General features: G+C 30.5%; 89 protein-coding genes, 3 pseudogenes and 1 other annotated feature (1 of these 93 running past the window's edge). Of the genes and pseudogenes, 9 read left to right on the top strand and 83 right to left on the bottom strand.

Going from position 1 to position 115,343, the window contains the following annotated elements; all coding sequences use genetic code 11:
• The 23 genes from murB to LQK79_RS06425 all read right to left on the bottom strand — a co-directional run.
• Positions 1-632: the 5' portion of a UDP-N-acetylmuramate dehydrogenase gene (gene murB, locus LQK79_RS06535; protein ID WP_231015995.1), read on the bottom strand. It extends 286 nt beyond the left edge of the window; 632 of the gene's 918 nt are visible here — the first part of the coding sequence; the start codon lies at positions 630-632; the stop codon falls past the left edge of the window.
• Between the two features lie 63 nt (positions 633-695).
• Positions 696-1,421 (bottom strand): phosphatase, encoded by a 726-nt coding sequence (locus LQK79_RS06530; protein WP_231015994.1) that lies wholly within the window; start codon positions 1,419-1,421, stop codon positions 696-698.
• 321 nt (positions 1,422-1,742) lie between these two features.
• Positions 1,743-3,611 (bottom strand): excinuclease ABC subunit UvrC, encoded by a 1,869-nt coding sequence (gene uvrC / locus LQK79_RS06525; protein WP_231015993.1) that lies wholly within the window; start codon positions 3,609-3,611, stop codon positions 1,743-1,745.
• Between the two features lie 14 nt (positions 3,612-3,625).
• Complete coding sequence (locus tag LQK79_RS06520) at positions 3,626-5,074, bottom strand: peptidoglycan D,D-transpeptidase FtsI family protein (protein ID WP_053240903.1); 1,449 nt, start codon at positions 5,072-5,074, stop codon at positions 3,626-3,628.
• Positions 5,075-6,280: an FtsW/RodA/SpoVE family cell cycle protein gene (locus LQK79_RS06515; RefSeq protein WP_231015992.1), complete on the bottom strand. Its 1,206-nt coding sequence runs from the start codon at positions 6,278-6,280 to the stop codon at positions 5,075-5,077.
• 10 nt (positions 6,281-6,290) lie between these two features.
• On the bottom strand, positions 6,291-6,752 hold the full coding sequence (locus LQK79_RS06510; RefSeq protein ID WP_231015991.1) for an FHA domain-containing protein: 462 nt from the start codon (positions 6,750-6,752) through the stop codon (positions 6,291-6,293).
• A 75-nt stretch (positions 6,753-6,827) separates the two neighbouring features.
• A complete protein-coding gene (gene uvrA, locus LQK79_RS06505) occupies positions 6,828-9,650 on the bottom strand; it encodes an excinuclease ABC subunit UvrA (RefSeq protein WP_231015990.1) in 2,823 nt (940 codons plus the stop codon).
• 272 nt (positions 9,651-9,922) lie between these two features.
• Positions 9,923-11,908, bottom strand: coding sequence for an excinuclease ABC subunit UvrB (gene uvrB / locus LQK79_RS06500; protein ID WP_231015989.1), 1,986 nt, complete (start codon positions 11,906-11,908; stop codon positions 9,923-9,925).
• A gap of 326 nt (positions 11,909-12,234) precedes the next feature.
• On the bottom strand, positions 12,235-12,606 hold the full coding sequence (locus LQK79_RS06495; protein ID WP_231015988.1) for a VOC family protein: 372 nt from the start codon (positions 12,604-12,606) through the stop codon (positions 12,235-12,237).
• A 310-nt stretch (positions 12,607-12,916) separates the two neighbouring features.
• Positions 12,917-13,585 (bottom strand): methyltransferase domain-containing protein, encoded by a 669-nt coding sequence (locus LQK79_RS06490; RefSeq protein ID WP_231015987.1) that lies wholly within the window; start codon positions 13,583-13,585, stop codon positions 12,917-12,919.
• Positions 13,586-14,367: 782 nt separating this feature from the next.
• Positions 14,368-15,645 carry a PDZ domain-containing protein gene (locus LQK79_RS06485; RefSeq protein ID WP_231015986.1) on the bottom strand — a complete coding sequence of 426 codons (1,278 nt, stop codon included), beginning with the start codon at positions 15,643-15,645 and terminating at the stop codon, positions 14,368-14,370.
• 144 nt (positions 15,646-15,789) lie between these two features.
• On the bottom strand, positions 15,790-16,998 hold the full coding sequence (locus LQK79_RS06480) for a S41 family peptidase (protein ID WP_157055640.1): 1,209 nt from the start codon (positions 16,996-16,998) through the stop codon (positions 15,790-15,792).
• Between the two features lie 274 nt (positions 16,999-17,272).
• Positions 17,273-18,175, bottom strand: coding sequence for a permease-like cell division protein FtsX (gene ftsX / locus LQK79_RS06475; protein ID WP_053243616.1), 903 nt, complete (start codon positions 18,173-18,175; stop codon positions 17,273-17,275).
• Positions 18,165-18,851, bottom strand: coding sequence for a cell division ATP-binding protein FtsE (gene ftsE, locus LQK79_RS06470; RefSeq protein WP_053243615.1), 687 nt, complete (start codon positions 18,849-18,851; stop codon positions 18,165-18,167). Before ftsE ends, ftsX begins: the two co-directional genes overlap by 11 nt.
• A 415-nt stretch (positions 18,852-19,266) precedes the next feature.
• On the bottom strand, positions 19,267-20,112 hold the full coding sequence (locus LQK79_RS06465) for a YitT family protein (RefSeq protein WP_231015985.1): 846 nt from the start codon (positions 20,110-20,112) through the stop codon (positions 19,267-19,269).
• Between the two features lie 361 nt (positions 20,113-20,473).
• Positions 20,474-20,836 carry a type II toxin-antitoxin system PemK/MazF family toxin gene (locus LQK79_RS06460; protein WP_053243398.1) on the bottom strand — a complete coding sequence of 121 codons (363 nt, stop codon included), beginning with the start codon at positions 20,834-20,836 and terminating at the stop codon, positions 20,474-20,476.
• The gene (locus tag LQK79_RS06455) at positions 20,793-21,116 is read right to left on the bottom strand and encodes a CopG family ribbon-helix-helix protein (RefSeq protein WP_053243399.1); all 324 of its coding nucleotides are present in this window, start codon (positions 21,114-21,116) and stop codon (positions 20,793-20,795) included. The genes LQK79_RS06460 and LQK79_RS06455 overlap by 44 nt, the downstream gene beginning before the upstream one ends.
• Positions 21,117-21,235: 119 nt before the next feature.
• Complete coding sequence (alr, locus tag LQK79_RS06450; protein ID WP_053243400.1) at positions 21,236-22,396, bottom strand: alanine racemase; 1,161 nt, start codon at positions 22,394-22,396, stop codon at positions 21,236-21,238.
• A gap of 123 nt (positions 22,397-22,519) precedes the next feature.
• The gene (locus tag LQK79_RS06445) at positions 22,520-23,158 is read right to left on the bottom strand and encodes a germination lipoprotein GerS-related protein (RefSeq protein WP_053243401.1); all 639 of its coding nucleotides are present in this window, start codon (positions 23,156-23,158) and stop codon (positions 22,520-22,522) included.
• A gap of 51 nt (positions 23,159-23,209) precedes the next feature.
• On the bottom strand, positions 23,210-24,706 hold the full coding sequence (locus LQK79_RS06440) for an NAD(P)H-hydrate dehydratase (RefSeq protein ID WP_231015984.1): 1,497 nt from the start codon (positions 24,704-24,706) through the stop codon (positions 23,210-23,212).
• A gap of 1 nt (position 24,707) precedes the next feature.
• Positions 24,708-25,082 carry a holo-ACP synthase gene (gene acpS, locus LQK79_RS06435; protein ID WP_053243402.1) on the bottom strand — a complete coding sequence of 125 codons (375 nt, stop codon included), beginning with the start codon at positions 25,080-25,082 and terminating at the stop codon, positions 24,708-24,710.
• A gap of 306 nt (positions 25,083-25,388) precedes the next feature.
• Positions 25,389-25,742, bottom strand: a complete 354-nt coding sequence (locus tag LQK79_RS06430) for a DUF6514 family protein (protein ID WP_053243645.1) — start codon at positions 25,740-25,742, stop codon at positions 25,389-25,391.
• A 227-nt stretch (positions 25,743-25,969) separates the two neighbouring features.
• Positions 25,970-26,542, bottom strand: a complete 573-nt coding sequence (locus LQK79_RS06425) for a hypothetical protein (RefSeq protein WP_231015983.1) — start codon at positions 26,540-26,542, stop codon at positions 25,970-25,972.
• Between the two features lie 987 nt (positions 26,543-27,529).
• On the opposite strand from LQK79_RS06425, the gene LQK79_RS06420 reads away from it, so the two are divergent.
• Positions 27,530-27,778, top strand: a complete 249-nt coding sequence (locus tag LQK79_RS06420) for a TM1266 family iron-only hydrogenase system putative regulator (RefSeq protein WP_231015982.1) — start codon at positions 27,530-27,532, stop codon at positions 27,776-27,778.
• Positions 27,779-27,789: 11 nt separating this feature from the next.
• Complete coding sequence (gene hydG / locus LQK79_RS06415; RefSeq protein ID WP_053243157.1) at positions 27,790-29,205, top strand: [FeFe] hydrogenase H-cluster radical SAM maturase HydG; 1,416 nt, start codon at positions 27,790-27,792, stop codon at positions 29,203-29,205.
• Positions 29,206-29,254: 49 nt separating this feature from the next.
• Here the strand turns inward: hydG and LQK79_RS06410 are convergent, their stop codons facing one another.
• Both LQK79_RS06410 and LQK79_RS06405 read right to left on the bottom strand, forming a co-directional pair.
• Positions 29,255-31,036, bottom strand: coding sequence for an ABC transporter ATP-binding protein (locus LQK79_RS06410; RefSeq protein ID WP_231015981.1), 1,782 nt, complete (start codon positions 31,034-31,036; stop codon positions 29,255-29,257).
• A complete protein-coding gene (locus LQK79_RS06405) occupies positions 31,037-32,785 on the bottom strand; it encodes an ABC transporter ATP-binding protein (protein WP_231015980.1) in 1,749 nt (582 codons plus the stop codon).
• Positions 32,786-32,913: 128 nt separating this feature from the next.
• On the opposite strand from LQK79_RS06405, the gene LQK79_RS06400 reads away from it, so the two are divergent.
• Together LQK79_RS06400 and LQK79_RS06395 are read left to right on the top strand one after the other, a co-directional pair.
• On the top strand, positions 32,914-33,753 hold the full coding sequence (locus LQK79_RS06400) for an AraC family transcriptional regulator (protein ID WP_053243158.1): 840 nt from the start codon (positions 32,914-32,916) through the stop codon (positions 33,751-33,753).
• A gap of 82 nt (positions 33,754-33,835) precedes the next feature.
• Positions 33,836-36,385, top strand: a complete 2,550-nt coding sequence (locus LQK79_RS06395) for an FAD-dependent oxidoreductase (protein WP_231015979.1) — start codon at positions 33,836-33,838, stop codon at positions 36,383-36,385.
• A 39-nt stretch (positions 36,386-36,424) separates the two neighbouring features.
• Here LQK79_RS06395 and LQK79_RS06390 read toward each other — a convergent pair whose 3' ends face one another.
• From LQK79_RS06390 to glmM, 3 genes are all read right to left on the bottom strand, one after another.
• The gene (locus LQK79_RS06390; protein ID WP_231015978.1) at positions 36,425-37,060 is read right to left on the bottom strand and encodes a hypothetical protein; all 636 of its coding nucleotides are present in this window, start codon (positions 37,058-37,060) and stop codon (positions 36,425-36,427) included.
• A gap of 86 nt (positions 37,061-37,146) precedes the next feature.
• Positions 37,147-37,980 carry a YihY/virulence factor BrkB family protein gene (locus LQK79_RS06385; protein WP_231015977.1) on the bottom strand — a complete coding sequence of 278 codons (834 nt, stop codon included), beginning with the start codon at positions 37,978-37,980 and terminating at the stop codon, positions 37,147-37,149.
• A 315-nt stretch (positions 37,981-38,295) separates the two neighbouring features.
• Complete coding sequence (gene glmM / locus LQK79_RS06380) at positions 38,296-39,645, bottom strand: phosphoglucosamine mutase (RefSeq protein WP_053243156.1); 1,350 nt, start codon at positions 39,643-39,645, stop codon at positions 38,296-38,298.
• 312 nt (positions 39,646-39,957) lie between these two features.
• Between glmM and LQK79_RS06375 the strand changes: the two genes are divergently transcribed.
• Entirely contained in the window at positions 39,958-40,599 is a 642-nt protein-coding gene (locus LQK79_RS06375; RefSeq protein ID WP_331000644.1) for an MBL fold metallo-hydrolase, read from the top strand.
• A 668-nt stretch (positions 40,600-41,267) separates the two neighbouring features.
• Here LQK79_RS06375 and nrdG read toward each other — a convergent pair.
• The 19 genes from nrdG to LQK79_RS06285 all read right to left on the bottom strand — a co-directional run bounded on the left by nrdG (position 41,268) and on the right by LQK79_RS06285 (position 69,284).
• Positions 41,268-41,744 (bottom strand): anaerobic ribonucleoside-triphosphate reductase activating protein, encoded by a 477-nt coding sequence (gene nrdG, locus LQK79_RS06370; protein WP_053243154.1) that lies wholly within the window; start codon positions 41,742-41,744, stop codon positions 41,268-41,270.
• A 12-nt stretch (positions 41,745-41,756) separates the two neighbouring features.
• Positions 41,757-43,865 (bottom strand): anaerobic ribonucleoside triphosphate reductase, encoded by a 2,109-nt coding sequence (locus LQK79_RS06365; RefSeq protein WP_231015975.1) that lies wholly within the window; start codon positions 43,863-43,865, stop codon positions 41,757-41,759.
• Positions 43,866-44,380: 515 nt separating this feature from the next.
• Positions 44,381-45,736, bottom strand: a complete 1,356-nt coding sequence (locus tag LQK79_RS06360; protein WP_231015974.1) for a PFL family protein — start codon at positions 45,734-45,736, stop codon at positions 44,381-44,383.
• A 13-nt stretch (positions 45,737-45,749) separates the two neighbouring features.
• Positions 45,750-46,019 carry an ACT domain-containing protein gene (locus LQK79_RS06355; RefSeq protein WP_053243152.1) on the bottom strand — a complete coding sequence of 90 codons (270 nt, stop codon included), beginning with the start codon at positions 46,017-46,019 and terminating at the stop codon, positions 45,750-45,752.
• Between the two features lie 129 nt (positions 46,020-46,148).
• The gene (locus LQK79_RS06350) at positions 46,149-47,456 is read right to left on the bottom strand and encodes an alkaline phosphatase family protein (protein ID WP_231015973.1); all 1,308 of its coding nucleotides are present in this window, start codon (positions 47,454-47,456) and stop codon (positions 46,149-46,151) included.
• A 495-nt stretch (positions 47,457-47,951) separates the two neighbouring features.
• Positions 47,952-49,178, bottom strand: coding sequence for a peptidase T (gene pepT / locus LQK79_RS06345; protein ID WP_231015972.1), 1,227 nt, complete (start codon positions 49,176-49,178; stop codon positions 47,952-47,954).
• A gap of 501 nt (positions 49,179-49,679) precedes the next feature.
• The gene (locus LQK79_RS06340) at positions 49,680-50,735 is read right to left on the bottom strand and encodes an HD-GYP domain-containing protein (RefSeq protein ID WP_231015971.1); all 1,056 of its coding nucleotides are present in this window, start codon (positions 50,733-50,735) and stop codon (positions 49,680-49,682) included.
• A gap of 30 nt (positions 50,736-50,765) precedes the next feature.
• Positions 50,766-53,717, bottom strand: coding sequence for a double zinc ribbon domain-containing protein (locus LQK79_RS06335; RefSeq protein WP_407928522.1), 2,952 nt, complete (start codon positions 53,715-53,717; stop codon positions 50,766-50,768).
• A gap of 1 nt (position 53,718) precedes the next feature.
• A complete protein-coding gene (locus LQK79_RS06330; protein ID WP_231015969.1) occupies positions 53,719-55,812 on the bottom strand; it encodes an Hsp70 family protein in 2,094 nt (697 codons plus the stop codon).
• A gap of 21 nt (positions 55,813-55,833) precedes the next feature.
• Complete coding sequence (locus LQK79_RS06325) at positions 55,834-57,489, bottom strand: Hsp70 family protein (RefSeq protein ID WP_231015968.1); 1,656 nt, start codon at positions 57,487-57,489, stop codon at positions 55,834-55,836.
• A gap of 23 nt (positions 57,490-57,512) precedes the next feature.
• Positions 57,513-58,079: a nucleotide exchange factor GrpE gene (gene grpE, locus LQK79_RS06320; protein ID WP_231015967.1), complete on the bottom strand. Its 567-nt coding sequence runs from the start codon at positions 58,077-58,079 to the stop codon at positions 57,513-57,515.
• A gap of 502 nt (positions 58,080-58,581) precedes the next feature.
• Positions 58,582-58,737: a hypothetical protein gene (locus LQK79_RS06315; RefSeq protein WP_157055760.1), complete on the bottom strand. Its 156-nt coding sequence runs from the start codon at positions 58,735-58,737 to the stop codon at positions 58,582-58,584.
• A gap of 19 nt (positions 58,738-58,756) precedes the next feature.
• Positions 58,757-60,049, bottom strand: coding sequence for a helix-turn-helix transcriptional regulator (locus tag LQK79_RS06310; protein ID WP_231015966.1), 1,293 nt, complete (start codon positions 60,047-60,049; stop codon positions 58,757-58,759).
• Between the two features lie 139 nt (positions 60,050-60,188).
• The gene (locus LQK79_RS21190) at positions 60,189-60,443 is read right to left on the bottom strand and encodes a polymorphic toxin-type HINT domain-containing protein (RefSeq protein ID WP_407928525.1); all 255 of its coding nucleotides are present in this window, start codon (positions 60,441-60,443) and stop codon (positions 60,189-60,191) included.
• Positions 60,356-60,598 carry a Hint domain-containing protein gene (locus tag LQK79_RS06305; protein ID WP_231015965.1) on the bottom strand — a complete coding sequence of 81 codons (243 nt, stop codon included), beginning with the start codon at positions 60,596-60,598 and terminating at the stop codon, positions 60,356-60,358. The genes LQK79_RS21190 and LQK79_RS06305 overlap by 88 nt, the downstream gene beginning before the upstream one ends.
• 33 nt (positions 60,599-60,631) lie before the next feature.
• Positions 60,632-60,973: a hypothetical protein gene (locus LQK79_RS06300; protein ID WP_053242441.1), complete on the bottom strand. Its 342-nt coding sequence runs from the start codon at positions 60,971-60,973 to the stop codon at positions 60,632-60,634.
• Between the two features lie 585 nt (positions 60,974-61,558).
• Positions 61,559-62,044 (bottom strand): hypothetical protein, encoded by a 486-nt coding sequence (locus LQK79_RS06295; protein ID WP_053242442.1) that lies wholly within the window; start codon positions 62,042-62,044, stop codon positions 61,559-61,561.
• Between the two features lie 10 nt (positions 62,045-62,054).
• Positions 62,055-64,748: a polymorphic toxin-type HINT domain-containing protein gene (locus LQK79_RS06290; RefSeq protein WP_231015964.1), complete on the bottom strand. Its 2,694-nt coding sequence runs from the start codon at positions 64,746-64,748 to the stop codon at positions 62,055-62,057.
• 483 nt (positions 64,749-65,231) lie between these two features.
• Positions 65,232-69,284 (bottom strand): AAA domain-containing protein, encoded by a 4,053-nt coding sequence (locus LQK79_RS06285; protein WP_231015963.1) that lies wholly within the window; start codon positions 69,282-69,284, stop codon positions 65,232-65,234.
• 191 nt (positions 69,285-69,475) lie between these two features.
• On the opposite strand from LQK79_RS06285, the gene LQK79_RS06280 reads away from it, so the two are divergent.
• Positions 69,476-70,174: an HD-GYP domain-containing protein gene (locus LQK79_RS06280; protein WP_231015962.1), complete on the top strand. Its 699-nt coding sequence runs from the start codon at positions 69,476-69,478 to the stop codon at positions 70,172-70,174.
• 168 nt (positions 70,175-70,342) lie between these two features.
• Here the strand turns inward: LQK79_RS06280 and LQK79_RS06275 are convergent, their stop codons facing one another.
• The 3 genes from LQK79_RS06275 to LQK79_RS06265 form a co-directional block, all read right to left on the bottom strand.
• The gene (locus LQK79_RS06275; RefSeq protein WP_231015961.1) at positions 70,343-71,350 is read right to left on the bottom strand and encodes a LacI family DNA-binding transcriptional regulator; all 1,008 of its coding nucleotides are present in this window, start codon (positions 71,348-71,350) and stop codon (positions 70,343-70,345) included.
• A gap of 222 nt (positions 71,351-71,572) precedes the next feature.
• Positions 71,573-74,677, bottom strand: a complete 3,105-nt coding sequence (ileS, locus tag LQK79_RS06270) for an isoleucine--tRNA ligase (protein ID WP_053242447.1) — start codon at positions 74,675-74,677, stop codon at positions 71,573-71,575.
• Between the two features lie 45 nt (positions 74,678-74,722).
• Positions 74,723-74,939: a binding site (T-box leader), on the bottom strand.
• A gap of 393 nt (positions 74,940-75,332) precedes the next feature.
• Entirely contained in the window at positions 75,333-77,270 is a 1,938-nt protein-coding gene (locus LQK79_RS06265; RefSeq protein ID WP_053243548.1) for a transglutaminase domain-containing protein, read from the bottom strand.
• 185 nt (positions 77,271-77,455) lie between these two features.
• Here LQK79_RS06265 and LQK79_RS06260 point away from each other — a divergent pair, with 185 nt between their 5' ends.
• Positions 77,456-78,487, top strand: coding sequence for a DUF5050 domain-containing protein (locus tag LQK79_RS06260; protein ID WP_231015960.1), 1,032 nt, complete (start codon positions 77,456-77,458; stop codon positions 78,485-78,487).
• A 144-nt stretch (positions 78,488-78,631) separates the two neighbouring features.
• Positions 78,632-79,501, top strand: a complete 870-nt coding sequence (locus LQK79_RS06255; RefSeq protein WP_231015959.1) for a polysaccharide deacetylase family protein — start codon at positions 78,632-78,634, stop codon at positions 79,499-79,501.
• Positions 79,502-79,543: 42 nt separating this feature from the next.
• Here LQK79_RS06255 and LQK79_RS06250 read toward each other — a convergent pair whose 3' ends face one another.
• From LQK79_RS06250 to LQK79_RS06150, 20 genes and pseudogenes are all read right to left on the bottom strand, one after another.
• The gene (locus tag LQK79_RS06250) at positions 79,544-83,470 is read right to left on the bottom strand and encodes a DUF5050 domain-containing protein (protein WP_231015958.1); all 3,927 of its coding nucleotides are present in this window, start codon (positions 83,468-83,470) and stop codon (positions 79,544-79,546) included.
• Positions 83,471-83,490: 20 nt separating this feature from the next.
• Positions 83,491-85,035, bottom strand: coding sequence for a leucine-rich repeat domain-containing protein (locus LQK79_RS06245; RefSeq protein ID WP_231015957.1), 1,545 nt, complete (start codon positions 85,033-85,035; stop codon positions 83,491-83,493).
• A 19-nt stretch (positions 85,036-85,054) separates the two neighbouring features.
• Positions 85,055-85,729 (bottom strand): Ig-like domain-containing protein, encoded by a 675-nt coding sequence (locus LQK79_RS06240; RefSeq protein WP_231015956.1) that lies wholly within the window; start codon positions 85,727-85,729, stop codon positions 85,055-85,057.
• Positions 85,730-85,747: 18 nt separating this feature from the next.
• The gene (locus LQK79_RS06235; RefSeq protein ID WP_231015955.1) at positions 85,748-87,319 is read right to left on the bottom strand and encodes a DUF5050 domain-containing protein; all 1,572 of its coding nucleotides are present in this window, start codon (positions 87,317-87,319) and stop codon (positions 85,748-85,750) included.
• 151 nt (positions 87,320-87,470) lie between these two features.
• Positions 87,471-87,974, bottom strand: coding sequence for a hypothetical protein (locus LQK79_RS06230; protein ID WP_231015954.1), 504 nt, complete (start codon positions 87,972-87,974; stop codon positions 87,471-87,473).
• Positions 87,975-88,010: 36 nt separating this feature from the next.
• The gene (locus LQK79_RS06225) at positions 88,011-88,595 is read right to left on the bottom strand and encodes a hypothetical protein (RefSeq protein WP_231015953.1); all 585 of its coding nucleotides are present in this window, start codon (positions 88,593-88,595) and stop codon (positions 88,011-88,013) included.
• A gap of 115 nt (positions 88,596-88,710) precedes the next feature.
• Positions 88,711-89,805: a hypothetical protein gene (locus LQK79_RS06220; RefSeq protein WP_231015952.1), complete on the bottom strand. Its 1,095-nt coding sequence runs from the start codon at positions 89,803-89,805 to the stop codon at positions 88,711-88,713.
• Between the two features lie 17 nt (positions 89,806-89,822).
• Positions 89,823-90,308, bottom strand: coding sequence for a VanZ family protein (locus tag LQK79_RS06215; protein WP_231015951.1), 486 nt, complete (start codon positions 90,306-90,308; stop codon positions 89,823-89,825).
• Between the two features lie 154 nt (positions 90,309-90,462).
• Positions 90,463-91,437: an LCP family protein gene (locus tag LQK79_RS06210; RefSeq protein WP_231015950.1), complete on the bottom strand. Its 975-nt coding sequence runs from the start codon at positions 91,435-91,437 to the stop codon at positions 90,463-90,465.
• 347 nt (positions 91,438-91,784) lie between these two features.
• On the bottom strand, positions 91,785-92,342 hold the full coding sequence (rfbC, locus tag LQK79_RS06205; protein WP_231015949.1) for a dTDP-4-dehydrorhamnose 3,5-epimerase: 558 nt from the start codon (positions 92,340-92,342) through the stop codon (positions 91,785-91,787).
• Between the two features lie 208 nt (positions 92,343-92,550).
• Entirely contained in the window at positions 92,551-92,901 is a 351-nt protein-coding gene (locus LQK79_RS06200; protein WP_231015948.1) for a four helix bundle protein, read from the bottom strand.
• Positions 92,902-93,215: 314 nt separating this feature from the next.
• A complete protein-coding gene (rfbD, locus tag LQK79_RS06195) occupies positions 93,216-94,106 on the bottom strand; it encodes a dTDP-4-dehydrorhamnose reductase (protein ID WP_231015947.1) in 891 nt (296 codons plus the stop codon).
• 202 nt (positions 94,107-94,308) lie between these two features.
• A complete protein-coding gene (locus LQK79_RS06190) occupies positions 94,309-94,668 on the bottom strand; it encodes a four helix bundle protein (RefSeq protein ID WP_231015946.1) in 360 nt (119 codons plus the stop codon).
• A 226-nt stretch (positions 94,669-94,894) separates the two neighbouring features.
• Positions 94,895-95,947, bottom strand: coding sequence for a dTDP-glucose 4,6-dehydratase (rfbB, locus tag LQK79_RS06185; protein WP_231015945.1), 1,053 nt, complete (start codon positions 95,945-95,947; stop codon positions 94,895-94,897).
• Between the two features lie 89 nt (positions 95,948-96,036).
• Positions 96,037-96,132 (bottom strand): annotated as a pseudogene (locus tag LQK79_RS06180) (AAA family ATPase); the annotation flags it as partial.
• Between the two features lie 344 nt (positions 96,133-96,476).
• On the bottom strand, positions 96,477-97,349 hold the full coding sequence (rfbA, locus tag LQK79_RS06175; protein ID WP_231015944.1) for a glucose-1-phosphate thymidylyltransferase RfbA: 873 nt from the start codon (positions 97,347-97,349) through the stop codon (positions 96,477-96,479).
• 281 nt (positions 97,350-97,630) lie between these two features.
• On the bottom strand, positions 97,631-97,918 hold the full coding sequence (locus tag LQK79_RS06170) for a hypothetical protein (protein WP_231015943.1): 288 nt from the start codon (positions 97,916-97,918) through the stop codon (positions 97,631-97,633).
• Positions 97,919-98,036: 118 nt separating this feature from the next.
• Positions 98,037-99,564, bottom strand: a pseudogene (locus LQK79_RS06160) (AAA family ATPase).
• Positions 99,565-99,735: 171 nt separating this feature from the next.
• Positions 99,736-100,608, bottom strand: a complete 873-nt coding sequence (gene rfbA / locus LQK79_RS06155; protein WP_231015940.1) for a glucose-1-phosphate thymidylyltransferase RfbA — start codon at positions 100,606-100,608, stop codon at positions 99,736-99,738.
• A gap of 86 nt (positions 100,609-100,694) precedes the next feature.
• Positions 100,695-101,722 (bottom strand): annotated as a pseudogene (locus LQK79_RS06150) (mannose-1-phosphate guanylyltransferase).
• Between the two features lie 163 nt (positions 101,723-101,885).
• Between LQK79_RS06150 and LQK79_RS21185 the strand changes: the two are divergent.
• On the top strand, positions 101,886-102,167 hold the full coding sequence (locus LQK79_RS21185; protein ID WP_407928524.1) for a transposase: 282 nt from the start codon (positions 101,886-101,888) through the stop codon (positions 102,165-102,167).
• A gap of 77 nt (positions 102,168-102,244) precedes the next feature.
• Here LQK79_RS21185 and LQK79_RS06145 read toward each other — a convergent pair whose 3' ends face one another.
• The 13 genes from LQK79_RS06145 to LQK79_RS20835 form a co-directional block, all read right to left on the bottom strand.
• Positions 102,245-103,420, bottom strand: a complete 1,176-nt coding sequence (locus tag LQK79_RS06145) for a Coenzyme F420 hydrogenase/dehydrogenase, beta subunit C-terminal domain (protein WP_231015939.1) — start codon at positions 103,418-103,420, stop codon at positions 102,245-102,247.
• A 173-nt stretch (positions 103,421-103,593) separates the two neighbouring features.
• A complete protein-coding gene (locus LQK79_RS20840; protein WP_269144066.1) occupies positions 103,594-103,719 on the bottom strand; it encodes a hypothetical protein in 126 nt (41 codons plus the stop codon).
• Between the two features lie 180 nt (positions 103,720-103,899).
• The gene (locus tag LQK79_RS06140) at positions 103,900-105,438 is read right to left on the bottom strand and encodes a lipopolysaccharide biosynthesis protein (RefSeq protein ID WP_231015938.1); all 1,539 of its coding nucleotides are present in this window, start codon (positions 105,436-105,438) and stop codon (positions 103,900-103,902) included.
• A 39-nt stretch (positions 105,439-105,477) separates the two neighbouring features.
• A complete protein-coding gene (locus LQK79_RS06135; RefSeq protein ID WP_231015937.1) occupies positions 105,478-106,587 on the bottom strand; it encodes a polysaccharide pyruvyl transferase family protein in 1,110 nt (369 codons plus the stop codon).
• Complete coding sequence (locus LQK79_RS06130) at positions 106,559-107,821, bottom strand: glycosyltransferase family 4 protein (protein WP_231015936.1); 1,263 nt, start codon at positions 107,819-107,821, stop codon at positions 106,559-106,561. The genes LQK79_RS06135 and LQK79_RS06130 overlap by 29 nt, the downstream gene beginning before the upstream one ends.
• Positions 107,822-107,871: 50 nt before the next feature.
• The gene (locus tag LQK79_RS06125; RefSeq protein ID WP_231015935.1) at positions 107,872-108,861 is read right to left on the bottom strand and encodes a glycosyltransferase family 2 protein; all 990 of its coding nucleotides are present in this window, start codon (positions 108,859-108,861) and stop codon (positions 107,872-107,874) included.
• Between the two features lie 80 nt (positions 108,862-108,941).
• On the bottom strand, positions 108,942-109,562 hold the full coding sequence (locus LQK79_RS06120) for a polysaccharide pyruvyl transferase family protein (protein WP_231015934.1): 621 nt from the start codon (positions 109,560-109,562) through the stop codon (positions 108,942-108,944).
• Positions 109,563-109,602: 40 nt separating this feature from the next.
• Positions 109,603-110,574, bottom strand: a complete 972-nt coding sequence (locus tag LQK79_RS06115; RefSeq protein WP_231015933.1) for a glycosyltransferase — start codon at positions 110,572-110,574, stop codon at positions 109,603-109,605.
• A 73-nt stretch (positions 110,575-110,647) separates the two neighbouring features.
• Complete coding sequence (locus tag LQK79_RS06110; protein ID WP_231015932.1) at positions 110,648-112,042, bottom strand: glycosyltransferase; 1,395 nt, start codon at positions 112,040-112,042, stop codon at positions 110,648-110,650.
• Positions 112,043-112,415: 373 nt separating this feature from the next.
• Positions 112,416-112,565: a hypothetical protein gene (locus LQK79_RS06105; protein ID WP_231015931.1), complete on the bottom strand. Its 150-nt coding sequence runs from the start codon at positions 112,563-112,565 to the stop codon at positions 112,416-112,418.
• Between the two features lie 178 nt (positions 112,566-112,743).
• The gene (locus LQK79_RS06100) at positions 112,744-113,361 is read right to left on the bottom strand and encodes a hypothetical protein (protein WP_231015930.1); all 618 of its coding nucleotides are present in this window, start codon (positions 113,359-113,361) and stop codon (positions 112,744-112,746) included.
• A 740-nt stretch (positions 113,362-114,101) separates the two neighbouring features.
• Entirely contained in the window at positions 114,102-114,992 is an 891-nt protein-coding gene (locus LQK79_RS06095; RefSeq protein WP_269144064.1) for a glycosyltransferase family 2 protein, read from the bottom strand.
• Positions 114,993-115,049: 57 nt separating this feature from the next.
• Positions 115,050-115,181, bottom strand: coding sequence for a hypothetical protein (locus tag LQK79_RS20835; RefSeq protein ID WP_269144063.1), 132 nt, complete (start codon positions 115,179-115,181; stop codon positions 115,050-115,052).
• Positions 115,182-115,343 lie beyond the last annotated feature (162 nt).

Genomic DNA, 115,343 nt, shown 5'->3' with positions numbered 1-115,343 from the left:
ATAAGATCGCTTATTCTTCCAGCAATTTTATCATATTCTCCCTTTTGAAGTTTAAAACTTGCTTCCAGAACAATATAGTTTTGTTTTAATATTATACTAGTCCTGTATCCAAGCTCAAGCTTTTCACTACTTAATCTCAATATTTGTCCATCATTATCCATAACTAGAACACTGTCTATCACATCCGATATCTCACCATTATATGCACCAGCATTCATAGCCACAGCGCCTCCAACTGTACCTGGAATCCCACATGCAAATTCAAGACCTGTTAAACTTTCATCACGAGATTTTATACTTACATCTCCAAGTGAAGCTCCTCCTTGTGCTGTAAGTTCTTCACCATTAATAGTTATTTTATTAAGTTTAGATAAATTTATAACGACTCCCCTAAGCCCGCCATCTTTTACGAGAATATTAGATCCATTACCTACTATATAGTAATTTATATTATTAATTTTACATAAATCTATTATCTTACTTACATCTTCATATTTTTTAGGTGTTATAAGCACATCAGCATTACCACCAACCTTAAAAGATGTGTACTTCTTCATAGGCACATCAATTTTAATATCATCCTCATCCATAAATTTATTAAGTTCTGCCACAAAATACTGAATATAATTCATAGTACATCTCCTCAAAATATTAATATAAAGTTAGTATAATTTAAAACAGGCTTATAATCAAGTTTAAATATTAATCAGCTTGCCTTTTGCCTTTAAATAATCGAAAATTTTGTTTTCATCATTATTTACTATAAGTTCTTCAGGCATATTTACTCTTCTTACAATTTCTTGTGCTTTTTCAAATTTACCTATTTTAAAACATATGTGTGCATCAGTGCTTAATATGACCTTTACCTTATTTTTCTTACAAAGCTCAGCTATCTCAATGCAGCTTTCCATGCTTCCTTCTCTAGAACCAGTTAATGAGCCATTATTCAATTCTATAATGGTATTAGTCGCTTTTGCCTTTTTTACTACAGTTTCTTTATCGATTGGAAAAGTGGGATTCCCCAAATGTCCAAGTATATCTATTCTTTTATTATTCATAACATTTATAACCGCTTTTGTGTTTTCTTCAATAGTTCCTGGATCAATACATGGATCATGGAGGCTTGCAATTATATAATCCAACTTTTCTTGTACCTCTTCTGGTAAATCTATATTGCCTTCTCTATCAATTATATTAGCTTCACAGCCCCTTAGTATTTTTACACCATAAAGCTCCCTAGGAATATTTCTCATGTTTCCAAAATAATATATATGTGGTCCACCAGGCATTTTAGGTCCATGTTCACTAGTACCCAACACTTTTATTCCATTTAACGATGCCTGTTTTATATTTTCAAGTAATGTTGTATAAGCATGCCCACTCACTATACTATGCGTATGCAAATCTACTACGTACTTCAAATCAATTTCCTCCCAACTAATACAATTCACAATGAGTGAAGGGTTTTGCCACAGCAAAAAGTTAAGGGATATTTTTCTCCGCTTCACTACGAAAAATAAATAATTTAAATAAGTTAAAGATTTTCTGTAGTAAAACGTAAGAAAATCATCCTTAGCTTTTTATCGAAGATAAAAAAGTTCACCTTTTACGTGCATAGCACCGTAAACCCCTTCACCTTTCGCATAGCGAAAACCTTAGTCTTTTAACGAACGAAGTAAGTTAAAACCCTTCACTTCTTAAATTAGTTCGCAATATTTTTAGTGCGACATCCCCATTCTTCGTCATTGTGAACTGCTTTTAAAGTATTGAACAATGCTTTCTGCTGCTTTTTTGTTTATAGATGATACTTTTATAAGTTCATCATAAGATGCTTTTTTTATATTTTCTATGCTGCCAAAATTTTTAAGCAGTTCTTTTCTTCTGGTAGCTCCTATATCTGGTATATCATCTAACACTGAATGAAGCACCCTTTTATCTCTTAGGCTTCTATGATAGGTTATAGCAAACCTATGTACTTCATCTTGAACTCTAGTGACAAAATGCATTATATCAGAATTTCCCTTTAAATTTAATTCCTCATTATTATATATTATTCCTCTAGTATTATGCCTGTCATCCTTAACCATTCCACATACAGGAATATTTATACTAAATTCTTTAAGTACCTCAAGGGCTATATTTATTTGACCCTTACCTCCATCCATTAAAATAAGATCCGGAAACACACAAAACTTTCCTGCACTTAAAGATATTTTACTCTCCGCAATTGCTTTAACCTCTTCTAAACCATGTTTGAATCTTCTAGTTAAAATTTCTCTCATACTCTCGTAATCATTAGCGCCCTTTACAGAATTTATTTTAAATCTTCTATAATCACTATTTTTAGGTTTCCCATCTTCAAAAACAATCATTGATCCAACAGAATCAACACCTTGAATATTAGAAATATCATATGCTTCTATTCTATGTGGTATATCATCTAGTTTAAGAAATTCAGCCAATTTTTCAATAACTTGTGTATTATTCTTCTTATCACTCAATAGTTTTAATTTAAACTGTTCAAGCATAATCTTAGAATTTCTAAAAACCATATCAAGCAAATCTTTCTTCTCACCCTTTTGTGGAATCTTAATGTTTACTTTAGAACCTCTTTTCATTGAAAGCCAATCCTGCAAAAGTTCTGCATCGTAAATACAAGGAACATATATATCCTTTGGTATATAAGCTGTTCCCCCATAAAATTCCTTTATAAATTCGGATATTATTTCCTCACTGCTCTGCCCTTCTGTATTATCAAAAGTAAAATGCTCTCTTCCTATAATTTTTCCTGTTCTAACAAAGAATATCTGAACACAGCTATCTTTTCCATCGCTAAAAACATTTATGAAATCCTCATCTTGAAAATTACTTCCAATTATTTTTTGCTTTTCAAGTATTTTTTCACATGCACTTATTTTATCTCTATAGGCTGCTGCTTTTTCAAATTCAAGTTCTTCCGCTGCTTTATCCATTTTTCTTTTCATATCATTTATAATTTCAACATTTCTGCCTGAAAGAAGTGATAATACATTCTTTATTATAACGGAATATTCCTCTTTGGTTACAAATCCTGCGCATGGTGCATTACATCTTTTTATATAATAATTAAGGCAAGGTCTAACTTTCTTCTGTCCTTCCTTAATTGTCATTTTGCAATTTCTAATAGGAAAAATTTTTTTAATCAAGTCCAGCGTTTCATATACCGCTGAAACTTCAGGGTACGGTCCAAAATATTTTGTTCCATCCTTAACTTTCATTCTAGTCATTATTATTCTCGGAAAATCCTCATTTATAGTGACCTTAATAAAAGGATAGTGTTTGTCATCTTTTAAGAGTATGTTATACCTAGGTCTATACTTTTTTATTAAGTTACATTCTAAAATAAGTGCTTCCATTTCAGAATCTGTAACTATATATTCAAACTCAGCTATGTTTTTAACCATTGCCTTAACTTTTTCAGAATGGTTTTTTGAACTTTGAAAGTATTGTCTAACTCTATTCTTTAATATTTTTGCCTTTCCTACATATATTATTTCACCCAAAGAGTTCTTCATAAGATATACTCCTGGTCTATCTGGAAGAATCTTTAACTGATACTTAAAATCAAACACTTTTCTCTCTCCTTCTACTTGCCCAATGCAGTTCCCATTACCTGTGAAGCAATTTTAGCTGCTGCAATACCACCTTGGCCTCCATCCTCAACTATAACTGCCACTGCAACTTTAGGATTGTTATATGGAGCAAAGCCTATAAACCACGAATGAGGTTTTGCATCTTTTCCATTTTCTTGATGATCTGCCGTACCTGTTTTACCACAAACATCAACGCCTTCTATAGCCGCATTTCCACCTGTTCCTTCTGCAACAACATTTTTCATAAAACTTCTCATTGTAGCCGCAACATCACTTGATATTATGCTTCCATTGCTTTCTCCTTGAATATCTTGCACAACACTTCCGTCGCTAGCTAATATCTGTTTTACAAGATGAGGTTTCATCATAACTCCATCATTTGCAATAGTACTTGCTACAAGAGCCATTTGCATAGGAGTAGCAAGATCGCTTGCCTGACCTATGGCACTTTGAGCCTTATTTCCCACTTCATAGCTTTTAAGTGTTGGAAATTGACTTTTATCTATAACTATTCCATCACAAGGTATATCCTTATTAAAATAAAAATCTTCTGCTGTTTTCTTTAGCTTGTCATTTCCAAGTTCCATACCTAATGTTCCAAATACAACATTACTTGAATGCACATAAGCATCCTTAAAGCTTATAGTTCCAAAAGACTCTCCATCAAAATTCCTTAAGGATTGTCTTGAATTAAATACAAGTACACCATTGTCATTAAAAGTTCTATTTTCAATTCCAGATATATTTTCAAGTGCACTAATTGCAGTTATAGTCTTAAAGGTAGATCCCGGCGGATATAATCCTGAGACTGCTCTATTTAAAAGTGGTCTACTTGAATCACTATTTAATGAAGACCAATTCGACTGAAGTGCAGAATCATTTGGATCAAAAGATGGTTTTGACACCATTGCTAAAATTTCACCAGTTTTAGGATCTAAGGCTACAACAGCTCCTCTGTTATCACCAAGCGCATCAAATGCCTCCTTTTGAACATTGTAATCTAAAGTAGTTATTAAATCATCTCCATTTTTTTCTTCTGCTTGAACATTACCTTTATTTTTTATGACACTATTTAAAAACTGTGTTAAACTCTCATCCTTTGCACCCATTAAATATTGGTCGTACTTAGCTTCAAGTCCAGTTAATCCATACTTTTGATTTACATATCCAAGTACATGTGCAAATAATGCCCCTCCAGTATAACTTCTTTTCTGAGTAAGAGTATTTACTCTTTCACTGGTCGTTAAAGGCTTTTTATTTCTGTCATATATTGTACCTCTTAAAACTTCATTTCTCTTTGCCCATAACCTTTTATTGTCGGTATTATTCACAATTTTAGGTCCTGTCACCATTTCAAAATATGTTATGTAAGAAATGGTGGCAATAAAGAATATTATAAAAACCATCAAAACCTTTTTTGTATTATTCGAAATATCGTTCATTTATTTTCCTCCCTCTGATATTTTTTGAATTATACCAAGGGCAACAAAAATTATTATCATTGAGCTTCCACCTGAACTAATAAGTGGAAGAGTTATTCCAGTTAAAGGTATCATTCCAGTAACTCCTCCAACTATTACTAAAACTTGTGACGCTATCATTGCACTATATCCTACTGCAAGAAGTCTTGAAAAATTATCTTCTGCATATACCGCTGCACGCATACATCTATAAAAAAGTAAAAAGTAAAGAATCATTATGGCAAATCCCATAAGCACTCCCATTTCCTCACAAATAGCTGAAAATATAAAATCAGATTCACTTACAGGTACAAAATTAGGATATCCAAGTCCAAGTCCTGTACCAAACAATCCACCCCAAGCTATAGAGTACATTGATTGAACCAATTGATAACTTTGATTGGTTTTATACGGCCATGGATTATGCCATATCATAAATCTTAAACGAACATGCCCAAACAATTTATAGCTTAAAAATCCACCAACTATAAATAAAATTAAACACACAACTATGTATTTTAATTTTGATGTTGCTATATAAAGCATTGTAATAGAAATTCCGAAAAATAAAAGAGCTGAACCTAAATCATTTTGCAGTACCATGAAACCTAAACTTACCATTACAACAATGGCTGGTTCTATCAGCTGTTTAAAATTTTTATATCCCTTTAAGGCAGACGCCAGATAGGCAACAAAAAATATTTTTCCAAATTCAGAAGGTTGAAATCCCATGCTGCCAATATACACCCAGTTTTTAGCTCCATATTTTGATGTACCATGAATAGTAGCCATTGCCATAAATATCAAGCAAACAACCATATATACATATTTATACTTTTCGTATTTTTTAAGATCTGGAAGCAATACAACAATAAGTATAAATATTGCAATCCCACCTATAAACCAAATAATTTGTTTTACGGCAAGATCTGCCTTAATTCTATATAACATCACCATTCCTATAGATGACAGTATACATGAAAATATAAGTACATACTTGTCTCCATCAGGATAAAATTTTCTAAGTATAAAGTGCGAATATGCCATTAAAAAGCATATTATTCCACATAATACCAGTGCTCCTTTATCAAAAGGATCCTTTATTATAAATAAGTTAAAGAAACAAACTAAGCAAAAAAGGTAAGTATATCTTAATAGCTTTTTCTCTTCCTTCACGCTGTTATACATATCATATCACCTATCCTATTACCTTAAATACAGCACTACCTATTTTTATTTCGTCTCCTGCTTTAATATAAACTTTTTTTTCAACCTTTCTACCATTTAGTATAGTTCCATTAGTACTATTTAAATCTTCCATTATATAATCTGTATTTCTAAGATATATTCTGGCATGGTGCCCAGAGACATATCCCTCTCTAAGAATTACAGAATTATCATCTCTTCTTCCTATTGTAGTTTCTCTATTGATTGGTATCACAGATCCTCTTCTTAAATTCCTGTTATCACCAGGGTCTATAACTTCAAGTCCAAAAGTCTTTTTTCTTGAAGGCCTTTTGGAACCTCCATTCTTTATATCCTTATACATTATTCTCAGAGCATACAAAATTATTACATACACTATTGCAATAATTATTATCTTAAAAATCAAGCTTAATTTGCTTAGACTAGCACCAATCGATCCCAGATATAAAAACAAACAAAACACCCTCCTACGCTATAATATCTTTAATAAAGCCAAAGGCTAGCATTTTAGTTACGCTAGCCTATACAATTATAACATTTTTTTTAAGTATTGTCCTGTATATGATGAAGTATTTTTAGCCACATCCTCGGGTGTTCCAGCGCACAAAATAGTTCCTCCTCTTTCACCGCCTTCAGGACCAAGGTCTATAATATAGTCTGCGCACTTTATTACATCAAGATTATGCTCTATAACAACCACTGTGTTTCCTGCATCAACAAGTCTTTGAAGTACCTCTATAAGTTTACTTACATCATATGTATGCAATCCTGTAGTTGGCTCATCCAAAATGTACAATGTCTTTCCAGTTCCTCGTTTTGATAATTCATATGCAAGTTTTATTCTCTGTGCCTCTCCTCCTGAAAGCTGAGTAGATGGCTGTCCAAGTCTTACATATCCCAGTCCAACTTCCATAAGAGTTTCAAGTTTATTCTTTATTCTTGGTACATTACTAAAGAATTCGAGTGCCTCCTCAACCGTCATATTAAGTACATCATCAATATTCTTACCTTTATATTTTATTTCAAGAGTTTCTCTATTATACCTTTTCCCGCCGCAGACATCACAAGGAACATATACATCAGACAGAAACTGCATTTCAATTTTTATTATTCCATCACCTTTACATGCTTCACATCTTCCACCTTTTACATTAAAACTAAATCTTCCTGCCTTGTAACCTCTTACTTTTGAATCCTGTGTTGAAGCATATAACTCTCTTATTATATCAAAAACTCCTGTATAAGTGGCCGGATTTGATCTTGGTGTTCTGCCAATAGGACTTTGATCTATGTCTATAATTTTATCTATATTTTCAATTCCTCTAATTTCCTTATATACTCCTGGGTTTGCTTTTGCCCTATTTAATTTTTTGTTTAGTCCCTTATAAAGTATTTCATTAACAAGAGTACTCTTTCCCGAACCAGATACTCCTGTAACACAATTAAATACTCCAATTGGAAATTTTACATTTATATTTTTTAGATTATTTTCCTTAGCTCCTATTACTTCTATGAACTTATTGTCTAATTTTCTTCTATTATTAGGCACTACTATTTTCCTTTTTCCTGTCAAATACTGACCTGTAATTGATTCACTGCATTTTTTTATATCTTCAATTGTACCAGCAGCAACTATATTTCCACCATGCTCACCAGCTCCTGGTCCCACATCAACAATATAATCCGCAGCCTTTATAGTATCCTCATCATGCTCAACAACTATAACAGTATTGCCAATTTCCTTCAAATGCTGCATAGTGGCAATAAGTTTATCATTATCTCTTTGATGAAGCCCTATACTTGGCTCATCTAGTATATAAAGTACCCCGACAAGACTGGAACCAATTTGAGTTGCAAGCCTTATTCTTTGAGATTCTCCACCCGAAAGCGTTCTGGCATTTCTTGTAAGGTTAAGATAATCAAGTCCAACATCCACAAGAAATTTAAGTCTGCTTTTTATTTCTTTAAGTATTTGATTACTTATTATAACATCCTTTTCTTTAAGCTTTAATTTATCTAGAAATTTAATTTCATCTCTTATTGGCATAGAACTTAATTCAATTATATTTTTACCACCTACAAGTACAGAAAGCGCTTCTTTTTTTAACCTTGCACCTTTACATTTAGGACATGGTTTATCACTCATATAATTTTCAATTTCCTGCTTTATAGCCTCTGAACCACTTTCCATATATCTTCTTTTCATTTCATTTATTATGCCTTCATATGCATGATAAAATTCCATATTTCTATCATCCTTAACATAATAAACTTTTATTTTCTCACCCTGCGTTCCATATAAAAGTACATTCACAATTTTATTATCAAGTTTTTCAATAGGAGTGTTAACGTCAAATTTATATTTTTTCATAAGCGCCTTAAGTATACAAAATGTCCATGAGTCTTCTTTAAGTCTCCCTTCTCCCCAAGGTGCTATTGCTCCTTCCATTATACTTTTACTTTTATCAGGAATAACTAAGTCTTCATCAATTTCCATAAGTGTTCCAAGTCCATCACACTCATCACATTTTCCGAAAGGTGCATTGAAGGAAAAGGTTCTTGGTGCAATCTCTCCTATGCTTATACCGCAATCTGGGCATGAAAAACTTTCACTAAAAAGCATATCTTCTTTACCAACAACATTTATAATTACAATACCTGAGGATAACTTTAAAGCTATTTCTATTGAATCAGAAAGTCTGCCCTCAATTCCCTCTTTAACAACTACTCTATCTATTACCGCTTCTATATTGTGTTTTTTATTTTTTTCAAGCTTAACTTCTTCATCTTCAAGCTCAAACATCTCTCCATCTACTCTAGCTCTTACATATCCATTCTTCTTGATGTTTTCAATTACCTTTACATGTTCACCTTTTCTCCCTCTTATTATAGGAGATAAAATTTGAATTTTAGTTTTCTCAGGTAATTGCATAACTTTATCAACCATTTGATCAACCGTCTGCTGGCTTATTTCCTTTCCACATTTAGGACAGTGTGGAACTCCTATTTTTGCATACAAAAGTCTTAAATAATCATATATTTCGGTTACAGTTCCAACTGTTGAACGTGGATTTCTACTTGTAGTTTTTTGATCAATTGATATTGCTGGAGATAGACCTTCAATATATTCAACATCTGGTTTATCCATTTGTCCTAGGAATTGCCTTGCATATGAAGATAAGGATTCAACGTATCTTCTTTGTCCTTCTGCATAAAGTGTATCAAATGCAAGAGAAGATTTTCCAGATCCTGAAAGACCAGTAAAAACTACAAATTCATTTCTAGGTATTGTTAAATCTACATTTTTTAAATTATGAACTTTAGCACCTTTTATTACAATTTTTTCTTTCATTTCATCACCCGTTTTCCATTGTATTTAGCAACCACGCTTAAAATCTTTAAACTTCAATTAATCTAAATCAACAAGTAATATTTATTCAATGCACAATTCACAATGCACAGTTCACAATTAAGGATAATTAATCTCACCTACGCTCGATTAATTTAAAGATTATAAAACTTCCATTTATAATTGTATCAATAATCAAAATTAAGATTTTCGGCATCAGCAGAAAATCATCCATAATTGTGCATTAAATTAAACATCTCTGTCAATTTTCAATATCAACTGTTTTTAAGTTCTTTTTTAAGTTTCTTTACTTTATCTCTTAAGTCTGCTGCTCTCTCGAATTGAAGATTCTTAGCTGCCTCTTTCATTTCAGTTTCATACTTTTGTATTAATTCTTCTATATTCTTATTATTGGCCTCTAATGCCTCATTTAAACTATTATATTCCTCTTTTTCCTCTGCAATTTGGGTTATTCCTATAACTTCTCTTATATCCTTCTTTATAGTTTTAGGAGTTATACCATTCTTAGTGTTATAGTCTATTTGAATTTTTCTTCTTCTATTCGTCTCTTTTATTGACTTATTCATAGCATCAGTAATTGAATCTGCATACATTATTACCTTGCTTTCAGAGTTTCTTGCGGCTCTTCCTATAGTCTGTATCAAAGAAGTTTCGGATCTTAAAAATCCTTCTTTATCCGCATCAAGTATTCCAACAAGTGCTACCTCTGGTATATCAAGTCCTTCTCTTAAAAGATTTATTCCAACAAGAACGTCAATTTCCCCCGTTCTAAGTTCCTTAATTATTTTCATTCTTTCCAGAGTATCTATACCTGAATGCATATATCTTGTTTTTATTCCTAATTCCTTTAAATATTCAGTTAAATCCTCTGCCATTTTCTTAGTCAAAGTGGTAACAAGTACGCGAAAGCCATTTTTTATTGTGGTTTTTATTTCACTGTATAAATCATCTATTTGCCCTGTAACTGGTCTCACTTCTATTTCCGGATCAAGAAGTCCTGTAGGTCTTATAATTTGCTCCGCAGTGTTTTGAGAATGTTCAAGTTCATACTTAGCAGGAGTTGCACTTACAAACACTACTTGATTTATTTTTTTTTCAAATTCCTCAAATTTAAGAGGTCTATTGTCAAAAGCACTTGGAAGTCTAAAACCATAATCAACCAGAGTATTTTTTCTTGACCTGTCTCCACCATACATAGCTTTAACTTGAGGAAGCGTAACATGACTCTCATCAATAAACATAAGGAAATCATCTGGAAAATAGTCAATTAAAGTTTTAGGCGGCTCTCCAGCTGCTCTGCCATCCAATATCCTTGAATAGTTTTCAATTCCAGTGCAATAACCAACTTCTCTCATCATTTCTATATCAAAATTTGTTCTCTGCTTAAGTCTTTGTGCCTCAAGAAGTTTATCTTCCGCTGTAAGTTCTCTAAGCCTTTTTTCAAGTTCTGTTTCTATTTTATTTATGGCTATCTCTAATCTGTCCCTTGAAGTAGCAAAGTGAGATGCCGGGAATATAACTACATGCTTTAAGGTTCCAAGTACATTTCCTGTTAGCACATCTATTTCCTTTATCCTATCTATTTCATCACCAAAAAACTCAACTCTTATAGCCTTATTTGTAGAACCAGCTGGAAAAATATCCAAGGTATCTCCTCTTACTCTAAAGGTACCCCTCACAAAGTTAATTTCATTTCTTTCATACTGATTTTCAACAAGTTTTTTCAGTACTTCATCTCTATCTTTAGTCATGCCTTCCCTTAAAGAAATTGACAATTTTTTATATTCATCAGGATTACCAAGACCATAAATACATGAAACTGAGGCCACTATTATGACATCTTTTCTTTCAAAAAGAGCTGAAGTAGCGGAGTGTCTTAATTTATCTATTTCATCATTTATAGATGAATCCTTTTCTATATAAGTGTCAGTTTGAGGTACATAAGCTTCAGGTTGATAATAATCGTAATATGATACAAAATACTCAACACTACTCTCAGGAAAAAACTCTCTAAACTCTCCACAAAGCTGTGCTGCCAAAGTTTTATTATGTGCAAGCACTAAGGTTGGCTTTTGAACTTTTTCAATTATATTAGCCATAGTAAAAGTTTTTCCAGATCCCGTAACTCCCAAAAGAGTTTGAAATTTATCCTGATTCTTTATCCCCTCTGCAATACTTTCTATTGCCTGAGGCTGATCCCCTGTAGGCTTGAATTTTGAATGTATTTTAAAAACACCCACTATAATTTACCTCCATCAAACATTTGTTCGTATTTAATTCTAATATTACTTTTTTATATTGTCAATAGACTTATAAAATATTAGAAAGTACCTGAAAAATTAAAATAACAAACACTAAAGTTTTACAAGTAATCTATATAAAACAAGAGCAGAGAGTAGAAAGTAAAGAGTAGAGTGAAGGATGATTTTTCTCCGCTATGCTTCGAAAAATCTAAAACTTAATGCTTGCGCATGGCATAAAATGCAGTGTTCAGCGCAGCTGAACAAATTAAGTTCTAAGATTTACCTGAGAGAAACGAAAGGTAAATCAACATTCACTCTACTCTCTACTCTTTACTCTCTACTCTATCATTAATTGGTGTGGTTATTTCAATATGATTCCCCTCACTATCCTCAAATTCTGCCACCCAATTTGCTCCTATTTTAGTTAATGGAAATACTATTTTTAGTTTTGATAATTTACTTTTTAATATGCCAATACTATCAACTTCTAAACTTGGCAAACAGTTGCTTCCAAAAGTATGTTTTTCATTCATTTTTTCATAAGCAAACAATCCCAAACGAAAACCATTAATATCAAAGACACTATAAATCTCATCATGAACAGCTACATTTTGTTCAAGTAAATCCTCATAAAAAGCAATCGCTCTATCCATATCTGTAACACAAAAATAGAGCGATTTAATGTTACAATTCATACACTATAACTCCTTTTTTATATATAATCTAGAAGATAAAAATGACAAATACCATAGTTTTACAAGTAATATTCTTTTAATTCACAGTTCACAATGCACATTTCACAGTTACGGATGATTTATCCTTCCTTCGTCAGATAAATCTTAAAACTTAATGATGTTCAGCTTCGCTGAACGAAATAAATAATTAATTTTAAAATTTTCCGCAGAGAAGCGGAGGAAAATTATCTTTCATTGTGAACTGTGAATTGTGCATTGTGAACTAAACAAATATTGCTTGTACAATCTTCACATTTGCCTTCTTAAGCTTTCATTTATTACATCTATCCGCCCTAATAAAGTATCCACATTTATACCAATCTAAGTATTTCAATTCTACTTTCCATCCTCTTTTAATATATTCATCAGTAATTTGCTTAGGTTCAAGCTTATTCCTCATTCTACTATTATCCTTTATATACCATCCCATTTGCCTTATGCCTTTTGTAACAATTCTAGTTATATCGTCAAAATACCTATCAGTATCTTCAACGAACATAAATACATCTCTACTAACCAGAAAATCTATACTATTAGAGCTAAATATACTACTAATGTTACTAATATTAGATTGAATAAACTCAAATTTCTTTTGACTCTTAATATCTGTCAATTCATTTATGCAATCCTCATCGCAATCCAGACCATAAATTTTATCAACTTTATCTTGCTTTAATAAATATCTACTTAAAAAAGCGCCGCCGCAGCCTAAATCAACAATCTTTCCATACAAATCATTATAATATGAATAAATCTTATTATTATAAAATTCTTCAGCACATTTTCTATCTATAATCACTTCATTACCGCAAAAGCCGCATTTTAATTTTATGGTAAACCCAGTATCAAGCCAAGGATGATGTTCATTTTCAAGAATACTGCATTCATTTCCGCATTTGCAGTAGGTTCCCCATATAGTAAAGTCGTGCTCTTTAAACATATGTACACCTCTTTTCTTTGTACACTCATCAATCTGGTAAAAAGTTAAAATGACTAATACCAAATTGATCCTTACAAACTGAAATTTGAAGCAGAGTAGAGAGTAAAGAGTAGAGTGATTGTATAAACAATGGAAATAACGTAACACTTAGTACGCAAAGTATATAAATAAAGAATATATTTAAACTAATCTCTCTTTTCCAAAAAAAATCAATTCTACTTTTTTTATTAAAATAGATTGATACTATTCTTACTATTATCCATATTGGTATCAAGAAAATGAACAAGACTTGTTTTTCTAAGCAAATCCCCATATTTTAAGCTTCACTTCCTATTTAATTAATAATATATTTATTATAAAATATAATTCAACGCTATTCAATTATTTTACATAAATAACTGTAACTAACTCTACCAATAAAAATAAATTTCTGATTTATAACTCCTATCTCGCGACTTTTAACAAACAACTTCATCAAGCTATATACCCATCAGTGATGTTTGCCCTCAGTAAACGAGCCTTTGCAAGTATTCTAAAAATCCCTGTGCCAACCATACCAGTCCTATATAAATTACATGCAAAAAAAAACGTTAAGGCAAAGTGAAAATATTGAAGGAACAGTTTAAATAAATTCTTATAAATCTTAGTTCAAATTCCAAAAAAACTTAGAGATTTCAATCTGCCTGAGCCAAAGGCGAGTTATTGAAATCTCTTAGTATTTTTAGAATTTGAACTTTAGATTTATTAAATTTATTTAATGTTCCAAGATATTTTCACTTTGCCTATTTTTTCTTTGCCTTTTCTAGAATGTCATCAAAGGATTCACTGTCAACCTTCATAACCCTACTGCCTTCTGGCACAATTTTAGGTACAAATACTAATCCCAGTTTTTTAGTGCTATTCATATTGTTATAACTTACCTCACTTAGCTTACCTTGTACATTTTTTATTTTAAGCCATATATAGTTAGTAACATTTGATAATGATTTCAGAATATCCTCTTCATTAACTATTTTTGTATCGTTTAACTCAACAAGTATATCACCACTTTTTATCCCCATCTCGTATGCAGGTGAATTGGGCGCAACTTCAAGAACCATTATTCCTTCGTCATTATTTATATATCTTGGTTTTCCGGACATCTCCATGTACATTTGAAGCCTAAGCATAATTTCATGCATTACAGGAGCTAAAATACATAACAGAAATTGTTCAAATACATTGTTTTTGAGTAATAAAGATAATATAAGCAAAACGCTGCCATAAGAAATTATACTTATACCAGATGAAATAATTTTCTCGGTCTTTGTTTTAGTAAATGTGTAAGTGCTATAGCCTAATATTCCGTAAAATGCCCCAAATCCTATTGCAGAATCCTTTAATATAGTTAAAGAACTACCTTTTATAAAGCTCCAAACTTGAGATGCTGTCATTTGCGGAATATACGTAAAATCTTGACTAGTTAGCATAAATAACATAGCTACAGGCAAAAGCCAATATCTTTTAAATGCAAAACCACCTATAATTTTATTATCTCTATTTGTAAATACAGGAATGACACCAGATTTTCCATCAAGCAAAACAAGAATTCCTTCAACAATATGTAATATGGCGACCATGCACATAAGCATATTTACATCCACCTGCAAGTAACTTATATAACTCACATCTACTCCATTTGCTGCCATACCACTAATCGTTAAACTAACAATTCCAACCAGTGCTCCTGAATACGAAAAGCATATAAATCTGCTTTTCATTAGCATCAAAAATATTGATATTATAAACAGCAAGAATATTGCACCATCATCTTTAAAAACCACACCAAAACACGATAATAATACACTGCCTAAAGTACCTGCAAGCATTCCCAAAAGTATTTGAGACAATGTAAGTTCCAACGGAGATTTTAAACTATCTCCTATAATCATTTTTTGCATGAGTGTTGTTTTTGTATTTCTTCTGTAAAATATAACTGCCATTATTATAAGAATTAGCACATATGATGGCGCCAAAATAGCCTTCGATAGTGCAATTAAAGTATTCATTATAATATTCATTAATGCAAAATTCTCCTCTCCAAAATGTTTGAACTATAGTAAAATCAGCTGAACTAAAAACTATACATGCACCATAGTCACTTGAAGGTTGTGTTTCGGGGCATATATAGTTTAAATTTTACTGAAGTTTTAAATGGTTTATCTCTACTTAGTTTTAGATTTTATTATTTCAAATGCCTTTTGAAATTGTGGATCTACATTTCTATCATAAACTTTATCCTTAAGACTATCCGGATATTTTATTTCTATGTCTGGTTTTATTCCTTTATGATGTATATATTCACCATTAGGAGTATAATATTTTGCTATTGTAACTTTAAGTTGAGTATTATTTCCAGTATCAAATACATTTTGCACTATACCTTTTCCAAAAGTTTTTTCTCCAACTAGTGTTCCTATCTTATAATCTCTTACAGCTCCAGAGAAAATCTCTGATGCACTTGCTGTTCCACCATTCGCTAAGACAACTAATGGCATACCTATATAATTTCCACCTTTAGATTTAAATTCTTCCTTAGCTCCATTTTTATCAATAGTTGAAACTATAACTTTATTTTTAGGAACAAAATTTGATGTAACGTCAATGCATGAAGTTAAAAGTCCACCTGGATTATCTCTTAAATCAATTACAAGAGATTTCATTCCTTTTGATTTTAACTCAGCCATTTTCTTGTTAAAATTTATGCCAGTATTTTCATCAAACATTTGTATCTGTATATAGCCCACTTTATCATTTAGCATTTCTCCAGTTACAGTATTCATAACTATTTTTTTTCTTTTAGCTGTAACATCAAAATTTCCTTTGCTTGCTCTATACAAAGTCAGTGTAACAGAAGTGCCTTCTTTTCCTTTCATCATTGACACAGCTTTATCAAGCTCTTTTCCAGAAACATCTTTTCCATTTATTTTAAGAATAATATCTCCGCTTTGTATTCCTGCTTTCTTAGCTGGTGAATCATCAAATGGAGCTACAACTGTTACCTTATCGTTTTTAGATTCAACTTGCATTCCAAGTCCTACATATTCTTGACCCTGAATTTGAGAATTAAATTCTTTTGTTTCTGCTGCATCCATATAAACTGTATATGGATCATTAAGCGATGATGTCATACCTTTTATTGCCCCAGTAACAAGAGTACTATCATTAATTTTTCCGTTATAATACTTATACAACTGATCTCTAATTGCAAACAATTTTTTAAACTTCATTATCTCATTATATGTATTTTTATCAATGACAACATTATTTCCTGAAGAAACAGTTAAAAGTTTACTTCCCCAAAATAAACTTAATGCATTAGTTAGCAAAACTATAACAACAGTTATTGCAATCCACTTTTTCTTATTATCAATTTTTTTCAACATCTTCACCATCCTGAATGCCAATTTTATTTATATGATTATTGTTATCATATTAAAATTATATTATTTATATTATTTATATTATTTATATTATTTATATTATTTATAATTAATTATATCACTTATAAAATTTAATTTTCAAAAATACTTTATATTTAGGTTTTAATTTAAATAAGTACCGTTTTTTTACACCCATATAAAACAAATTTCAGGCAGATGATCTTCTTACTCATCTACCTGAAACAAAGTATAAAACATTTTTAAGTTATACCTCTAAAAACTTTCTTATAGAAAGAATACTTCCTAGTGCTCCAATAAACATTCCTGCAAGTATAAATTCCCATGACATTGATGTCCATACATATGATGATGATATAAGTGAACTCATCATAAAGCTGCTTGATACTTTAGAATAAAATATTGTGTAAACATAATATACAATTACAGTCGAAACTATAGACCCTATAAAACCAAGTATCATTCCTTCTATTACAAAAGGAAGCCTTATAAACCAGTCTGTGGCACCTATATATTTCATTATACCTATTTCTCTTCTTCTTGAATATACTGCTAACTTTATAGTATTTCCTATTAAAAATAGTGAAACTCCAATTAAAATTAAAAATATAACAATACCTACCCATTTTATAGTATTAGTTATTGAAATAATCTTATTTACAAGCTCTCTTCCATCATTTATTTTATCTATTCCAGGAATTGGTGTTCCATTACTTTCCAAAGCCTTTACAACAACTGATGAATAAGTAGGACTAGCTAAACTAATTATGTATGAACTTGGCATAGTAGTTGAAGCATCAAGCCCGTCCACTAATGACTTATTTTTATTACCTAATTGCTTTTTAAACTTTTGAAAAGCTTCATCCTTGCTTTCAAATTGTACGTTTGTTATACCGCTTGTACTAGTTATTTTGCTTAATATAGCTGTCTGTTGATCTATAGTAATATCATTTTTTAAATAAACTTGGACCTGTATTTGTGATTCAACATCACCAATACCACTTCTAACATTTAACAATATTAAAAATAAAATTCCAAGTATAAAAAGTGTAGCTGCTACCGTTGCTGATGATACTGTACTCAAAGTTTTATTTCTTTTTATACTTTTTAATGCATCGATAAAAAATAATCTTAATGTACTAGTCTTCATAATAATATCTTCCCTTTCGTTCATCTCTTACAATAGTTCCATTTTCAACAGCTATAACACGCTTTTTCATATGGTTTACTATTTGCTCTGCATGAGTAGCCATAATTACTGTTGTACCAGCTTTATTAATATCGCTTATTAAATTCACAATTTCCATTGCAGTCTCTGGATCAAGGTTTCCAGTAGGTTCGTCAGCTATAAGAAATGAAGGATTATTAACTATAGCCCTTGCTAATGCAACTCTCTGCTGTTCTCCACCTGAAAGTTGATTTGGAAAATCATTATGTTTATCGGATAAACCTACAAGTGACAATACAAGAGGAACCCTTTTTTTTATTTCCCTAGAACCTGCCTCAACAATTCTCATTGCAAAAGCTACATTTTCATATACGCTTAATGTTGGAATAAGCCTGTAATCCTGAAATACCATTCCAATTTTTCTTCTATAATAAGGTATTTGCTTTCTTTTCAATGTTGTAATATCTGTATCATTTACTATTATATTTCCTTTTGTCGGTTCAATTTCTTTCATCAATAATTTTATAAAAGTTGACTTTCCTGCACCGCTTGCTCCTACAACAAATACAAATTCTCCTCTATCTATAGAGACATTTACATCCGAAAGAGCAGTTACGTCATTACCGTAAACCTTACTTACGTTTTTAAATTCGATCATTATTTTCTCCCCGCTTATCTTTATCTTTTTTTACAAAATTATTTTACATAACTACAATTATTATACCACAATATACTTTTATATAAAAAAAAGTTTTTTTAACATATTATTAACTTTTTGTCATATGAGTATATTTTATAGCGAAACTTCATATAATTTTCAATTTAATTAAGAATCGTTCACCATAATCTGACTTAAATGCATTTAATAAGTAAGTCAAATGCGCTCTCGCGCAAACTCTAGATTAACAAGACTACTTCTATCTTAATTTTCTTAACATCGTCATGTATTTTGTTTTTTGAAGTCAAATGCGCTCTCGCGCAAACTCTAGATTAACAAGACTACTTCTATTTTAGTTTTCTTAACATCGTCATGTATTTTGTTTTTTGAAGTCAAATGCGCTCTCGCGCAAACTCTAGATGTGTATATCTTTAAATCCGTTGCCTAGGACCTCTCGGGTATCACTTACGGTTATAAAGGCTTTGGAGTCTGTTTCTTTTATAAATTGCTTGAGTTTTATGAATTCACTTCGGCTGAGTACACAATATAATATGTATGTGTCATTAAGGGTATATCCACCTTTTCCTGCAATTACGGTGCAGCCCCTGTCGAGTTCTTCCATTATAAACTTCGATATTTCTTTATTTTTAGGACTTATTACCATAACCTGTTTACATACGTTGAGTCCTTCAATGACAAAATCAATCATAAAACCATTTATTATTACAGAAAGAAGTGAGTACATTCCTATATCTGCTCCCATTGTTACACCAGCAAATAAAGTTACTATAAAATCCACAAGCAGCAGTGACTTCCCTATATCTATATGTAAAAATTTGTTTATTATTTTGGCAATTATATCTGTTCCACCAGTAGAAGCATTTTGATTGAATATGATTCCCATTCCTATAGCTGAAAGAAATGTACCAAAAACTGCCGCGAGAAGTAAGTTTTTGGTTAAAGGTCCATATGGAATAAGTTTATCCATTAAAATTAAGGAACCACTCAGACAAAAACTTGCATATAGAGTTTTAAATCCAAACTTACTTCCTATGACTATCATGGCCATAATAAATAATATTGAATCCATAGCTATCATGAGTACCCCAACAGGAATAAACTTAAAAAAATTATTTATTATTATGGCTATACCAGAAGTTCCACCCGCTGCTATTTTATTAGGTTGAAGAAAAAACTTTATTGACATAGCCACTAATATATCTCCCAAGGTTATAAGTACGAATTCTTTAAACTTTTTCATTAAATCACCTCGTAATATGTGTATATTAAAATTGGCTGAAATATTTAAATTACTTTTATAAAGACTTTCAAGTAATGTTTTTTCAGTGCACAATTCACAATGCACAGTTCACAGTTATGGTTGATTTATCTTTCCTACGTCAGATAAATCTGCAATTTTAAATTCAGCTTCGCTAAATAATTTTTCTATAATTACTCCACCATCATGTTTTAAGATTTTCTGTAGTAAAATGGAAGAAAATCATCCTTAACTGTGCATTGTGAACTGTGCATTGTGCACTGATTTAATTCCATACAAAAGCACTACCCTTATAAAGAATAGTGCTCAAACTATACAAATTTATACTAAAAACAAGCTTAATTTATTCATTTTTTGATAATCCTATACTGACTTCAAGAGCATAATCCACTTTTTCCATATCGCTATCTGTCATATGACCTATTTTTTCCTTGAGCCGTCTTTTATCTAACGTCCTTATCTGTTCAAGTAAGACTACTGAGTCTTTATTAAGTCCATACTCCTCTGACGATATCTCAACATGTGTTGGGAGCTTTGCCTTATTTATCTGAGAAGTAATAGCTGCAACTATTACAGTCGGACTATATTTATTACCAACATCGTTTTGAATTATAATAACGGGACGTATGCCACCTTGTTCTGATCCAACTACGGGACTTAGATCAGCATAAAATATATCTCCTCTTTTCACTATCATTATCGTCATTAGGAAAATCACTCTCCGATAGTATCACTTCATATTGATCTAATTCTTCTAAATAAGAGGATACACCAAACTCAGACATTTCAATATTCATTTTACCCATTTCAATATATCCTCTTTTAATGTCTTCAGCCTGATCAAGCTTTTTCTTCTTCTCTATATATAATATTATTGCTTCTCTAATAAATTCACTTCTTTTTTTTCTATCTTCTTTAAGCGCCTTATCAAACTCACTACAAAGCTTTTCTGAGATGTTTATCACTAATCTCTTCGAATTTGACATACAAAAATTAATACCTCCTAAAAAACATCACAAATATATGTATTTAACTTATTATAATTCAATAATTGTCAATATGTCAAAGGATTTGTTAAACTTTCGTGTACTCCAATATATAGCACTTATATATAGTTCCTTATTTTTACAACCTTCTCATTACTTACATATACTCTTGGAACTCTTTTACTTATCATGCAAATAACTTCATAGTTTATAGTTCCAAGCATTCCAGCTATGTCATCTGCTGTAATAGATTTTCCATTAGACTCTCCCATAAGTATAACTTCATCCCCAACTTTTACATCTGGAATGTCAGTTATATCAACCATACATTGATCCATGCATATTCTACCTACGATATTAGCAAATTCTCCATTAATTATGACTTTATCCTTATTGGAGAGCATTCTTGTAAATCCATCTGCATAGCCTACAGGAAGAGTTGCAATTAAGCTTTTTCTCTTGCACTGAAATTTTCTACCATAACTTATGAACTCACCATTTTTCATTTCCTTTATGTGAACCACGTTAGTTTTTAACTCCATAGCAGGTTTTAAACTCAACCTATTTTTATCTACCTCTTCTGATGGATAATATCCATAAATTATTATACCAGGCCTTACAGCTTCAAAATGTGTTTCCGGAAGTTCCATTATGGCAGCACTGTTTGCAATATGTCTTATATTCACCCTTACACCTTTTTTAATAAGTTTATCATAAAACCATTTAAATCTTTCAAATTGAAGATAAGTATACTCTTTGTTTTCTTCATCTGCCGTTGAAAAATGTGAAAATAGTCCCTCAATTTTTATTTTAGGTAACCTGCTTATTTCATATACCTCTTCAACACTTTTTTCATCCGGTATAAATCCAATTCTACCCATTCCTGTATCAAGTGCTATGTGGATTTTTACATCAACATTTCTTTCCTGAGCCATTTTAGATAATTCTTTAGCATAACTTACTGAAAATACTGTTTGCTCTATATTATATTTAAATATATCGTCTCCTATACTAAGAGGTGTATATCCAAGTATCATTATAGGACAATCAATCTTAGATTTTCTAAGTTCAACGGCTTCACTTAAAACCGCAACTGCTAGTCTATTTGCACCATTCTTAAGAATAACTGGTGCCACATCGACTGCTCCATGTCCATAAGCATCTGCCTTCACTATACCTATTATATCTTTACTTCTTGAGCATTCTCTTATTCTCTGCATATTATATGCAATATTATCTAAATTTATTTCTGCCCACACTGGCCTTATATGCCTAAACATTTACCTTCACCATCCTAAAAGCTGCTAATTTTGTACACAAATTTAATGATAACTCAAAGTAATATACATTACAAGAACCACCCATAATTGTATATTTCATTGTATTGGTACTTACAGAGCGTATCACAGCTTAGGAGTTTCAAATAACTTAGTGTTTATGTTATTATTAAGAATAAAATTACTATATCCAATTTCCATCTTTTCTTTATTATTTTCATCGCATATAATCAGCTTGTATGGTTCACTGCTTTTCTCATTTACATACATAACAGCGTATTTTGCATTTCTATTTTGATTTGGTATATCAATTTTAATAAGAGCATATTCAATTCCATTTATTTTCCTTATTGAACAGTTTATATTTTGATTAGTATAAAGCATTCCAATATATTCTCCTATAAAACTAAGTTTATATATATCATCAGTTTCATCATTTTTAACGTAGGCTTTATTATTTTCTTTATCAAAAACATATACCCTGTTCTCTTTATAAACCATGTTTCTCTCTTTATTTATCTCTAATCTGTAGCCATTGCCATATGAATAATATTGTTTGCAAGCATATTCAACATTTTGTTTATCATTCTTAACTGTTATCTTCATATCGCAACTATAGCTTTTAAGTTCTTTAAGATGGTCTATAACATTTTTATCCTTAGAATTTATTGCCCTCAAAAGACAATATGTACTCAATATTGCAGCAGCAACAATTATAATGCATCCACATAAAAACATTTTAAACAGCTTTGTTTTTTCTTTCACCAATACTCCTTATTCAACATTTCTATTACTAAATTCATATTCGCTACAAATCTAATTTATGAATGTTTTTATTGCATATGGTATTTCATTTAATACATCTGAAGCCGTAACACTGAACATTTTTTGAGAAAGATTTTCTCCACAATATCCATGAATATAAGCTGCCATGCAAGCTGCTTTAAGAGGGTGATACTGCTGTCCTATAAACGATGCTATCATTCCTGTTAAACAGTCCCCCATACCTCCAGAAGCCATAGCACTATTGCCAGTAGAATTTATTGCTGTATATTTTCCATCAGTTATAACCGTATTATAGCCTTTAAGCAGGACTATAACATCATATTTACGTGCAAAATTTTGGGCTATTTCTATTCTATTATTTTTTATCCCTTCAACAGATATATTGGTAAGCCTAGACATTTCTCCAAGATGCGGTGTGATCACAATAGGTACTTTTTTGTTTGCGAGCAGAGAAATATTGTCCTTAAGTACATTTATTCCATCCGCATCAATAACAATTGGCACTTTTGATGTACAAATTATTTTCTTTAGCATATCAAGAGTAAATTTATTATTTCCCATTCCAGGACCTATAGCAATTACACTACTCTTCTCTATAGCATTATTAATTCTTTCCTCTTCATCATAAGATATAGTCATTGCTTCAACTAACTTTTCACTTAATATATTTTGAATTTGTTTATATGTACATAGGGTAACAAGTCCAGAACCCGTTTTAACTGCCGCCTGTGTTGAAATATATGCTGCTCCAGAATATCCTGTTGACCCTGCAAAAATCGTAACCTTTCCATAATTACCTTTATGAGAATACTTGTTTCTCCTTACTATACCATTTTTAATTATACTCTCATCTAGTATAAATTTATTGTCACAAAATTTTTCTAATACAAATTCGGGAATACCTATATCTTCTATAACTACCTCTCCAATGTATACGTCATTCCCATATTGTAAAAAACCAACCTTATAAGCTTCAAATGAAACAGTTTTGTTTGCCCTTATACAATTTCCCATTATCAAACCATTATCACTATTTAAACCAGAAGGCGCATCAATAGATAAAATATATTTTTTGCTATCATTAATTTTAGAAATCACTTCACTAAATATGCCTTCTATCTTTCTATTAAGCCCTGTACCAAAAATAGCATCTATGATAAGTTCTGATTTTTTAATTGCTTCTTTTAAAATGAATATATCTTCGCTGTTTTTTATATTAATAATATTTAATTTCATATTCTTTAATATATTATAATTGACTTTACAATCACTACTCATTTTTTCAATATTACCAATCAAAAACACAGCGATATTCTTATTCTTTTTAAAAAGCTGCCTGGCAACGGCTAATCCATCTCCTCCGTTATTTCCAGTTCCGCACACGATGACTATATTGTTCATATTCTTATCTACATTTCCAGCTACCTTAAATGCAGCATTCTCCATAAGAACTACACTTGGTATCTTTAGTTCATCAATGCACCATTCATCTACTTTTCTCATAGTATTAGCATCTGTAATTCTCAAACTAAAGCACCTCCAAAACTGCATATGCAACAGCGCTGTGCCTATCATGTGAGATGCTTACATGCATTCTGTAATCACCATTTTTTTCTGCAATTTGTCTGGCCTTACCTCTTAAAGTTACAATTGGTTTCCCTAGTGAATTTCTATCAATTTCTATATCCTTTAAGTTAAACCCTCTAAAGCCTGTACCTAAAGCTTTAGAAACTGCTTCCTTTGCCGCAAATCTACCTGCTATATATTCTGCCCTTAAGTTTCTTGTTTTTAAGTATTCAATTTCATTTTTACTAAATAATTTTTCAATAAAATTTGAGTTTAATTCCACTGCTTCCATTATTCTAGCTATTTCTATTATATCTGTTCCAATTCCTAAAATCATAACCTTCACCCCTTAATTGTTTTATTCTGAAGCCGTCAATTAATATAGATAAACAAGCTGAAATATTAAAATTACCAATACCAAATTTATCCCTACAAACTGAAATTTAACTCAGAGTACAGAGTAGAGAGTACAGTGAATATAGATTTACCTTTCGCTACTCTCTACTCTGATTTAAAATCTATGCACTATACATAATTATAAATAAATTATATATACCAGTTGGCAAAGAGTAAAGTTTTGTAAACATTTACATGAAAATAATTTCAGAATTTCACAATATAAAAAAGGGGAGTAAATTACCCCCTAGCAACTCAAAATATCATTATATACTCTATCGTAATCTGATGTGTATTCATCAATACATTCGCCAATAATTTCTACAAAATTAATTGGTGAAACTATATTTTCATACAAAATCTTAAGAAGATTATGTACCTTGTATCTATCGGAGCTTATATTCTTCACTCCATCATGATCAATATTTACAAGATTTCCATTGATAAAATCTCTTCTTTCAACCTCTATGCCATAAGATTGAATATTCATAATTTCACTAGAATAACTTAAAGACACTTCCCCCTTAGTAAGCATATATTCATACTTACACGTTTTGTCACCTACTTGAATTTCCTTTATCATAGATTCAACTATCTCCATATATCCAACCTCCCTATACTTATGATCAAATATTAACATAAGCGTTTCAAAAATTCTGTCACTTGATGATAGTTGAACCTTTTTTTCATTCATATTATTTTGACACTAATTTTCCTTTAAATTATTTTATTACATTATATTTAATATTTTTCAATGTCCAAAAAACGTTTTCACCATATATATCCAATTATGCGCATAAAAAATGTCGATTCATTAGTTCATATGTCTTAAATTTCTTTGTAACATTCTATTAACAAACTGTTTCTTATCTTAAAAAATTTGCACATATCTTCTAATATCAAAATTACCAATACCATCAATGGAGTTTTTTTCTCTTTCAATTCTCTCAAATTATAGTATTTTTCATATTTACAAAATATACTTTTGTTACATTTTATAGTTTTAAACATTTCATTAAATATATTGTAAAATACATTAATAGAATTAATTATAAATCTTCTTTTTTCAGCATCATTTTCACTATGCATGTAATTTAAAATAGTCTGCAAATCTTTGGTTTTATAATATTTGCTCATATAAACAGAATACAAATCCGCAGCAAAATTTCCAATTATTAAAGAATCAATTAAAGATATTTCTTTATCAACATTAAAGATTATACTAAATTCTATGTCTGGATTGCCTTTTCTTATTTCCTCCATAACTTCAATTAACCTTTTATTAAACTCTTTTGTAAAATTTGAATCTATTACATAACAATCTATTTCATTTGAAATTGCTGTTTCCATAAATTCCATAAATTCCTTATTTAAATTTTCTACGTAATTTATATTTTCCATCTTATTTATTTGCGTTCAATAACTAGTAATAATTAATACGCTTTCTCCTTTCGCTTAATAATTTAAGTGAATTATTCCTATAATATTAAATAGTTTTGCCATTAAATGCGTTTTATATGCATGAAAAATTCACCTTCTACATATTTTATTTTATACCATTTTATGTTAAATAAAAACATTTGTTTTCCACAATAAATGTTTAAATTAAAGTCTTATATAAATTTTATAATATCATCTCTTTAAATTCTTAACTAATTATCTTTATTTCTTTCATTCAAAAGTTTCCTAATTTTTGAATGAATTTTATTTACAGTATAAAATTAATTTACTACTAATTATAATATTACTAAAGATAAACCATCTGAAAACTTGAAACTTTAAAATTGCAATCTCAAAATTTATCCTTACAAACTGGAATTTGTCGAGCTGAGTGAAGGGTTTTAATTCGCCCTGCTCATTAAAAAACTAACTTTTTCACTTATGTGAAAAGTGAAGGGTTTGACATAGCTTTGCTTGTCAAAGGTGAAGGTTTTTGCCACGGCAAAAGGTTAAGGAATATTTTTCTCCGTTTCTCTACGAAAAATAAATAATTTAAATACGTTAAAGATTTTCCTTAGGGAAAAGGAGGAAAATCAACCTTAGCTTTTTATTGAAGATAAAAAAGTTCACCTTTTACGTGCACAGCACCGTAAGACCCTTCACCTTTCGCATAGCAAAAGCCTTAGTCTTTTAACAAACGAAGTGAGTTAAAACCCTTCACTATAGTGCTCGAAAAATTACAATTGATAAAGGTATGTTTTTGTGCGATAATGTACTTGTCCGTGTTGCGAGATTTTCTTTCAATTATGGACAAAAATAATTAGCTTAGATTTTCTAATTACGCAGTGTTTAACCGTGTAAAAGGAAGGGATTAAATTAAGGGATTTATTTTGCATGATATTTAACCTTCCTGTATGGAGGGTATTTTTATTATTGAGGTGATTTATTTTGGATAAGAGAATTGCTGTTGTAGGAATAATAGTAGAAAATTTAGAAATGGCAGGCGAAGTCAATAAAATACTCCATACATACAGTTCAATAATAGTTGGAAGAATGGGTATACCCTATAGAGAAAGGGGTATATCAGTCATTTCAATTATAGTAGATGGCACTTCAGATGAGTTAAGTGCTATGACAGGAAAACTTGGTAAAATATCTGGCGTAAGTGTAAAATCAGCTATGTCAAAAAAATCTTAGGAGGCTAATTTATGCTTAACTGTGAAAAAGCAGATTTTATTGATGACGCAAAAATAAAAGAATACCTTGAGTATGGCAGCCAAAAAGCAAAAGATGTTGAATTTGTTAATGAAATTATTGATAAAGCTTCAAAATGTAAAGGTCTTGAACCTAAAGAAGTATCAGTGCTTCTTCATGTTGAAGATGATACTATGCTTGATAAAATATACAGTACTGCCATAAAGATAAAACAAGCCATTTACGGAAACAGAATAGTAATGTTTGCTCCTCTTTATATAAGTAGTTATTGTGTTAATGGCTGCAAATACTGCGGATACAACTGTGAAAACAAAGGTATAAGAAAGAAACTTACAAAAAAGGAACTTACACGTGAAGTTGAATTAATTGAATCTTTAGGACATAAAAGAATTGTTCTTGAAGCTGGAGAAGATCCTGTAAATTGCCCTATAGACTACGTTACAGACTGTATGAAGACAATTTATGAAGTTCACAAAGATAATGGTGAAATGAGAAGAATTAATGTAAATATTGCAGCTACCACAATTGAAAACTACAAGAAATTAAAGGCAGCTAAAATAGGTACTTACACTTTATTTTCTGAAACATATCATAGAGAAACTTACAGTAAGATGCATCCAACAGGTCCAAAGCACAATTATGATTACCACATGACAGCTCTTGAAAGAGCCATGGAAGCTGGAATTGATGATGTTGGAATTGGTGTTTTGTATGGTTTATATGATTACAAATATGAAACAGTTGCAATGTTTTTACACGTAAAGCATCTTGAGGAAAAATTCAACGGAGTTGGCCCTCATACAATATCAATGCCTAGATTAAGGCCTGCCCGTGGAGTTGATTTTTCAAATTTCCCTTATCTTGTTCACGATCATGATTTCAAGAAGCTTGTCGCAATATTAAGACTTGCAGTTCCTTATACTGGCATGATTTTATCAACAAGAGAAGAGCCTAAATTTAGAGAAGAAGTAATAGCTGTTGGAATTTCTCAAATAAGTGCTGGATCTGCCACAGATGTTGGTGGTTATGAAAAAGAATTTGGAGATACTTCTCAAGTTGATCCTCCACAATTTGTAGTTAATGATGATAGAACACCTATTGAAATATTAAAATCACTTTGTGCACAAGGATATATTCCAAGTTACTGCACAGCTTGTTATAGACAAGGAAGAACAGGTGACCGTTTTATGAAACTTGCTAAATCTGGTCAAATCCACAATTGCTGTCTTCCAAATGCGATACTTACTTTTAAAGAGTTTTTAATAGATTATGCTGATGATGAATTAAAAGAAATAGGCACAAAAACCATAAAAAAGAACCTTGAAAATATAACTTCTGATAATACAAAAAAAGAAACCATTGCTAGATTAGCTAGAATTGAAAATGGTGAAAGAGATCTTTATTTTTAAAACTTAATATAAAAATCCAAAAAATGGCTGCCAAAAGGCAGCCGTTTTTTTAGACTGCCTTAAGTATATTGTACTGTGACATATAAAGCTCGTAATATTCGCCCTTTTTCCTCATAAGCTCATCATGATTTCCCTCTTCAACAATTCTACCCTTATCCACATACATTATCTTATTTGCATTCTTAATTGTGGATAATCTGTGTGCAATTATGAATGAGGTTCTTCCTTTTAAAAGCCTATTTAAACCTTCTTGAAGTGCCAATTCTGTTTTAGTATCTATACTCGAGGTTGCCTCATCCAAAATAAGTATTCTTGGGTTCGCAAGCAGCGCTCTGGCAAAAGATATAAGCTGTCTTTGTCCTACGGATAATCTACTTCCTCTTTCATTTACTTCTGTATAATAGCCATTTTTCATGTTCTTTATAAAATCATGCGCTCTTACAGTTTTAGCAGCTTCAATTACTTCTTCATCAGTGGCATCAAGTTTTCCATATCTAATATTGTCCATTATTGTTCCTGAAAAAACAAATGTATCCTGAAGCATTACTCCCATTTGCTTTCTTAAAGATTTAATAGTAACATCATGCACATTTACTCCATCTATTAATACTTCTCCACCACTTATATCATAAAATCTACTTAATAGATTTATAATAGTAGTTTTACCAGCACCTGTTGGTCCTACTATAGCTATAGTCTCTCCTGCATTTACCTTAAAGGATACATTTTTAAGTATAGTTGCACTTTCATCATACTTAAAGACAACATTCTTAAATTCAACATTTCCATTTATAAGAGGCATTTTCTTTGCTCCCTCGATATCCTTAACAGTTACCTTTTCATCTATGGTTTCAAAAATTCTTTCAACATATGCCATATTCATTATTAAGGTATTATAAAAATTTCCTATATTAGTTATTGGACCCCAAAACCTAGATATATATCCCACAAATGCCACAAGTACTCCTATAGTTATTCCCTTGCCTATTGAATAAATTCCCACTAAATATATAAGTGAAATTGTAGCAACAGATATATTATCTATGCATGGTCCCAAAAGAAGTTGAACTGAAACAGCCTTTAACCATGATTTTTTGAAATCATTGCTTACCTTTCTAAATATACCAAGATTCTCATTTTCTCTTACAAAGGCCTGTGTAACTTTTATTCCCGTTATACTCTCATGTATATACGCATTCAAATTAGATTGCTTATTACTATAGGCTCTAAATGCTTTTCTCTGTGCATTTTTGATTATAAATATGGCAAGTATAAGCACAGGAAAACCAGCAAAGCAAAGCAGCGTTAACTTAACATTTATTGCAAACATAAATACTATTATTACAACTGCAGTAAATAAATCTGTAATAAGATTTATAAGTCCATTTGACAGTAGATCACTTAATGAATTCACATAGTTAACAACTCTAACAAGTATTTTCCCATGAGGTCTATCATCATAATATGAAAAAGGCAATTCTTGAAGCTTATTAAATATGTCAGATCTAATATTTCTAATTACCTTCTGTCCTATATCAGACATAGTTCTTATTTTAAATTTCATGCATAATCCCGTTATAATAATTGTTAGTACAAATATAGCTGACAACATTACAAGACCTCTTATATTTTTCTTAGGTATCATATCATCAATAGCTATTTGAACTAGGTATGGTCCTAAAAGTGTTGCTGCACTTGATAACAACATAAGAAAAACAGTTATAATCATTTCTTTTTTATAAGGCACTACGTATTTTAAAAGTCTTTTAAGATCATTAGAATTTATTTTTTCTTCAAAATCTTCATCTTCATCAAATTTGTTTCTTGCCATTTAAACCACCTCTTTCCTTAGTTTTTTCTCAAAGTTACCATACTGATTTTCATATACATTAGCATAGTACCCCTTTTTCTTTAAAAGCTCATCATGTGTTCCACTTTCAACTATTCTTCCTTCATCCATAACAAGTATCAAATCAGCATTCTTAACAGATGAAATTCTATGTGCAATTATAAAGGTAGTTTTGTCCCTTAAATACTTTCTTAAATTTTTCTGAATCATTATCTCTGTTTCTACATCCAAACTTGAAGTTGTATCGTCTAAAATGAGTATAGAGGGTTCCTTTATTACTGCTCTCGCAAGTGCTATCCTTTGTTTTTGCCCTCCTGAAAGTCCAACTCCTCTTTCCCCTACAATAGTGTCATAACCATTTGAAAGCTTTGATATAAATTCATCTGCATCTGAAACCTCCGCCGCCCACTTTACCTTTTCAAAGGATGCATCAGGAGTACCATATGCTATGTTCCCCTCTATAGTATCTGAAAATAGGAATATATCCTGCATTGCCGCTGATATACTATCACGAAGTTTTTGAAGATTATATTTCTTTATATTTTTTCCATCAATAAGTATTTCCCCTTCGCAAGCATCATAAAATCTCTGTATAAGGCTAACAAGAGTAGATTTTCCACAGCCTGTAGGGCCAAGAATTGCAACGGTCTGCCCACTTTTTGCTTTAAAATCTATATTCTCAAGTACTGCCTCATCTCCATATTTAAAGGAAACATTTTTAAACTCAATATCCCCATGAATTCTATTCTTAGCCGCAGCCTTGTCATTACTTTTAATTTTAGCATCTGCACTTATAAGCATCCTTATCTTTCTGGACGAGGCAATAAAACGCTCTATATCATTTATAAGCCACCCAACCATATTCATAGGATTATTAAGTGCCCAAATAAGACTGTTAAAAACAACAAGATCACCAATACTCATGCTGCCTTTTATAACCAATATTCCACCAGCCAAAATCATAATCACAGAAAACATATTTGAAAAAGAAGTAAGTATAGGTAAATATTTTTCCCACATCTTTGCAGATTCAAGGTTTCTATCCATAAATGCTTGATTTTCTCTCTGAAACTTTGATGTTTCATAATCCTCTTTTGCAAAAGCCTTTACGACCCTATTTCCACTTATATTCTCCTGAACAATGGTATTCAGTTTTGAAAATTGTTCCCTTATTGCATAAAAGGTTGGTCCAACATCACGAGTCATATTATAAGCAAAATATCCTATAAATGGTGTAATAATAAGCATTATAAGTGCAAATTTATAATTTATATAAAACATCATACAAACCGCCGATAAAAATATTATGATGTTTTCACTTACATTATAGATTACCCATGCTACAAAGTGCCTTATGGCATCCAGATCTCCAGTCATCCTAGTCATTAAATCCCCAGTTCTAGTTTTATCAAAAAAATCAAAATCAAGTTTTTGAAGATTTACATACATTTGTTCTCGTATTTCAAACATAATATTTTGGGAAACAAATTCCGAAATCATTTGAAAACTATATCGTACTATAGCTTTTAGTAAAGTAACTCCAATCATAGCAGCCAGCATAGGAATAAGCAGCGAGGTCTTTTTCGCAACTATAACCAAATCCACAAGTTTTCCTGATAAATAAGGATTAACCATACCTAACAAAGAAGAAACAACAACCATTACAATAACCATTATCATTCTAAACTTATACCGCTTTACGTAGCCAAAAATCCATTTTAAACTGTCCATAAAAAATTCCTCCAACTTATCTATTTACCATTACAATTATGTGGTAAAATAAATAAAATAAGAATGTATATTTTTATTTAATTAATGTACATTTCTATACTTATAAAGTTTGCACTTGAGGTGATATTATGTGTGATTTAGGAATCAATGTAAACAGTTTCAACCCAAAAATTCTTTATGTATTTAATTCAAGACCAAAAGAAAACTATGTAATAGATCATCATTCTCACGATTTTCTTGAATTTAGCTATATGCTTTCTGGAGAAACTTCATACATTGTAAATGATAATATATATAACGTAAAAAAAGGTCAACTAATGGTATTCAATCCTGGAGTATACCATTCAGAAATAGTAAATAAATATGAAAGTCTAAATGAAATTCACATCGGGTTTAATAATATAAATATAAGAAGTTTTTCTCCTAATCACATTACTAAAGAAAACTTTCTTGGTATATTTAATTTTCAAAGATATGGTAAGGATTTTGAAAATTGCTGCATAGAAATTCTAAAAGAACAAAGTAATCATAAAGATGGCTATGAACTCATGCTTAAGATTCTATCAACTAAGCTTCTTGTAATGTTCCTAAGAGAAACCTATTTTGAAGAAAGTAGAAAAAAAATATGTGATTATCATTTTGAATTTTCCCAAAAGTCGAATATAGTAAAAGAAATCATTGCGTACATGAACAAAAATTATATGAACAATATTTCCCTATATAAGATATCCAAAAATATGTACTTAAGCCCTGTGTATATATCAAAAATATTTAAAGAAGAAACAGGAGTATCCCCTATAAATTATCTTATTAAGATAAGACTCGAAAAAGCTAAGGCCCTACTTAAAGATACCACACTTACTGTTAAAACTATTGCCAAAAGTGTTGGTTATGATGATGCCTACTATTTTAGTAAATTATTTAAAAAATACTATAATATTTCTCCTTCACGTTACAAAAATAGATAAAAGTATTGATTTTTACGTAAATTAACATTAAAATATAGTTAATAATTATTATCTTTTAATAATAATTTAAGGAGTGGTTAAAATGAAGGCTATTGAGATAAAAAAAGATATTTATTGGGTTGGTGCCCTTGATCCTGGTCTTAGAATTTTTGATATAGTAATGTATACCCCATATGGGACAACTTACAATTCCTATATTGTAAAGGGATCTAAAAAGACAGCCATTTTTGAAACTGTAAAAGAAAAGTTTTTCGACGAATACCTTGCAAGGCTTGAGTCCCTTAATATTGACATTAAGAATATAGATTACATTGTAGTAGATCATACAGAACCAGACCACGCAGGTTCTGTTGAAAAACTTTTGGACATTGCAAAAAATGCAAAAGTAGTTGGCTCAAGTACAGCAATAAAATTTTTGCAAAATATAGTAAATCATTCTTTTGAATATATAGAGGTGAAAGATGGTTCTTCTTTAGACCTTGGAGGCAAAACTCTTAAATTTATTTCTGCACCACTTTTACATTGGCCAGACACAATATATACCTATGTGCCTGAAGAAAAGCTGCTTATAACTTGTGATTCCTTTGGCTGCCATTATTCAAGTGAAAAGATATTTAACGATCTTATAGAAGATAAAGAAAAATATATGGATGCACTAAAATACTACTTTGATTGCATAATGGGTCCTTTTAAACCTTATGTTCTCAAAGCTTACAATAAAATAAAAGATTTGCCAATAGATATAATTTGCCCAGGACACGGTCCTATATTAAGGGATAACCCTAAAAAAGTCGTTGAGTTATATAAAAAATGGAGTACAGAGGATGATATATCTAAGAACAAAGAAATAACTATTTGCTATGTATCTGCATATGGTTACACAAAGGAAATTGCTCATAAAATAGCAGAAGGAATAAAGTCAGTAGATAATTTTACTATAAACTCTTTTGATGTGATTTACAGTAAAGAAGAAGAAATAATATCAAAAATCAATTCTTCAATAGGTCTTCTTTTTGGATCACCTACTATAACTAGTGATGCTTTAAGACCAATTTATGATGTAATAAATTCTCTAAATCCTATAATTCATGGTGGAAGATTTGCAGGAGCTTTTGGCTCTTATGGTTGGAGCGGAGAAGCTGTTCCTAATATAGAAGAACGCTTAAAGCAGCTTAGAATGAAACTTCCCGTTCCAGGATTAAAAATCAATTTTAAGCCTTCAAAGGAAGATAATAACCGTGCTTATAACTTTGGTAGAAGCTTTGCAGAAAAAATAAAGGAAAACTTAAACAAAACCTCAGCTAATATAAAAAGCTCCTCTACTATAAAAAAATGGAAATGTATAATATGCGGGGTTGTATTTGAAGGAACGAAGCCTCCTGAATTTTGCCCTGTATGTGGTGCCAGCAAAGATCAATTTATTGAAATAACAGAAAACAAAAATTTATTCAAAAGTGAAAATGCGGAAAAAGTAGTCATAGTAGGAAATGGGGCTGCTGGTTATTATGCTGCTGAAGCTATAAGAAAGAGAAATAAAAAATGCACTGTTGAAATAATATCTTCCGAAAATCGCCCAACCTATTTTAGACCAGAACTTTCTGATTATCTAACAGAAAATATTGAAGATAGTAAATTTTATGTTTCCCAACCAAGTTGGTATGAAGATAATAGAATTATTTTAAGGTTAAATTCAAAGGTTATTAAGATTAATCCTGCAAATAAAGAACTTTTACTTTCTGATGGAAGCAAAGAAAATTATGATAAATTGATATTATCAACTGGAAGTCATAATTTCAAGCCTGATTTGCCTGGAATTGATAAAAATGGGGTTTACACTTTAAAGGATATAAACGATGCAAACAACATTAAAAACCACATAAAAACTTCTAAAAATGCTGTTGTAATAGGTGGCGGGCTTTTAGGTCTTGAAGCAGCTTCAGAAATGAAAAAATCTGGTTTAAATGTAACAGTGGTTGAATTTTTCGATAGACTCCTTCCAAAGCAGCTTGATAAATCTGGAGCCAATCTTTTTGAAAAGCTTATTTCAAAAAATGGAATAAATCTTATACTAGGTGATTCCTGCACTGGAATTTTGGGAAACACTTCTGTCAGTGGTGTTAGACTTAAAAGCGGCAGAACAATTAACGCAGACATGGTTTTATTTTCAATAGGAATAAGGCCAAATAAAAAGCTTGCTGAAGAATGCGGCATAAAAACAAATAAAGGTATATTAGTTAATGAAAATATGGAAACGAATGTAAAAGAGATATATGCTGCTGGTGATGCTGCTGAACTAAACGGAATTATTTATGGAAACTGGACTGCTGCTGTAGAAATGGGAAAAACAGCTGGTGCAAATGCCGTAGGCGATAAAACTTCATTTAAAGATTTTGTATCCTCTGTAATATTTGATGCTCTTGGTACCTCTGTAGTATCCTTTGGTGATGTGACAAATACTGAAAATGAAAAACTTCAATTCCTTAACCCTAAATTGAATGAATGCAAAACTTTATTTTTCATGAACAATGTACTTTCTGGTGGATATCTAATAGGAAACACATCTGCTGCCGGAAAATTGATTTTAGCCATGAAAGACAATAAAAGTTTAAAAGAAATCTTAAAAGATATATAAAAATAAACGCTTTTAACATTTATACAATGTTAAAAGCGTTTATTTACCACTTTGACTAGAAACAAACTTTTCTTTGCATTGATCCATATAACCTTTATTAGCCTCATCAAAAATTTTATTCGTTTCAAGTATTTTATTCATGTTTTTATCATTTACGATAAATTTGTTTTGAATTTGCTTTTGATTATTTTCCCACATAAGTTCAGTTTCATTAAGCATAGAATCATCATTTAAGAAATACCACTTATTATTCTTTTTGATAAGCATAACTATTTCAACATCCGGTCTAGAACTTGGTATATTCTTAAAATATGCATTAAAGCTGCCTGTCATTGCGGCAAGTCTTCCACTGCTCTTTATATTGTAAATACCATTAAATTTAATTTTCTCTATATTAAAAATTTTAAGCTTATTTTTCATAAACTGTATATCTGCAATATTAGGATTAATAAAAAAATCCTTTAAATATTTCTCATCTTTTGGAACTTCACTCTCGTAATATTGTTTTACAAAGCTCTTAATTTCTAATTTTTGTTTCTCAAGCTGAGTTTGAGCTGCCCCAACACTTTTGCTCTTTTGTCTTTTGCTGCATCCACTAAAGCTAAATATAATGCTCCAAGCAGTTACAATTGCAATGAATTTAATCCAGAAGCCTTTCACTTTTATACCTTCCATCTTGAAAAATTATATACTTAAAAATCAACTTACGCAATTTTAAATTTTACACTAAAATTACTATTGTGTAAATATTTAATATGACTTTATTTATAAATATTTTTATTTAGTATTGCAGAATTTATTTCTCCGCCCAAAATCAATATAAATGATCCTATAAATAGCCACGTCATTAGTACTATAACGGCTCCTATACTTCCATATATTCTCGAGTAATTTCCAAAGTTATTTATATAGTAAGAAAAACCAAAAGACGACATTACCCAGCCTACAGTTGTAAATAATGCTCCCCAAATTACATCCCCCCATCTATGTTTTTTAGCCGGAGTATACCTATACACAGCAGAAAATACAAATAACATTGTAAGAACTAAAATAAAATACTTTATAAAATCCCATAAAAATGATGTTATCTCCGGGTGATGAAACCATCTTGAGATAATAGGTTCATTCACACTTGCGAATACCATTAAAACCGTTATTGCAAATATAGTAATTATAAGTCCCATGGTAAATATAAAAGATACCAACTGAACTTTTAAAAACCCTCTTCTTTCTTCCTCTTTATATGACATATTAAGTCCTTTTATTATTGCATTAAATCCAGACATCGATGCCCATAAACTTATAATCAAACTGAATGACAAAAGATTTCCATTCCTTTTCTCTGTCACCTCTAAAACTATTCCTTTAACTAAGCTAAATACTTGCTCTGGCATTATTCTTTCAAATAGTTGAAGAACCTCGTAGCTTCTTATATTGCTGAATCCTACTAAAGTCATTAAGAATATCAAAAAAGGGAAAAGTGAAAAAAGCAATCCATAAGCCAATTGAGAAGCCAGAGCAAAAATATCATCCTCTAATGATATCTTAACAACTTCAACAATAAGCCTTCTTATGTTCAATCTGCCCTTTTCCATAGTAAATTCCTTTCAAAAATTTTTTATAGTGAAAACACTCTATATATGTTTATTATATCCCACTAAAAAATATAAACACAATATTATATATGTATCATTTGAAAACTTTAATTTTTATTTACAAAATTTTCACAAGTAATTTATAAAAAATTAAGGACAGTAATAATTTTATGTATAAACAAAATTATTACTGTCCTATAATATAATAAGTGCTTGTTTATGGTTCTCAAATCACATGGGCTGACGCCCAAACCCCTATAATATAATAAGTGCTTGTTTATGGTTCTCAAATCACATGGGCTGACGCCCAAACCCCTATATGTTTGCTTTCTCTTGTATTTTCTTTGCAAGACCGTGAGCCATTATATCAAGTAATTTCTGGTCTTCGCCCTCAAGCATAACTCTAACAAGTGGTTCTGTTCCAGATGGTCTTATAAGAACTCTTCCATTTCCATCAAGTTCTTTTTCAATTTTTACAATTTCGTCCGCTATTTCCTTGTCTGTAATATATATATCTTTTTTATCATTTGGAACCTCTGCATTCGCAAGTACCTGTGGAAGCTTTTTCATCATAGAAGCAAGCTCTGATAATTTTTTACCACTCTTTTTAACAATAGTTGATATTTGAAGAGCTGTAACAAGTCCATCTCCTGTTGTATTATAATCTAAGAATATTATATGACCTGATTGTTCTCCTCCAAGCTTATAACCTTCTTTAAGCATTTCCTCTAGAACGTATCTATCTCCAACTTTGGTTTTTACAGTATTAATATTTACTTTATCAAGTGCCTTAAATAATCCCATATTGCTCATTACAGTAACTACAACTACATCCTTATTAAGCTTGCCCTGCTCTTTTAAATATTTTCCGCAGATAGCCATTATGAAATCTCCATCTATAAGCTTCCCGTTTTCATCAACTGCAAGGCATCTATCAGCATCGCCATCGAAAGCAAGTCCTAAATCACAGTTTTTTCTAACAACATAATCCATAAGTTCTTCAGTATGCGTTGATCCACAGTTAGCATTTATATTTATACCATCTGGATCGTTATTTATAACCTTAACATCTGCGCCAAGTTCCCTAAAAGTTTTAACAGCTGTTATATATGATGCACCATTAGCACAATCTAGTGCTATTTTCATTCCTTTTAAATCTATATCTATAGTGCTTTTAGCAAATTCTATATAATCGTCAATTGCAGATTCTTCAATTATCTTTCTTCCAACATTCTCACCTGTAGGAAGTGGTACTTCCTTAAAATTGCTTTCTATAACGCTTTGAATTTTGTCTTCTAATTCATCAGATAATTTATATCCTGTTCCATCAAAAAATTTGATTCCATTATACTCAACTGGATTGTGAGAAGCGGATATTACTACTCCTGCGTCAGCATTGTATTTTCTAGTTAAATATGCAACTGCAGGTGTTGGAATTATTCCTACACATATAGCTTCAGCTCCAACTGAAAGTATTCCCGAAACTAATGCAGATTCAAGCATATCTCCAGAAATTCTAGTGTCCATTCCCACTAATATTTTAGGTTTGTGTGTACCTTTAGTTAAAACGTATGCACCTGCTCTTCCTAATTTGTAAGCTAATTCAGCAGTAAGTTCTTCATTGGCTATTCCCCTTACTCCATCTGTTCCAAACATTCTACTCATATTTTAAACCTGCCTTTTTATATTCTAATATTATAAAATTTCTAAATAACAAATCGCTATTTATTATAGCATAATTTGAAAGTCCGTACAATTACACTTAATTAATCAATTAATCGTAAATAAATTAATACTAAATACATTTTAATTTCAAATAATAGTATAATTTAGAGTAGAGAGTACAGAGTAGAGAGTAGAGTGAATGTGAATTTACCTTTCGCTACTCTCTACTCTGCTTTACAAATTCTAGTTTGTAAGGATAAATTTGGTATTCGTAATTTAAATATTTCAGCTTGTTTATCTATAAACAGGAGTGTGATAATTTTGAATTTAACTTGGTTTGGTCAATCTTGCTTTTTATTAGAAAGCAATAATGGCAAAAAAATTCTAACTGATCCTTTCGATACAACTTTAGGGTATAAATCATACAGCGGTGCTGTGGACGTTGTAACAATCAGCCACCATCACTTTGATCATGATTACGTAAAAAACTTGCCTGAAAATACCATAATATTTGATAAACCAGGCGCATATAAATATGAGAACATAGAAATAATAGGTTTTCCATCCTATCATGATAATTTGAAAGGTGCTGCAAGGGGAAAAAATACTATCTTCACATTTAAAATGGATAATTTAAAAATTTGTCATCTTGGAGATTTAGGCTATATTCTATCCGAAGACGAAATTAATTCACTTGGAAACATAGATGTGCTTTTAATTCCTGTAGGCGGAAATTTTACTATAGATGGAGACGAAGCTGCAAAGTTATGTAAAAAAATAAACAGCAAAATTGTAATACCTATGCACTACAAAACTCCTTTAACCTCTTTACCTATAGATGGAGTTGATAAATTCATTCTTAATATGAAAAATGGTGAAAAGCTTCACGAAAGTAAACTTGTTATTAAAGAAAACTTAAGAGGAAATAATAGGGTTTTAATACCAACTATTTAGTTCCACTCTATAAAAATTACGAAGTAACGACATCTTGGAATATTAAATAAAATTAATAAATCTAAGAGTCTAAATCCTAAAATTCTAAGAACTTTCAATAACTCGCCTTTGGCTCAGACAGATTGAAAGCTCTAAGCCTTTTACGATTTAGACCCTAAGATTTATAAAATTTTATTTAAACTATTCCCTCAATGTTGTTACTTCACTGACCCGGAAAACAAGGAATATTTTTCTCCGGTTCCCTACGAAAAATACACTGTTAGCAAGATTTAACAATGAAAATGATTATAAATTGCTTAAATAACGTATTACAAAGATTTATGCTAAAATTCCGTAGGTACGGAGGAATTTTTTCCTTGCACTACTGTGGGAGTGAAGTAACAATGCTGAAGGAACGATTTAAAAAAATTCTAATAAATCTTGGTTCAAAAATTGTAAAATACTAAGATATTTCAATCTGTCTGAGCAATAGCGAGTATAAACATACGCGGGGTTTGGGCTAATATATATATGCGTAATACAAGTTAAAGAAGGATAATGGGATTACATCCCAAACCCCGTATATGATCGTTATCCTTCTAGAACCCAAAGCAACCACTTTTTTTTAAATAACCACTTAGATTTATAGGATTTTTTTAACGCGACGAAGCATTGTTACTTCACAATATTTAGTACACTACTCCATCTTTGAGTCTTAAAATTCTTTGATTGCTCGAGCCTGCATACTTAGGTGCATTTTCCATAAATTCTTCCTTAAATGGTCCATCTACAAGTATATTCAAGTATTTTAAAAGTTCTTTTTTATATTTATCATTTCCATTTATAATCTCTTCATAAGTGTATCCTGTATAACACCATATGTTAAGATTTAATCTTCTTATTTCTTTAGCAATATCTATTAGTGCTTTTGCTTGTTCAAAAGGATCTCCTCCTGAAAATGTAACACCTTTAATTAAGGGTATATTGCTTTTTATTCTTTCTATAACTTCACTGCCACAAATCTTATCACCATATGAAAAATCTTGCATTGCTTCATTTTGGCATCCTGGGCATCCTCTTGAGCATCCTGATAGAAAAAGCACACTTCTAAGTCCTTCTCCATTTACAAGGGAGTTATCAAGAAAACCAGCTACTTGCAATTCCATTTGATCACCCCATTATTTGTAAACACGATTTCCACTAGCTTGTGATATTCTATCAGCTCTTTCAGCAGATTTTCCTGCTCCAAATCTTTCATCTAAACTTAAATAACCTGTAACTCTAGATATTCCTTGTATATCTGTGTCTCCACATGATGGGCATTTAACATCAGAGCTGCTTAAATAAGTTCCACAGTGTCTGCAGTATCTTATATGAAAGTTTATTCCCATGTAACTTATATTTGTATTGTTATAAGCATAATTTATGATATCCATTACTGTTTGAGCATCAGGATAGTCATCAAGTTCTATATAAGATATATGACCTCCATTGCAAAGAGCATGGTATGGAGCTTCTATATTTATCTTTTCTTTTATTGATATATTGTATCCAACTGGAATATGATAGCTATTTGAGTAATATTCCTTATCTGTAACTCCTGGTATTTCACCAAAAATAGCCTTATCCTTTACTATAAATTTACCAGATAAGCCTTCTGCTGGTGTAGCATAGCAGCTCCAGTTAAGATGAGTTTCTTCTATAAGTTTATCCGTATATCTTCTTATGTACTCTACTATTTTGTAGCCAAGTTCTCTTGCTTCTTCAGTTTCTCCGTGATGATGTCCTGTAAGTGCAACAAGTGCTTCTGCAAGTCCTATAAAACCTATTGCCCAAGTTCCTTGTTTTAGTATTGGGTCTATTGAATCTTCTGGTTTTAATCCTTCTGATCCCTTCATAAGTCCTTGTCCTGCTACAAAAGGCAAATCCTTAACTCTAAGCTTCTTTAAAACATTATATCTATCTAAAAGACTTTCTTTTGCTATTTCGAGTCTTAAATCTAAGGCAGCGAAAAATTTATTTATATCATGCTTTGCTATTATTCCTATTCTTGGTAGGTTTATAGTGGTTGGCGCTATATTTCCTCTTCCTTTAACTCCAGGTTCTCCATTTACATTTGACATTAAATATGTTCTACATCCCATTGTAGCCGGAACATATCCTTTGTCATAATACTTTTTATTAAAATCAGCATCAAGGTTCATAAAAGTAGGATTCATTCTCTTAGCAGCTACTCTACATGCTAATTCATATAGATAATAATATGGATCCTCCTTCTCTCTATTTACTCCCTTTTTAACTCTAAATATTATGTTAGGGAATATAGGCTGTTCTCCTCTACCAAGTCCTTTTTCATATTCTTTAAGAAATACTTCGCAAACAAGAGCCGCATCCTTTGTTTTAGGAACTCCAAGGTTAATCGACGAAAATGGAACCTGTGAACCTGCTCTACTGTGCATTGTATTAAGATTATATACAATCCCCTGCATTGCCTGTTCAAGAGCTCTTCTAAGTTTCTTTTCAGTAATTTCTTTTCTTTTCTGTTCTTCTATGCCAAATTCCTTAAGTTCTTCTCTAATGCAAACTCTTGTTGGTTCAATAAACTCTGCCATATCGTTATCAAAATCAGGATGTGACTGACCACCAAACATATCATTTTGTGTTGATTGAAGAAGTATGCAAGATAATTCTGCAGCTGATTCTATTCTTTTAGGCATTCTTATATATCCATAGCCTGTATTAAATCCTCTTAGCAAAACTTCCTTTGTTGGTATATGTAAACAATTTGTAGTGAGATTATAACTATCTAAATCATGAAGATAAATATCACCATTTTCATGCGCTTTTGAAATCTTTTTAGGCATTACAGCAAGATTATGCCACTTATTTGATTCACTTGCTATTCTTAAAAGCTTTGAACTAAAATTATTCCCCACATTAGCGTTATCTCTGTCCGTTTCAACTCCAATTTTTTCTATAGCTTTCATTAAATCAGACTTTATATCTCTTACCTTTGTTCTTTCATTTCTATAATTGCAATAAGCTAATCCTATTTCTCTATATTCGTTTTCAAACAATATATCTTGAACTAAATTTTGTACTTCTTCAACTGAAATTTTATCGACATGCTTTCCTTCTAATTCTCCTATAACTTGCTCAGTTAAATTAAGTATATCGCTTTCTTTTATGTTAAACCCTATTTCATCAGATGCACCTTTAATGGCATTTGAAATTTTATTAGAATCAAATTTGACTTCTCTTCCGTCACGTTTTACTACATTTAGCATGAAATTCCCTCCATAACACAATATCTTGTACTTAGCATATTATACATGAGAAAATTTTTTATATCAATTTTTAAATATATCTATTTCATAAGATATACTTTTTTATTATTCATTATCTTTATTTCTTTCGCTTTTTTATGGTTAAAGCTAACTTGATATTTAAATCTTCTGCATAAATACATTGGTATTACTCACATAACTAAATGTAAACCAAAAATAATGCGAAGTAACAGTATCTTGGAATATTAAATAAAATTAATAAATCTAAGAGTCTAAATCCTAAAATTCTAAGATTTATAAAATTTTATTTAAACTATTCCTTCAATACTATTACTTCGCTTAAACTTGAAATGCAAGGAATATTTTTCTCCGGTTCCCTACGAAAAATACACTGTATATATGGTTAATCAATTAAATTAAAACTATATGTTTAGTAAAACATAATGTTAGTTCTAGACAAAGGTATTATAAAAATTTATATATAATGGACTTCACAAGTTCCAAGTTATTTATATCTAGTTCTTAAAACTGTGTATAGGCGAAGGAATTCTTCCACCTCTATTTATAAAATCAGCTGATGAGAACTTGCTTACTGGCATAACTGGTGCTCTTCCAAACAATCCACCAAATTCAACGCTATCTCCAACATCTAATCCAATTGCAGGTATTAAACGTACTGCTGTAGTTTTATTGTTAATAACCCCGATAGCAGCTTCATCAGCTATTATACCTGAAATAGTCTCTGCAGGAGTGTTTCCTGGTATTGCTATCATATCAAGTCCAACAGAACAAACACATGTCATTGCTTCAAGTTTTTCAAGATTAAGTGCTCCACTTTCAACTGCTGCTATCATACCTTCATCTTCACTAACAGGTATAAAAGCACCACTAAGTCCTCCGACATGGGATGCAGCCATTATTCCGCCCTTTTTTACAGCATCATTTAACATTGCTAATGCTGCTGTAGTTCCTGGTGCACCACAAGCTTCAATTCCTATTTCTTCTAATATCCTTGCTACACTATCGCCAACTGCTGGTGTAGGTGCCAACGATAAGTCAACTATTCCGAAAGGGACATCAAGTCTTCTTGAAGCTTCTCTTGCAACAAGCTGTCCTGCTCTAGTTATTCTAAATGCAGTTTTCTTTATAGTTTCAGCAACAATATCAAAGCTTTCTCCTCTTACAGTTTCAAGGGCGGCCTTAACTGTTCCTGGCCCGCTTACACCTACATTAATTATGCATTCAGCTTCTCCAACACCATGAAAAGCTCCTGCCATAAATGGATTATCCTCTATAGCATTTGCAAATACAACAAGCTTCATGCAGTCCATTCCATTTGTATCAGCACTCATTTCTGCTGTACGTCTTATTATTTGCCCCATTTCTTTTACTGCATTCATATTAATTCCTGTTTTGCTGCTTCCCACATTTACGGAACTGCAAACTATATCTGTATTGTGTAAAGCTTCCGGAATACAGCTCATTAAAATTTTATCGCCCTTAGTACATCCTTTATGAACAAGAGCTGAAAATCCACCAATGAGATCAACTCCAACATTTTTTGCAGCTCTATCAAGAGTTTTTGCATACTCAACATAATCTTTATCATCTGAAGATTCTGCTATCATAGAAATAGGTGTAACTGAAATTCTTTTATTTATTATAGGAATTCCGTAATCTCTCTCTATTTCTTCCCCAACCTTTACCAGATTTTCAGCATACTTTGTTATTTTATCATATATTCTTTTTCTAGATTCTTCTCCATTAAAGTTGCAGCAATCTCTTAAAGATATTCCCATAGTTATAGTACGTATATCTAATTTTTGCTCACCAATCATCTTTATGGTGCTCATTATTTCACTAGTATTCATCTGAGATTCTCCTTTATACTCTATTCATTGAATTGAATATACCTTCATTTTGTATTTTTATTGAAACTCCAAGCTTTTTACCTTTTTCATCAAGTTTCTCTTTTACTTCTTCAAATGAAATACTTGCACAGGAAGTATCTACGAGCATTATCATAGTAAAATACTCCTGCATTATTGTCTGGCTTATGTCTAAAATATTAACACCAATCTCTGCCAAAATTGAACTTACCCCTGCGATAATTCCTACTTTGTCTTTACCTATAACTGTTACAACAGCTTTCATGAATTTAGCCCTCCTTTTTTTCTATAACCAATATATTCTTTAGTGGACAAACACTTGTTAATCCATATAACACACATATATAATTATAATACAAATTCCGCTCCAATAGGAGATTTTATTTAAATTTATTTATGTAAATATTTCTTCTATTACCCTTCCATCGACATTTTTCATATTAAGTCCAAGCATTCTGGCTATTGTTGGGCCTTCATCTACCAAATTTATTTGTGGCAAAGAAAATCCTTTTTTTATTGAAGGTCCTGCTGCTGCAAAAAATGTTCTATAATTACGCCTCATAGGGTCATATCCATGAGTAGCCACATAGTAATCATACTCATTGACTCTTGACTTTGATTTCACTATTCTATTTATAATTTCAGGAGCATTCCAATCGTTATCAAAATAATATCCATCGTTTGCCTCTATCATAAAATCAAAATCTCCTGTAACCCTTTTTTCTAATTCAACCTCTTGCTTTGTATACACCCTTTTTATTGGAGATGGTGCTGTATTTTTAAGTTCCATAAGTATTGATTTTACACTTTCAAATGCGTTTTTATCCTTTACCTTTATTTGTGCAGATCCGTCGCAATAATTAAGGTAAGCCCTCCATTCTTTAACTTCTCCATTTTTATCTAAATTTATAAGACCTTTTTGTACAAATTTTGTATTAAGGCATACTCTATAATCCACATCTGCAAATCCATGATCTCCAAGTATTACAAACACAGTGTCCTTGTATATTCCAGCTTCTTTAGCAGAATTTATAATCTTATTTATCCTACCATTCATCCTCATAAATACTTCATCTAGTTCAGGTGCATTAAAGCCAAGTTTATGCCTCGTATGATCTACTTCATTTAGATGCAGCAGAACCAAATTTGGTTTCTTTGCTTTTATTACATATGCTATTGATTCAGTAGAAAAATTATCGAGCTGAGGTTCTTCTATCCCATTTAATAGTTTTCCAAACCTTTTAAATATGTTAAAAAGAAAAATTGGCGATCCTGCCCTTAAAGATTTAAGTATCTGACTTTCTCTTGGTTCTACCGTCCATATCTCCGGGCAGTTATAGTCTATTTTTGCTCCTCCCATTACTGGCCAAAATACATTTGCAATTTTCATATTAGCTTCTTTTGCTATGTCGCACAGCGTTGGAACCTTTATATATTTTCTATACCAATACCAAGCTTGCCTTTTCACACCTGGCTCCATTATTTCATTGGTAAATAGTCCATGCTTATCTGGATAAACTCCTGTTATTATAGATGCATGCGAAGGATAAGTTAATGAAGGATATATTCCCACAACCTCTCTTGCATAAGAACCATTTTTTATTATTTGAGAAAATGCAGATAGCTTCATCATTCTATTGAAATCTTGTGAATTAAGAGAATCTATTGATATTACTATAAGATGCTTAGCCGCACTATTCATAACTACACCTCCAATCTTATTTAGAGTACAGTTGACAGAGTACAGCGTACAGTGAATGCGGATTTACCTTTCGTTTCACTTAGGTAAATTTTAGAACTTAATAGTGTCAGCTGCGCTGAACACTATGTTTTACGCCATGCGTGAGCATTAAGTTTTATATTTTTCGAAGCATAGCGGAGAAAAATCATCCTTCACTGTACTCTGTACTCCCTACTCTTAATATTTATATCTTACCTGTATAAATATATTATTTCTAATTTTAACCTTTCATGTTTACACTTATATTATAGCCGTATTATGTACTTGTTAAAAATACGGTTTAAAAAAATCCTAATAAATCTTGGTAAAAAAATCATAAAATACTTAGATATTTCAATTCATTTAAACATTTTCACAATGAGTTATTGAGATATCTTAGGATTTTAAGATTTTTTTACCTTAGATTTATAGGATTTTTTTAATGCGACGAAGCATTGTTACTTTACATTTTCTCTACTACTTTTCGGAATAAAGTTCAATTATTTTAAGTATTACATCAACTGCTTTTTCCATGGCAAAGGTAGGAATGCACTCATATTTACCATGAAAATTCATTCCACCTGTGAACATATTTGGAGTTGGAAGACCCATATATGAAAGTCTAGCACCATCCGTACCGCCTCTTATAGGATTTACAATAGGTGTTATCCCCTCATCTTCCATAGCCTTATAAGCTATATCAACAACATGTTTAACAGGTTCTATTTTTTCTTTCATATTATAATATTGATCTTTTACTTTAACTATTACAATTTCTCTTCCATATTTGTTATTTATGAATTTTGCCACTTCAGCCATTAACTTTTTCCTATTTTCAAAGTTCTCTTTGTCAAAATCCCTTATTATATATTGTATTTCTGCCTCTTCAACGCCGCCTTTTATGCCGTATGCATGATAAAATCCTTCATACTTTTCAGTGTGCTCAGGAGCTTCATTTTTAGGAAGCAAACTCATGAATTCTGATGCTATTTCTACAGCATTTATCATTTTATTTTTAGCATCTCCAGGATGAACACTTCTTCCCTTTATAATTACTTTTGCACCTGCCGCATTGAAATTTTCATATTCAAGTTCGCCAATAGCTCCGCCATCTACTGTATAAGCAACCTCTGCTCCAAACTTTTTCACATCAAAATAATCCGCTCCACGACCAATTTCTTCATCAGGAGTAAATGCTACATGAACGGTTCCATGCTTTATTTCCTTATTTTTAGCAAGATAGCTTACTGCCGCAATTATTTCTGATATTCCAGCTTTATCATCAGCACCTAAAAGAGTAGTTCCATCTGTTGTTATGATAGTTTTTCCTTTATATTTTAAAAGGTTCGGAAATTCGTTAGGTGATAAAACCACATTTTTTTCTTTATTAAGTACGATGTCCTTTCCATCATAGTTGTCAACTATTTGAGGCTTTACATCTTTACCACTGATTTCAGGACTCGTATCCATATGAGCTATAAATCCTATCTCAGGTAATTTTTTATCCATATTAGATGGGAGTGTTGCCATAACGTATCCCCTACTATCAACCTCGGCATCTGAAAAACCTATAGCTTTTAAGTCAAGCACCAATTTTTTAGCTAAAGCTAATTGTTTTTCGGTACTAGGTATTGAATTCGAATCTTCATCAGATTTAGTGTCATACTTTATGTATTCAAGAAATCTATCTACTACTTCTGACATTTATTACATACCTTCTTTCTTTATGTATTTTATAAAAACGGAATGTCTCACTAATTATTATAATACACAATTTATAAATATTGCGAAGAAACAAGGAAAATTTTTCTCCGTTTCTCTACGAAAAATGCACTGTAAACATGGTTAGGCAATAGAATTTAATAGCTATATCAATATAGTATAGAAATTTAATTGGTTACAAAGATTCACGCATAAAATTCCGTAGGTACGGAGGAATTTTTTCCTTGCACTACCGTGGGAGCGAAGTAATAATGATGAAGGAACGATTTAAAAAAATTCCAATAAATCTTGACTCAAAAATCATAAAATACTTAGAGTTTTAAATCTGTTTGAGCCATAGGTGAGTTATTGAAAACTCTTAGAATTTTATGATTTTTGAGGTTTAGATTTATAGAATTTTTTTAATGTGACGAAGCATTGTTACTTCGCAATATTTTTATATTAAGACGCCAAACAATTTTTAGTGTCCTTCCAAAGTATCAATTAAATAACTTCCTTAATTACTAAATTCAAGTTTTCCATCAAGTTTACTTCATAAGGTGATATAGGCTGACTCGTTACAGTATCATAGGTAACTCTAATTATGGGCTTATCTGGAAAGCTCTCATTTTGCTTCACAACATAACCCTCTGCACCATTTGAAAGCTTCACACATGAACCAATGGGATATACAAAAAAAGTCATTCTGAATTTTTGCACAATATCAGGATCAAAAGAACTACCACTTCCCGATAAAATAAGTTCATACGCCTCATTAGGAGTAAACCTTTTTCTATAGGATCTATTTGCACTTACGGCAGTAAATACATCGCATATAGATATTATTCTTGCAAACTCACTTATTTCTTTTCCCTTAAGTCCAAGAGGATATCCTGTGCCATCATATTTTTCATGATGCTCATAAATTCCTTTTAAGACATTATCACTAAAGGTTTTGTATTTTTCTATAATTTCTTTTCCATACTGAGTATGTAATTTTAAAGCATTAAATTCCTCTTCTGTAAGCTTCCCTTTCTTATTAATTATTTCACTTGGGATTTTAATTTTACCTATATCATGCAGAATACCACTAACACTTAACGCTTTAAGTCTTTCACCGCCATACCCTAAGGATTTTCCTAAAAAACAAGCCATTATTCCTGTATCAATACAGTGAATATAAGTATACTCATCATAAGATTTTAATTCATAAAGATTTATATTAGTACTGCCATCAGCAACTATATAATCAACAAGATTATAAATAATATCTATAGACTTTTCTGCACTTTTTTCGTCTCCAGTAAGTAACTCATCAAATACTTCTGGCATTTTATTAAGTGTATTTATTTTTACCTTATCCAGCTCTTCATTAATTTTTATATCGTCTAAGGCATCATCCTCTACATAAACAAAAAATACCATACTCTTTCTGAGGAAGTTTATAACCTCTCTTGTAGTTTTGGTACCCGATTTAATCAAAAGTTTACCATCATTATTGTACACACTTTTTCCAATAATCTGATCTGGTTCAAGCTCTCTAAGAAAAACCATTTTCATAATTCATTCACTACCCTATTATATATTTTCTCATCTTCTCACAAACTTATACTTTTCATATTCTTCACTTGATTCCAAAAAAGGTCTTATAAATATATTTTCATCAACAGAATTTAAATCAACCTTCTCCTCATTCCCCCTGTACACTATATTTCCATCACTGATGGTTAAAGGTTCACCTTTCATATTAGCAACTAAAACATACTTTGGCATATCTTCATTCATAAACTCATGCTTAATTATAAAAGTAATTCCCTTATTGAGTCCAAAAATCCCCTTTGATCTCTTTATCTCATAATAAATTTCCAGAAACCCCGTATTTTTTATTTTGCATTTGTTACCGTAAGAATAACGTCTTATATACTTACTTTCATTAATTGTAAAAACAGTAATAAAATAATTTATTCTATTCAAATTATCGAAAATAAATGCAGCATCTTTACTATATTCTTGAAATGTTACTTCTTTATAGTTTCCTTTAGGATCATTTACTCCATTACAAAAATCTTCAAATTTCCATCCAATAAGAACTTTTTTTGTTTCTTTAGGCCATGTCCATTGCAGATATAACTTTTTATTTAAAATATACCCTGTTAAATTTTCAACATTCTTCAAGAAAGATGCATGTACTTGCTTTCCTACTGATGCAATATTGCCTTCTGCAACTACAGGGAGTATAAATAGAACTCCATCATCAATATTTTTTATATCGCACTCTCCCTCTTTTTTTATCACGGCCTTGCTTGGAATTTTAATTAACTTATCTCTTTTTATAACTTGTCCTTCTTCAAATTCAAAAGGTTCATTTGAGTACAATATGTACACCTTTCCGCTAAAACTATTTCTCTTAAAGTTTACTCTTATTCCTTCAGCTATATTGGTCAGCCTTATTTCGGTAATGACCTCTGGAGGCACAATTGGCTTTCCAAAACAGGTTATTCCTTCCGATGCAACCTCATTGTCTTTTATATCTCTATATAAAGAAATTATACGATATCCATAGTTTTTTCCATTAACAAGTCCTATATCTTCCACTCCAAAAAGAGAGACATCCCTTAGCTTAACGCCATCTCCCCTTTTAGCTGGAACTTCCCCTTCTTTTCTCCAAACTTCAACTTCTCTTGTTTTAATGGAGGATGTCCAAGATAAAATTACTTTACCAGATTCCCTCTCAACTTCGATATCATCTACATCAGCAATTCTCATAACTGGTCCAACAACAGAAAATGTTCTAGCGTATACACTACCTCCCCTTACCGCAAAAACAGCATAATAATAATTTTGTCCTGGTTCTGCTGTATAATCTGTCATTTCATTTTCTTTGGTTTCGTAAAGAACCTTTCCATCATCAATTGAAGAAGGCTCAATTCTCATTTTTCTTATTACCTTGTAAGTTACATTTTTATTTAAGCTGCTTGAATCCCATCTTATGTTTATACCCTCACCAGTTATTTTATATCTTAAAAATCTTGGAGCTTCTGGTGGAAATTTAGCCATCCATTTTAACGCTTCGTCACAATCACTGCATACATTTAAAATAGAACTATATATATCATTTAATGTATCTTTATCTTGAGCTTCATGAGCTTTAGCAAGCTTTTTTTCACTCTCTCCTATTTTGCTTGCTATTAAATTTTCCAGAGATTCTACTAGATTTGAATAGTTTATTTGCTTTAATGCGATAAGTTCTTTCATTGCAGTATAATAATGTTTTTTTTCAATAAGTTTCTGTATTTTACCTTCTCTATCAAGAATTATAATTTTTCTATTTTTTATGCTTTTCATAAGCTTTAAAGCTTTTTCGTTTTTCGGGCATAGAGCCACTGCTTCACTTATATAAAAATATGCTTTTTCAATATTTCCTGCCACCTCACATCTTTCACAGTCATTTATTAGCTGTGATGCTTTTATGACATTTTTAACATTAGTACCACAGTTATCACAAAATTCATTTTTAGAACTCACTATTTTATGACACTTGGGGCATGATATTTTTAATGGCGAGCCACAGTTATAGCAGAACTTAGAAGTTCTATAATTTACACTTCCACATACACTGCAGCCTTGCATAAAGTTTATACTTAAGTTTAATGGAACCTGAAGTGACACTTTCTTGTCTGCACAGATGTTTTTTATATAACTTTTTGCTTCCTCTTTTTCAAAACCTTTTTCTACCATATTAGCCACTAAATTATCAAATTCTTCGCTGGACACATAGCCTTTTGCAGCTGATATTTCTAGTGCCATTTCAATATATTTTATATTTTCGCTTTTAAGTGAAGCATCATATGCTCTCTTACTTTCTTCATCTTTAAAAATATCATCACACAAACCTTGAAGAATAGAACTTGCTGTATTTATGGCATCTTTAGCTGCTATCTTTCTTATGTCATCATATTTATACTTAGAAGCCATTTTCAAGACTCCTATTGGTGAATCCTTGGATACCCTTAAAAAATCGTAAAGTGATTTTGCTTTTACTATTTCTAAATTTGCTTTTATCTTATTTATTATAGTACTATCTATTTTTTTCTCATTAATTATCTTATTTAAGGAATTCTTTTTATTTAATCGCACTGGAACTTTTATTCTTTTCATCATTTCTTCTTTTGAAAAAGTTCCAAATTTACTTTGAAGTGCCTTAACCTCTTCCTCAAAAATAGCTCCCTTTGAGCATAGAAGTTGTATGCATTCATCCAATAATTTAAACTTATCTTTTTCTTCCTGCTTTTTTATTCTTAATGCCCTTTTCCATTCTTCTTTTCTCTCATATGGATTTCCAAGCATAACCCTTTTTATTTCTGGTATCAAGCTCAAATAAAATTTTGCCTTTACCGCCTTTGTAGGGTGATTTCTAAGCATTGACCATTGGCTTCTTTTTTTATTTATGACACTCTCTATTTTCTTTTCATCCTGCTCTTGAGGTTCTATGGATAATCCTAAAAGCAAATAAAAATTTTCGCTGCTTTGCAAAGCTATCACCTCACTTTAAAAGATTTAGTGAATTAGATCTTTGTCCATACCCTTGAAACAATTTAAGGTTTCCACTGGTCTTTGAAATTACTCTTGCTATCTTTGAAAAGGATTGTGTAAGCTTTGCTGCTTCTGTGAATATTGAGTTTTCTTCACAAGTAGCTATCTTATCTAAAAATTCCTTTTTAGCACTTCCAAAGCCTATTGCTGCAATTTCTATTCCATCTTCTTTGCACTTATTTGCTATTCCTATTACATCTTTTTTCCCATACCACTGTCCATCCGTAAGTACCACTATATAGGAATCTCCATCTGCACTCTTTAACATGTCATATGCTTTTGAAAATGGTTCTGATGTGGTTGAAGTTCCTACTTTAACAGAATTTAAATTATCTATTGCCTCTATAATTTTATCTTCTTCACTGGTCAAATCTACTACAATTTCATCTTTATTCGCAAAGGCCACAATTCCAACTTCTGAATTATCCATGTCTACTTCAGAAACAAAATTCTTAGCCGCTGAAACTGCATTTTTAAGTGGTTCTCCTCTCATACTTCCTGATAAATCCATAGCTACAACTATACTTTTATGTATTCTTTCTTCTTCTTCCTTTGGCTCACTGTATAGCCATTGCAAATCTTCTTCATATTTTCCAATGCTTAAGCTGAGCCTTTTTCCTGTTTTTCTTTGCACTGCCGAAACTGTAACAACACCATTTTTATTATAGGCATATTCTATATCTATTACTGCTTGTTTTGAGTTTTCATGTTCAATATTTGAAAAAGTATACTTCCCCAGTATGCTGCAATTTTGTATATCTTCACTTTCTCCCTGCAGCATATAAACATCGAGAACATTTCTTCTGTTTCTCCCTGTTCTTATTACATATGGCCTTGTTTCTTTGCAAGGTATTCTTTTATTTTTCGATATTATAATGCTGTTTATATATCTTGCACCATCTTTGCTTATTGCAGCCATCCCAAGGCTGTGACTCATAACATCTTCAGTTTTTTTATAGCTTCCAAGTGTAAATACATTTTTGCCATCTATTTTTGCCTGTCTTGAAGCTTCTATTGCTGCTCCAATTGATATGGCTTCATCAACATTTATTCCAGAAACCACAGCTTTTCCACTTATTTTCTTTATAAATTCAAGCACCATTGGCATTCTTGTAGAACCTCCAACTGGCAAAACTCCGCTTAGCTGTTTCCAGGAAAGTCCTGCATTTTTTAGTACATCCTCACTTAATCTTTTTGTTCTTTCTAAAAGATCTCCTGTTATACTTTCTAATATTTCTCTTGTGATTTCAAAAGTTTCTTTAAATTCTCCAAAGCATATAGTAGTCTGGCACTTTTCTCTTGTTGAAAGCTGCTTTTTTATATTTTCCGATTTGACGAGTATATCGTTATAGGACTCCATATCATCAAGTGGATTTATGCCGGTTTTTTCAAAGAACTTTTGTCCTATATAAACGGCTGCTCTATCATCCCAGTCTTTTCCTCCAAGTTCATGATCTCCATCTGTACCAAGCACTTCTATGCTTGATGCATCAATATGTACAAGCGTAACATCGAAGGTTCCTCCGCCCAAATCGTAAACTAACAAATTTTTTTCTATATCATCATTTCTCATGCCGTAAGCTATGGCCGCTGCTGTTGGTTCATTTATTATACTTAAAACATTGAATCCTGCTGCTTTTCCTGCATTTATTGTTGCTTCTCTTTGTGAATTATTAAAATAAGCTGGCACAGTTATAACTGCATCTTCAACGGAAGTTTTTAAAGCAGCTTCTGCATCCTTTTTTAATTTTTTTAGTAGAATTGTTGAAAGCTTCTCTGAGTTATAGTACTCGTCCCTAAAGTTTAGTCCAAAATACTCATCCCCCATATTTCTTTTAAAAAACGATGCTACATTTTCATCTCCCATTGCCTGCATTTCTTTGGCCTCTTCTCCTACCAAAATGTTCTCTTCTCCAAAGTAAATTACAGATGGGGTTAGAGTTTTTCCTTCGCTGTTATTTAATACTTTTGGAATTCCTTCTTTATCAATAACTGACACTACAGAAAACGTTGTGCCAAGATCTATTCCTAAACTATATTTCATACTCATTTATACCTCAACTCTTTATGATACTTCTATATTTTTGCTTCTTTCTTTTGCTTCTTCAAGCTCTTTTCCCTTAATTACTGAACTTGTATCTATAGCGGTCTTTACCTCTCTTTTTTCAACTGCTTCTACTCCTGTAATTTCAAGTCTTCCTTCTTCATTTAACTTGAAAGTTATATCAATTGGTGAATTTGTAGGTAAATTTTCTGCAAGCATCAGCTCTATCTGACCTATTTCTTTTCCGTAATCTAAATCTATAACTCTGTCATTTAGCTCATCTTCTACTACTCTTATAAGCACATTCTCTTGGTTTTCTTCATGTGTTCCAAATCTTTCTGTAAATTCTGCTGGAACTTCTGAATTTTTTAGTATTAAATTGTATATTACTTCTTTTCCTTCATTATTGTAGGTTACAACTCCAAAACTTTTGCTTACAACATTCACTACTCTTACATTTGAAGCTTTAACGGCAGACAAAGTATATCCTGTATCATCTGCAACTTGTTTTGCTGCTTTTTCAACTATATTTTCTTCTATTTTATTTTCATCTATATTTTGTTTTACATTTTCCGGAGTTTGTCCTGTTTCCATTGAAATTCTATTTATAAGCTCATCATTTACAGACAGCTTCCATCCATATAATGCTGCCCCTTTTGAAACTGCTTCATCTGGATCAAAGATTTTAGGTTCAATTCCATACCTATCCTTTATAATTTTTTCTACTTGCGGCATTCTTGAGGAACCACCAACTAAGAGCATTTCATCAAAGCTGTTATAATTTTTCTTTTTCGCTTCTTCCAGCATTTCATCTGTTAAGTTCACAGTTCTTTGAAGTAAATCATAGGTCAACTCATCAAACTTTTCTCTTGTAATTTCTATTTTTGCTCTTTCGCCTTCATAATTTATTGATATTGGTGCTTTTTCTCTTTGAGACAATGTCTTCTTTACCTTCTCTGCTAAGAGTTGAAGTTCCTGGCAGGTTTCTTTATCTTCTAGTATGTCTTCTTCTTTTCCTGTTATTTCCCTATATTGATTTGCCATATACGCAATAAGAGCATCATCCCAGTCTTTTCCTCCTAGATTGTGGTCTCCTCCTGTGCATATTACTTTTATGGAATCCTTATTTATATCTATCATGGTTATATCGAAGGTTCCTCCGCCTAAATCATATACCAAAACAACTTTATTTTCTTCTGAATCCATTCCATAAGAAAGTGCTGCTGCCGTAGGTTCATTTAAGATTCCTTTTACATTTAACCCTGCTATTTCTCCCGAAAGTTTAGTTGCTTCTCTTTCATTTATTCCGAAGTATGCTGGACATGTTATCACTACATCTTCTATCTTTTCTCCTAAAATATTTTCTGCATCCCCTACCAATTTTCTAAGTATAAAGCTTGATATTTCTTCTGGATGATACGCTTTTCCTTCATGCTCAAAATAAAAATTTTCATCTCCCATAGCTCTCTTTACAAATGCAACAACATCTTCAGGATACATCTTTGAATTTTCTTTTGCTACGTCTCCAACTATGACATTATCACCATCAAAAAATACAACTGATGGTGTTATTCTCTCATTCTCAGCATTAGGTACAACTACCGGTCTTCCATACTCATCTATATAAGATATGCAGGAATATGTTGTTCCTAAATCTATTCCAAAAATTTTATTCATTTTGTTTTCCCCTCCTGAAAATACTATTCTTTTTTCTCTTTGTATACATACACTTCCACAAGTTCATGTCTTATAACTCTATTTTCAAACATATATCCTTTTTTCAAGCTTCTTGCTACAGTTCTATCTTTTTCTCTTTCAGCTGTTTCAACCGTTTTTATAATTTTCTGTTTTTTAGGATCAAACTCTGGCATTACATATGTAAATTCTTCTACTCCTTGTCTATACAGTATGTCTTCTAAATCTTCTGATTGCCCTTCAATAATTCCTATTAATTTCTTTGGATCAATTTCAGATACATCCTTCTGCCGTAACGCCTGTACAGTCTTATTGCTATTATCGATGGTATAAATTATATCTGTAATTACAGGCCTTAAGAGCTTATGTATAATGTCGTCTTTATATCCTTGAAGTTCTTCGTGGAGCTCATCTATTATCTTATCTTTATGACCATCATACTTAACTTTACTGACAAACTCTTCTTTTACTTCTTGTATGCTTTGGTTGACTTTCTCTAAAATTTCTTCTATATTAGCTTCTGGTTTTGATGTTTCTTCAATAATTTTTTCCTCGGCATCATTGTTACACATAACTCTCTCTATTCTCCTTTATGTTAAATCTACACATCATATGTTGAAACCACTTCTAAGCTTTAAATTGACTAAAATATTTTTCGTAACATTTAACTTATTTAAAATCAATGCACAATTCACAGTTCACAATGCACAATTAAGGATGATTTATCTTCCTCTCGTCAGATAAATCTAAAATTATATAAAAATCCAATGTTCAGCTGGCAAAGCGAGCTGATATGGATTTATCTCAAATTGGCGTCAGCAATAAGTTTTAAATTTTCTGTAGCAAAGCGAAAGAAAATCATCCTTCATTGTGAACTGTGCATTGTGAATTGTGAATTGTGAATTAAAAAAACATTACTTGTAAAACCTACCAAATATATTTTAAAGCTTTCAAGTGGTTTATTCATACGCGCCTCTTCTTGTTTTAATTATATATTTAATTTTATACTTTGTTAAGAGGACTTGCATTAAAAAGAGCCGATTGCTTGAAATTGCAATCGGCTCTTTATGTTTTTTAAAAAATAAAAGGTATTGTATAAATAGCTTTACTCATTGCACCACCGCCTACTGTAGCAATTGAATTTACTAAACTTGCATCAGTAACAGCAACTGCAACTAGTAATACAGCACAAACAGTTATTAGTGCCTTATAAGACTTTTTTAGTTTCATTTTATAATTCCCTCCTCTTTTAAACAAATTGCAAAGCAAACTTATTTATTTCATCTATTTTAAATATATTATTGTTAGCAATATAAAAACTTATAAGTTTATGAATAAGCTTGTAATCTAATTTTCCTTGTTTAGCTGATATCACAAACACTTTATTTTTTATATCATTTACACTTTCAATACTTTCCGCATTATCTATTAATTCATAAAGAATATCACAAGCAAAAACATAATCTTTCTTTTTCCTAGCAGCATCTAATCCTTTATTATAATATTTATTAGCTTCTTCCATATTGCCCAATTCCTTATATATCTTCCCCAGATCAAACAAAATATTAACCTCATAAGAACTATTACTATCAAGAAAAGGTATTTCTTTTTCTATTATAGACAGCGTACTATTAGCTTTATCTCTAACTGCTGTTGCTAAATACAATTCAGTCATATTTACATAAACAGCTAATTTTTTATCTATATACTCACTGCCCAACACATCCAAAATTTTATTATATAATTTTAAAGCTTCATCATATTTCCTTGATTCATGTAAACATACTGCTTTAGTATCAAAAACCATAAAATATTTTTGTATATCATCTTTACTTACAAGGTTTTCTATTTTGTCAATATCCCTTATTGCCAATTCATACTTATTAAGCAAAGAATAACCATATGCACGATTGTACATAAATTTAACAATATACTCTGATGACAAATTATCAAAATGCTCTATTACAAAAGTAGAACTCTCTATGGCCTTATCATAATCACCAACAAGAATATAAGCTTTTACTATATTCGAAAAAACTTGTAATAATTGATCAGAAACAACTAACTTTCCAATAGCAGTTACAGCTTTTTCATAATACATTATACTTTCATACATTTCATTATTAATATAATAATAATCTCCTGCTAATTCATAAATAGAAGCCATCTTATCACTAATATCCCAGTCAGCTAAAAAACTTTTTGCTTCTTTAAGCGTTTGAGTAAAACCTTCACCCTTACTTATTAGTAATTCCTTCAACTTTGCTATGTAATCATCAAGTATCTTCGTAGCTTGAACTAATGTATTTTCCATTAAATACTCAACAGTTTCATCAATCTTTAGATTACGTTTTCTTCCAATTTCTTTTAAGTTTTTTATAATTATCTCCGCCGTATTTTTCGTAATGATGGCTTTACCTGTTTCAATTTCACTTAATAAATTTCTAGTAATATCTTTTCCGGCAATATCACTTTGCTTTAATTTGTATCTATCTCTAATCGCCCTTAATTTTTCACCATCAGTCACCACTGTACTCTTCATTATTGTTCAATCACCCCATTTTCCCACCAATTTCTTTAATAATAACATTAAATGAAAATTTTGTAAATGAAATTTTAAACATTTAAATCTTGTGATGATTTTTCATTAACTGAATGAGAAAGTGAATTATTATTATAAGCTAAATCTCTCTTGGCAGCTTTACCTTATACCTCAAAACTATTTTATTTTCTCCTGTTTCAGAAACCAATTCATCTCCTACTTTTAGATTACTTGCTGTTTCCCACTGTCCATCTGCCTTAAAAAATAAATGTTTTGGAGTTGTTTTTATTTCTTCTCCTCCAACATTTAAATATACAAATTCACAAGTATTTCTTCTGTGAACTTGTAGTACTTCTTTGTACCTTCTTCTTTTCCTTCTAAATCTCTGGAATATACATAGTCTCCTACTTTTATTGTACCAATCCTTGCATATCCATTTTTAGTTAATACTAAAGTATCTCCTGTAATGCAGAACTCTAAGGCCGCATCCTTTATTTGTGACGCTTTTAGTACTGCTTTTTCTATAATTTGTTCCGAACCATCTATCATCTTAAATAATATTGATTTTCCTAGGTCAACTGTTTAATAAACTATATCAAATATGGCATTAAAGTTACTTTTTAGTGTTTTTATTATAGCACTCTTTGATAAATCTACATCTTTTACATCAAACTTTTCATCAAGTCCTTTTCCTTCGCCGCTGTATTTTCCTTCAATTCCTGCTGTTTTATCAAAGCTGCCTGCTTCAGTTAAATCTCCTGATTTTTGCATTAAGCCTTCTGCATTTTCTACTGCATTCATTGCTCCTTCTGCCTTTTCAGCAGTGTTTACAGCTTCATCTGCCTTTTCCACATCTGATACTTCTTCTACTACTTTTGAAGCTTCTCCCACTTCTTTCACAGAACTTGTCCCATCTGAAATCATAAAAATAGCTAGATTGCCTGCAACGTTAACTGTAAGCCTTGCTCTACTTTCTGCATCTCCATGAATTACATTTTTATCTATCGTGGTTCGTAGAAAAAGCCGATTGCTTAAATTCGCAATTGACTCTATAGTTTTCAGTTTTGCTGATATATCTTAATGCTCGTTTTACGGTCTTCTAAAGATGCCTGTTCTAGTTATCCAGGAAATCCTTTATCAGATACTTACACTTGAGGAACCGCTGAAAAGATTTTAATCATTTATCAATTTCTATTAAATCAGTAGCTTTAGCCTTTATTCATCACTTTTTAAATTCAATGCAACTCTTATCCACAGTCTTTTAAAACTCTGTTTTCTGATGTATTATCGTTGCTTTTTAATATAGTTCTTTTGAATGATGTATTTATTGAATATGTTAACCGCTAAAAAAATAATGAACCAGTCTACTTAAATTTCAGCTGATTCATTTCATTTTTTCACTGCATTATTAATATTATGCAGTGAAGTATTTTACATCTCTATTGTAAAATGCAACCATTCATTCTTTTGATTTATTATGAATCCAATTATAATATTATTTTGCAGTTACTATTCAATAATCTTTGCAAGATAATCTTTAATATCTTTTTGTTCTATCTTTGTTTTTTCCTCTTTTAAGTAATTAAATTTTAATATAGGTTTTTTGATTTCAATTAAAGCTTCTATATCATCTAATTTTAGTTCCTTTTTAAATACGAATTGCTCTTCTTTAGTAAATCCATGTATGGATGCTAAATCTGAATTACTTGTAAACAATGAAATTTTCTCTTCATTTAGTATATGTTTGCCTATAGACCATGGCTCAAATTCTATATTGTTATACATTACTTTATATTTTAATTCATAAGCAAATTCTAAATCGTCTGCACTTACTTCTTTTACCAATATATCACTATGTCTATTTCCTAACACGTCAACATACTCTTTAAATCCATTATTTACATCCTCCCTTTTATTACTAGTTATTTCTAATTTATTATTATAAATATCAAGTATAAAAGTTTTACCTTTATATATACAATATGCTTTAGACACTTTTCACACCTCACTTTAATTCAAGCCATCCAAGCTTCTCATCATAGATAAATTGCTGTACTATATCTCCGGTTTTACTGTCTAGAATCTTAAGTTTATCTCCATTCATAAATTTCCTAGCTGATTGATAATATTCTGGTAGCACTACATTAGTACTACCTGTAAATGCTTTCCCTGTATAAGGATAATCCTCAGGCTTAGGCTTCCAATCAGGAATGGATATTTCACTAACATCATTTGCTTTATATTCTATTGTTCCATAAACTTTATCTGGTAAGCCTACTGATTGTGAAATACCATCAACTCCATTTGTAGTTTTAAATGCTGTATTATTGTAGTCTAATCTTGCCCCATTATATTTATCAAGTAGTGTTTTTAAATTAGCCCCATGTTCTTCTACAGCTGTAAAACCTCTAACTCCATCATAGTCAGGATTATATAAGTATTTATATATGTCGCTTTGTGGTATTGTTTTACACATTAATGTGTCTGATGATGGCTTGCCTATTTCATTTCTTACAGAATCTACAAGCGACCTTTCCGAATCACTTAATACTCTATCTGGATGCAATAACTGAGCAAATTCATCTACTGAATATCCTTTATCATTAATGATTTTTTTAATACTATCACACGTATTTAACTCAGCATTACTTACCCCCTCAGTACCTTCTCCCTCTTTCACACTAGAAGGCTGAACATCTTTAGCTTCTTTGCCTGCAACTTCACTATCCCTTTTTCCTTTCCTAATAGCATCCGTTACAGTTTTTACCTCTTCATTACTCACTGAACAATCATTGTGCACGAGTAAACTGCTCTCACCTACAAAATATGTGTGATAATCCTCTACATTTAGATTGTAAATTGCTTCTTCTGTGTGTCTTGCAGTTATATCTATTACTTCCTTGTAAGTTCCATTATTATTTTTTATTTTCTCGCCTGCTTTTATCCTCTCAGCTGGCTTAAAGCCTTCTTCTGTATAAAATAAATGGGGTGCTGTTGTTTCTATTTTTTCTTTTCCTATTGTTATTATTATAATATCTTTTGAGTGCTTTTTGTATACATATAATACTTTTTTTAGTTCTTTTTCTCCAGTTTTCGCATCTTCTGCATATACTTTTTCTCCCTCTTTTATACTGTCTATTCTCCTTAATCCAAGCTCAGTATTTATAAGAGTTTCTCCTGTAAAACAGCCTTCTAAAATGATTCTTTCTTGATTTTCCGTAAGTTCCCTTTTAGGTAGTATTATTTCCTTTACCTCATTAACTGGATCTCTCAGCTTGTACAATATTGATTTTCCTAAATCTTTTGTTTCCTTTACTATTGTAAATACTTCTTCTACTTTTGTATTTATGCATGCCTTCAAAGTATTTGCTGCTTTAGAAAATTCTTTATTAAAATTGGAGAAGGTTTTAAGTGGAGCTTCTAATTTTGACCACCAGCTTTCAGCCTTACCTGCTGTGCTCACAGCATCTTCTGCTTTTCCAGCAGTATTCAAAGCATCCTCTGTTTTTCCTATTGTATTTAAAGCTTCTTCTGCCTTTTCTCCGTTGGATACCTCTTCCACTACTTCTCCTGCTTCACCAGCTTTACTTGATGCACCTGCACCATCTGTAAATACAAAAATTGCTATATTTCCTGCAACATTAGTCACAAACCTTGATCTACTTTCTGCATCCCCATGAATTATGTTTTTATCTATTGTAGTTCGTACCATTTGAACTAAGCCTGCTCGGAAATTTGCCTGTTCTTGTGTTAACGGTGGCATTCCATTTAAAAGTGTATATATATTTCCTCCAACAGTTAACCACTTTTTTGCAGTACCTAATGGATCTTTTTTAAAATCATATAACTGCTGTCCTAACAAATGAACCAATTGAAAAGGGGCTTCCACAAGTCCTTTTCCAACATCTATGCCTCCTTCAATTATTCCTTTAACTGTTTTATAACTTACTTTTAATATTTGAGCAAGTATTGGATAATCCTTTTTAAAATTATTCCATGCTGTTTTTAGTTCTACTTCAATTTGATTTTTTATTTCTTCAAGCTTTTTTACTACCTCTGGATGATCCTTTTTAAACTCATTCCAGATATTACTTTTAAAGTTATCCCAATCTTCTTCTAAATTATTTTTATATTTTTCCTCTTCCTTTGAAAGCTCTTTTGATTCGTTTTTATCAAAAGTAAAAAACTCTTCCACTTTTATTTTTACAAGATCTACTCCATTTTCTTTTAGCCCTTCAAGATCTTTATCACTCAACGCTTTATATATTTCACTTTCTACTGCCTTTAAGCTTTTATCAACTGCATTTTCACTCTTTAATTTTAATTCACTGCTTTTACTTTCAAGTCCTGCATCACCATTTAATGCTAGTGGTATAAAAGCTTCTGCATTTATATTAGCTGCTCTCACTTGTACATTTTCACTTATATTATTTATGTATACTGCACTTAATGCTTTTGAACCTCTAAAGGTAATTGCATTTGCCTTTTCATTTAATTTTCTTTCTACTCTTTGATATCTTGAAATTTCATCATCTAAAAATCGCTTAATTTCATTTAAATGACGAAGAAGCTTGTCCCCATCTGCTCTTATACCAGAGGTTTGTGCTTCTGCCCTGCTTAAATTTTCACTAACACTGCCTTGAAATCTATTTACAATCTCATAAAGTTCTTTTAATTTTTCAAAGTCAACTGAAATCATATTGAATCACCCATTTACTTCTTTCTTATGTCAATATTACCACTATTTACTACATAACTCAACGTTTTTAAACTTATCTTTAATTTACTTAAAAAGCGAATTAAAAATTTTTATAAATAAAAAAGAGCAGTTCAATTGCACCCACTCTTTTTTGATCTTAAAAACGAAAGACACTACATGTATATTTTCAATAACACCGCCACCTATCCCCGCTAATAGTGAAGGATTTCGCCACTGCAAAATATTAAGAAATATTTTTCTCCGCTTTACTACGAAAAATAGACAATTTAAATAAGTTAAAGATTTTCCGCAGTAAAACGGAGGTAAATCATCCTTAACTTTTTATCGAAGGTAAAAAAGTTCACCTTTTACGTGCACAGCATCGTAAAACCCTTCACCTTTCGCACAGCGAAAACCTTAGTCTTTTAACGAACGAAGTAAGTTAAAACCCTTCACTGTAGTCCTTCTTATGTCCACCATTTTCTACGCTGTTATCTTCTTTATGCCCAGTTCATTAAGCTTGTTTAATAGCCTATTTATAGTTCTATCTTGATTTCTGTAAAATTCACTTCCTCTTATTCTATAAAATACCCAACCAACCCTTTCAAGGGCCATCTGCCTTTCTCTATGCTTTTCCCAATCCTCAATATTACTCCATCTTCCGCCATCACATTCAACTGCAATTCTATTATTTTCATCCTCTATAATAAAATCAACTTTATATTTTCCAAGACCAACAAAAGGTTTAATATCATAGCCTCTTTTTTTAACAGCATTAAACACATCTTTTTCAAATTCGCCAGCTAAAATCATATTATCACTATTGCGCTTACAAGATGCTATATTAGGATCAAGACAATACCTGAGAAACTTAGTTCTTATACAGTTGCTGCTTAATTTATCCTCATCAACAGAATAAAAAACCCACATCTGATTTCTAGCACGGCTAGCTGCAACATTGAATCTTCTAACATCTGCCTCACGGGTTAACGCTGTTAACTTGCTGTTATTTGAAACAACCATGGACAAATACATAACGTCCCTTTCATCCCCTTGAAAAGAATAAGCATCACCGCATAAAAGCTTTCTTCTTAAAAGTTCTCTCTCACCAAGCCTGTGTCTTAAAAGATTCTCAATAATTTCAGCCTGCTGATCCCCCAAGAGCGAAATTACTCCCATGGTCATATTATCATACTGAGGATTGTTACAGCACTTTACTATTTGATCAACTATCTCCTTAGCCTCATTCATATTGACCTGGCTCATATTATCCTTAGAACCATTTTTTACTTTTACAGCTTTTATAGGATATATAAATGCATCCCTACCTCTAGGATACCTCAAAGGAATTATTTCACCGGAGTAACTCAAATTATTGCTAAAGCCTATTATTTCAGGTGCACACCTAAAATGCTCCCTCAAAAGAAGCCTATCTGGAAATACTCTAAGGGCCGTATTGTAAAGGCTCGTCTGCAAATCAAACCATTCTGAATGAGGTATCTCTTTTAAGTGTCTATCTATAAGCTCATCTATATTCTCTTCGCCAATTCCAACCGCCTGAGGACTTATCTGTTTGTCATCACCAACTATTACAGCACGCTTACCTCGCATAAGTGCACTCAATCCAAAGATATCACTTTGACTACTTTCATCGAATATAACCACATCAAATAAGTTTTTATTTAATTTTATATTTTCTATAACCTTGTTCAAAGGCATTATCCAAACTGGAATGCAGTCTTTACACTTTTCCATTTCCCTTTGAGCCATATTTCTATATTTAAGTGCAAATTTCCCACGCCCCTTGCCGATTCTTTTTACAGCTTGAAGCCATGCATAAAGACTTCTTTTTTGAATATCCGTTGTGTTCACAATTTGATTGTACCAAGCTTTCTTTGCAACAATTTCCTTAATAAGAACTTTTTCTTTTATCTTTTCATTTTCTATGTTTTTCTCTAAAATATCTGTCCTCAAATTATGGGCTTTCTTTAAAAATCCGTTCATCTGTTTCCATTTCCAAGCTTGTGATATATTTTTGTAAGCTTCTCTCTTATTGCTCTTTAAAAGTTTGCTTGTAAAAAGAGGTGCAGCTGCTTCAAGTTTATTTTTAAACATATTTATTTCCTTTACAGCAGGAACAAGTTCCTTTAAACGCAGAATTTCGCCATAAGCCTTTTTTATCCTCTGCGTATCTTTCTTATCAATTCCATCCGTTAAACAGTCAATCCCATAAGTATTTCTACACATTTTAGTTACTCCACTTATGTAAGTCTTCTCTTTCTCATAATTTTTGATGTTTCTAATGCTCAAGATTCCTCTTTTTAAATAAGAATAAGTATCCTTCTTATACCAATCTATATTACTCAAAAAAGTTATCTCCCCAAGACTGTCAACAATTTTGCTTCTATAGTTTATGTTCCAATTTACTACCTCACCAAGATTTTTAATCTCCCTTTCAAGTTTTACAAAGGTGTCTGCATCAAATTCCTTGATTTCTTCTCCTTTAAACTTTTTAACGTTGCTGTTCCAAAGTTCCATCAATTCTTTTTCAATATCTTTTTTATCCAAATAAAGCTTTACAGTTTCCGCTTGTTCACCATATTCAATAGTATTATTATCTACGAGACATCCCTTAAAGATATATTTGTACTCCCTGTGAAGTGTTTTATACAGCTTGTTTAGCTTGCCACTTGATTTTATATGAGAATAAATATTTTTAAAATCAGCTTCAAACTTGTCAAAATCCTTGTCCTCACAAATTTTTATTTTATGAGATACTATCCTGCTTTGTATATCTGAAAGACGACGTATGTACTCCGAAGATTTAACATACAAATGCTTTATTGCCGGTCTTTCAACTTCACTAGAATAATAACAAACCATAAGATCTTTAAGCCAACTTTTTTCTATAAATTCCATCCTATCTTCGGCCTTATCAAGCAGATTAATTACTTTATCGTAATCTACCTTTTCATCATATGGAAGAGACCATCCTTTTATATTTTCTTTGTTTTTAAAATACTCCTTTTCAAGTTCAACATAATCTTCAACAGTACTACAAACCTCATCACATTGAGGAAGCTGAGAAAAAACTTTTAGGGCACTATTTACTTTGCCTATATCCTTATTATTAACGCTATTAAGCAGATATATAAAATGAGCAAATTGCTGATCATTGATTGGACAATCTGTATCCATTGAAACTTCATCGTCAATCCAATTGAGCTCATTCTCATTTTTTCTCACCCATTTTGCAATTTCCATAAGTGTATAAATTTGACCTTTAATATTTAGTTTCTTAGTCTCAATACACTCTGCTTCCTTAATTTTTTCATATAGTACTTTTTGTTTCATTCTGCAATCTGAAAGTTCTTTTTTTAATGGAATTACTTCTTTATTTATATCTTCCGGGTTTAATGATAAATTTTCAGTTATTTTTCTAACAGAATCATCTAGCTGTTTTAAAGATTTTGTATCATCTCCAAGAAGGCTCATGCAAAGAGGTCTTATCTCCTCTGGCACTTTATCAGACAAAACTTTAAGAGCTCGTCCAGTTTGGCTTGTTACAAGTACTCTTTTGCCATGAGCAAGTAGATGACATATTAAGTTTACTATAGTATGACTTTTGCCTGTACCCGGAGGACCTTGAACAACAACTCCAAAATTATCACATAACTTTTTTACAACTTCTTTTTGCTCTTCGTTAGCTGGTAATGGGAAAAGTAAATTTTCACCAACACTTTTCCATTCCTCATTTTCCTCCTCAATTTCCCCCATCTTTTCAGTTTCTACTAATGCTTTTATAGGAAGCGGTATAGGATAACCCAAATCAATAACATCCATTATATTATTTAGTTCTTTATTCCAAAGTCTGCTATCGGTTTTTCTAACTATAATTAAAGAAGCATCATAAAAAACAGGGTACTCAGTTGCCTTAATTTCATTAAAGGTCTCAATATTTTCCTTGATTTCTCCTTCTGGATTAATTTCAGCACTTAAATAGTGAACTGTCTTATATAAAATTTCTTTTACATTTTTAATATCTCTTACATCAGTAATTCCATTTTCGAATTCGTTTTTAATTTCAATTATCTTGTCCGAGTTAGGTATAATCATTCCACTAAGCATGTCCAATTCCATAATAGTCCTATTATCATATGGCTTTAATAAAAATTTTCCGTTTTCCGCATCAAAGCTCAATTCCATTTTAGTTGTAAATATGGGATGAAGTATTTTCTTATCGCCTTTATTCCATGCCAATATATGATTTCCCCAAACAATTTCCATGTTTTCACTATTCTTTTGTATTAATAAATACAATTGAAAAAAGGAATCATACAGTTTTTTATTTTCTTTTCCAACCGCCAGCCATTCTTCCTCACCATCATTATTTAAAATAACTCCATTTTTGTTTTCAAACTCCTGCTTCCAATACAATTTATCATATTGACTTATATTTCTTATTACCTCTTCATCCATATTTTTAACACTTAAAAGATAAGAAAATAATTCCTTAACCTTAGTTCTAGTATCCATATGCCCATTCCCCCATATATATTAAAATAGCAAACACTTTATTCCTTATTTTACCAATTCTTATAACATTATACCATATATTTTTAGTTATTCAAATACATATTTAAATTGATTTTTAAACATGGTAACTATATAATTTTATATAATGATACAAGTATCACCCACAATTTAAATTCTGGAGGGCCTAATTTATGTTTCTAGAACCTGTTACCTTGCAATTTATAATTCCACTTTTAGCTATAATGTTTGCAATTTATACATATAATAAATCAAAAACAGAACATAACAATATGCTGCATATGGTAAATTGCCTTATCAACACTATTGAAGCAAAGTCTCCTGTAACCTACATGCATACAGAAAGAGTTTGCATTTATGCCCTAAAACTTGGAAAAGCCCTTAATTTGCCTAAAAAAGATATGATAATTTTAAAAGAAGCTGCGCTGCTCCATGATATTGGCAAACTTGGAATTCCGGATAATATTTTAGAAAAGCCAGATAAACTCACTGATAGTGAATTTAAAATAATAAAAAGCCATCCTCAAAAAGGATATAATATTTTAAGGTCAATTAAAAATTTAGAACCCGTAGCTAAGTTAGTGCTTTGTCATCATGAAAAATATAATGGAAGTGGATATCCAAGCAAACTTTCTGGTGATCAAATACCTTATCTTGCTAAAATAATAACAATTGCTGACTCCTTTGACGTAATGACTTCAAGACGTCCTTATAAGGACCCTAGTTCTATTGAAATGGCAGCTTCAGAGCTGGAAAAATGTAAGTGGACACAGTTTGATGGAGACATGGTAGACGTTTTTATAAAAATTTTAAAGACAGATAAAGATATAAAGAGTGTTATGGATAGAAGTTTTCCATCCAATATAAACTAAAAAAATAGTGACTGTCGCATTAAATTTATTTTTAACCGTAATTTACAAATATTATTAAGCAACTATAGTGAAGGGTTTTAACTTGCTCTGCTAGTTAAAACCCTTCACTCAAATTAGTTTGCAATATTTATAAATTATTATTGAATGAACTTTTAGTGCGACAGTCTCTTATTTTTTACATGAATCTCTTTCTATGAGAGTATGCGGTAATATATATTTTTTGTGATCGAGTTCTTTTTTGTTTATTATTTTTATGAGCATTCTCATTCCAACAGAGCCCATATCATAAGTAGGCTGCTCTACCGTTGTAAGCTTTGGGTAGAATATTGAAGAAGTATATATGTTATCAAATCCAACAACATCAACATCATCTGGAACTTTTATGTTATTGTCCCTTAAGGTATTAATGGCTCCCATCGCTATTTCATCTCCAGCACAGAAAACAGCATCAAATTTAGCTTTCTTTAATATCGCTGAAATACCATCGCTTCCATCTATAGCTTTAAGTCCTCCAAATTGAATTAAATCTTCATTGAATTCTATGCCATTTTCCTGAAGTGCTTTTTTGTATCCGTCAAATCTTATAGCACTAGCATTTGCTACTTTAGGACTTACTCCTATAAATGCAATATGCCTATTTCCTTTTTTTATAAGATAGTCAACAGCTTCATATGCAGCCTTTTCATTATCAATAGTTACACTGCAAAACTCTGTTTCTGCCCCTTCTTTTTCACTAGTTTCAACCAAAACTGTAGGTAACTTTAAATTTTCAAGTAAAGTTATTATTTCAGGTGCAAGAGAACTACTCATGTATATAACACCATCTACCATCTTTTCTTTTAGTACTCTTATGTATTCTTTTTCTTTTTCCATATCTAAATCCGTATTACACAATATTACATTATAATTGTATATATTAGATACGTCTTCAGCTCCCCTTACAATTTCAGGATAAAACTGACTTGATATGTCAGGTATTACAATTCCAATTGTCCTTGTCCTTTGAGTTTTTAGACTTCTAGCAACTATATTAGGCCTATAATCTAATTTTTTTATTGCAATCATTACTTTCTTCTTAGTTTCTTCATTTACAACATCTACATCATTCAAAACTCTTGAAACCGTAGCTATTGATACTCCCGCTTCTTTAGCAACATCTTTAATAGAGGCAGCCATTATTAATCAACTCCTATATTTCAATTTTACACAGTTGTAATTACAAATATATCTAATTATAGCTATTATACTATTTTTTATACCATATTTCTTATTAAATTGCAAACCTTTTAGTTATTTGTCTATACATAATAGGGAAACAATACAAAATATGATTTATACAAAATATTTTAACCACAGTATTGTTTCCCTATTCTAAACTATATGATGTTTTATATTATTTTATTTTCTTTCAACAAAGATATTTAACTTTTCACCATTTATAGAACATTCTGTATATGATTTTTCAGCATCATAAACAACTTCTAATGCTAATGTTTCCTTTTTAATGCTATCTTCAAATTTCTTTATAACACTTTCAAGCATTTCATTGCCTGCTACGTATAAAGTAATTTTATCAGCAACTTCAAAACCACTTTCTTTTCTCATGTTTTGAACTTTGCTTAATATTTCTCTTACAAAACCTTCTTCTCTAAGCTCTGGAGTTATAGTTGTCTCAAGTACTACACCTATTTCTCCTTGACCTGCAAAAGCGAAGCCGGAAAGTCCACTCATGGTAACTAAAAGATTGCTGCTATTGAACTCTATCTCTGTTCCATTTACATCAGTCTTTACAGTTTCTCCAGCGTTTACCTTCTGTGCAAGTTCCATTTGATTCATTGAAGCAAGTGTTTTTCTTATTGCTGGAATTAATTTTCCATATGACTTTCCAAGTACAGGTAAGTTAGGTTTTATTTCAAACTCAACATATTTTGAAAGATCTGCTCCAAATTCGACCTTTTTAACATTAAGTTCATCTTTTATGATATCTCCATAATAGTCTGGAAGTGCTTTAGTGCTTATAAGCATTTCTAATAATGGCTGCCTGTTCTTTATATTAGCTCCATTTCTTGCACTTCTTCCAAGTTTAACAATGTTATAAGCAAGTTCCATGTGCCCTTCTAATTCTTTATCAACAAGCTTTTCATTGTATTCTGGCCATTTGCAAAGATGAATACTTGAAACAGCATCTTTATCAATACTTACCACAAGGCTTTGATAAATTTCTTCAGTTACAAAAGGAGTAAATGGTGCTAAAACTTTTGATAATGTTACAAGAACATTGTATAGTGTTACATATGCTCCTATCTTATCATCTGTAAGTTCAGTAGTCCAATATCTTGCTCTGTTTCTTCTTACATACCAGTTTGAAAGCCTATCTACAAACTCTTCTATTGCAAGAGCAGCTTGAGTTATTCCATAGGTATCTAGATCATGGCTTACTTCTTTTATTAAAGTGTTAAGTTTAGAAATTATCCACTTATCCATTACATTAGCTGAAACAAAATCTTTATACTTTTCAGGGTTAAAATTATCAAGTTCAGCATAAAGTACATAGAAAGAATATACATTCCACAAGGTTCCAATAAACTTTCTTTGTGTTTCAGCTACATCCTCTTCTGAAAATCTTGTTGGAAGCCATGGTGCACTAGCTGTGTAGAAATGCCATCTGCAAGCATCTCCGCCTTCATGCTCAAGTACCTGGAATGGGTCTACAACATTTCCTTTATGCTTTGACATTTTAAGACCATTCTTATCAAGTACGTGACCTAAAACTATACAGTTTTCAAAAGAACTTCTATCAAATATAGCAGTTGATATTGCAAGTAATGTATAGAACCATCCTCTTGTTTGGTCGACAGCTTCTGAAATAAATTGTGCTGGATAAGTTTTTTCAAACACTTCTTTATTTTCAAATGGATAATGATGCTGTGCAAAAGGCATTGATCCTGAATCAAACCAGCAGTCTATAACTTCACGCTGTCTTGTCATAGGTTTTCCGCACTTTGGACATTTTAGCTTAACTTCGTCGATATATGGCTTATGAAGTTCTATATTATCTGGAACGTTAATTCCTTTTTCTTTAAGTTCTGCAATGCTGCCTATACATTCTCTATGACCACATTCACATTCCCATATTGGAAGTGGAGTACCCCAGTACCTGTCTCTGCTTATACCCCAGTCTATTACATTTTCTACAAACTTTCCAAATCTTCCTGTTCTTATGTTGTCTGGATACCAGTGAATTTTGTTGTTGTTCTCAACAAGTTTATCTCTAAGAGATGTCATTTTTACAAACCAGCTGTCCTTTGGATAGTATAAAAGTGGTGTATCACATCTCCAGCAGTGTGGATATGAGTGAGTGAACTTTTCTGATTTATATAAAGTTCCATTTTCTTTCATATACTCAAGAATCTTTGGATCTGCTTTCTTTACAAATAGACCTTTCCAAGGTTCAACAGCATCAACAAATTTACCTTCAGCATCAACCAAGTTCACAAGTGGCAAATCATTTTTCTTTCCAAGAATATTATCGTCTTCACCATAAGCTGGTGCTATATGAACTATTCCAGTACCATCTGTAAGAGTTACAAAGTCTCCATGAACAACATAGAAAGCCTTCTTATCAACCTTTGCATATTTAAATAACTGTTCATATTCAACTCCAAGAAGTTTTTCACCCTTGAATTCATCGACTACTTCGTATTCTCCTTCTAGCACACTTAAAAGCTGCTTTGCAAGTATTAAATGATCTCCATTGTTTACAACTTCAACATAATCATAGCTTTTATTTACTGCAAGTGCCACGTTACTTGGAAGTGTCCATGGAGTAGTTGTCCATGCTAATATATATTTATTTTCTTCACCTTTTACCTTGAATTTAACAAAAGCTGTAGCTTCTCTTACATCCTTATATCCTTGTGCAACTTCGTGTGATGAAAGTGCTGTTCCGCATCTTGGGCAATATGGAACAATTTTATGTCCTTTATATAAAAGTTCTTTATCCCACATTTGTTTAAGTGCCCACCATACTGATTCTATATAATCATTGTGATATGTTACATAAGGATTATCCATGTCAACCCAAAATCCAAGCTTTTCAGACATATCCTTCCACAAGCTTACATAAGAAAATACACTTTCTTTACATTCCTTAACGAATTTTTCAACACCATATTCTTCGATTTGAGGTTTTCCTGAAATTCCAAGTTTCTTTTCTATTTCAAGCTCTACAGGAAGTCCGTGAGTATCCCAGCCTGCTTTTCGTAAAACTTTATAACCTCTCATTACCTTATATCTAGGAATAATATCTTTCATTACTCTAGTTAAAACATGCCCTACATGAGGTCTTCCATTTGCTGTAGGAGGTCCATCATAAAAAGTAAAGTATTCTCCATCTTGATTTAATTCAAAACTCTTTTTAACAATATCTTTTTCATTCCACATGTTGAGGGTATCTTTTTCCATGTCGACAAACGACTTTTCTGCATCAACTTTTTTATACATCGAAATATCTCCCTTCTTTTTTGTATAAATAAAAAACTCCGTCCTCAATAGGACGAAGTTAAATTCGCAATACCACCTAAATAGTTTTAAATTTCGAGCACAATAATACTCTATTCTTTAACGCAGAACTACGAGAAAACTTACTGTGATTTCAGTCTCCAGCTCCCGGGGGATTTTTCCTAAATTAATAGTACAGTTTCACACCATACCCTGCTCTCTTTTACTATTTTCCTTTAGTACTTTGCCCGTTCTCAGCAATTAGCAAAATTTTTCTAATTCAACTTGCATTATATTATAGTATTTTGGTTTTGTCAAACATTTTTATAGATAGACAACTTGAAAAGGTAAAATAACTAATACCAAATTCATCCTGTTAAACTGGAATTTAACTCAGAGTACAAAGTACAGAGGACAGAGTACAGTGAAGGATGATTTTTCTCCGCTGTCGCTACAAAAAATCTTAAACTTAATGCACGCAAAGCGCTTAAAATATAGTGCTCAGCGTAGCTGACACTATTAAGTTCTAAGATTTACCTGAGAGAAACGAAAGGTAAATCCACCTTCACTGTACTCTGCACTTTGTACTCTGTGCTTTGAATCAACTTCCAGTTTGTCAGTATAAATTTGTCCTTTATAATTTATCAGTTGTCTCTAACTAATTATCTGCAACCTTAAATGGGCATATAACACCATTTTTTAAATTCTTGCCACTTGCAGCTTTTACTGTATCATTATTAACAACAATATAATATACTCTTCCAGCTGTTAAACTTAAATTTGGTGCAATTTGCACTGAATTACTTGTAAGTTTAGTAACAGTACTTGAAATTACCTGTCCACTTTCAGCATCAACAACCTGAACATTAGAGCTATTTAATGTGCTGAAATCAACATCACTTGAAAATTTAACAGTAAATTTCTTAGTAGTTGCCACATTCATAAGAGTATTCAGCTCTGTAAAAGTGCTATATTTAGTCTTCCATGGTTTATCATTCAATATCTTTTGCCAATCATAAGCAGTTGAATCCTTTGTAAAATTTATCACCTTTGAAGTCTCAATTCCATTTGAATCAAAAGCTATTAAGACAATAGTATATTTGCCATCTTTTATCTTGTTAAGTGCAGAGATATCCTGTGAAAAAGTTCCATCAGAATTTAATCTAAACACTTTAAATCCATTATCTGTAATATCTCCTGAAGTTAAATCTAAAGACTCACCATTAGCATTTTCTAAACCAACTGATAAATATTCAATACCATCTTTATCTGATGCACTCCCTGCTAATGTTGAACTAAACGTATTACCCACATAGCCATCTTGAAAATTGTTGACTGTTATTTGAGAATCTCTTTTTACTGAAATAACACTAGAATATGCTGTTACGTCACCTACTGTAACTTTTATTTTATAATTTCCCTCAGGCACGTATTCTGGAATAAAATACCCACTCTCACAATTATTTTCTAAAATAACTGGAGCATTGTTCAGCATAATGAGATTACTCACTCCATATGTTTGTGAAGCATCGCTGCCATCTTCATGAACTAAAGCAAAATTAATAACTGTATTATCTGAAGTATACGAAGTTTCAACATGTATCATGCCTTTACTCAAAGATATAGAATTTATACTAGACTTTTCACCTTCATTAGAATCAAACTCATTATTGGCTGCTGGATATTTAGTTCTATCCCATTGATGTTCACCATCCGCCGCTATTTCAGAATCAGTTTTATTGAAATAATCATATTCTACTCTGCCCTTTACATCTGGAACTGGATCATCAAAAGTACAATCTAAATGATACCAAATGCCACCTATCTTAGCCATATTCCATGCATGTCCTACTTCATCCGGTCCATTATTACTTACAACTATTCTCGCATCAATACCTTCAATTGTAAGCATTTTATAGGTCAAAAGTGCATATCCTTCGCAAACAGCAATATGTTTTGTGACAGCATTATAATCACTGTACTTAATATCCTCATCAGGTGAGGTTTCATCATAAGCTACATTTAAAACTATATAATCATGTATTGCTTTTTCTTTCTCCAAATCACTCATACCAGGTTTTATAATTTGAGATAAAATTTGCTTAGCCTGAGAATCTACATAATCGACCTGCGTTTTATCTTCAACATAAGTGTATTTAAGTGATATATTAAAGTCACCATCATATCCACTTCCACTTCGATCCCAACTTGTAACAGAAACTGAATCATAATCATCAACAGGAGGATTGTCCAATAACCCGTCAATTTGATTTGTTAATACATTCACATCATCATTATATGAATATGTTATATGAAGATTAACGTCAGTAATTCTGTTCTGCAGTATATATGCTATTTTACTTTTCAAATCACTGTAAGATGTAACTTCAAAATTAGAAGTTGCATAGTACCTCCTTACTTTAGTCGAAGTATTTAACTTGTATCCAATGTTTGTACTCTTTTTCTCTGAAATCACTTGATAGCTGCTATTGGTATTTGTACTTGTAGTTGCTGCTAAAACATTACCAGGAAAATTCATTATAAATGCCAGTACAGCAATAATAATTATCACCTTTTTACTCTTTACTTTTCTCATAAATATCCCCCATTCTTATTCATATTACCTTATTTAATTTTACTTTGATGTATATATCATATCAAATGGAACAATTTTCTTCAATTTAAAAATGATATTAAGATTTAACTTTTTACTTTTATATAATAAGTGATAAAATATATAGATGTATAATTTATTGCAGTAAATTTTTAGGAGGTGGAAAAATGAAAAGATTTGCCATAGCACTATTGTGCGCTAGTCTTGTAATGTCTACAGGATGTCAAAGTTCTTCATCAAAACCTAAAATTACAACCACTAAAAAATCAGTTGCAAATAATATCTCTGTAAATAACAGTAAAAAAAATAATGATTATTACATAAACTTTCAAAAAGCTTCCTATGGAAATGGAAACTCTGTTAGCAATATTGCAAATTACGGTATAGCTACTGAAGACAAAGACTACGTATATTATGCACTCACATCTGGAAATACTGGCATATATAAAATGAGTTATGACGGAAGCAATAAGACCAAAATAATTTCCGATGCAGCTTATTATTTAAATGTAGATAATGACTGGATATACTACAGAAACATATCCGATAATGGAAAGCTATATAAAATAAAAAAAGATGGTTCACAAAAAACTAAAATTTCAGATGATCAAGTTTTCTATGTTAACCTCTCTGGTGATTTTATTTATTATCAAAACGAAGGTGATGGAAGAAAAACCTACAAAATAAAAAAAGATGGAACAGGAAGACAAAAACTAAATGATGTGTATTCCTCGTATATTGCAGTGGTTGATGACTGGATTTACTATGAGAACGAAAACGATGGCAACACCCTGTATAAAATGAAAAAAGACGGTTCACAAAACACAAGATTAAATAACGATAAAACTGTCTATATAAATATAAAAGATGGGTGGATTTACTATACAAATGATTCAGATAACAGCTCACTTTACAAAATAAAAATTGATGGTTCAGAAAGAACTAAAATAAACGGAGACGCTTCGCACTTTTTAAGTTTAGATGGTGAATACCTCTATTCCAGTGCTGAAAATAGAAACTTCTTATATAAAATAAAAATTGACGGTTCAGAAAAGAAAATTCTTGGAACAGACAGCTCCTGGAAAGCCACAAGCATGAACATAATAAACAATTTAATATACTATGAAGATACAACAAATAACGGAGTTGTAGACTACACAATGAATTTAGATGGAAGTAATAGAAAAATACTAAACTAGAGTAAAGAGTAGAATGAACGAAAAAGTGAAAAAGTTAGTTTTTTAACTAGCAGGGCGAGTTAAAACCCTTCACTATTATGATTAAATTAATTTTTAGTGCAACATCCCCTCATTCACTCTACTCTTCAATTGAGGAGGAAATTAATGCCAACACGAAGAAGAAAAAAACATAAAAACTATTTTAAGTTTACTGCTTTTCTGATTATAGTTTTACTTTTAGCAATTGGTGCTTTTACTTTTGCAAATCACAAAAAAAGCTTAAACACCAATGCAAACTCAAAAGCGAAACCAAAAACTACAGCAGTAAAAAAGGTTAAGGAAAAACCAGTAAGAAAAGATCCTAATCCAACTAATATACCAGTACTTATGTATCACTCCATAGCTTATGAAGCGGGAAATGACTTAAGGGTGCCAAAAGAAAAACTTAGGGAGCAAATGCAAATTATAAAGGACAATGGGTTTACCCCAATAACTTTAGATGAGCTCTATTCACACTTTAATGACAGCGCTGCACTTCCTCAGAAACCAATTGTAATAACCTTTGATGATGGCTACAAGGATAATTACGAAAATGCACTACCTGTACTTAAAGAATTTGGATTCAAAGCTACAGTATTTGTAATAACCTGTCAGACTGATGACAGCACAGATTTTATGACATCTGCACAGCTTAAAGAAATGAATGCAAATGGAATAGATGTAGAATGCCATACAGTAACACATCCTCATTTAAAAGAACTAAGCTATGATAAACAGCTTACAGAATTAAAAGCTTCAAAAGAAAAGCTTGAAAAAATGCTAAATAAAAAAATAAACTACATTGCATATCCTTATGGAAGCTATAATAACGATACAGTTAAATTAACCAAAAGCCTTGGCTACAAAATGGCATTTACAACAAATGAAGGTCAAGCAAACAAAAACCAAGGAATATTCACACTTGATAGAATGTATATAAGCAACTCAAACAGCTTAGATTACTTCAAGAAACAAATAACTGGTGAAATAAAATAATAAAAAATACCGCACACTTTAATGTATGCGGTATTTTTTTACCTAATGATTTATCACACCACCTGGATTATATCCCGGGTTATTAACGTGAATTATTTGAGGTTCACTACTAATATTTCCGGCTGCATCTACGGCAAAGATTGTATAATCGTTAGTACTAAATTGACTTGCGCCAACCGTAACATTGCCATTAGCGTTTACTGACTTAGACATAAACTTACTATATTGTATACTTGTCAAATCCATCTTGCTCGTTATTATTCCTGGAAGTATATATATAGTTCCAGGACTTCCATTGTAATTGTAATTTGAACTTGTATCATCATAATGTATAGTAATCGTGTAAACTTTGCTATCAGTTGTATTAGTAGCATCGTAGCTATTAGTACTATTCGGCGAATTTACCAAAGTAACTCTAGGTTCTGTGTAATCCACTGTAATATATTTAGTAGATTCAAGTGATGCTCCAACATCATTTACTACAAATACATAGTAACTTTGTCCATCTGATAATGAAGTTTGAGTTGTAATATTTGATGGATCAATATTATCAACACTGAAGTTATTTTGTTTTACGCTTCCACTTACCTTCAATATTCCCTTTGACGTTCCATCCGTGCTCTTGTTAATTGATGCATAGAAATGGTCCATAGTATCATGACTTGTATCCCCCACATGATCCTGCGCACGCCATGCTCTAATATTAGAAATCAAAGTAGTGTCGCTGCTTGGTACAAACCATACTTCCTCATTACTTGCAACTGGCTGTTTAAGTGTTATTAAATCTCCATGTGTTGCCATTATATTATTTGAGTAAATAGGGTTAACCTTGCTAGGTCCAGTTATCTGTGGTGTGCTAGGGATACCTTCTGATGTAACCTCTTCTGTTGCTGGCCCTAAGGTTGCAATTTCCTCGCTTACAACAGGTCTACTTCCATTTGGATCCGCAGTTACAAATGTATCACTATCGTGTTTTCCATCATTCAAGTTATAGTTTCTTGATATATAAATTGAATAATATCCACCAGCTAATGCACGTTTTGCACTATCAAGCACTACAGAATTATCAACTGTTATTACATTTCCATTATATCCTGAAGAATCAACATTCATATTTTGGTTATGACCATCTACTTTTATAGCTGTAGTACTTACACTACTCATATCAAGTAAAGAACCAGATGGCAATATATACATATTGTTATAACCATTTGATGGTTCATATAAGTTACCAGATTGACTGCTAACCTCAGTGCTATCCCAGTGAGCTTCATTCCAACCATAGATTGTGAAATCACTACCAGTAACACCTAAATGAACACTATCATTATCTCGAGCATCAAAATTTGCTTTATTAGCATCGGATAACTTATCTTGTATAGTAGGTGCCTTCATTTGAAGTATCTTTGTAACATTGCTTTCATACTTTCCAGCTCTCTGTATTGTAACATAGAAAGCATCTCCATATGTGTCAAGGTCAAGTTTAGATATTGTAACAGATCCATCCTTGCCAACAGTACCCTTGCCTAAAAGATTAGCTTTGCCTGAATCTCCATATATTCTTATAACATCACCAGATTTTGCTTGTACTTCAAGCAAGTTAGGATTTTTAAGACCACTTGGATAAACAGCTTCCTTGCTAATCTTAACAACATCATTTGCTCCAGGATTGTTTTTAATAGTTATATCATTTGTACCATTTATCATTTCTGAAGGAATTATAAGATATAACTTCACGGTTCTGTCATAACCAAGAATACTTCCTGTATAAGTGTAAACCCCATTGTTAAAAGTCTTATTTACCTTATCCCAACTTACAGTAAGCTGCTGCTGAGTATCATCCATCATAACTGCCATAACTTTTTCTGGAAGATACTTATCCTCAATCCATTCAATAGATTGATTTACATCCATGTAGTCAACAACAACAGATTGATCATTAACAACATCAACTTCATTATCAGGATGAGTCTTAGTTACTGGTGTAGGCTGATCTAATCCTGTAGTATCAATAGAAAGAGTATACTCTTTTCTATTAGAAACTATATAAAGCTTGTCTCCTGCAGTTATAACATAATTTATAGCCATATCTGTAAGTTTATATTTTTCACCGCTGCCATCAACTTTAACTTTGTAAAGGCTCTTGTTGTCATTTTTGTTGCTGTAGTATATCCAGTCCCCACTTACATTAATATGAAAACTTGCATCTGTATCTGACTCATTTACTTGTTCACCGAGATCAACTGGACTGCTGTTTCCGTCAGTTCCAATTTTCATTATTTCACCAGTTTTTGAACAATAATAAATTTCATCATCCACAACCTGCGGGCATGCTGACCATTCATCATTCACCTTTGTTCTAAAGTTTCCATCTAAGTCTATCTTATAGATTTTATGGTCATCAGAATTATTTACGTAATAAATCCAATTACCAGAAACATTTATATATGCAGCTTCATCAAAAGGTATTGTTTGAGAACTACTTATTTTATTAATTGGTAATCCATGAATTCCTGTAGCATCTTGAGTATACGTAGATGGGTCTGGCTGTATTTCATCTTTTGTACTTGCTCCTGCAGAAACCCCTACTTTATATAATTTTCCACCATCTGACTCATTGCTGTAATATATCCAATCTCCATAAACAACAATATAAGCTGCAGTATCATCACATACCTTTTCTCTTCTAGTACCATCTGTCTTCATTCTGTAGATTTTTTCATTATCAGAATAGTTACTGTAATATATCCATCCATTTTGTTCATTCATGTACTGAGCCCTATCAAGACCAATTTGAAGGTTATATTGTCCGCTGGCATCAGTTTTGTATATTGTATCATTATCATCTGAATTTAAATAATAGGTATATCCATCCTCACCTAAAACAGCAGAGCCATTATTGTTACTGTTTCCTATAGTATTTCCCCCGCTAGTATCTTCTATAATAACTGGGAAAATAGTGTTGGTAACTTTTTGTGATACATCTACATAAGCATAACCCATCTCAGTTTGATTAGAAGATAAAATAAGTATTTTTATTTTTGGCTGGATAGATACGAAAACAGAAGTACTTTCACCAACTTTTCTCTTAATGTTAGTGCCATCTACCTTATAATAAGCAGCCCCTGAAACTGCATTTACACTGTTAACAGTAAGACTTACAGCTCCGGTTGTTGAAGGAGATTCAACAGTTACATTAACTCCAGAAGATAGAAGTATATAAGTTGAACCATTCCATACATATGCATAGTTATTTCCAATTGCATCTGTATAAACTATATTATCACTAAGATAAGTGTTGCTACTAGTATTCATATTGTGAAGTGCGGTCATACTAGTATAAGTAGAAAATTTATCTCCAAATAAATTTTTTACATTTTCATTGCTTGCGCCTGCGGCGTCTGGAATATAATAAACCTTTTTTGATGAGTTCCCATTCACATCATTTGCTATATCAGAATGTTGAAGCAAATAGCTTACAGAATATGCCCTATCTGTACCTATTATAACAATACCTTTTAAATCTGATACACTGCCAGACCCTCCATCACCGTAATCAGATGGGTCAAGCTTTGTTTTTATATTAAAATACATTCTAACGTTACAATTTAAATTCTTATGCGTATTTAATGAAGTTATAGTTGATCCTATTGTCATATAATATCTTTTTCCAAGATCATAATTCTTAACTGGGGTCACTAATATAGAATTATTATTGTGTTCATCTAAAGTAATCGTAACTGGAAAAGGATTATTACTGCTATCATACACATAAATACTACTTTGTGCCGTAAGTAAATTCACATTATTATTGAAGTTTATCTTCCAAACCTTCTTAGGTGAAACATTGTACTGTTCTTGATAATCATTGTATACAACAGAAGCCGCATATACAGAGTAAGGCTTAAAAATAAGCAAACCGGCAAATGCTGCTACGGCTATAATAAACCCTTTTATAAAGGTCTTCACCTAAATGCCCCCTTTCTTTCCTAAAAATCCTTATGTGATAAATTGCTGAGATTTACAAGTGGTGTAGCGTCAATTTTACCATTATCTTTAATATACAAAGTATTTAAATTAATAAGCGTCATTAAAGGATATACATCTGTTATGGTATTATCATTAAGTTCAAGTTCCTCAAGCTGAGTTAAATCTTCAAGTGGAGTAACATCTGCTATATTGTTATATCCAAGCTTTAATGTTGTTACTTTTGTCAAGTTTGCTAAAGGACTTAAATCCCTAACCTTGTTATTACTTAAATCAATAAAGGTCACATTTTCAAGATTTTTAATTACTGATATATCCGATATTAAGCAATTATTGGCAACACTTAAATTTTCCAAAAGACTCATATTTTCAAGACCACTTATATCCTGTATTTCGTTTGAGTTTAAATTTATACTTACCATTCTATCTAAATCTTCTAAGGGATTTATGTTTTTTAAATTATCATTACTCAAATTTAAACTTGCAAGGTTTACAAGATTGCTTAGAGGTAAAATATCGTATCCTCCAGCTGATGACTTTTTATTGTTATTGCTAATATCAAGAGTTTCTAAATATGTCAAATTACTTAATGGAGATAAATCAACTATGTTATTGTTGCTTAAATTTAGTGTTATAAGCTTTGTAGCATCCCTTAAACCAGTAATATTCACAAGAGTGTTATTGCTCAAATCAACTTCATTTAAGTTATCAAGTGTTCCAATTGAATATACATTTGATATTTTATTATTACTCAAGTTTACAGTATTTAAATTTGGAAGTTTGTATAAATGACTTACATCAGATATACTTGTACCACTTAAATTCAAGTCGCTTATATAATCAGCTGAAAAAATATCAAGTACTGAGTTTATGCTTGACCCTATACTATTTTTAGATAAATCAAGCGTATTGAAGGACTTTATATACCTTAAGCAAGCTGCCAAACTTTGCATATTTGATAAATTTTTAAAACTACTATTATACAAAGTAACTTTACTTAAATTATGAAGTTTTGTAATGTCTGTAAAATCTATATTATTAGCGCCATAATTATCACTTATATTTAACTCAGTTATTTTATCAAGGTCGCTTTGCATTAAAGTACCTGTAGGCTTTTGAGCTGCCTTTCTAATTGCTGCTTCTAAAGTGCTGTCGCTTATACTAGCCGCAGTATCTTGATTTACCATAAAATAATTTAAGGCATAGGTACCTAAATTAAGGTTATCTCCGTAAATTGACTTTATTCCAAAAGATAAATTTATATAATAAGTGTGTCCTGGTGTATAACCCTTATCAGTAGGTTTTATCCTTATGCTTGTACTTCTATACACATCCACTAGCACCTTTATTTCATTATTATTATCATCAAAGACCTTTACATTTTTAGCTGTTAAGGTGCTTGGGTTTATAGGTTTATTTACATTAATGTACCAAGTCTTATATCGGTCGGCTCCTCCAAGTAATCTTGCAGCAAATACCTTATCTGAAAAGCAAAAACAAGCTGTAAAGACAACTAAGAACATAAATAAAGTTTTTATTTTTTTCAAAAGTTTCACCACACTTTCATTAGTTTGATATTTGTACAACTTGACTATTTGAAGCCTTCTGTATATTGATCAAACAATTTCCTATTTCTTTACCAGAATCATCATAAAAATGAACAGTTACATTTTGCACATTTCCAAATATAACAGCTTCATCATTCAAACTTGTATTGTCACCTTCTTGACCTTCCACCCTGTATGTATTGGCATTAGTTAAGGATGTAGAATTAATAGTTACAACAGCAACACCACCAAATGCATCACGATTAACTTGAACTTTAAAATCGGCTGTATCAACTAATTGTTTTTTTATTGAAAACTGCATTTTATAATCTTGTCCCATTTTTTTCCCATTTTCATTGCAAAAATCCTTGCCTATAGTTAATATATAAGTTTTTCCAAGAGTATATTTTTCATTTTTAGGTCTAACAATAACCTGCCTTTTATTTAAAGGATTAACACTTAAATTTACGTCTACTGCATTTCCGTAATTATCCACTACATATATATAATTTGAATTTACGTAGTCATAATTAACGTTATTGCTAAAGTTTACTTTCCACTCTTTATCTGGTGAAATACCACTTCTTGTATTAGCTATGGCATCTGCATTAACAAGCTGCTGAGTAGTTAAAATTATAGATAAACACAAAAGCATGACCACAATTGTTTTTATAGCATTACGAGATTTTTTCATAGCCTTTTTCACTCCATTCTATTTAATTGTTGTTCTGCCATTTCCATCTTTTGCTATTGAAGTTAATGTGCTTAAACTAGCTGGAGAAAAGTAAACTTTAGGATCAATAGCATTTACATATTCCACTACATCATTTGCTAGTTTTGTGCCTTTTGTCAATGGAACTGGAGTAAGAATTTGCTGTCCACCTGTACCATCTATACCTATTTTATATAATCTGTCTCCATCAGAGTGATTCTTATAATATATTGTATCTCCACTCACATTAAGATTATATACCATATCATCACAAAGCTTATCATTTTCAACTCCATTTATATCCATCCTATACAACTTTTCATTGTCAGAATAATTTCTGTAATATATCCAGTTATCTACAACATTTAAATGTCTTGCTTGTACATCACTTACCTTTGATGCTGCAAATCCATTTATATCAATTTTATATATTTTACTAGAATCCGACAGATTTATAGCATAAATATTGTTCTTAACAATATTTATATCAGTATATTTATTAGTACTTATTGTAGTATCACTATTTCCATTTACATTTACCCTGTGAAGACTTCCATCAGTATGATTAATATAATAAATCCAATCCCCAGCAACAGTAACATCATCAAGTTGATCTGCAGATGAAAATACTAAGTTTCCCATTTTGCCTACAGTTTTTCCACCTGATACAATAGGTTGCGCATCTGAGCCATCAATATTAATTCTATACACTGCCGTTGAAGCTGGAACTGTTTTTGTTGCTACAGTTGTATGTACATAATATACTTCATTTCCTATAACATTTATATATTTAGCATCGTTAGCTGATGTAAGCTGTGTTCTATCTACGCCATCGGTCTTTACTTTGTATAAATCACCAGATGTACCTCTGTAATAAACCCATTGATTATCCTTATCACTTGCAACAAGTCCTAAATTATTTATGTTACCACTGCTATTTCCAATTGCATATTGTAGGTTTAAAACAGGTTTGTCAACTGCTCCACTTGAAGATGATATATCAATTTGTCCAGTTGCAACTAAATTACTTCCACTTGAATCGGAATAAAAATATACATTAACACTGCTTCCCGAAATAATTGCTTGAATAGGTGTTCCTACTGTACTAAGATAACTACCATCAAGTTTAAAATATCTAGCATCTGGCACAGTTGTATTAGTAATGGTAACTTTCTTAATTAAATTAAAACTACTCCCTATTTCAACTTTTGCTGAAGCCATAAATGGGTTAGTAATATGTTCTAGACTAATAGATCCACTTCTCGCTATATATTCTTCCCCATCAGCATCCTTATAGGTAATAGTTGGTATAGAATCAATTGTATTTGTAGAAACGTATGTATTAAAAAACAAATCCTTTATTGTTGTACTATTTACAACATAATATATATTAGAAACACCCCTTATGGCAGAATTTATTTCACCATAGTTAGCAGGTTTAACAACATAATCAATAGAGTATGCTTTATTGCCTATTACTATAGAATGGCTTGGTATTGCCATAGCTTCTACTGATGAAGCATAACACATTATGGAAATAGCTGCTACTGCACCTAATATTTTTTTATTCATCATAGTTCCTCCATTAAATATATTTTACTTTATTATCGTTAACTAAAAAAAAAACTTAATGTTCTTCCTTACTCTTATAAGTAAAAAAGTACAAAAAATAAATATTAGTTAACTTCTATATTGAAGTTAACTAATATTTAACGCAAACCTATTATTCAATGCTGATTACTTGAAAATCATCGCTGTTATTACCAGTATCTCCACCAGTACTTCCACCTACAGTTTTGTCCACATATTGGACTGAACTTCCCTGAACTGTAACGTCTGTTACGGTAGTTGGATTAGTTGTTAATAATGGTGCACTTGAGCTTTCTGTAAATGAATCAATATTAAAACTTGTTTCACCATGCAGCATAGCTTGTTCAAAAGCATCTTGTGTTTTAGCAAAGTCTACATATTTATTTGTGTCATCATAAAAAGCATAAATACCAAACTTGCCAATTTTAGAAGAATAATCATTGTATAGTACTGCTGGATGCCCAAGCATTGACTGTTCAAATGAATCAGACAAATCAGTATAGTTATATTCATAAATTTTTTGAGAAGTGGTATCATTTACGAGTATGGAATTCACCTTTGCAAATGTATTCATACTACTCAAACCAACACAAATAGAAAATGCAGCAATTGCAGCACCAATTTTACTTTTTTTCATTATTTAATCCTCCAATCAAAATTTAATTACTTAATTTTACTTTATAATTATATTATCTTTTATTTTTTGTTCATCAGATGAGTTAACAACAGTATAAAATACTTTTTCTTCGCTACTATACTTCATACTTTTGCCCAAAATACTCACAGCATTCTTTGAAGGATTATTTGTATCAACTATTACCTCAACAAATCTATTTATAGGCAAAAATCCACTTTGAATCCTAAGCGAATATTTAATACCATTTGAATTTTTTAAATCTTTATAAACTGTCGCATTTTGAATTTGCTTATCATTTTGGACAAAAGAAGACTTTATTACTTTATCGTTAGAATCTGAAACAACTTTACTTAAATAATCATTTATAAATTTAGCTACGTTATCTTGGCTGGCAGTATTTTTTAAAACAATCTCATTTGTGTTTTCCTTGCTGCCAGCTTTAATATCAGTTTTCTTTACAATTTTTTTACTATCAACTTTTTCAACAATTTTTTTACTATCAAACTTTTCTACATTTTTTTTGCTCTTGGAGGATTTTCCAATACCATTTACTAAGTAAGCACCTATAATCCCCATAATCACCACTATTATTACAATAATTATTAAATTTTTTTTCTTCATGAAACCCCCCCTAAGATTTAAAGAAAATTATGTCTATAGTATACCATTACTGAAAATACTTTTAAAGCTATATTTAAATTACACTTTATACAGCTTGCTTGAGAAATCATAACAATTAAATACCATACTCTCTTCTTAATTCTTCAGCATCTGATATATTTACATGTTTAAAAATTGCTGCCTGAACCTGAAATCTTTGATAGCTATTTAAAGCTTTATATTGTGCCATTACTGAACCTGAACTAATACTTCCTGAATCAACCTGTGACTGAATTGAATTAATTACTGCCCTAGCACTTCCATCTGATACATCACCAGCAGCTGCTGCAAGTTGACTACTTACTCTGCCGGCTAATGCACTATCGACACTCTTAGTTCCCTTGTTTTGACTTTGGTTCTGATTTTGGTTTTGAAAATTATTATTTTGAACTACATTAATTTCATTTGCAATCTTTTTAACTTCATTATTAGAAACACTGCCTAATTTACTTTTTAAATCCTGCAATGCATTTTGTGAGCTTTGATTATTATCAATATATTTAATTATATTCTCAACTTTGCTTTTGTCGCTTTCATTTAAATTTCCAACAACATTTTCAAGCTTATTTTTTATCTGTGATAGTCTACTGTTATTTAAATTTAATTTTAACTTTTCTACACCAATTTTTAAGTTACTGTCCTTTACTTCAACTGAATTTACTGTAACAGGCAAAGCCGATTTATTAATATATATACCATCAGCTTCAATTGTAAACTTACTATTGTACATAGCCTTTAACTTATTTAGTACAAAGTTCTTTGGAAGAGGTATTGCTCCAACTTTAAATGAATCTGGCAAATATGCTATACATCCATCTTTAAGCGTAGCCTTTCCGCTGGAAGATACCAAAAAATTTTGTCCTTTATAAGCCACTGGAATTTTAATATCAAGTTTGTCTTGAGGCATATTCACATAAATTGTTTTAATAGTAACTCCTCTATGAGTTTGAGCCTCAAAAGAATTAGCAACAAGGCTATTTATATCATCACTTGAAAGTGAAACTGTCCCTCCAGAAATAAGAACATCCTTAAATTTATTATAAGCATTAGTACTTCCAGAAACACTTTCAGTATAGCCTGAATTCCATTTTAGCATTACGCCTAAAATAACTATGATTAATACTATTACTGCTAAAAATACAGGCAACTTTCGTTTCTTTTTTCTAGCCATATTTATTCTTCAACTCCTTAAATTTTTTTATTATTTCTTTTGAGAATAAAATAATATATAAAATAGCTAAGCCACATTCCTATATTAGAACCTAAAAAATCCACAAGAACATCGCTTACTAAAGAAGTTCGCCCTGGAACATACAACTGGTGAAATTCATCAAGAACAGCATATAAAAGGCATATAAAAAGTATGTATACTATAGCTCCTCTACCTTTAAACCCAAAACCGAAAAATAATGTAGTTATTATAACTGAAAGAATGCAGTACTCAAAAGCATGCGCATTTTTTCTTATAATTAAATTTATTTTTTCCTGTCTTGAATTTTGAGGAAGTTCTCCATAATTATTACTCTTTTCGCCTTTAATGCTTTTATATTCCTTCTTAATATTATTTATTACACTAAAACTTCTCTCATTTGATTTATTCCCATTTTGAGCTGAATTATAAAAAATAAAAGCAAACCAAATAAGTCCAATAAAAATTAATATAACCTTTTTCATTTTTATCTCCTACATATAAATTATTTTACTATAAAATTACTTAACTTTAATAATAGTATAGCTACGAATCTTATTATAACATATGTAGTAATGGTTAAAATTGAAAATTTTATTAATTTGAGTAACAAAATAGATACAAAAACTGTTAAACAAGCTATTTTTGAAATATAAATTTCTGCATTTCATTAGTTGTCTTTGTAAGATCCGTTTGAAGATACCATACTCCATCCTTCATAATTCCATTACTTACAGAATCCTCAGGGAATCTATGTTGAAGTATTCCATTAGTCTTAACTGTAAATGCTTTTAACCCATAGTTTACAATTTCAAGCTGGTTTAAATTTGTCTTTATATATGGCAATAAAGTATTAGCAACAGAAGAAAAATTTGAAGCACCTTTGCTGCGTATTTTATTGAGTAAAGCTGAAAGAACTGTTCTTTGTCTTTCTGTTCTTTCATAATCACCACCTGCTGTATATCTTATTCTTGAATAAGCAACAGCTTGTCTACCATCAAGCAATTGCGCTCCTGCTTTTGTTACGTGTTCTGTAGGTTTTTTTTCAAGTTTTGAAACCTCATCAATGTAACTATTAATGTATTTTAATTCATCTGGTGTTATATTTATCGTAACCCCACCTAGTTTGTCTATAATTTTTTCACAATCAAAAAAATCCACAGTAATAAAATCCTTAATATTAAGATTAAAATTTTCATTTATTGTCTTTAGCGCAAGCTGTGGCCCTCCATAAGCATATGCATGAGTTATTTTTGTCATTCCATGTCCATCAACTTTTACGTAAGTATCCCTCATAATAGATGAAAGTTTAACTTGATCATGTTTTCCATCCAAAGTTAATATCATAATGGTATCTGATCTACCAGCATCATCTTTTTGTCTGCTGTCTATGCCAAAAAAAGCTATATTGTATATATCTTTATATTTGCTTAATTTTTGATCATTTTTTTTGCTTATACCTAACTCTGAAGGGTTGCTGGGTAATTTCACCTTCTTTACCTTGCTAAGCTGCAAATAAAAATATGTACCGCCGGATACAACTATAATCAAAAATAAGCATAATAATGTTATAATAATTTTTTTTATTATACTTCCCTTTTTATTTGTTCGCATAATTCCACCTCAATTCAATTTATTATAAACTTACATTAACATTTTAATTAATATTATTCAATGCCTTCTTTATTGATAAAGATAAACCACTTGAAAGTTTTAAAATATATTTGGTAAGTTTTACAAGTAATATTTTTTTAATTCACAATGCACAATGCACAGTTCACAATTAAGGATGATTTTCTTTCGCTTTGCTACAGAAAATTTAAAACTTATTGCTGACGCCAATTTGAGATAAATCCATATCAGCTCGCTTTGCCAGCTGAACAGCATATAATTTAATATTGTCAAAAAATAATTAAGGATGGTTTATATTAAAACAATAAAACATCCTTAAAACTATTCAACTAAAATTTTATTCCAGCTTTGCTGAGCGTTGGTAACTTTTTATCCTTTTCAGAAAAAATAATTTCATCTATTCCATTAAGTGGCCATTCTATATTCACATCTGGATCATTCCATATGATTCCACCTTCACTTTCTGGGTGATAAAAGTCCGTACATTTATAGCAAAATTCTGCTTCATCGGATAACACTAAAAAGCCATGTGCAAATCCTTCTGGAACGTAAAACTGTTTCTTATTTTCTTCGCTCAAATTAACTCCAACCCATTTTCCATAAGTCTTTGAGTTTTTTCTTAAATCTACAGCCACATCAAAAACTTCACCTTTTATAACCCTAACAAGCTTTCCTTGAGTATGCTGCTTTTGGAAATGAAGTCCTCTTAGAACTCCTTTTTTAGACTTTGATTGATTATCTTGAACAAAGACCATATCTAGTCCTGCTTCTTTAAACTGGTTGTAGTTATAAGTTTCCATAAAATACCCGCGGTTATCTCCAAAAATGCCAGTTTCGATTATGTATACTCCGCTTATTTCTGTTTGTTTAAAATTAAATTTACCCAATGCTAAAACTCCTTTTCAATTCACAATTCACAGTTCACAATGCACAATTATTGTTGATTTTCTGTTGACACAGAAAATCTTAGAACTTAATGCTGTTGCCAGTTTTTTTATATAGCATTTATATTCGTTCATCTTTGCTGAACATCATATTTAACATAGGAAATATAAACCATCCTTAACTAAACTGTGAATCATATATTTTTTTAATCTATAATGTATTTTTTGTAGTAGTTACTATTGAATTAAGTATTTTACAAATTTCTTTACACTTACTCAAAACTTCAGAGTAACTATCTTTAATATATCCAGTTGCAATTAATAATTCAATCCAATATTCTGTTTCATTTGCTTCTTTTAATGCTATATTCATTTTCGCCAAAAAATCTCGCTTACTTTGACCTCTTAATCCTTCTTTTACATTTGCGCCAATGCTCGTCCCTGATCTTAATAATTGATTTGATATTACATACTCTTTGTTTTCACAAATAATATGCTTACATAATTTTATAGTAGTTATTGCAAAATCAAATGACTTTTTCTCAATTACATTTTCCGACATATGAACACCTCTCATAAAAATTACTATATTGTAATTTTATCCATTTACGGAGAGAATATTCTGTCAATGCACTTAAATCATTGCACAATTCACAGTTCACAATGCACAATTATTGTTGATTTTCTGTTGACACAGAAAATCTTAGAACTTAATGCTGTCGCCATTTTTTTATACAGCATTTATATTCGTTCAGCTTTGCTGAACATCATATTTAATTTAGAGATTTATCTGACGAAAGGAAGATAAATCATCCTTCATTGTGAATTGTGAATTGTGCATTAAAAATCATAATACTATCACTTTTTAACTATTAGTTAATTTCTTAAATCCTTGTAACTTTCTATAAATTCTTTAATTGCTTCTTGCCATGATCTCATTTCATCTCCAACGGTTGCTCTTAGCATCATGTTATCTAAAGACGAAAAAGCTGGTCTTTTAGCTGCTCTGCCTAAATCATTAGAAGTTATAGGACTTACTGTGCAGTTTATTTTACTTAGCCTTATTATTTCCCGGGCAAAGTCATACCAGCTGCATTCTCCTGTTCCTGTGCAGTGATATATTCCATATTCTTCTGTTAAAAGTATCTTTAAAATGTGATGTGCTAAATCTTCGGCATTAGTTGGATTTCCTCTTTGGTCATTTACTACGTCAAGATGGCCTTTTTCTTTGCCTACTTTCATTATGGTATAGACAAAGTTCTTGCCGTAATATCCATAAAGCCATGCTGTTCTAACTATAAAATATCTGCTGCAATTTTCCTTTATATACTGTTCACCTAAGAGTTTTGTCTTTCCATATACACTTACTGGACTTGGTAAATCATATTCTTTAAATGGAAGGTTCCCTTGTCCATTAAATACATAATCAGTTGATACGTGAAGTATTTTTGCATGAGCTTTTTCAGCTGCAATTGCCAGATTTCTTGAGCCAAGTGAATTTACCTTAAAGGCTGTATCTGAATCGCTTTCGCATTTATCAACATTCGTGTAAGCTGCACAATTTATTATAGCATCTGGCTTAAAAGAAGAAACATAAGTTATGACTTCATTTAAGTTTGTTATGTCAAGTTCATCATAGTCAACGTACTTTATTTCAGCCTTTGAATAAACTTCGTCTATTTTTCCTATTTCTGATTTTCCATTTTCAATCATTCTTTTTATTTGAGTTCCAAGTTGACCGTTGGAACCGGTTATTAATAGTTTCAAATTATCACCCCATTTAATCAGAGTACAGAGTAGAGAGTACAGTGAAGGTTAATTTTTCTGCTAGTCGCAGAAAAATTTTTCAACCTATAGATACTTTTTAGTTTGGCTGCGCTAAACTTTAATTAATTAGATTTTCAGATTTACCTAACGTAAGGAAAATAAATCTTCCTTGACTGTACTCTATTCTCTGTTCTTATTCTTCTTATTCTATATTCAAGTGTTGTTTTGTTGTTGATACCGTAGAGCTTAGCATTCGGCAAAGTTCTTTACACTTATTTAAAATTTCTGGTTGTCTTTCTTTTATGTACCCTGCTGCCATAAATAGTTCAATCCAATATTCAGTTTCTTCTGCCTCTTTTAATGCTATATTCATTTTAGTTAGAAAATCTCTTTTACTTTGAGCACTTATTCCTTCTTTTACATTTGCGCCAATACTAGTACCAGACCTTAAAATTTGTTGTGATAAAACCATATCTTTATTTTCACTAATCATCTTTTTGTAGAATTTAATTATATCTACAGCAAAATTAAATGATTTTTCTCTTATTATACTTACACTCAATTTAACACTCCTCATAAATATTTATCTCAAATAATAACCATTTATGAGAATTTTATTCAGAGTACAGATTACAGAGTACGGAGTACAGTGAAGGTTAATTTTTCTGCTGGTCGCGGAAAAATTTTTCAACTTATAGATACTTTTTAGTTTGGCTGCGCTAAACTTTAGTTAATTAGATTTTCAGATTTACCTAACGTAAGGAAGATAAATCTTCCTTGACTGTACTCTACATTTTGTAGTATTTCTTATAGTATTCTTCATATGCTCCAGAAGTTAAGTTTTTCATCCAATCTTTGTTATCAAAGTACCATTTTATTGTCTTTACAATTCCTATTTCAAAGGAGGTTTCTGGATACCAGCCCAGTTCGTTTTTTATCTTTTCTGGATCTATGCCGTATCTTCTGTCGTGTCCTTTTCTATCTTCTACGTGCTTTATTAGACTTTCATCTACAGTTGAATCTACATTGTCGTGTACATATGAAATTATGGTTTTTATTATATATAAATTATTCCTTTCGTTGTGTCCGCCTACATTATAAACTTGGCCTAATCTTCCGCTTTCAAGCACCATATCTATTGCTTTGCAGTGATCTTCTACATAGAGCCAGTCTCTTATATTTAATCCATCTCCGTAAACCGGAAGTGGCTTTTTACCTAAGCAGTTATTTATCATAAGTGGAATAAGCTTTTCTGGAAATTGATATGGTCCATAGTTATTTGAGCATCTTGTTATATTAATCGGCATTTTATAAGTATCATAAAATGCCTTTACCATAAAATCTGCTGAAGCTTTCGATGAGGAATATGGGCTGTGTGGATCAAGCGGCGTTGTCTCCATAAAGTAGCCTTCTTTTCCTAGTGAACCATAAACTTCATCCGTAGATACTTGAAGATATTTTTTCCCCTCTTTAAATCCACTTTCTGCTTCCCAGGCAGTTTTTGCAACATTTAGTAGAGTAACCGTTCCAACAACATTTGTCTTTGCAAATAATTCTGGTTCTCTTATACTTCTATCGACATGTGATTCTGCAGCAAAATTTACAACATAATCTATATCATATTTTTTGAACAAGCCTTCTACAAGTTTCTTATCACATATATCTCCTTTAACAAAAGTATAATTAGGATTATTTTCAACCTTCTTTAAATTTTCCAAGTTTCCTGCATAAGTTAACTTATCAAGATTAATTATGTGGATATCTTGATGTTTTTTAAACATATAGTGGATAAAGTTTGAGCCTATAAATCCTGCTCCACCTGTTACTAAATAAGTTTTCATTATATCAAGCTCCCTCTTTTATTTAAATTAATTTTGGCAATTTTAATCAACATACTATTATATTATAATATTTATCATCTTATTTTACCATAATAATTCTCTAGCATTAATATGAATAAACTTTTTCCAAATCTTCTTGGTCTTATAAAAAATTGATATGGTGCATACCTATCTAATATAGGAATACTTCATTACTTTTTTAAGTTGAAAGTGGAGAATTGAGAATGGAGAGGTTATGGATGATTTTCTTTCGTTTTACTTTAGAAAATCTTAAATTGTAAAAAATAGAGCTAAGAAATAAAATTTTTCTTAACCCCATGTAAAGAAGAGTAGAGTGAAGGTGGATTTACCTTTCGCTTCACTCGGTAAATCTTAGAACTTATATATTGTCAGCTGCGCTGAACACTAGGTTTCATGCTATGTGCAACCATTAAGTTTTAGATTTTTCAAAGAGTAGCTGAGAAAAATCATCCTTCACTGTCCTTTGTCCTCTGTACTCTGTACTTTGTCCTTTGAATCAAATTTCAAATTACTTGTCTTCACTTACTAAATTAATTAAGTACTGTCCATAATCAGTTTTAGCTAAAGGTCCTGCTAATCTTAAAAGCTGATTTTTATCTATATACCCTTTTTTATAAGCTATTTCCTCAAGACAAGCCACATAAAGTCCCTGATCTTTTTCAATAGTTTCAACAAAGTTTGAAGCACTTAGAAGATTACTGCAGGTTCCTGTATCAAGCCATGCCATACCTCTTCCCAAAAGTTCTACCTTTAATGTTCCTCTTTTTAAATATTCATTATTTACAGCTGTTATTTCAAGCTCTCCTCTAGCCGAAGGTTTTACATTCTTTGCAATATTAACAACTTCATTGTCATAAAAATAAAGACCTGGAACAGCATAATTTGACTTTGGATTTTCTGGTTTCTCTTCTATGGATATTACATTGTTATCATTATCAAATTCTACAACACCATAGGCTTTTGGGTTTGTAACATAATATCCAAAGATAGTAGCCCCTCCCTTTCTACTTGCTGCACTTAAAAGTCTTTCTGTAAATCTATATCCATAAAAAATATTGTCTCCAAGTACAAGGACAACATTATCATTTCCAATAAAACTTTCTCCAACTATAAAAGCATCTGCAAGTCCCCTTGGCTTATCTTGAACTGCATACTGAAAGCTCACTCCAAGCTGGCTTCCATTACCAAGAAGTTCTTTAAAACACTTAACATCACGCATAGTTGAAATTATGAGTATATCTCTGACTCCTGCAAGCATCAAAACAGATATAGGGTAATATATCATCGGCTTATCATAAACTGGAAGTATTTGTTTTGATACTGATTTAGTAAGTGGATAAAGTCTCGTACCAGAACCTCCGGCAAGTACTATTCCTTTCATAACTTACTCCTTTAGATTTTGTTGTACATTTAGATAATAATTTTACTGTCAATTTATTATATGGTTTTGGCAGTTCACAGTGCACAACTTATTCAGTTCACAAAGCACAGTGCACAATTCACAGTTATGGATTATTTTCTTCCGTTTCACTTCAGAAAATATTAAATTATATAAAAATAGAGCTAAGATATGACCCTTCTTATTTTTTCTAAAGCTACCATAAAATCATAATTTGAATGTAAAAAAAGAAGCCCCTATAATTTAAGGACTTCAATTAAATCTTATACTGGCCTACGCTTTAATACAGTTATATCTACTTCATGTCTTCCTAAAACTTCTTTTACTGCATCAATATTTTCATCTATGCTTTTTAAATGACCACTAATATGTGCTATATCATTGCTTATTTTATCTATTTCAGCTTTATTTACTTCTACTTTATGTTCTAAAGCTTTTAAAATATCTGTATTTTCCTTAAGTTGAGATTTCATAGGTTCTAACTGGTCTTTTATAGGCTTAAGCTCTTCTCTTAATAGTTCTTGTATGGCTTTTAAGTCTTCTTTATTCATATTCTCACCTACTTTAAAAATGTTATGATTTATTATATCATTAATTTTGTTTTTTTAATATAAAAAATTCTATCTTTTTATTTAAAATTATATTGGAACTTTATGGATTCGCCACTCACTAATATATGTTTATCGCTCTTTTTCCAACTACAACAATCAATACTTTCTTTAAATTTTCCCCATCTAGTTCTTCTTTCACCATTTTGCTTTCACTATACATTTCAAGTTGTTTTAATCCTTGCTCCTTTACTTTTTCAAGGGTATTTTTTTCATTTTCTTTTATATATTTTAACTCTATAAGCCACTGAAATTTAGTTATATCCTTTAGCTGGATTTTTCTTTTTAACATTATATATTGATAATCTAATTTATTATAGAGATGACTAGTTTTTAGTTCATGAATCACATGGGCTGACGCCCAATCTCCTGTATGTGTGTCTTCGCTTTTTATAAAATATGTGGCATCAACACCTAAAAGAGTGAGAAATATCATCTTAATATTTTTCTTTTTCCTTTATAGTAAGCATTCCAAGGTAAAATAAAAGAGATTTAAAGTTTTCTTTTTCACTGTACATAGTGTTAATATTAAATCTATCTACAAGAATGGTTGAGGTTTCACCAGTGGACATTATTTCATTTAAAGCTTCTCTATCATTGAAATTATATGCCAATTGATTAACCTTGCCATAATCTGTCTTTACATTATTATCTATCATTTCTTCTGGATATTCATTATAATCTAAATATTTATTAAGAAAATACATTGTCATGTCTGGGTTAAAAACTGATTTGCTATTTGCACTAAATTTATAGCCATTATAATATTCGGTCATATCCTTACACATCTTTTTTCTAATTTCTGTATCTTGTATGCTCATCTCAGCCATAATCCATGAAAGTTCATCTCTAGTGAACCCAAGCATAGCATTAAGATTTCTATCTAAAGTATAGTTCATAGTTATATTAAAGCCACTAGTTAAATCATCTAGCATTATAGGACTTACCCCTGTCATAAATATCCTTGAAAAATTGTCCATAGTTGCATCCTTTATGGCTTTATAAAAAACTTTAGCAAAACCTTCCCCGTGAAGTATGCTGTTATAAGTACTCTGCCTACCTCCAGTAATTAGCTCATCGGCAAAATTATCATATTCATCTATAAGAACGAAAACAGGTATATTACTTTTCCTAGAAAGATATGTTATATATTCTACCGAAGCTTCTGCAGTATTAATATTTTCAGGTATAACTTCATTTTTAAAAACATTACAATAATTTGCCAAAAATTTTTTTACCGAGTACATAACTTTTATATTAAAGCTCTTTCTTAATTCATCTTCGCCATGCCCTGCATCTATACCTGCAAAGCTGATTTTCCAAACAAGAAAACTATTCTTATCCTCTGTTGGATTTTTGCCTATATATAAATCACCAAATAGCTCCTCAAATTTATCTTTTTTATTTATATCGTAGTAATTTTCCAGCATTGATATAAACAAACTTTTTCCAAATCTTCTTGGTCTTATAAAAAATTGATATGGCGCATATCTATCTAGTATTTCAATATATGCTGTTTTATCCACATATAAATAATTCTTTTTTCTTAAAACCTGAAAATTGGAAATTCCATAGGGTACTCTTTTCAATTAAATCACCTACTTTTATCTTTATAATATTATTATACCCAATTTTTATTGGTACTTCACCTTTTTTCAGTTCACAGTAAATGTTGATTTTCTTTCGTTTCACTTCAGAAAATCTTAAATTATAAAAAAAATAGAGCTAAGAAATATAATCCTTTCTTAACCCTATTACTGTTACTCATCTTCGCTTACTAAATTAATGAGATATTGTCCATAAGCAGTTTTAGATAAAGGTTCTGCTAATTTTAAAAGCTGGTTTTTATTTATATAACCTTTTAAATAAGCTATTTCTTCAAGGCAAGCTATGTATCGTCCCTGACGGGTTTCTATGGCTTCTACAAAATTTGAGGCGCTTAAAAGGTTACTGCATGTACCAGTATCAAGCCATGCCATTCCTCTTCCAAAAAGTTCTACCTTTAATTTTCCTCTTTTTAAATACTCATTGTTTACATCTGTTATTTCAAGCTCTCCTCTTGGGGATGGTTTCACATTTTTTGCAATATTAATAACTTCATTATCATAAAAATAAAGCCCCGGAACAGCGTAATTTGACTTTGGTTTCTCTGGTTTTTCTTCTATAGATATTACATTATTGTCATCATCAAATTCTACAACCCCATAGGCTTTGGGATTTGCTACATGATAGCCAAAAATTGTAGCTTCATCTTTTCTATTTGCTGCATTTAAAAGCCTTTCTGTAAAACCATAGCCATAAAAAATGTTATCACCAAGTACAAGAGCAACGTTATCATTTCCAATGAACTTTTCTCCAACTATAAAAGCATCTGCAAGTCCTCTTGGCTTATCCTGAACTGCATATTCAAAATTAATTCCAAGCTGGCTGCCATCACCCAAAAGCTCTTTAAAGCACTCAACATCACGTGGAGTTGAAATTATGAGTATATCCTTAATTCCTGCAAGCATTAAAACCGATATAGGATAATATATCATTGGCTTATCATATATTGGAAGTATTTGCTTTGATACTGATTTTGTAAGTGGATAAAGTCTTGTACCGGACCCACCGGCGAGTACTATTCCTTTCATTATTTGACTCCTTTCCAATTCATTTGTACTTTATATAGTCTTATATTATACTTTAATTATACCTTTTAAAAAATTTGTTATCAAATTTACTGCTGTATAATTTTATTTTTTGCTTCCTTAATTCTTTCTATATCTCCTTTTTTACAAATAAAATTTATATTATCCCTTTACACAACAAGTACATCTGAAAGTTCTACAACAATATTATTTTTACTTTCTATACTTTTTATTTTTCCAACATATATATTATTTTTTACATCCCTTGCATTATATCTTTTAACTGCATACCATGTTCCTATATTATCCCATCCAAGTCACTTGGTATTACATATATATTTTCAGCTTTTTCCATTATACCGTAGTCAACAGATATATTATCAACTTTGTAATAATTTTCTTCAAGCATGTCCTCAAATTCATTTGCAGAAGCTACAGCTATTTCACTTAAAATATGGTATGTATTTGATAAATGCCTTTTTATGAGATCAATTACCGTTGAACATCTCCATATAAACATACCGCCGTTCCACAAAAAACTTCCATCTTTTAAATACTTTTTTGCTCTATCCCTATCTGGCTTTTCTACAAATCTTTCTACTTTTTTAATATTAAACTCACCTATTTTAACTTCTTCTTTTCCAAATTTTATATAACCATAATCTGTTTCTGCCCTACTTGGTTTCATGCCCAAAGTAACCACCGCATTGTTTTTACTTTTGGCAAACTCGTAGGCTGCATTAACAGTATCAAGAAATTTATCCTCGTTCACAACAAGATGATCAGATGGTAAAACAACCATATAAGCATCCTTATAACGCTTGTTTATAATAAAAGCAGACAAACCAACGCATGGTGCAGTATTCCTTCCAACGGGTTCAACTATTACATTACCTTCTGGAAGTTCTGGCAGCTGCTTTTCTAAAATATCAACATACTGTTTTCCAGTTATTACAAAATTTTTTTCAATTGGTATACGCTTTTTTAATCTTTCCACAGTCATTTGAATCATAGTTTTATCACCAAGAAGTCTTAAAAACTGCTTTGGTTTTTCATCTATTGATAATGGCCAAAATCTTTCGCCTTTTCCACCTGCCATAATTAAAGCACAAAGCATTTAAATTCACCTCGTCTATTTGAACATTTATACCTATGATAAATTTACCATATATTGTATTATGATTCAATAAGCCTTTTGAAAATCAAGTATTGGAATTAAGGAGCCAAGGTTATACATATCAAAAATTCAGAATCTTTCAAACTAACAGTATGAAACCGTCATAAAAGAATATTCAATACTTGGAGAGCTTTACACTCTGATAAAAGAATTTCATAAAATTATTTTTTCTAACAAAGCAGAGGAAATAGAGATATGGATATCTGGAGCCAAAAAGTACGATATTCCAGAATTGCAGTCCTTTCTTAAAGGAACCTGTAAAGATATAGAAGCTGTTAAAAATAGCATAATATATCAGTATAATAATGGTTTAGCAGAAGGGAGTGTGAATAAACTCAAAGTCATAAAGCGCATCATGTATGGACGTAATAGTTTTGACTATTAAAGTCTAGAATACTTTTATACGAAATGATGCGCCACTAAATCAACAAACTTTGGAAAAAACCATTCCACCGCTTACTATTAAATTAATTTTTTTAAGCACTTTTTCAAATAATACTTACTTTTTCTTTTGATACGATTTATAATTGAATATTTAAAATCATTTTTATCATTAAAATCACAATACTTTGTTACAGCGCTAAGGAATCCATTGTTCATATATTCATTCCAAAATTCATTATATTCATCAGGCTTTTCAGATGGATGTTGCAAATTTGGTTGAATACATTCACCAATATTAAATTTTTGATATACAATATCCTCTTTTATATTTTCAAAAATCCTCCTTCCTTTTTTTGTATTAAGTATCATAACAGAGCAGCCTTTGTTATCATCAAAGGTTTTATAATATTTTTCTATACCCCAAAAATCACCAATAGTTATATCTGCTATTCTATTCGTGGATGCATATGGACAATCATAACAATTTTCCCTTAATTCTAAATTACTATAAAAAATATTAGCATAATTATTGGATGAAATTAATGTGTTTTTATTATCCTTAAATGAAGAAATGGATCCACGCCAACCAGTAATTTTTTTACTTCTAAAGTTAAATTCTGAGATAATACCATACTTCTTTTTAAGATATTTATAATATTCTTTAAATATCTTCGGAGAAGGTACTCCATGACAAATCAAATCACACGTTATTAGATTCTCTGTTTTTATATTTTTTAACTTTAGAAAACTAATTAACCCATTAATATGACAAGCAGTTCCACAATACAAAACCATTAATCCTTTATTTAAGTCATTCATCACCTCTGAATATGTATTCCGCACTTCTGCCTGAACATATTTTGAGCCTTTCAAGCAATTCAATTCGCTAATATTATTAATCCTAGTATAATATACATTATATTGATCACTTTTTACACCAAATACAATACCATTATTTTTAATGACATATTCTGCAATAGAAGAAAAAGCGCCACCAGACTGACTTGCCATTCTATCTTGTTCATTTTTTCGTTTAACAGCATATATTTCTACATCCTTATTTTCTTTTTTACATATAATTTTATTATAAGGACATACTTTATCACACAATCCACAATCAATACATTTTTCTAAATCGACTATTGGTATCTTAAATCCTTTATCGTCATCTTGCATATTTATTGCAGACTTAGGACATATTGACACGCATGCGGTACAACCACAACATTCTGATTCTTTTTTATTTATAACCATAATTATTAACAAAACAGCTATTTACTTATAATACCTAGGAACTGTTTTATAACACCTTTCTGTAAATTTTTTTAATTTTTATTATTCTTTTTAAATACAGTTTTCAGTTTATGTTCTATTGTTGGTCATCATCAATGCAATCTAATATCAATAAAGCTTCCATTATTTTTTAGTTAAATTTCGAAAAATTCATAATACCACATAAAACTGAATTCTTCAAAATCAATAAATTTATCTCCTTCATAATTAAATTCAAAATCTATCCAAGCTACTTTTTCTCCTACTATATATCTTTTCATACAATCATATAAACACCAATATTTCATAAACATAATATAATCGTATTTAACTGTGTTGGAATAAGCACTTGGATAATATCTAAACTTATTCTTTCTTCGAAACAACACAAATTTTTCATATGTGTTCTCTTTCGTTTAACCAATTTTCTTTTTATTTAACGATGCTAGAATAAATCTCAGCTATATCTTTTTAAATTTTTTAACAAATATTTTTATAATATAACTTTTTTCATCATTATTTAAAAATATAATAAAATTAAATATAAACCCTATTAAGCTTAATATTATACAATTGGGAATAAAAATTAAAAAATTTTGAGCTTCTGGTAAAAGTTTTTTAACTCCCATAAAAATTAATAACATCAAACCTGTATTAAATATATATCTAAATATAATGGGATAAAATGTCTTTTTGGAAATCTTCAAACACTTAGCTGCATATACTGGTAAATATGTTAAGTACATTAATACCATAGCCATTTTACTTACTCCTGCTACAGCATAAACACCAAAAGATGTAAACTTGACAAAAATCAATACTATTATCGTATCAAAAGTACCTACAATCAACCATACTAAAGAATTTACTTTCAAATTATTTGTTAATAAAAATACACTTGTTAAAGGCGTAGCAACTCCTGAAACCAATACAGAAATTATTGATAATAATGACAGTGTATATATCATATCAATGTTTTCACTAGGAACCCATAACTTAAAGAATTCATATCCATATACAACTATACCACAAAATATCACACTTATAAAAAAGCCTGTTAATTTCATGTTTAATTTTATTTCATGTACAACAGACTTGATGTCTCCTTTAGCATAATAATAAGTTTGCTGTGGATTAAATAATGAAGTAACAGTACTCACTACAGAACTTAAAATAGTTGGAATCGTATATGCAATGGATAACTGTCCCATTGCATATGAACTTACACCTATATTACTGATCAATAAATCTAACCCATCTGATAATACCTGTGATAATTTAGTAACAGAACTCCAAATACCTGCACCAATTAACTCTTTGATTTTTTCAAGCGAGAATTCTTTAATATTGGGTTTAATATCCGGAATTAATTTCTTAGTTAGTATAAAATTATATATGAACAATACAACTGAACAAATAGTTGCTGTTATACTTATGTATGCAATATTTGTCGGTAAAAATCCAAAGAAAGCCCATAGCAATAATACCCTAATAACACTTGCTATACAATTACCCAAGCTAGATAAATATAATTTATTAGTAATAAATGTAGCAACTGAAAATACATCTGAAACAATAGTAATTAAAAAATTAATTACTACGAATTCAAATAACAATTTAACATCATTAATTAAATTGTTAGGTATGCTTATAAAAGTTTGTAAATTGGCCACTAATGGTATAGATACAATAGCAAAAGCTACTGCAATAAATATATTGGCAAATACTACTGAGTTAAAATATTTATTCGCCTCTTCATTTTTCCCCTGATAAAATTTTATAGTTATAAATCTGCCTGCCACAGAACTTAAAGCAATTGTAATTATTGTCGCATAATTAACCATATTATTTGCCAATCCAACAAAGCCATATGCTTCACTACCTGCGACTCTTACTAAATATGGAGTAAATAAAAAGCTAATTCCATAATTAATAATTGTTGATACTATACTTGCAATAAAATTTAATACAAATAACTTATTCTTACTTACTTTTTTCATAATTTATTCTCAATTTCTCTTTCAATATTTGTTTTTTTATTACTTTAAGGAATTTTTTAAAAATTCAACTGAATCATGTCTAAAATTCTCTAATCTTATGTTTACATCCGTAAAAATTACATTTTCATTAATATGTATTTGCTCATAATTCACTATATGTTGCTTTTCTAATTTCAATGCTTTTAACAAGTTGCTAATTCTTGCATTTTCTTCATAAACACAATAAAAATTTTTCTCATATAAAATTGAAAAAACTGTTCCATGAAATGAGTTAGTTACAACATATTCTGCATTCTCTATATACCATAAAAATTCAGAGGGTCCTATGTCTGCAATCTGGTTGTGACTTTCGTATTTTTTTTGCATATAATAATGTAATTCTAAAAGTTCTAATCCTGAATCTTTTGCAATTTTTTCAGCGCATCTCATCATTTCATCACTTTCAGAAACAAAATATGCAAAAACATATTTTTTATTACATAACATCTTTTTCGTTTTTATCTTTTCATAATCTTTGTAATCAATAAGTAAAGTTGGATCTAAGACAGTAGTAGCACTGCAATTACATGTTTCTGTAATAGATTTTTTTAAAGAATCTTCTCTTACGGAAATGTAATCAAATTCATGTAAACATCTCCGAAAAATATCCTTCTCATTATCTTCAATTTTTCCGCCAAACAAACTTGCTGCATAAGAAATTTTTCTTCCATTAAATTTAAAATTCAATAAATATACTGGATCTAATCCACCAGTAATCCAGCTAGTCCATACTTGATCACTTCCTACTATCAAAGCATCATAATTAGCTTTTTCTAAATCTTTAATAGTTACAACCTTAGAATCTGAATTTAATAAATACCTATAAATAAAAAAATTAAAGTTATCATTCTGCTTTTCCCAAGCTGGTTGCATATATGGTATGTTTCTTTTAAAAGACAACTTTTTCTTTAATTCTTTTGGATGTTTGAAATCTGATAAAGATATACGCACTTTTAATTTTCTTTCATATCTTTTATCAATATTACTATTTCTATAATTCACAATTTTAACATCATGTCCTAAATCACTTATCTTTTTCTTTAATGCATATGCTTGCAATACTGCTCCATAATTATGTGCATTATGAAATGTTAAAATTCCAACTTTCATTACAATCCCTCCTTTTCACTATATCATTAACTATTGCTACAAAATTATTATAATAATTAATTTCACTATATTTTTTTACATTTTCTTTTGCAGCTATTGCCATCTGTTCCATTTTATTTTTATCATTCTTTAAATTAATAATTGCTTGTGACAAATTTCTAACCAAATTTTGTTCTTTATTTACTACAATTGATGTATTATTGTCTACATATTCTACCATACCCCCAGAATTAGTCACTATAGTTGGCAAACCTGCTGCCATTCCTTCTAGTACAACCAATCCAGCAGCTTCTTCCCATATAGATGGCACGCATTGTATATTCGCAATTGATTCATACATATATATTTTTTTATTTTCAATATACCCAGTAAATCTAATCTTATTTCTATTTTGATTTACTAAATTATTTACCTCATCTAAATATTCCGATTTTGTATCTTGACTAAAATTAGGACTACCTATAATTAATAATTTGATTGCTTTATCATTAATATTAAGAATTGATTGTATTAATTCTTTTATTCCCTTGACGTCAATAATTCTTCCAACGTATAAGACTATAAAGTCATTTTTTGAAAATCCCAATTTTTTTCTAAGTTCCAATTTTTCTTTTTCTGAAATTGATTTATCAAATTTACCAATATCTATTGAATTTTTTAACACATAAGAACGGACATTTTTATTACTAGAATTCTTCAAATACTGCTTTGTGACGAAATTACTTACTCCAATAATATTTCCATATCCCTGTGAAACTTCTTTCGAAGGTAGAAAATGATGATGTACATGAATTGCCAATTGCTCAGGGTCATATATATCTAAACAAATATTCGCCAACGCCATATAATCTCCTCCCTCAGCAATTATTAAATCAAATTTATTTTTTTTATCATGTATAAATTTAGATATCTCACCATAATGCAGTTTTAATCCATTTAATTCAATTTTAAATAATTTTCGTAAAACCCTAAAAATAAAATATTTAATTTTATTTCTAATTTTTTCAGGATAAGTCCACATAAAATGTGTGTACTTGCAATTCATTTTCTTCACTAAAGCTTCAGCTTTAGAATTATATCTGCAACATATGGTTAAATCCATAAGACCATATATATTATTTAATTTTGCTAGACTTGTCATTAAGGTTTCTATTGCTCCACCACATACAGCGGGTACTGGGAACGCATTTGGTAAAACTAAACATATACTTATCAAATTTTTTTTCTCTGACATTATATTTCTCCTCTTAAAAATATATTATCAATAGTGTATCAATTTTATAATTATTTATTTGTAATATTAATAATGCATTTTACAAATTTATGAACAAGCTTGTACATTCGCGAACCAACTACAAAGGTTGTACCATTTATTTTAAATCGCAATGATGTCCTTCTACTTACTATTTTAAAATATGTTTTATTGAATTTTTTCTTTAATTCTTTATATCTTTTTTTGTTTTCATATTTTAACATATCTAAACTATCTTCTGCCAACAAAAAACATCCTATGCAATTAGATAACGTTTTTTCAGCTAACCATTGCTTTTTTATATTATAAAAATACAAACTTCTCAAAATATATGCTTCAATAACATCCATTCGTTTTAATGAAAACGGCTGCTTCATAATGCTGTTACTTCGTTGTACATAATAATAATATTTTTCGCTCATACAACTTATTTTTTTACATTGAGAAACAATTCTATGAATAATAAATTCATCTTCATGAATTTTTTTACTATCATATCTTTCGCTTTCAAATAAACTACGCTTATATAATTTATTCCATGCTACTACACAATAAACACAATTATTTGCATAATAATTTTTCCAAAATATATCTTCATCCCATATATCATCATTTCCATGGTATAATTGAGAATTTATGATATTTCCATTCTCATCTACCATCTCAATATTACTTATAACTAAGTCAGAATTATCTTGCTTTATTCTTCTATATAATGATTCAATCATATTGCACTTGATATAATCATCACTATCAACAAAAATTAAGTATTCTCCACTTGCTATATCTATTCCTGCATTTCTTGCATCTGCTAATCCACTATTCTTTTTGTGTATAACTTTAATCCTTCTATCAATACTCTTATACATTTCACATATTTGTGGACATTTATCAGGTGACCCATCATCCACTAATATTACTTCCAAGTTTTCATATGTTTGGCTTTGAATACTTTTTATACATTTTTCTAAATATATTTCAACATTATAAATTGGTACAATAACAGAAATTAAATCTTTCATAATAAATTAAATCCTTTCATATTCTTCAAGAAAGCAATATAGAAAATACACATACATGAAATGAATCTGTAAATAAAACACTAGCTAATTAATATAATCGATGAACTCACTTGGTCCTGCTCTATATCTTTTACAGATAATCTATGAATTTCCAATAACCATCTGCTATAATTTTCTACATACTTACTTGGTATTTCATCTATTCCAAAACTTGGAGCATAGGCTATCCTTTTATATGGCGGTGCAAAAGTAAGAAAATCTATTGAAGAACCATATCTAAATATTGGGTTCCATACCTGATCGCTTCCAACTATGAAATAATCAAATTCATCTGCTAAAGCTTTAGATATATTAGATTGTGATACGTGGTAGTTTGTTTCACAAATATTGTTCTTAGTAAATTCTTTAAAATCTTCAAGCCGTTTTTTTATAGAATCTTCTATATGTCCCTTATGTATCTTATACCATACTTTATCCTTTATCTTTTTACACACAATCTTAGTCGGCATATTTTTTAATTTAAAAAGTTTGGTTACTAAACTTTTTTTACTTTGACTAATATGTTCTTCACTCTCAACATCAGTAATTATTGTTTTAACTGACAAACCCATAGCTTTTAATACTTCTTGAGTTGCATAGTTTTGCAATCTATTTCCATAATTGTTATAGTCATTTATTGTTATTATAGCTGCCTTATCCATGTTACCTCCATAATATAAACTATTAATTAAGTGTAATAATTTAATTGAACATTATATATATTTTACATAAAAACATTTTAATTATTGTTTTAATTTTTTCAGTTTTTGTAAAATACCTATTTCTAAACAAAATGGAAAATTTGCTTATACATTTCATATATTTATCTGTATATGCTATAAAATTATCTTTGTCCTCTTTAATATTACTAATTTTCAAGAAATAATACACAGTACTTACTATTCTTTTTGAATAATAATATTCATATGCTTCTGATAATGTATCTTTATGAAATTTATTTATTATTTTTCCTACCATATAAATTGAGTCAATATAATCTTCAGTATTTGTGACTGTTTTACTACTAGTTGTTGATCCTTTTCTTATTACATAACTATAAAGTTCTTTATTGATAAATCTAATTTTATTTGAGTTAGCAATTAAAGCTGCAATTGTTGGAATATCTTCATATTTCATATTTCCTGGATATCTTATATTATCAAATAATGACTTCTTAAACATTTTATTCCATGAAAATCCTTCAATTGTGTTTGTAACTAAAAATCTCCTCATGCATTCTAAATTACTAATTATTTCATCATCGTTTAAAACAACATTATCATCTCTTATACGTTCTCCAAATTCATTAACATACTTATAATTACATATAACCATGTCTAAATCTTTATCGATAATCTTGTTATACATTAATTCAAACATATTTGGTTCTATATAATCATCACTATCTACAAAAGCTATATAATTTCCTCTACAAATGTCTAAGGCTGTGTTTCTTGCAACTCCCTGACCTTCATTTACTTTGTCAATTACAATTATATTATCATACTTAGATTCATAATCTTTCAATATACTTAAACTCTTGTCAGTAGAACCATCATTTACTAAAATAATTTCTATTTCATTAAATGTCTGATTTATTATGCTATCTATACATTTATTCAAATATTTTTCTGTATTATACACTGGTATTATTACACTTATCTTTATGTCCATGTATGCCTCCATAACAGTCATGCTAACGCATTATGTATTTATTCTTCATAACAAATTCGTTATTTATAGTGACCTACAACAACTTATTTTTCAGTATGCTTTTATATAAATTAAGGATTTCTATCGTATGTTTATTCATTATGTACTTAAAGTCCATTTTTAATATATTTTCATTTATTTTACATAATAACGTTCTGTCATATATTAAATCAGTAATAATCCTACCAATATCTACAGGATTCGGATTAACTATTATACCAGTTACATTATTAGTTATTATGTCTTTCATTCCAACATTATTAGTCACCATTATTGGTACTCCAAATGAAAGTGCTTCTAATCCTACAAAACCAAATGTCTCCCTACACTTACTTGGTATAACCAATAAGTCTGTATTATTAAAGATTTTTTCTAAAGAATCATAACTGTATACCCCATTTAAGCATATATTAGGGTTGATGTTAGTAAAATCATTACTATTATTTCCATATATATTTATACTCCAATTATCTATACCTTTTGTAAATAAATCATCTGCTATTTTTTTTAATAGAAAAAATCCTTTATAATCTGCTGTAGGTCCCAAATAACTTATTTTTAATTTACTCTGACAATTGAATACTTTTTTTATTCTTCTATCTCTAATATCACTATGGGAAATGTTTATAGTCTTGCCATCAACCTTTATATATTTTTCATATTCTTGTCTTGCTACATTACTATTAAAATGAATGTAATCAATTAACCTTAGAATATCCAAATAATATTGCCTTAACTTTACATATTCTTTTGATTTTTTTATATTATCTATTGCTAAATTTTTATCCACACACAAGATATCCTTATTATGATAACTCAGCGATTTATTTTTTCTAATATATTTATAAAAATTAAAAATATATTTGTTTTTCTTAATAGTCTTACAAAATGTTGATTTCTTTAAGCGAATTATCCTGCTTGATTCTGAACTATTATTACATATGCAACATTTTTTCCCATTGTTGTAATCCTTACAAACTTCATTTTTGTAATCAAATAAATTAATTTTCGGACAAATTCCAAAATAATCATGAGTTGTAAAAACAGTTTTTATGCCATAAAACTTTGAAGCCTCTATTAATTCTTTATGCAAACCCATTAATGAATGAATATGTATTATATCAGGCTTAATGCTAGCTAAAAAGTCATAGTATGTCCCTTTGTTATTACATTTTTTATAAAAGTCGCATGGAGAATTTACTCCAGCTGTAGTTACTAACTGTGGATTTAATACTTTATATACTTTAATACTTTCTATAAACCTATCAAAGACAACTTTAGTTTTACTATATAGGTTGTATTCACCTGGATATAAAATTGAAACTTCATTACCTTGGTTCATTTGTTCAAAGCTTAAATCATATGAATATTTAGGCAACCCTCCATCCCAATTCGAAGGCAACCCAACCGTATAGTGGAGTATTCTCATTATTTTTACACTCTCCTAACTGAATATCTACTTTATGCCTAATTATAGTTCTAACTTTATTATATATATTTGTAAATATATCATTATTGGGTATATTAGATACATCCATGTTTTCTTAAAGTTTTCTTAAATTATTATAGTTTTATTATTTTTCTCGGCTCCAATTACTGCTGTTCCTAAACTGTCATCAAACATCATTTTGTTGTGAATTGTTATCTAGTTCTTCACTCCTTTTAACATGATATGAATTAACAATAACAAGTCTGATTCCTAAGTTTCTAAGGAAGTCACCTAAATTAAATCAACAATTCCCTGTAGGCTATAATTCAAAAATTATACTGTCTTTTCTATGTTCAGTAGTTACTGATTGTGCTCATTCTTCAAATATTTTAAAGCCTTCTAAAGTGTTTTCAAAAGATTGTATTTTACTTAGTTCTATGCCTCTGTAATCAAAAGTCCTTGCAAATTGAACTTTCTTTCCAATATCAATTCCTATAACTAAAGTTTTTTCTGTAATTGACATAATCTTTTCATTTTGTTTATAAATTCATATTGAGTATCTCCACCAATAACTATTAATTAGGGATAAGGCTTGCAATTCCTTATATCCCGTATTTTATCAGTATGTGATCTTTTTCAAAGTTCATTTTACTTTATAACAGGAATGCTTCTTATTAAAACATACTGAAAAATGATTATTATCATTGTTTTTTATAATTAATTGATACTAAAACTAGTATCCAAAATATAAAGCTATCTATATAACTATTTGTAAAAAAATGACTTTCAAATACTGAATAATACAATTGTGCTATGAATAAACTTTTAGTAAAAGTACTAAGTAATGTATTCTTACTGTTTTTAAAAATATAGTAAGCTACAATAATAATAAATATTATAGATAGAGTTAATCCTACAAAACCGCAAGTTATTAACATATATAAATACCAACTATCTAGATATGGAGTTCCTCCATACATCATATAAAGAGCAGGCCAATAGGCTCCTATTCCAAATAGTTGTTTGTTATACGAAAACAGTATTGGTATATTAATCGTATAATTTGATAACCTGTTAGTATCATTAATGATATAAGATAAATCTATATTTTTAAAATATTTTATAAGTTCACTACAAAAAACCATAAAGAATATAAGCCATAAAAATTTCAAAAACCATGATAGATATTTTCTTTTTTTTAGATTTTTCTTAAATTCTATCGTAAAAAATATTAGCAAAAATAGAACTAGTGATGTTATTGCTGCACGTGAAGCTGTTGATACAAGTACAACTGTAATTATGAAATTTAGTATTAACATCGTTATATTAAAAATAAGATTATTATATGACTTGCACTTAAATATATAAAAAGACAAAATTAATGAAATGTAACATATTAATCCCATAGTGTTATAGTGACTTAATCCATAACTATTTCTATATCTGCTTGTATTGTTAAAAATCGACATTATCTGTCTTACACCTTCAAAATTATCAAAGTTACTAAAATATGTATATAAAGTAAAAATAGAGATTATCAAATACGTTATTAGAATAATTTTATTTTCACATTTTTTGTTAGCTACATAGGATGTTATTAAACATATACTCACTATTACTATAAAGTTTTTAATTACAACTTTTAACGATTCACCCACATACCAGTAATTGATGTTTAATAATTGATATACCACAAATAATAAAAGCATATAAATAAAAATTATCCTTATATTTTTATTGCTTAAAACTTTTATCTTATTTCTAACGTTAAATAAAAACAGTAAAGATATTAATATGCACAAAGATATTATCCATATTAAGCTAAACGTATTATTATTATCATTAATAAGTAGTAATAAATAAGAAATACATACCATTATGTAACTTATATCCACTAAAAGCATTATTGTTCCTCTCTTTACTAATTTATTCTTTATAATATACATTAAAATTTAAACATATGCTTTGCAATTATAAAAATTTTAATATAAATCATACAAAATTTATTAATTACAGATTTTAAATAAAAAGTACATTTTCATTTGCATAAGCACTTCTTTTATAACACCTTATATTTATGTGCATCCATTATACCTTGAATTATTGCCATAGCTTTGCTAAATTGAAATTTAATTATGTACATAATTATTTTAATGAATCTTGAAGTAAAAAAAAACACATTAGATAAAAAAAAGTTAGACTTCTTAACTCTTTCTCTATACCTCTTCATAAAAATAAGTCTATTTCTAGTACACCATCTTATTGAAAAGGATGACTGTTTTCCGCCACCTGATGTTCCCACCTTATGGTATATTATTGATTTAGGATTGTATACTATGTCATATTTGTTTTCACTTACTTTAACACAAAAATCAACATCCTCAAAATACATAAAATAATCTTCTGGCAACATCCCAACTTCTTCAAAGACTTCCTTTTTTATTAACATACAGCAGCCAGTCACAAAATCACATTTTATTTCTTGTTCACATATATTATCTTTCTCTATTACAAAATGTTCACCAATAAATTTAAACCAGTTAATCCTTCCACCGCAGTACCATATTTTGTCTTTTTGCGGAAAATTCATTATTTTGCATCCAACTATTCCGGCATTTTTATTGGTTGAAAATGATTTTACCATATACCCTAAAAAATCTTTTTGTACTAATGTATCGTTATTCAATAAAAGTATGTATTGTGCACCATCTTTCAATGCATACTGTATTCCAATATTATTTCCACCTGCAAATCCCAAATTATGATTAGATTTTAAAATAATAGTATTATTTAATTCAGAACTAATTTTTTCTAAAGAATTATTCGTAGAAGCATTGTCCACTATAATTATTTTAAAATTAGAATAAGAAATTTTTTTCAAACTATGCACACACTCAATTGTATCCTTATATCCGTTGTAATTTACCAATATTATATATACAATAGGCATTCCTTATCAGCCATCCTTTATTAAAGTATAGTAATATCTATATACTAGATATTTTAATTATAAAAATAATCCTAATAACCTGTCTAAACCCTTTTTATTTTTAAAACTTTCACTAAGTAATTTAGAAAAATCGCCAAAGCTATTATCGTTAATTTCATAACAGTCTAATATTCTTTTTTTACTTTTCATGCCATTTAGTGCTCCTTTTAGAATTCCATGTAACTTTTCAGGAATATATTGAGGTTCGCACCAAAATTTAGCAACAATATTAATAATCCTCCTTGTATAATGTAGTCATAACATTCGATAGAAAACTATCATGATTCCTAACGAACATTAAAACTCATATCT

The sequence above is a fragment of the Clostridium guangxiense genome (genome assembly GCF_021043395.1).
Classification (GTDB): Bacteria; Bacillota; Clostridia; order Clostridiales; family Clostridiaceae; genus Clostridium_S; species Clostridium_S guangxiense.
This window is presented reverse-complemented; position numbering and strand designations above follow the sequence as displayed.

What these genes read in the sequence shown, in the direction of transcription:
- LQK79_RS06210 (WP_231015950.1), bottom strand. Translation starts at nt 91,437, where the DNA reads ATGCGAACAAATAAAAAGGGAAGTATAATAAAAAAAATTATTATAACA.
- LQK79_RS06455 (WP_053243399.1), bottom strand. Translation starts at nt 21,116, where the DNA reads ATGTCAAATTCGAAGAGATTAGTGATAAACATCTCAGAAAAGCTTTGT.
- LQK79_RS06360 (WP_231015974.1), bottom strand. Translation starts at nt 45,736, where the DNA reads ATGAATACTAGTGAAATAATGAGCACCATAAAGATGATTGGTGAGCAA.
- LQK79_RS06220 (WP_231015952.1), bottom strand. Translation starts at nt 89,805, where the DNA reads ATGGCTAGAAAAAAGAAACGAAAGTTGCCTGTATTTTTAGCAGTAATA.
- grpE (WP_231015967.1), bottom strand. Translation starts at nt 58,079, where the DNA reads ATGTGTAACAATGATGCCGAGGAAAAAATTATTGAAGAAACATCAAAA.
- LQK79_RS06465 (WP_231015985.1), bottom strand. Translation starts at nt 20,112, where the DNA reads ATGAAAAAGTTTAAAGAATTCGTACTTATAACCTTGGGAGATATATTA.
- acpS (WP_053243402.1), bottom strand. Translation starts at nt 25,082, where the DNA reads ATGATTTTAGGAATTGGAACAGATATAATAGAAATAGCTAGAATAATG.
- nrdG (WP_053243154.1), bottom strand. Translation starts at nt 41,744, where the DNA reads ATGGAATTGCAAGTAGCTGGTTTTCTTGATAACTCCCTTGTAAATGGA.
- LQK79_RS06140 (WP_231015938.1), bottom strand. Translation starts at nt 105,438, where the DNA reads ATGAAAAAAGTAAGTAAGAATAAGTTATTTGTATTAAATTTTATTGCA.
- LQK79_RS06100 (WP_231015930.1), bottom strand. Translation starts at nt 113,361, where the DNA reads ATGTTAATACTAAATTTCATAATTACAGTTGTACTTGTATCAACAGCT.
- LQK79_RS06265 (WP_053243548.1), bottom strand. Translation starts at nt 77,270, where the DNA reads ATGAGAAAAGTAAAGAGTAAAAAGGTGATAATTATTATTGCTGTACTG.
- LQK79_RS06120 (WP_231015934.1), bottom strand. Translation starts at nt 109,562, where the DNA reads ATGGATAAGGCAGCTATAATAACAATAAATGACTATAACAATTATGGA.
- LQK79_RS06105 (WP_231015931.1), bottom strand. Translation starts at nt 112,565, where the DNA reads ATGTCAATTACAGAAAAAACTTTAGTTATAGGAATTGATATTGGAAAG.
- ileS (WP_053242447.1), bottom strand. Translation starts at nt 74,677, where the DNA reads ATGTATAAAAAAGTTGATGCAGAAAAGTCGTTTGTCGACATGGAAAAA.
- LQK79_RS06365 (WP_231015975.1), bottom strand. Translation starts at nt 43,865, where the DNA reads ATGCTAAATGTAGTAAAACGTGACGGAAGAGAAGTCAAATTTGATTCT.
- LQK79_RS06430 (WP_053243645.1), bottom strand. Translation starts at nt 25,742, where the DNA reads ATGGAGATAGTTGAATCTATGATAAAGGAAATTCAAGTAGGTGACAAA.
- LQK79_RS06125 (WP_231015935.1), bottom strand. Translation starts at nt 108,861, where the DNA reads ATGAAAGATTTAATTTCTGTTATTGTACCAATTTATAATGTTGAAATA.
- LQK79_RS06515 (WP_231015992.1), bottom strand. Translation starts at nt 6,280, where the DNA reads ATGTATAACAGCGTGAAGGAAGAGAAAAAGCTATTAAGATATACTTAC.
- LQK79_RS06215 (WP_231015951.1), bottom strand. Translation starts at nt 90,308, where the DNA reads ATGAAAAAGGTTATATTAATTTTTATTGGACTTATTTGGTTTGCTTTT.
- LQK79_RS20840 (WP_269144066.1), bottom strand. Translation starts at nt 103,719, where the DNA reads ATGAAAAGATATATAGTAGGAGAAAAAGTAGCTTGGATAGATTTTGAA.
- LQK79_RS06280 (WP_231015962.1), top strand. Translation starts at nt 69,476, where the DNA reads ATGTTTCTAGAACCTGTTACCTTGCAATTTATAATTCCACTTTTAGCT.
- LQK79_RS06095 (WP_269144064.1), bottom strand. Translation starts at nt 114,992, where the DNA reads ATGCCTATTGTATATATAATATTGGTAAATTACAACGGATATAAGGAT.
- LQK79_RS06350 (WP_231015973.1), bottom strand. Translation starts at nt 47,456, where the DNA reads ATGAATAGTGCGGCTAAGCATCTTATAGTAATATCAATAGATTCTCTT.
- LQK79_RS06300 (WP_053242441.1), bottom strand. Translation starts at nt 60,973, where the DNA reads ATGATTTCAGATGGGACAAGTTCTGTGAAAGAAGTGGGAGAAGCTTCA.
- LQK79_RS06170 (WP_231015943.1), bottom strand. Translation starts at nt 97,918, where the DNA reads ATGAATAAAGAAGACTTAAAAGCCATACAAGAACTATTAAGAGAAGAG.
- LQK79_RS06460 (WP_053243398.1), bottom strand. Translation starts at nt 20,836, where the DNA reads ATGACGATAATGATAGTGAAAAGAGGAGATATATTTTATGCTGATCTA.
- LQK79_RS06425 (WP_231015983.1), bottom strand. Translation starts at nt 26,542, where the DNA reads ATGGAAAATATAAATTACGTAGAAAATTTAAATAAGGAATTTATGGAA.
- LQK79_RS06255 (WP_231015959.1), top strand. Translation starts at nt 78,632, where the DNA reads ATGCCAACACGAAGAAGAAAAAAACATAAAAACTATTTTAAGTTTACT.
- LQK79_RS06390 (WP_231015978.1), bottom strand. Translation starts at nt 37,060, where the DNA reads ATGGAAGGTATAAAAGTGAAAGGCTTCTGGATTAAATTCATTGCAATT.
- LQK79_RS06310 (WP_231015966.1), bottom strand. Translation starts at nt 60,049, where the DNA reads ATGAAGAGTACAGTGGTGACTGATGGTGAAAAATTAAGGGCGATTAGA.
- LQK79_RS20835 (WP_269144063.1), bottom strand. Translation starts at nt 115,181, where the DNA reads ATGAAAAGTAAAAAAAGAATATTAGACTGTTATGAAATTAACGATAAT.
- LQK79_RS06275 (WP_231015961.1), bottom strand. Translation starts at nt 71,350, where the DNA reads ATGGCTGCCTCTATTAAAGATGTTGCTAAAGAAGCGGGAGTATCAATA.
- LQK79_RS06485 (WP_231015986.1), bottom strand. Translation starts at nt 15,645, where the DNA reads ATGAATATTATAATGAATACTTTAATTGCACTATCGAAGGCTATTTTG.
- LQK79_RS06520 (WP_053240903.1), bottom strand. Translation starts at nt 5,074, where the DNA reads ATGAACGATATTTCGAATAATACAAAAAAGGTTTTGATGGTTTTTATA.
- LQK79_RS06285 (WP_231015963.1), bottom strand. Translation starts at nt 69,284, where the DNA reads ATGGATACTAGAACTAAGGTTAAGGAATTATTTTCTTATCTTTTAAGT.
- LQK79_RS06385 (WP_231015977.1), bottom strand. Translation starts at nt 37,980, where the DNA reads ATGGAAAAGGGCAGATTGAACATAAGAAGGCTTATTGTTGAAGTTGTT.
- LQK79_RS06315 (WP_157055760.1), bottom strand. Translation starts at nt 58,737, where the DNA reads ATGAAACTAAAAAAGTCTTATAAGGCACTAATAACTGTTTGTGCTGTA.
- LQK79_RS06355 (WP_053243152.1), bottom strand. Translation starts at nt 46,019, where the DNA reads ATGAAAGCTGTTGTAACAGTTATAGGTAAAGACAAAGTAGGAATTATC.
- ftsX (WP_053243616.1), bottom strand. Translation starts at nt 18,175, where the DNA reads ATGAAGACTAGTACATTAAGATTATTTTTTATCGATGCATTAAAAAGT.
- LQK79_RS06400 (WP_053243158.1), top strand. Translation starts at nt 32,914, where the DNA reads ATGTGTGATTTAGGAATCAATGTAAACAGTTTCAACCCAAAAATTCTT.
- alr (WP_053243400.1), bottom strand. Translation starts at nt 22,396, where the DNA reads ATGTTTAGGCATATAAGGCCAGTGTGGGCAGAAATAAATTTAGATAAT.
- LQK79_RS06145 (WP_231015939.1), bottom strand. Translation starts at nt 103,420, where the DNA reads ATGGTTATAAATAAAAAAGAATCAGAATGTTGTGGTTGTACCGCATGC.
- LQK79_RS06240 (WP_231015956.1), bottom strand. Translation starts at nt 85,729, where the DNA reads ATGAAAAAATCTCGTAATGCTATAAAAACAATTGTGGTCATGCTTTTG.
- LQK79_RS06405 (WP_231015980.1), bottom strand. Translation starts at nt 32,785, where the DNA reads ATGGACAGTTTAAAATGGATTTTTGGCTACGTAAAGCGGTATAAGTTT.
- LQK79_RS06235 (WP_231015955.1), bottom strand. Translation starts at nt 87,319, where the DNA reads ATGAATAAAAAAATATTAGGTGCAGTAGCAGCTATTTCCATAATGTGT.
- LQK79_RS06395 (WP_231015979.1), top strand. Translation starts at nt 33,836, where the DNA reads ATGAAGGCTATTGAGATAAAAAAAGATATTTATTGGGTTGGTGCCCTT.
- LQK79_RS06290 (WP_231015964.1), bottom strand. Translation starts at nt 64,748, where the DNA reads ATGATTTCAGTTGACTTTGAAAAATTAAAAGAACTTTATGAGATTGTA.
- LQK79_RS06330 (WP_231015969.1), bottom strand. Translation starts at nt 55,812, where the DNA reads ATGAAATATAGTTTAGGAATAGATCTTGGCACAACGTTTTCTGTAGTG.
- LQK79_RS06410 (WP_231015981.1), bottom strand. Translation starts at nt 31,036, where the DNA reads ATGGCAAGAAACAAATTTGATGAAGATGAAGATTTTGAAGAAAAAATA.
- rfbA (WP_231015940.1), bottom strand. Translation starts at nt 100,608, where the DNA reads ATGAAAGGAATAGTACTCGCCGGTGGGTCCGGTACAAGACTTTATCCA.
- LQK79_RS06325 (WP_231015968.1), bottom strand. Translation starts at nt 57,489, where the DNA reads ATGAATAAAATTTTTGGAATAGATTTAGGAACAACATATTCCTGCATA.
- LQK79_RS06110 (WP_231015932.1), bottom strand. Translation starts at nt 112,042, where the DNA reads ATGAGAATACTCCACTATACGGTTGGGTTGCCTTCGAATTGGGATGGA.
- LQK79_RS06495 (WP_231015988.1), bottom strand. Translation starts at nt 12,606, where the DNA reads ATGAATTGTAACATTAAATCGCTCTATTTTTGTGTTACAGATATGGAT.
- glmM (WP_053243156.1), bottom strand. Translation starts at nt 39,645, where the DNA reads ATGAGTAGAATGTTTGGAACAGATGGAGTAAGGGGAATAGCCAATGAA.
- LQK79_RS06340 (WP_231015971.1), bottom strand. Translation starts at nt 50,735, where the DNA reads ATGAAAATGGTTTTTCTTAGAGAGCTTGAACCAGATCAGATTATTGGA.
- uvrA (WP_231015990.1), bottom strand. Translation starts at nt 9,650, where the DNA reads ATGAAAGAAAAAATTGTAATAAAAGGTGCTAAAGTTCATAATTTAAAA.
- pepT (WP_231015972.1), bottom strand. Translation starts at nt 49,178, where the DNA reads ATGTCAGAAGTAGTAGATAGATTTCTTGAATACATAAAGTATGACACT.
- rfbB (WP_231015945.1), bottom strand. Translation starts at nt 95,947, where the DNA reads ATGAAAACTTATTTAGTAACAGGTGGAGCAGGATTTATAGGCTCAAAC.
- LQK79_RS06260 (WP_231015960.1), top strand. Translation starts at nt 77,456, where the DNA reads ATGAAAAGATTTGCCATAGCACTATTGTGCGCTAGTCTTGTAATGTCT.
- LQK79_RS06135 (WP_231015937.1), bottom strand. Translation starts at nt 106,587, where the DNA reads ATGAAAGTTGGAATTTTAACATTTCATAATGCACATAATTATGGAGCA.
- LQK79_RS06230 (WP_231015954.1), bottom strand. Translation starts at nt 87,974, where the DNA reads ATGAAAAAAAGTAAAATTGGTGCTGCAATTGCTGCATTTTCTATTTGT.
- LQK79_RS06305 (WP_231015965.1), bottom strand. Translation starts at nt 60,598, where the DNA reads ATGATAGATGGTTCGGAACAAATTATAGAAAAAGCAGTACTAAAAGCG.
- hydG (WP_053243157.1), top strand. Translation starts at nt 27,790, where the DNA reads ATGCTTAACTGTGAAAAAGCAGATTTTATTGATGACGCAAAAATAAAA.
- LQK79_RS06490 (WP_231015987.1), bottom strand. Translation starts at nt 13,585, where the DNA reads ATGTTTAAAGAGCACGACTTTACTATATGGGGAACCTACTGCAAATGC.
- LQK79_RS06225 (WP_231015953.1), bottom strand. Translation starts at nt 88,595, where the DNA reads ATGAAGAAAAAAAATTTAATAATTATTGTAATAATAGTGGTGATTATG.
- rfbA (WP_231015944.1), bottom strand. Translation starts at nt 97,349, where the DNA reads ATGAAAGGAATAGTACTTGCCGGAGGTTCTGGTACGAGACTTTATCCA.
- LQK79_RS06115 (WP_231015933.1), bottom strand. Translation starts at nt 110,574, where the DNA reads ATGGACATAAAGATAAGTGTAATAATACCAGTGTATAATACAGAAAAA.
- ftsE (WP_053243615.1), bottom strand. Translation starts at nt 18,851, where the DNA reads ATGATCGAATTTAAAAACGTAAGTAAGGTTTACGGTAATGACGTAACT.
- LQK79_RS06200 (WP_231015948.1), bottom strand. Translation starts at nt 92,901, where the DNA reads ATGTCGGAAAATGTAATTGAGAAAAAGTCATTTGATTTTGCAATAACT.
- LQK79_RS06130 (WP_231015936.1), bottom strand. Translation starts at nt 107,821, where the DNA reads ATGTCAGAGAAAAAAAATTTGATAAGTATATGTTTAGTTTTACCAAAT.